This is a genomic window from Rhizobium sp. BK529 (genome assembly GCF_014194105.1).
In the GTDB taxonomy this organism is placed as follows: domain Bacteria; phylum Pseudomonadota; class Alphaproteobacteria; order Rhizobiales; family Rhizobiaceae; genus Rhizobium.
Genome location: NZ_JACIAU010000002.1, coordinates 1 through 115343, shown reverse-complemented (window position 1 = coordinate 115343; position 115343 = coordinate 1). Strand labels below are relative to the sequence as shown.

At 59.4% G+C, this 115343-nt stretch carries 95 protein-coding genes and 4 pseudogenes (1 of these 99 running past the window's edge); 48 read left to right on the top strand and 51 right to left on the bottom strand.

Going from position 1 to position 115343, the window contains the following annotated elements; translation table 11 throughout:
- Both FHX08_RS17645 and FHX08_RS17640 read left to right on the top strand, forming a co-directional pair.
- Positions 1-2037 carry the 3' portion of an ABC transporter ATP-binding protein gene (locus FHX08_RS17645; RefSeq protein WP_184327393.1) on the top strand. It extends 678 nt beyond the left edge of the window, so 2037 of the gene's 2715 nt are visible here — the last part of the coding sequence; the start codon falls outside the window, past its left edge; its stop codon occupies positions 2035-2037.
- Between the two features lie 94 nt (positions 2038-2131).
- On the top strand, positions 2132-2599 hold the full coding sequence (locus FHX08_RS17640) for a cyclic nucleotide-binding domain-containing protein (RefSeq protein WP_132654555.1): 468 nt from the start codon (positions 2132-2134) through the stop codon (positions 2597-2599).
- A 75-nt stretch (positions 2600-2674) separates the two neighbouring features.
- Here the strand turns inward: FHX08_RS17640 and FHX08_RS17635 are convergent, their stop codons facing one another.
- On the bottom strand, positions 2675-4006 hold the full coding sequence (locus tag FHX08_RS17635) for an MFS transporter (RefSeq protein WP_132654553.1): 1332 nt from the start codon (positions 4004-4006) through the stop codon (positions 2675-2677).
- Between the two features lie 374 nt (positions 4007-4380).
- Here FHX08_RS17635 and cyoA point away from each other — a divergent pair, with 374 nt between their 5' ends.
- From cyoA to FHX08_RS17610, 5 genes are read left to right on the top strand one after another with little or no spacing between them, the layout of a single operon-like run.
- On the top strand, positions 4381-5556 hold the full coding sequence (gene cyoA, locus FHX08_RS17630) for a ubiquinol oxidase subunit II (RefSeq protein ID WP_132654551.1): 1176 nt from the start codon (positions 4381-4383) through the stop codon (positions 5554-5556).
- A 42-nt stretch (positions 5557-5598) separates the two neighbouring features.
- Positions 5599-7602: a cytochrome o ubiquinol oxidase subunit I gene (gene cyoB, locus FHX08_RS17625; RefSeq protein WP_132654549.1), complete on the top strand. Its 2004-nt coding sequence runs from the start codon at positions 5599-5601 to the stop codon at positions 7600-7602.
- A 6-nt stretch (positions 7603-7608) separates the two neighbouring features.
- Complete coding sequence (gene cyoC / locus FHX08_RS17620; RefSeq protein ID WP_132654547.1) at positions 7609-8229, top strand: cytochrome o ubiquinol oxidase subunit III; 621 nt, start codon at positions 7609-7611, stop codon at positions 8227-8229.
- The gene (gene cyoD, locus FHX08_RS17615; protein WP_132654545.1) at positions 8226-8627 is read left to right on the top strand and encodes a cytochrome o ubiquinol oxidase subunit IV; all 402 of its coding nucleotides are present in this window, start codon (positions 8226-8228) and stop codon (positions 8625-8627) included. The genes cyoC and cyoD overlap by 4 nt, the downstream gene beginning before the upstream one ends.
- Before the next feature lie 46 nt (positions 8628-8673).
- On the top strand, positions 8674-9432 hold the full coding sequence (locus FHX08_RS17610; protein WP_132654543.1) for an SURF1 family protein: 759 nt from the start codon (positions 8674-8676) through the stop codon (positions 9430-9432).
- Between the two features lie 99 nt (positions 9433-9531).
- Here FHX08_RS17610 and FHX08_RS17605 read toward each other — a convergent pair whose 3' ends face one another.
- The 3 genes from FHX08_RS17605 to FHX08_RS17595 all read right to left on the bottom strand — a co-directional run bounded on the left by FHX08_RS17605 (position 9532) and on the right by FHX08_RS17595 (position 14146).
- Positions 9532-11520, bottom strand: coding sequence for a PAS domain-containing sensor histidine kinase (locus FHX08_RS17605; RefSeq protein ID WP_245508300.1), 1989 nt, complete (start codon positions 11518-11520; stop codon positions 9532-9534).
- A gap of 77 nt (positions 11521-11597) precedes the next feature.
- Entirely contained in the window at positions 11598-13004 is a 1407-nt protein-coding gene (locus tag FHX08_RS17600) for an FAD/NAD(P)-binding protein (protein ID WP_132654541.1), read from the bottom strand.
- Positions 13005-13276: 272 nt separating this feature from the next.
- Positions 13277-14146 (bottom strand): aldose 1-epimerase family protein, encoded by an 870-nt coding sequence (locus FHX08_RS17595; RefSeq protein WP_184327392.1) that lies wholly within the window; start codon positions 14144-14146, stop codon positions 13277-13279.
- Between the two features lie 310 nt (positions 14147-14456).
- Between FHX08_RS17595 and FHX08_RS17590 the strand changes: the two genes are divergently transcribed.
- Together FHX08_RS17590 and FHX08_RS17585 are read left to right on the top strand one after the other, a co-directional pair.
- Entirely contained in the window at positions 14457-16310 is a 1854-nt protein-coding gene (locus FHX08_RS17590) for an ABC transporter ATP-binding protein (RefSeq protein ID WP_184327391.1), read from the top strand.
- A gap of 24 nt (positions 16311-16334) precedes the next feature.
- Positions 16335-18236: an ABC transporter ATP-binding protein gene (locus FHX08_RS17585; protein WP_132654537.1), complete on the top strand. Its 1902-nt coding sequence runs from the start codon at positions 16335-16337 to the stop codon at positions 18234-18236.
- Between the two features lie 552 nt (positions 18237-18788).
- On the opposite strand, the gene htpG is transcribed toward FHX08_RS17585, so the two are convergent.
- Positions 18789-20678, bottom strand: coding sequence for a molecular chaperone HtpG (htpG, locus tag FHX08_RS17580; RefSeq protein WP_132654535.1), 1890 nt, complete (start codon positions 20676-20678; stop codon positions 18789-18791).
- Positions 20679-21388: 710 nt separating this feature from the next.
- Here htpG and FHX08_RS17575 point away from each other — a divergent pair.
- Together FHX08_RS17575 and treZ are read left to right on the top strand one after the other, a co-directional pair.
- Positions 21389-21670 (top strand): hypothetical protein, encoded by a 282-nt coding sequence (locus FHX08_RS17575; RefSeq protein WP_132654533.1) that lies wholly within the window; start codon positions 21389-21391, stop codon positions 21668-21670.
- Between the two features lie 862 nt (positions 21671-22532).
- Positions 22533-24497 carry a malto-oligosyltrehalose trehalohydrolase gene (treZ, locus tag FHX08_RS17570; protein ID WP_184327390.1) on the top strand — a complete coding sequence of 655 codons (1965 nt, stop codon included), beginning with the start codon at positions 22533-22535 and terminating at the stop codon, positions 24495-24497.
- 231 nt (positions 24498-24728) lie between these two features.
- Here treZ and FHX08_RS17565 read toward each other — a convergent pair whose 3' ends face one another.
- Positions 24729-25301: an alpha-ketoglutarate-dependent dioxygenase AlkB gene (locus FHX08_RS17565; protein ID WP_132654527.1), complete on the bottom strand. Its 573-nt coding sequence runs from the start codon at positions 25299-25301 to the stop codon at positions 24729-24731.
- A gap of 114 nt (positions 25302-25415) precedes the next feature.
- Positions 25416-25634 carry a hypothetical protein gene (locus FHX08_RS17560; protein ID WP_132654525.1) on the bottom strand — a complete coding sequence of 73 codons (219 nt, stop codon included), beginning with the start codon at positions 25632-25634 and terminating at the stop codon, positions 25416-25418.
- Positions 25635-25891: 257 nt separating this feature from the next.
- Here FHX08_RS17560 and FHX08_RS17555 point away from each other — a divergent pair, with 257 nt between their 5' ends.
- Entirely contained in the window at positions 25892-27160 is a 1269-nt protein-coding gene (locus FHX08_RS17555) for a DUF892 family protein (protein WP_132654523.1), read from the top strand.
- A 23-nt stretch (positions 27161-27183) separates the two neighbouring features.
- On the top strand, positions 27184-27462 hold the full coding sequence (locus FHX08_RS17550) for a hypothetical protein (protein ID WP_132654521.1): 279 nt from the start codon (positions 27184-27186) through the stop codon (positions 27460-27462).
- Between the two features lie 145 nt (positions 27463-27607).
- Here FHX08_RS17550 and FHX08_RS17545 read toward each other — a convergent pair whose 3' ends face one another.
- Together FHX08_RS17545 and FHX08_RS17540 are read right to left on the bottom strand one after the other, a co-directional pair.
- Positions 27608-29284 carry a response regulator gene (locus FHX08_RS17545; RefSeq protein ID WP_132654519.1) on the bottom strand — a complete coding sequence of 559 codons (1677 nt, stop codon included), beginning with the start codon at positions 29282-29284 and terminating at the stop codon, positions 27608-27610.
- Positions 29285-29294: 10 nt separating this feature from the next.
- A complete protein-coding gene (locus FHX08_RS17540) occupies positions 29295-35597 on the bottom strand; it encodes a HAMP domain-containing protein (protein WP_132654517.1) in 6303 nt (2100 codons plus the stop codon).
- Positions 35598-36145: 548 nt separating this feature from the next.
- Here FHX08_RS17540 and FHX08_RS17535 point away from each other — a divergent pair.
- Together FHX08_RS17535 and FHX08_RS17530 are read left to right on the top strand one after the other, a co-directional pair.
- Entirely contained in the window at positions 36146-36418 is a 273-nt protein-coding gene (locus FHX08_RS17535; protein WP_132654515.1) for an usg protein, read from the top strand.
- Between the two features lie 98 nt (positions 36419-36516).
- Complete coding sequence (locus tag FHX08_RS17530; RefSeq protein ID WP_132654513.1) at positions 36517-36807, top strand: hypothetical protein; 291 nt, start codon at positions 36517-36519, stop codon at positions 36805-36807.
- A gap of 173 nt (positions 36808-36980) precedes the next feature.
- On the opposite strand, the gene FHX08_RS32050 is transcribed toward FHX08_RS17530, so the two are convergent.
- Entirely contained in the window at positions 36981-37163 is a 183-nt protein-coding gene (locus tag FHX08_RS32050) for a DUF3606 domain-containing protein (protein ID WP_409527408.1), read from the bottom strand.
- Between FHX08_RS32050 and FHX08_RS31480 the strand changes: the two genes are divergently transcribed.
- Entirely contained in the window at positions 37153-37377 is a 225-nt protein-coding gene (locus FHX08_RS31480) for a hypothetical protein (RefSeq protein ID WP_165911917.1), read from the top strand. The genes FHX08_RS32050 and FHX08_RS31480 overlap by 11 nt on opposite strands.
- Positions 37378-37714: 337 nt before the next feature.
- On the opposite strand, the gene FHX08_RS17520 is transcribed toward FHX08_RS31480, so the two are convergent.
- The 3 genes from FHX08_RS17520 to FHX08_RS17510 all read right to left on the bottom strand — a co-directional run bounded on the left by FHX08_RS17520 (position 37715) and on the right by FHX08_RS17510 (position 40869).
- On the bottom strand, positions 37715-38119 hold the full coding sequence (locus FHX08_RS17520) for a GFA family protein (RefSeq protein WP_132654511.1): 405 nt from the start codon (positions 38117-38119) through the stop codon (positions 37715-37717).
- A gap of 248 nt (positions 38120-38367) precedes the next feature.
- Complete coding sequence (locus FHX08_RS17515) at positions 38368-38532, bottom strand: hypothetical protein (RefSeq protein WP_165911916.1); 165 nt, start codon at positions 38530-38532, stop codon at positions 38368-38370.
- Positions 38533-38826: 294 nt separating this feature from the next.
- Entirely contained in the window at positions 38827-40869 is a 2043-nt protein-coding gene (locus FHX08_RS17510) for an NADH:flavin oxidoreductase (protein WP_132654509.1), read from the bottom strand.
- 227 nt (positions 40870-41096) lie between these two features.
- Here FHX08_RS17510 and FHX08_RS17505 point away from each other — a divergent pair, with 227 nt between their 5' ends.
- A complete protein-coding gene (locus tag FHX08_RS17505) occupies positions 41097-41756 on the top strand; it encodes a DUF1007 family protein (RefSeq protein ID WP_132654507.1) in 660 nt (219 codons plus the stop codon).
- A gap of 105 nt (positions 41757-41861) precedes the next feature.
- Positions 41862-42854 (top strand): hypothetical protein, encoded by a 993-nt coding sequence (locus FHX08_RS17500; RefSeq protein ID WP_132654505.1) that lies wholly within the window; start codon positions 41862-41864, stop codon positions 42852-42854.
- Positions 42855-42964: 110 nt separating this feature from the next.
- On the opposite strand, the gene FHX08_RS17495 is transcribed toward FHX08_RS17500, so the two are convergent.
- The 7 genes from FHX08_RS17495 to FHX08_RS17465 all read right to left on the bottom strand — a co-directional run bounded on the left by FHX08_RS17495 (position 42965) and on the right by FHX08_RS17465 (position 49601).
- Positions 42965-43357: a response regulator gene (locus FHX08_RS17495; RefSeq protein ID WP_132654503.1), complete on the bottom strand. Its 393-nt coding sequence runs from the start codon at positions 43355-43357 to the stop codon at positions 42965-42967.
- Between the two features lie 200 nt (positions 43358-43557).
- A complete protein-coding gene (locus tag FHX08_RS17490; protein WP_132654501.1) occupies positions 43558-43875 on the bottom strand; it encodes a putative quinol monooxygenase in 318 nt (105 codons plus the stop codon).
- 2 nt (positions 43876-43877) lie between these two features.
- Positions 43878-44813, bottom strand: a complete 936-nt coding sequence (locus FHX08_RS17485) for an ABC transporter permease (protein ID WP_132654499.1) — start codon at positions 44811-44813, stop codon at positions 43878-43880.
- Positions 44806-46380: a sugar ABC transporter ATP-binding protein gene (locus FHX08_RS17480; protein ID WP_132654497.1), complete on the bottom strand. Its 1575-nt coding sequence runs from the start codon at positions 46378-46380 to the stop codon at positions 44806-44808. Before FHX08_RS17480 ends, FHX08_RS17485 begins: the two co-directional genes overlap by 8 nt.
- Positions 46377-47543, bottom strand: coding sequence for a Gfo/Idh/MocA family protein (locus FHX08_RS17475; protein ID WP_132654495.1), 1167 nt, complete (start codon positions 47541-47543; stop codon positions 46377-46379). Before FHX08_RS17475 ends, FHX08_RS17480 begins: the two co-directional genes overlap by 4 nt.
- An 84-nt stretch (positions 47544-47627) precedes the next feature.
- Positions 47628-48746: a substrate-binding domain-containing protein gene (locus tag FHX08_RS17470; protein ID WP_132654493.1), complete on the bottom strand. Its 1119-nt coding sequence runs from the start codon at positions 48744-48746 to the stop codon at positions 47628-47630.
- Positions 48747-48788: 42 nt separating this feature from the next.
- A complete protein-coding gene (locus tag FHX08_RS17465; protein WP_132654491.1) occupies positions 48789-49601 on the bottom strand; it encodes a sugar phosphate isomerase/epimerase family protein in 813 nt (270 codons plus the stop codon).
- Positions 49602-49861: 260 nt separating this feature from the next.
- On the opposite strand from FHX08_RS17465, the gene FHX08_RS17460 reads away from it, so the two are divergent.
- Together FHX08_RS17460 and FHX08_RS17455 are read left to right on the top strand one after the other, a co-directional pair.
- A complete protein-coding gene (locus tag FHX08_RS17460) occupies positions 49862-51148 on the top strand; it encodes an ROK family protein (protein ID WP_246698337.1) in 1287 nt (428 codons plus the stop codon).
- Entirely contained in the window at positions 51145-52149 is a 1005-nt protein-coding gene (locus FHX08_RS17455; protein WP_132654487.1) for a substrate-binding domain-containing protein, read from the top strand. The genes FHX08_RS17460 and FHX08_RS17455 overlap by 4 nt, the downstream gene beginning before the upstream one ends.
- Before the next feature lie 482 nt (positions 52150-52631).
- On the opposite strand, the gene FHX08_RS17450 is transcribed toward FHX08_RS17455, so the two are convergent.
- The 5 genes from FHX08_RS17450 to FHX08_RS17430 are packed head-to-tail and all read right to left on the bottom strand — an operon-like array spanning position 52632 to position 57593.
- Positions 52632-53246 (bottom strand): DJ-1/PfpI family protein, encoded by a 615-nt coding sequence (locus tag FHX08_RS17450; RefSeq protein WP_132654485.1) that lies wholly within the window; start codon positions 53244-53246, stop codon positions 52632-52634.
- A gap of 58 nt (positions 53247-53304) precedes the next feature.
- Entirely contained in the window at positions 53305-54255 is a 951-nt protein-coding gene (locus FHX08_RS17445; protein ID WP_132654483.1) for a substrate-binding domain-containing protein, read from the bottom strand.
- Positions 54256-54311: 56 nt separating this feature from the next.
- The gene (locus FHX08_RS17440; protein ID WP_184327388.1) at positions 54312-55304 is read right to left on the bottom strand and encodes an ABC transporter permease; all 993 of its coding nucleotides are present in this window, start codon (positions 55302-55304) and stop codon (positions 54312-54314) included.
- Positions 55301-56839: a sugar ABC transporter ATP-binding protein gene (locus FHX08_RS17435; protein ID WP_165911930.1), complete on the bottom strand. Its 1539-nt coding sequence runs from the start codon at positions 56837-56839 to the stop codon at positions 55301-55303. The genes FHX08_RS17440 and FHX08_RS17435 overlap by 4 nt, the downstream gene beginning before the upstream one ends.
- A 52-nt stretch (positions 56840-56891) precedes the next feature.
- Entirely contained in the window at positions 56892-57593 is a 702-nt protein-coding gene (locus tag FHX08_RS17430) for a GntR family transcriptional regulator (RefSeq protein WP_132655411.1), read from the bottom strand.
- A gap of 510 nt (positions 57594-58103) precedes the next feature.
- On the opposite strand from FHX08_RS17430, the gene FHX08_RS17425 reads away from it, so the two are divergent.
- From FHX08_RS17425 to FHX08_RS17415, 3 genes are read left to right on the top strand one after another with little or no spacing between them, the layout of a single operon-like run.
- Positions 58104-59327: an iron-containing alcohol dehydrogenase gene (locus FHX08_RS17425; protein WP_132654479.1), complete on the top strand. Its 1224-nt coding sequence runs from the start codon at positions 58104-58106 to the stop codon at positions 59325-59327.
- 55 nt (positions 59328-59382) lie between these two features.
- On the top strand, positions 59383-60831 hold the full coding sequence (locus tag FHX08_RS17420; protein ID WP_409527409.1) for an NAD-dependent succinate-semialdehyde dehydrogenase: 1449 nt from the start codon (positions 59383-59385) through the stop codon (positions 60829-60831).
- A 13-nt stretch (positions 60832-60844) separates the two neighbouring features.
- On the top strand, positions 60845-61666 hold the full coding sequence (locus FHX08_RS17415) for an alpha/beta hydrolase (protein ID WP_132654475.1): 822 nt from the start codon (positions 60845-60847) through the stop codon (positions 61664-61666).
- A gap of 211 nt (positions 61667-61877) precedes the next feature.
- Here FHX08_RS17415 and FHX08_RS17410 read toward each other — a convergent pair whose 3' ends face one another.
- Both FHX08_RS17410 and FHX08_RS17405 read right to left on the bottom strand, forming a co-directional pair.
- Positions 61878-62522, bottom strand: a complete 645-nt coding sequence (locus tag FHX08_RS17410) for a TenA family protein (protein WP_132654473.1) — start codon at positions 62520-62522, stop codon at positions 61878-61880.
- Between the two features lie 5 nt (positions 62523-62527).
- Positions 62528-63370, bottom strand: coding sequence for a BtpA/SgcQ family protein (locus FHX08_RS17405; RefSeq protein WP_132654471.1), 843 nt, complete (start codon positions 63368-63370; stop codon positions 62528-62530).
- A gap of 25 nt (positions 63371-63395) precedes the next feature.
- Between FHX08_RS17405 and FHX08_RS17400 the strand changes: the two genes are divergently transcribed.
- Entirely contained in the window at positions 63396-64298 is a 903-nt protein-coding gene (locus FHX08_RS17400; protein WP_132654469.1) for a PfkB family carbohydrate kinase, read from the top strand.
- Positions 64299-64301: 3 nt separating this feature from the next.
- Here FHX08_RS17400 and FHX08_RS17395 read toward each other — a convergent pair whose 3' ends face one another.
- Genes FHX08_RS17395 through FHX08_RS17370 form a run of 6 tightly spaced genes read right to left on the bottom strand, consistent with a single transcriptional unit; the run spans position 64302 to position 69989 of the window.
- Positions 64302-65072 carry a glutamine amidotransferase gene (locus tag FHX08_RS17395; RefSeq protein WP_132654467.1) on the bottom strand — a complete coding sequence of 257 codons (771 nt, stop codon included), beginning with the start codon at positions 65070-65072 and terminating at the stop codon, positions 64302-64304.
- Positions 65073-65103: 31 nt separating this feature from the next.
- Positions 65104-66174: a phosphotriesterase gene (locus FHX08_RS17390; protein WP_132654465.1), complete on the bottom strand. Its 1071-nt coding sequence runs from the start codon at positions 66172-66174 to the stop codon at positions 65104-65106.
- Positions 66174-67178, bottom strand: coding sequence for an ABC transporter permease (locus FHX08_RS17385; RefSeq protein WP_132654463.1), 1005 nt, complete (start codon positions 67176-67178; stop codon positions 66174-66176). Before FHX08_RS17385 ends, FHX08_RS17390 begins: the two co-directional genes overlap by 1 nt.
- Entirely contained in the window at positions 67175-67984 is an 810-nt protein-coding gene (locus FHX08_RS17380) for an ATP-binding cassette domain-containing protein (protein ID WP_132654461.1), read from the bottom strand. Before FHX08_RS17380 ends, FHX08_RS17385 begins: the two co-directional genes overlap by 4 nt.
- Positions 67981-68931 (bottom strand): substrate-binding domain-containing protein, encoded by a 951-nt coding sequence (locus FHX08_RS17375; RefSeq protein ID WP_132654459.1) that lies wholly within the window; start codon positions 68929-68931, stop codon positions 67981-67983. The genes FHX08_RS17380 and FHX08_RS17375 overlap by 4 nt, the downstream gene beginning before the upstream one ends.
- Before the next feature lie 20 nt (positions 68932-68951).
- Complete coding sequence (locus tag FHX08_RS17370; protein ID WP_132654457.1) at positions 68952-69989, bottom strand: LacI family DNA-binding transcriptional regulator; 1038 nt, start codon at positions 69987-69989, stop codon at positions 68952-68954.
- A 108-nt stretch (positions 69990-70097) separates the two neighbouring features.
- Here FHX08_RS17370 and FHX08_RS17365 point away from each other — a divergent pair.
- A pseudogene (locus FHX08_RS17365) lies at positions 70098-70556 on the top strand (TOBE domain-containing protein); the annotation flags it as partial.
- A gap of 106 nt (positions 70557-70662) precedes the next feature.
- Here the strand turns inward: FHX08_RS17365 and FHX08_RS17360 are convergent.
- The 7 genes from FHX08_RS17360 to ugpB all read right to left on the bottom strand — a co-directional run bounded on the left by FHX08_RS17360 (position 70663) and on the right by ugpB (position 77251).
- On the bottom strand, positions 70663-71460 hold the full coding sequence (locus FHX08_RS17360; RefSeq protein WP_132654453.1) for an HAD-IIB family hydrolase: 798 nt from the start codon (positions 71458-71460) through the stop codon (positions 70663-70665).
- The gene (locus FHX08_RS17355; RefSeq protein ID WP_132654451.1) at positions 71460-72242 is read right to left on the bottom strand and encodes a DeoR/GlpR family DNA-binding transcription regulator; all 783 of its coding nucleotides are present in this window, start codon (positions 72240-72242) and stop codon (positions 71460-71462) included. The genes FHX08_RS17360 and FHX08_RS17355 overlap by 1 nt, the downstream gene beginning before the upstream one ends.
- Positions 72243-72251: 9 nt before the next feature.
- Positions 72252-72986, bottom strand: coding sequence for a glycerophosphodiester phosphodiesterase family protein (locus tag FHX08_RS17350; RefSeq protein ID WP_245508296.1), 735 nt, complete (start codon positions 72984-72986; stop codon positions 72252-72254).
- Between the two features lie 61 nt (positions 72987-73047).
- Positions 73048-74115 carry a sn-glycerol-3-phosphate import ATP-binding protein UgpC gene (locus tag FHX08_RS17345; protein WP_132654449.1) on the bottom strand — a complete coding sequence of 356 codons (1068 nt, stop codon included), beginning with the start codon at positions 74113-74115 and terminating at the stop codon, positions 73048-73050.
- A 1-nt stretch (position 74116) separates the two neighbouring features.
- Complete coding sequence (gene ugpE, locus FHX08_RS17340; RefSeq protein WP_132654447.1) at positions 74117-74965, bottom strand: sn-glycerol-3-phosphate ABC transporter permease UgpE; 849 nt, start codon at positions 74963-74965, stop codon at positions 74117-74119.
- An 11-nt stretch (positions 74966-74976) separates the two neighbouring features.
- Positions 74977-75861, bottom strand: coding sequence for a sn-glycerol-3-phosphate ABC transporter permease UgpA (gene ugpA / locus FHX08_RS17335; protein ID WP_132654445.1), 885 nt, complete (start codon positions 75859-75861; stop codon positions 74977-74979).
- Positions 75862-75925: 64 nt separating this feature from the next.
- Positions 75926-77251 carry a sn-glycerol-3-phosphate ABC transporter substrate-binding protein UgpB gene (gene ugpB, locus FHX08_RS17330; protein WP_132654444.1) on the bottom strand — a complete coding sequence of 442 codons (1326 nt, stop codon included), beginning with the start codon at positions 77249-77251 and terminating at the stop codon, positions 75926-75928.
- 965 nt (positions 77252-78216) lie between these two features.
- Here ugpB and FHX08_RS17325 point away from each other — a divergent pair.
- Positions 78217-78522 (top strand): hypothetical protein, encoded by a 306-nt coding sequence (locus FHX08_RS17325; RefSeq protein WP_132654442.1) that lies wholly within the window; start codon positions 78217-78219, stop codon positions 78520-78522.
- 401 nt (positions 78523-78923) lie between these two features.
- Positions 78924-79663, top strand: a pseudogene (locus tag FHX08_RS17320) (LacI family DNA-binding transcriptional regulator); the annotation flags it as partial.
- 110 nt (positions 79664-79773) lie between these two features.
- On the opposite strand, the gene FHX08_RS17315 reads toward FHX08_RS17320, so the two are convergent.
- Positions 79774-81066: an MFS transporter gene (locus tag FHX08_RS17315; RefSeq protein WP_132654440.1), complete on the bottom strand. Its 1293-nt coding sequence runs from the start codon at positions 81064-81066 to the stop codon at positions 79774-79776.
- 172 nt (positions 81067-81238) lie between these two features.
- On the opposite strand from FHX08_RS17315, the gene FHX08_RS17310 reads away from it, so the two are divergent.
- The gene (locus FHX08_RS17310; protein ID WP_132654438.1) at positions 81239-82504 is read left to right on the top strand and encodes a glycerate kinase; all 1266 of its coding nucleotides are present in this window, start codon (positions 81239-81241) and stop codon (positions 82502-82504) included.
- Positions 82505-82539: 35 nt separating this feature from the next.
- Here FHX08_RS17310 and FHX08_RS17305 read toward each other — a convergent pair whose 3' ends face one another.
- On the bottom strand, positions 82540-83379 hold the full coding sequence (locus tag FHX08_RS17305) for an urea carboxylase-associated family protein (RefSeq protein ID WP_245508295.1): 840 nt from the start codon (positions 83377-83379) through the stop codon (positions 82540-82542).
- 160 nt (positions 83380-83539) lie between these two features.
- Between FHX08_RS17305 and FHX08_RS17300 the strand changes: the two genes are divergently transcribed.
- Positions 83540-84409 (top strand): LysR substrate-binding domain-containing protein, encoded by an 870-nt coding sequence (locus FHX08_RS17300; protein ID WP_132654434.1) that lies wholly within the window; start codon positions 83540-83542, stop codon positions 84407-84409.
- Positions 84410-84417: 8 nt separating this feature from the next.
- On the opposite strand, the gene FHX08_RS17295 is transcribed toward FHX08_RS17300, so the two are convergent.
- Positions 84418-85986 carry a diguanylate cyclase domain-containing protein gene (locus FHX08_RS17295; RefSeq protein ID WP_245508294.1) on the bottom strand — a complete coding sequence of 523 codons (1569 nt, stop codon included), beginning with the start codon at positions 85984-85986 and terminating at the stop codon, positions 84418-84420.
- A gap of 429 nt (positions 85987-86415) precedes the next feature.
- Here FHX08_RS17295 and FHX08_RS17290 point away from each other — a divergent pair, with 429 nt between their 5' ends.
- The 5 genes and pseudogenes from FHX08_RS17290 to FHX08_RS17270 all read left to right on the top strand — a co-directional run.
- Positions 86416-87444, top strand: coding sequence for an ABC transporter substrate-binding protein (locus tag FHX08_RS17290; RefSeq protein WP_132654432.1), 1029 nt, complete (start codon positions 86416-86418; stop codon positions 87442-87444).
- Positions 87445-87488: 44 nt separating this feature from the next.
- The gene (locus tag FHX08_RS17285; RefSeq protein ID WP_132654430.1) at positions 87489-88367 is read left to right on the top strand and encodes an ABC transporter permease; all 879 of its coding nucleotides are present in this window, start codon (positions 87489-87491) and stop codon (positions 88365-88367) included.
- A complete protein-coding gene (locus FHX08_RS17280) occupies positions 88343-89083 on the top strand; it encodes an ABC transporter ATP-binding protein (RefSeq protein WP_132654428.1) in 741 nt (246 codons plus the stop codon). Before FHX08_RS17285 ends, FHX08_RS17280 begins: the two co-directional genes overlap by 25 nt.
- Before the next feature lie 18 nt (positions 89084-89101).
- Positions 89102-90478 carry an LLM class flavin-dependent oxidoreductase gene (locus FHX08_RS17275; protein ID WP_132654426.1) on the top strand — a complete coding sequence of 459 codons (1377 nt, stop codon included), beginning with the start codon at positions 89102-89104 and terminating at the stop codon, positions 90476-90478.
- Positions 90479-90566: 88 nt separating this feature from the next.
- Positions 90567-91631, top strand: a pseudogene (locus FHX08_RS17270) (LLM class flavin-dependent oxidoreductase); the annotation flags it as partial.
- Positions 91632-91771: 140 nt separating this feature from the next.
- On the opposite strand, the gene FHX08_RS17265 reads toward FHX08_RS17270, so the two are convergent.
- Together FHX08_RS17265 and FHX08_RS17260 are read right to left on the bottom strand one after the other, a co-directional pair.
- On the bottom strand, positions 91772-93355 hold the full coding sequence (locus FHX08_RS17265; RefSeq protein WP_132654424.1) for a DHA2 family efflux MFS transporter permease subunit: 1584 nt from the start codon (positions 93353-93355) through the stop codon (positions 91772-91774).
- Between the two features lie 24 nt (positions 93356-93379).
- Positions 93380-94591, bottom strand: coding sequence for an HlyD family secretion protein (locus FHX08_RS17260; protein ID WP_132654422.1), 1212 nt, complete (start codon positions 94589-94591; stop codon positions 93380-93382).
- A 136-nt stretch (positions 94592-94727) separates the two neighbouring features.
- Between FHX08_RS17260 and FHX08_RS17255 the strand changes: the two genes are divergently transcribed.
- Positions 94728-95375 carry a TetR/AcrR family transcriptional regulator gene (locus FHX08_RS17255; protein ID WP_132654420.1) on the top strand — a complete coding sequence of 216 codons (648 nt, stop codon included), beginning with the start codon at positions 94728-94730 and terminating at the stop codon, positions 95373-95375.
- A gap of 170 nt (positions 95376-95545) precedes the next feature.
- Here FHX08_RS17255 and gfa read toward each other — a convergent pair whose 3' ends face one another.
- Together gfa and FHX08_RS17245 are read right to left on the bottom strand one after the other, a co-directional pair.
- Positions 95546-96118 (bottom strand): S-(hydroxymethyl)glutathione synthase, encoded by a 573-nt coding sequence (gene gfa / locus FHX08_RS17250; RefSeq protein ID WP_132654418.1) that lies wholly within the window; start codon positions 96116-96118, stop codon positions 95546-95548.
- A gap of 199 nt (positions 96119-96317) precedes the next feature.
- The gene (locus FHX08_RS17245; RefSeq protein WP_132654416.1) at positions 96318-97343 is read right to left on the bottom strand and encodes a substrate-binding domain-containing protein; all 1026 of its coding nucleotides are present in this window, start codon (positions 97341-97343) and stop codon (positions 96318-96320) included.
- Positions 97344-97640: 297 nt separating this feature from the next.
- On the opposite strand from FHX08_RS17245, the gene FHX08_RS17240 reads away from it, so the two are divergent.
- From FHX08_RS17240 to FHX08_RS17215, 6 genes are all read left to right on the top strand, one after another.
- Positions 97641-98906, top strand: a complete 1266-nt coding sequence (locus tag FHX08_RS17240) for an ABC transporter substrate-binding protein (protein ID WP_132654414.1) — start codon at positions 97641-97643, stop codon at positions 98904-98906.
- An 82-nt stretch (positions 98907-98988) separates the two neighbouring features.
- Positions 98989-99975, top strand: coding sequence for a carbohydrate ABC transporter permease (locus FHX08_RS17235; protein WP_132654412.1), 987 nt, complete (start codon positions 98989-98991; stop codon positions 99973-99975).
- Positions 99975-100805, top strand: coding sequence for a carbohydrate ABC transporter permease (locus tag FHX08_RS17230; protein WP_132654410.1), 831 nt, complete (start codon positions 99975-99977; stop codon positions 100803-100805). The genes FHX08_RS17235 and FHX08_RS17230 overlap by 1 nt, the downstream gene beginning before the upstream one ends.
- Positions 100806-100817: 12 nt before the next feature.
- Positions 100818-101846, top strand: coding sequence for an ABC transporter ATP-binding protein (locus FHX08_RS17225; RefSeq protein WP_132654408.1), 1029 nt, complete (start codon positions 100818-100820; stop codon positions 101844-101846).
- A 74-nt stretch (positions 101847-101920) separates the two neighbouring features.
- Complete coding sequence (locus FHX08_RS17220) at positions 101921-102706, top strand: ThuA domain-containing protein (protein WP_132654406.1); 786 nt, start codon at positions 101921-101923, stop codon at positions 102704-102706.
- A gap of 11 nt (positions 102707-102717) precedes the next feature.
- Positions 102718-103839 (top strand): Gfo/Idh/MocA family protein, encoded by a 1122-nt coding sequence (locus tag FHX08_RS17215; protein ID WP_132654404.1) that lies wholly within the window; start codon positions 102718-102720, stop codon positions 103837-103839.
- 80 nt (positions 103840-103919) lie between these two features.
- Here FHX08_RS17215 and FHX08_RS17210 read toward each other — a convergent pair whose 3' ends face one another.
- The gene (locus tag FHX08_RS17210) at positions 103920-105203 is read right to left on the bottom strand and encodes a cystathionine gamma-synthase family protein (protein WP_132654402.1); all 1284 of its coding nucleotides are present in this window, start codon (positions 105201-105203) and stop codon (positions 103920-103922) included.
- 222 nt (positions 105204-105425) lie between these two features.
- Here FHX08_RS17210 and FHX08_RS31475 point away from each other — a divergent pair.
- The 7 genes and pseudogenes from FHX08_RS31475 to FHX08_RS17175 form a co-directional block, all read left to right on the top strand.
- Positions 105426-105548, top strand: a pseudogene (locus tag FHX08_RS31475) (class II aldolase/adducin family protein); the annotation flags it as partial.
- 223 nt (positions 105549-105771) lie between these two features.
- Positions 105772-106206: a helix-turn-helix domain-containing protein gene (locus tag FHX08_RS17200; protein ID WP_132655405.1), complete on the top strand. Its 435-nt coding sequence runs from the start codon at positions 105772-105774 to the stop codon at positions 106204-106206.
- A 9-nt stretch (positions 106207-106215) separates the two neighbouring features.
- Positions 106216-108057, top strand: coding sequence for a peptide antibiotic resistance protein (locus tag FHX08_RS17195; RefSeq protein WP_132654400.1), 1842 nt, complete (start codon positions 106216-106218; stop codon positions 108055-108057).
- A gap of 10 nt (positions 108058-108067) precedes the next feature.
- Positions 108068-108286, top strand: coding sequence for a hypothetical protein (locus FHX08_RS17190; RefSeq protein ID WP_132654398.1), 219 nt, complete (start codon positions 108068-108070; stop codon positions 108284-108286).
- Positions 108287-108334: 48 nt separating this feature from the next.
- Positions 108335-109489, top strand: coding sequence for a YcaO-like family protein (locus tag FHX08_RS17185; protein WP_165911929.1), 1155 nt, complete (start codon positions 108335-108337; stop codon positions 109487-109489).
- The gene (locus FHX08_RS17180) at positions 109486-110205 is read left to right on the top strand and encodes a TfuA-like protein (protein WP_132654394.1); all 720 of its coding nucleotides are present in this window, start codon (positions 109486-109488) and stop codon (positions 110203-110205) included. Before FHX08_RS17185 ends, FHX08_RS17180 begins: the two co-directional genes overlap by 4 nt.
- A 92-nt stretch (positions 110206-110297) precedes the next feature.
- Positions 110298-110552, top strand: coding sequence for a hypothetical protein (locus tag FHX08_RS17175; RefSeq protein ID WP_132654392.1), 255 nt, complete (start codon positions 110298-110300; stop codon positions 110550-110552).
- Between the two features lie 249 nt (positions 110553-110801).
- Here the strand turns inward: FHX08_RS17175 and FHX08_RS17170 are convergent, their stop codons facing one another.
- The 3 genes from FHX08_RS17170 to FHX08_RS17160 form a co-directional block, all read right to left on the bottom strand.
- Positions 110802-112247, bottom strand: coding sequence for a right-handed parallel beta-helix repeat-containing protein (locus FHX08_RS17170; protein ID WP_132655403.1), 1446 nt, complete (start codon positions 112245-112247; stop codon positions 110802-110804).
- A 316-nt stretch (positions 112248-112563) separates the two neighbouring features.
- A complete protein-coding gene (locus FHX08_RS17165; RefSeq protein ID WP_132655401.1) occupies positions 112564-113745 on the bottom strand; it encodes a GTP-binding protein in 1182 nt (393 codons plus the stop codon).
- 101 nt (positions 113746-113846) lie between these two features.
- A partial coding sequence (locus FHX08_RS17160) for a DUF4082 domain-containing protein (protein ID WP_184327387.1) occupies positions 113847-115343 on the bottom strand: 1497 nt, incomplete at its 5' end.

The following is a 115343-nucleotide window of genomic DNA, read 5'->3' as shown; positions in this document are numbered from 1 at the left end:
TCTGGCCGCGTCGGCGAAATCGTCGACGGTATCGGCACGATCCATGGCAACGACACGTCAAATCTCGAGCGTGCCGATATCGCCACCCGCCTCGGCCGCATCTTCTCGATCCGATACGATCTCTATCAGTGGAAGTTCCTGGTGAAGTTCATCAACAACTTCCTCGCCCAGGTCACACCATTCCTCTTCTACGCAATCGGCGGTTACCTGGCGCTGCAGGGCCGGCTCGACATCGGTCAGCTCGTCGCCGTCATTTCCGCCTATAAGGACCTTCCCGGCCCACTGAAGGAACTGATCGACTGGGACCAGATGCGTCAGGACGTGCAGGTCAAGTATGCGCAGGTCTACGAGCAGTTCAATGTCGAGCCCTTGATCGATAGCCGCATCCAGGAGCTTGCGACGACGCCGATCGCGCCGCTGACCAGCGCGCTGGTCGTTACCAACCTTTCAGTCAGCGACGACAGTGGGGCACGCCTCGTCGATCATGTCTCGGTCGAGATCAAGCCGAACGAGACAGTAGCGATCGTCGGGCCGAACGGCAGCGGCGCGGAAGCTTTCGCGGAAGCGCTTGGCCGCCTCGTCTGGCCGGATTCCGGCCGCATCACCATCGACGGACAGGATCTTCTGGAGCTGCCGGAAGCGATCACCGGACGGCGCATCTCCTATGCCTCCGCCGACAGCTATTTCTTCCACGGCACGCTGCGCGACAACCTGCTCTACGGGCTCAAGCATGCGCCGATGAAAGAACCGGAATATGACGGCAAGGCGGCTCAAGAATATAAATGGTACGTCACGGAATCGCAAAAGGCCGGTAATCCGACGCTCGACCTCAACAGCGACTGGGTGGACTATAAGGCAGCCGGCGCGAACGGACCTGAAGACTTGCTGAAGGCGATCCGGCCGGTGCTCGACGCGGTCATGATGTCGCAGGATATTCTGGATCTGGCGCTGCGCTCCACCGTCAATACGGAGGTTCACACGGCGCTCGGCAGCCATATCGTGGAACTTCGAAGGTCACTGCGCGAGCGGCTCGCCAAGGAAAACCTCGACACCATCGTCGTGCCTTTCGATTTCGACACTTATAACGCACAGGCGACCGTCGGCGAGAACCTTCTGTTCGGCACGATGAAGCGGCCGCTGATGAACAATCGCAGGCTTGCCGGCCATCCCTATTTCCAGCAACTCTTCCGCGACACCGGACTTAGTACCGATCTCTATGCAATGGGCTTGGAGATTGCGGAGAACGCGGTGGAACTCTTCCACGACCTGCCGCCGGACCACCCTTTCTTCCAGCAGCTCACCTTCATGACGGCGGATGACATTCCGACCTACCAAGCGTTGCTGCAGAAGCTGCAGGGCAAGCGTTTCGAGGACGCGACGCCGGAAGACCGGGCAAGTATCATTCGCCTTAGTTTCGCCTATATCGAGCCACGACACCGCTTCGGTCTTTTGACCCAGGCGCTGATGGACAAGATCGTCGATGCTCGCAAGCAGTTCCACGAGAACATTCCCAGCGACCTCGCCGAACTGATAGAACGTTATGACATCAACCGCTTCACGGCCTCCGCGAGCCTGATGGACAATGTGCTTTTCGGCCGCATCGCCTATCAGCAGGCCGATGCCTCGGACCGCATCCGCATCATCATGGGTGAGCTCTTCGATGCGCTCGATCTCTACGACGACGTACTGTCGATCGGGCTGGAGTTCGATGTGGGTTCCGGCGGCAAACGCCTGACGGGGGTGCAGCGACAGAAGCTCAATCTCGCTCGCGCCCTGCTCAAGCGCTCCGACTACTTCATCTTCAACCGGCCGATCCCGGCGCTCGACCAGCGCATCCAGGACCAGATCACCCACAACATCATTGAAGGCCTGCACCAGGAAGGCAAGCGCCCGGCGATCATCTGGGTACTGTCCAACGCCAAGCTTGCGGAAATCTTCGATCGTATTCTGCTCTTCGATCGCGGCGATCTTGCCGAGGCGGGCAACTATCCGGAACTTTCCGAGAAAAACGGGATGTTCAAGGAACTGTTATCGTAATATTCTATTGGGGCGGCAGAGACGGCGCCCGCAAGGCGTTTGGAGTTGGTTTAGCGCATGATCAAAGACCATGCGGCAGGAGGTTATAGCGCTCATGCTGTTAAGAGATGAAGTCGAAATGCTGCGGCGGGTGCCGATCTTCTCAAGGATTGCACCAGCAAAACTCAAGCTCTTGGCCTTCACCTCCGATCGTATGACCTACCGCGCTGGTCAAAACCTGTTTCGCCAGGGTGATGTCGGCGACGCTGCCTATGTCGTTCTGTCAGGCACGGCAGATATCATCGTTTCTTCGCCCGCCGGCGAGATCAAGGTCGCCGATGTCGAGGTCAATTCTATCGTCGGCGAAATCGCCATTCTCTGTGACGTCTCGCGAACAGCGACGGTACGAGCCACCTCACCGCTCGAAGTGCTGCGCATCAGCAAGGAGCATTTCCTCAAGCTTCTGAGCGATTTCCCGGAAATGGCCGTGGAGATCATGCGCGTGCTCGCCGACCGCCTCAATCACACGACCGCCGAACTGACCGCCGCGCGCGCTGCCAAGCAGCCACAGATGGCGCAGTAAAGCCCAACATAACATCCCAAACAAAAGGCCCGCCAGGTTTCCCAGGCGGGCCTTTTCCGTGTGCCGCTGTGTGCGCTATTCGCGCTGTTCCAGCGCCCTGCTGAAGGCAAGCGCCGCCAGCGTGCAGATCGCGCCCGAGAGCAGGTAGTATCCGACGAAGGCCAGACCGAACTGGCTCGACAGACTGAGCGCCACCAGCGGTGCAAAGCCGGCGCCGACCAGCCAGGCAAGGTCGGAGGTGAACGCCGCCCCGGTATAGCGATAGCCGCGGCCGAAGCGCGACGAGATCGAGCCGGTCGCCTGACCGAAGGAAAGACCGAGTACGCCGAAGCCGATAATGACGTAGGCGTCATGCCCTGTATTATCGGCGCCGATCAGCAGCGGTCCGATGAAGCTGAAGATCGCAATCAGCACCGCACAGATCGCCAGCTGCGCGCGGCGGCCGATGCGGTCCGCGATCATGCCCGAGGCTATGATGGCGACGACGCCGACGATGGCACCGATAACCTGCACCACCATGAAGGCGCCGATCGGCCGATCGCTGTGAAGGCTCACCCAGCCAAGCGGGAAAATGGTGACGAGGTGGAACATGGCAAAGCTTGCCAGCGGCACGAAAGCGCCGATCAGAATATCGCGGCCGTGGACGCGCAGCACGTCGAGGATCGGCGCAGCTTCAAGCTCATGCTGTTCCAGCAGCGTACCGAATTCCTTGGTCATGACGAGACGAAGGCGGGCAAAGAGTGCGACGACGTTGATCGCGAAGGCGACGAAGAACGGATAACGCCAGCCCCACGACAGGAAATCTTCCGCAGAGAGGTTGGCGACGAAGTAGCCGAACAGGATGCTTGCCAGCGCGAAGCCGATCGGCGCGCCGAGCTGCGGGATCATCGCATACCAGCCGCGATGGTTCGGCGGCGCATTGAGTGCAAGCAGCGAGGCGAGACCGTCCCAAGCGCCGCCGAGCGCAAAACCCTGGCCGAGCCGGAAGAGCGCAAGCAGCGCGATCGACCAGTAGCCGATTTCATCAAAGCCCGGCAGGAAGGCGATTGACGCCGTCGAGCCACCGAGCAGGAAGAGAGCGATGGTCAGCTTCGTGCCGCGCCCATACAGGCGGTCGATGGTCATGAAAACGACCGAACCGACGGGGCGGGCAAGGAAAGCGAGCGAAAAGATCGCAAAGGAATAGAGCGTCCCCGTCAGCCGGTCCGGGGCGAAGGGAAAGACGAGCTGGGGAAAGACGAGTACGGATGCAAGGCCGTATACGAAGAAATCAAAAAACTCGGACATGCGACCGATCACCACGCCGACGGCGATGCTGCCGGGCGAAACCGGCTTGTCATCGTGGATGCGCCGCGCATCCCGTTCCAGCGATGACGATGATGGTCCTAAATGTGTGGCAGTAGCCATATGAAACGCCTCCCTCGTTCAAGATGCTTTTTACAAAGCACCTCGGAGCTGATCTTGTTCCATCTTTGCAGCTTATCAAGTCCTGATTGGGCAAATAGTTACGTCGAATTCCCAAAAATCAATGTGGCCGGAAAAATCGCGTGACGCATCAGCCAACCTATTACAGAGTTTTATTGGGCAAAGCTGTGCGTTTCGGATATAAAAAGGCGGCGTCGCCAAAATTCCTTCGACTTTTTGTCAGGATTCCGAGGCTCGTGGACGCTGACTGCTCCCGCGGTGCAAAATGCATGTTGCACTGCGACCAAAGACCTCATATCGCTGCCCGTGCCAGTGCTTTAGTCGGCAATCGAACGAAACAAAAAGAGCTTAGAGACGTGCAAAAACTGTCAAAGTTTTCCCGCCTTCTATTAGTCTTGCCGCTGTTTTTTTTGGCAGGATGCAACATGGTGGTCATGTCGCCCTCTGGCGATATCGCCGTCCAGCAGCGCGACCTCATCGTCGTCTCCACGGTGTTGATGCTGTTGATCATCATACCAGTGATCTTCCTCACGCTGCTTTTCGCCTGGCGCTACCGGCGCTCAAATACGGCTGCGAACTACGCGCCCGAATGGCATCACTCCACGCGCCTTGAAATCGTGATCTGGGCAGCGCCTCTTGCCATCATCATTGCGCTCGGCGCGGTTACCTGGATCTCCACACATAAGCTTGATCCCTTCCGTCCGCTCGACCGTCTTGATGCCGACCGCGCCGTTCCGAGAGATACCAAGCCTTTGACTGTCGAGGTGGTGGCGCTCGACTGGAAGTGGCTGTTCTTCTACCCCGACCTCGGCATCGCGACCGTCAACGAACTCGCAGCCCCGGTCGACGTGCCGATCAATTTCAAGATCACGTCCTCTTCGGTGATGAACTCCTTCTTCATCCCTGCGCTCGCCGGCCAGATCTACGCCATGCCTGGCATGGAAACGAAGCTGCATGCCGTCATCAACAGGGAAGGCGAATTTGATGGTTTCTCCGCCAATTACAGCGGCGCAGGCTTCTCGAACATGCGCTTCAAGTTCCATGGCCTGAACCAGCAGGGTTTCGACGCCTGGGTGGCGCAGGTGAAGCAGCGGGGCACGATGCTGAACCGTGACGCCTATCTGAAGCTGGAAAAGCCAAGCGAGAGAGAACCGGTGCGTTATTATGCCAGCGCCGATGCCGACCTCTACAACGCGATCCTCAACCTGTGTGCCACGCCTGGAAAGATGTGCATGAACGAGATGATGCACATCGACATGATGGGCGGCGGCGGCAAGGAAAGCAAAGGAAACCGCGAAAAGCTGACCTACGACAACCGTTATACGGACGAAGGCGTTGTCGCCCCCGGCGCGACAGTGCCCGCTACCGGCGCTCCTTCCCGCGCCGAACCTCCTCGCGAGGGCGATGGCAATGGCGCGCAGCACGATATGCAGAACATGCCCGGAATGGACATGCAGCATGACGGCCATACCACGCCCGGCATGAGCAATGGCGGCGATGCGGCGCCGGCGCAGCTCAACAATGACAATTAACCTGGCGCTTTGCGTCGCAAGACATAATGAACGGGTTGTTCCATGTTTTCCAATCCTGACCTCCTGAAGTTCATCTTCGGCCGGTTGACCCTAGACGCGATCCCCTATCACGAGCCGATCCTGGTCGTGACCTTCATCGGCGTCGTCATCGGCGCCATCGCGGTGCTCGGTATCATCACCTATTTCAAGTTCTGGGGTCCGCTTTGGCGCGACTGGATCTGCAGCGTCGATCACAAGAAGATCGGCATCATGTATGTGATCCTGGCCGTCATCATGCTTTTGCGTGGCTTTTCCGACGCTCTTCTGATGCGCGGCCAGCAGGCGATCGCCTTCAATGGCAATGAGGGCTATCTGCCGCCGCACCATTACGACCAGATCTTCACGGCGCATGGCGTCATCATGATCTTCTTCGTGGCGATGCCCTTCGTCACCGGCCTCATGAACTTCGTGGTGCCGCTGCAGATCGGCGCGCGCGACGTCTCTTTTCCGTTCCTCAACAACTTCTCGTTCTGGATGACGACGGCGGGTGCGATCATCATCATGCTCTCGCTCTTCATTGGCGAATTCGCCCAGACCGGCTGGCTCGCCTACCCGCCGCTGTCGGGTGCCGCCTATAGTCCTGGCGTCGGCGTCGACTATTATATCTGGGGCTTGCAGGTTGCCGGTGTCGGGACGACGCTGTCGGGCATCAACCTGATCGCGACCATCGTGAAGATGCGCGCGCCGGGCATGACCTTCATGAAGATGCCGGTCTTCACCTGGACATCACTCTGCACCAACATCTTGATCGTCGCGTCCTTCCCGATCCTGACGGCGACGCTCGCTCTCCTGTCGCTCGACCGTTATGTCGGTACGAACTTCTTCACGAACGACCTCGGCGGCAATCCGATGATGTATGTTAACCTCATCTGGATCTGGGGCCACCCGGAAGTCTACATCCTCGTGCTGCCCGCCTTTGGCATCTTCTCGGAAGTGGTCGCGACCTTCTGCGGCAAGCGCCTGTTCGGTTACGCTTCCATGGTCTACGCCACCTGCGTTATCATGATCCTGTCCTATCTCGTGTGGCTGCACCACTTCTTCACGATGGGTTCGGGTGCCTCCGTCAATTCCTTCTTCGGCATCACCACGATGATCATCTCAATCCCGACCGGGGCGAAGATGTTCAACTGGCTCTTCACCATGTATCGCGGCCGCATCCGCTATGAAGTGCCGATGCTATGGACCGTCGGCTTCATGGTGACCTTCGTCATCGGCGGCATGACCGGGGTGATGCTTGCCGTTCCGCCAGCCGATTTCGTGCTGCACAACTCGCTGTTCCTGATCGCGCATTTCCATAACGTGATCATCGGCGGCGTTCTGTTCGGCATGTTCGCCGGCGTGAACTACTGGTTCCCGAAGGCCTTCGGCTTCAAGCTCGATCCCTTCTGGGGCAAGATGAGCTTCTGGTTCTGGCAGATCGGCTTCTGGTTCGCCTTCATGCCGCTCTATGTGCTTGGTCTGATGGGCATCACTCGCCGCATGAGCCAGTTCGATGATCCGTCGCTGCAGATCTGGTTCATCATCGCTGCCTTCGGTGTCGGCCTAATCGCGCTCGGGATCGCCTCTTTCCTGATCCAGATCGTCGTCTCCTTCATGAGGCGCGAAGAGCTGCGTGACGACAGCGGCGACCCCTGGGACGGTCGTACGCTGGAATGGTCGACCTCCTCGCCGCCGCCGGACTATAATTTCGCCTTCACGCCGGTCGTGCATGATCATGACAGCTGGTACGACATGAAGAACCGCGGCTTTGAACGCCCGCTTGGCGGCTTCAAGCCGATCCACATGCCGAAGAACACCGGCACCGGGGCGATCCTGGCCGCCATCAGCGTAGCACTTGCCTTCGGCCTGATCTGGTACATGTGGTGGCTGGTCGTCCTGTCCGCCGTCGCCATGTTTGTCGTCGCGATTGGTCATACCTTCAACTATAAGCGCGACTTCTACATTCCCGCGGAAGAAGTCACCGAAACGGAAGGCAAGCGAACCCGGCTGCTTGCGGAGCAGGTGTAAGAGACCATGAGCGATCATACTGTCGACACGGCCGAAAAGCCTGAATTCTACCTCACGGAAGACCATCATCCGGACAACAGCACCAATCTCGGCTTCTGGCTCTATCTGATGAGCGACTGCCTGATCTTCTGCGTGCTGTTTGCCACACATGCCGTGCTCGGACGCAGCTATGCGGCCGGCCCGTCGCCGGCCGATCTCTTCGATCTGACGCTGGTAGCGATCAACACGTCGATGCTGCTGCTCTCCTCCATCACCTACGGTTTTGCGATGCTGCAGATGGAGCGCAATGCAAAAGCGGAAACGCTGTTCTGGCTGGCCGTGACCGGCCTTTTCGGCGCAGCCTTCATCGGCCTCGAACTCTATGAGTTCGTGCACCTCATCCGTGAGGGTGCAGGACCACAGCGCAGCGCCTTCCTGTCGTCCTTCTTCACCCTGGTCGGCACGCACGGCCTGCACGTCACCTTTGGCATCATCTGGCTGATCACGCTGATGGTACAGGTGTCCATGCACGGCCTGATCGAAGCCAATCGCCGCCGCCTGATGTGCCTTTCGATGTTCTGGCATTTCCTCGACGTCGTCTGGATCGGCGTCTTTTCCTTCGTTTACCTGATGGGAGTTCTTGGATGACTTCGCAAGCACCCGCACATGAGGATGCCCACGAGGCTCACCACGGCCACAGCCATGGGCATCAGGCCGGCCACGGTACTTTCAAGAGCTACATGACTGGCTTCGTTCTGTCCGTCATCCTGACCGCCATTCCTTTCTGGCTGGTCATGGCAGGCGTCTTCGAAAGCCGCGTCGTTACCGCCATTATCGTTATGGCGCTCGCCGCCGTACAGATCGTCGTTCACATGATCTTCTTCCTGCACATGAACACGAAGTCGGAAGGCGGCTGGACGATCATGGCGTTGATCTTCACAATCGTCATCGTGGCGATCGCTCTTTCGGGTTCGCTCTGGGTCATGTACCACCTGAATACGAACATGATGCCGATGAGCCCCGAAATGATGAAGAACATGCCTTAACGGCAAAGGAGCGGGCGGCGGCGACATCGCCCGTTGCGGTTTATCCATGACCGACGTCTCTTCCGCCCAAAAAGACAAACCACGTTCGGCGATAGCACTTGCGATCCTCGGGCTCGGCCTCCTGGCTCTGACAGTTGCGCTGATCGCACTCGGCACTTGGCAGGTTTATCGTCTTTCCTGGAAGCTCGATCTCATCGCCCGCGTCGATGGTCGCGTTCACGCCGAACCCGTCGCGCCACCCGCTCAGGCGGACTGGAGCAAGGTCAATGCCCAGAGCGACGAATACCGGCGGGTAACGGCATCTGGCACTTTCGAAAACGACAAGGAAACGCTGGTAACGGCATCGACTGCGCTTGGCCCAGGCTATTGGGTGCTGACGCCGCTCAGGCTCGCGGATGGCAGTGCGATCCTCGTCAATCGCGGTTTCGTGCCGATCGACCGCCGCAGCCCGGCTTCACGGCAGGTCGGTCAGATTGATGGACCGGTCGATGTCACAGGGTTGCTGCGCATGAGCGAGCCTAACGGCATGCTGCTGCGCTCCAACGATCCGGCGGGCGACCTCTGGTATTCACGCGATATTGGGGCAATAATCCAGAAACGAGGCATTGCTGATGCAGCGCCATTCTTCATCGACGCAGACGCGACGCCCAATGCCGGCGGCTTTCCCGTGGGCGGATTAACCGTGCTCGATTTCCCGAACAACCACCTTGTTTACGCATTCACCTGGTATGTGCTGGCGATCACAGTGGCGGGGCTTCTTGTCTATATCGTGCGAAGCGAGATCAGGATACGGCGGAGAACATGAGCGGACCTCTCAAAGGGCACAGGCTTTCGACTTTTATGGTGAAGGCCAGAAGTCAAACTCCGTTCCGGCCATCTCTCGTCGATCCTGAGTAGCTGCTCGTTATGGGACGGAAATGTCCTTTTGCTGCTTCCACACGTTAGGTTGTCTGCCTGCTCTCTCGTATTCGACTACCGCCCGACCGATCGCTTCAGCAAGCTGTGCCTGCGAGAAGGGTTTGCCGAGCCGCGGCAAGTCGACGATACCAGCTCCTTCCGGAATTTCAGCGAAACCTGTCGCAAGGATGATCGGCATTTCCGGCCAGTTGCTGCGGACCGCTGCAGCAAATTGCGAGCCGGTCATGTGCGGCATGGCATGGTCGGAAATAACGAGATCAACGCTTTCTCGGCGAAGGATGTCGAGCGCATCGGCGCCGGCCGTCGCCTCGAAGACGGTGTGGCCAAGATCCTCGAGCATCAGCGCCGTGTTCATCAAAACCAGTCCATCATCATCGACGGCAAGAATACGCAGCGGCCGCGAACCGATTGCGGGTTCAGGCGCAGACTGTTCGAAGTGTTCGACCGGTTTTTGGGCTTCAATAACCGGAAGCCACAGCTCAGCGGTGGTGCCTTCACCGAGCCGGCTCTTCAACACCAGCCTGCCGCCCGACTGGGCGGCAAGCCCTTGCACCATGGAGAGCCCGAGACCTGTACCCTTGCCTACACCTTTGGTCGTGAAGAACGGCGTCACCGCCTGTTTCAACGTCTCTTCGTCCATGCCTTCACCCTCATCGGCGACGGCGAGGCGCACATAGTGGCCGGCGGGCAGGGGGTCGCCGTCAGGCACGACCTCTTCAGTGGCCTTGATCTTGATCAACCCACCGCCAGGCATGGCATCGCGGGCATTGAAGACGAGATTGAGCACCGCCGTCTCTAACTGGTTCGGGTCGGTAGCGATCGTCGGCAGGCTTTCGGGAAATTCAGTTTCAAGCGAGGCGATCGGGCCGAGGGAACGGGAGACCATGTCCATCATGCCGCGCAAGAGCTCGGAAACATCGATCCTCTCGACCTGCAGCTCCTGGCGGCGGGAAAAGGCGAGCATGCGCTGGGTCAGTGCAGCACCGCGCTGGGCGCCGAGCATGGCGTTGTCAACAAGAGGGGAGAGTGTCGGATCCTGCGGCATGCGTTTCTTGAGGATCTCGAGGCTACCCAGCACCGCCATCAGCAGATTGTTGAAGTCATGGGCGATCCCGCCGGTTAGCTGCCCGATTGCTTCCATCTTCTGCGCCTGAAAAAGCTCTTCGCGGGTCCGCTCGAGCGCTCGCTGCGTCTCCATCTTTTCGGTAATGTCGCGGGTAATCTTGGCAAAACCGATAATTTCACCGAAATCGTCCTTGATCACGTCGATAACGATGTGAGCCCAGAAACGCGAGCCGTCCTTGCGCACCCGCCAGCCTTCCCTCTCGAACCGCCCGTCACGGCTGGCGGTGGCCAGTGCTTGTTGAGGCAATCCGTTAGAGCGATCCTCATCTGTGTAAAAACTAGAAAAGTGTCGGCCGATGATCTCTTCCGAGCGATAACCCTTGATGCGCTCGGCGCCGGAATTCCAGCTCGTCACATTGCCCTCCGGGTCGAGCATGTAGATCGCATAATCGGAGACGCCCTGTACGAGAAGGCGAAACTGCTCCTCACGGCGCTTCAGCGCATTCTCGGCTGCCCTACGTTCCGTCAGGTCGCGGATGATCTTGGCAAAGCCGATCAACTCACCAGAAGCGTGGCGAATCGGATCGATGATGACATGGGCCCAGAAGCGCGTTCCGTCCTTGCGCTGGCACCAGCCTTCCCCCTCGAAGCGTCCTTCGGTGGCCGCAATCGCGAGCGCCCGGGCTGGCAGGCCGGCTTTCCTGTCGGCATCGAGATAGAAACGGGAGAAATGTTGGCCGAGGATTTCGGAAGCGAGGTACCCCTTGAAACGCTCGGCGCCGGAATTCCAGCTCGCCACATAGCCTTCGGGACTCAGCATATAGATCGCGTAATCGGTGATCGCATCGACGAGTACGCGAAAACGTCCCTCGTCCTGAAGAGACGTGTCGTATTGATCCAAGGCTTCCATCCGCCCCCCTAATGCTGCACCAGCGCAAAATAACGCAGGCTCGAGCTGATGGTTCCAGTCGAAAGGGCGAATTTTCCTCAGACGGCCTGGCTCTGCACGTAAAAGCGTTCCGCAATTCGTTCTGCGGCCGAGTAGGCTTGCGTGACAATCTCAGGAACGAGATCGATGTCCGGCAAGCTGCCGAGACCGAGCGGGCCAACCGCAAAGAGGCCATCGACCGCAGAACCGTCGTCGAGGAACGGTTCGCCGCAAGCATTGACCGCGAGTCCGAGCGCAAGCTCGTCGGGCATGACGAGACGCGCCGCAAGCAAGCTCTGGATCAGGGGAGCGGAAAGGTCTGGCGCATGGCAACGGCAATCGATGATACGCTCAGCATGGATGACTTCCTCGCTGGTCGAACCCGCCGGTGTGAAAAAAAGGCCGCTGAGACCCCGGCGCCCGGCGCGGCCGCGCCTTAGCACGGTATGGCCCTCTGCAAGCTCTTGCTTCAGCCGGAGATGCATCGCCTCCGGCAGACGGTTCCGATGGCTATCGTAGATGGCACGAAGATGCCTGTTGAACTGGCGCTTCTCGTGTGCCGGCAGCGAACGCCAGAGCGAGCGGGCGTGCCTGCGAAGGCCGTTCATGACCGACTGCCAGCTTCGCCCTTCCTCTTCCGCCTCGCGGCAGGCCTGGCGGATGAAGCGGACGATATCAGGCAGGCTTTGCGGCAGCGCCTCGGCCGGGAAAACCGGATCGGCGGAATTCGGCGTGTGGCTCTGCGGCAGGAAACCGTGGCGTGAAATGATCGTCACCTGCCCGGTATAGCCGGCGTCACGAAGCTGCAGCAGCTGATCCACGACGCGAATGCCGCTTCCGAGAAGCACCGTATGCGGCCGGGCGACGAGGCGCTGCGCCCTGACGGGTGAAACCTCCTGCTCTTCGGCATCCGGTCGAGGCAGGCCGTAACCCGTCGCGAGAATGACGGTATCGAAAAGCGGGTTGGAAGGATTGGCACTTTCCAGGAGGAAGCGGCTGCCATGGCTCCTGCGGATTGCCACGACCGGATCGTGGCAGACCTGGACGGTGATATCCCGGCGGGCGGCGAGCGCTTCGGAAAAGCGCTGATAGACATAATCGCTGAAAATTTCCCTGGGAACGAAGATCTGCCGGAAGCCGGGAATGGCGGCCGGCACAGCGGCGCGAAACTCGGCATTGCTACAGAGCCAATCGTTGAAATCGTCAGGTTCACCGAGCGAAACCGAGAGATCGCGAACACGCGTATTGAGAATGGTGGACGATCGCGCCGAGGAGAGAGCCTGACCACCGTTTACCGTGGAGTTCGGGTCGAAAAGCTGGAGGTGGAACGGCGCGCGTATGGTGCGCATCAGCGCGACCGCCATCATCATGCCGGAAAAACCGCGGCCGACGATCGCGATTCGGGGAACGGCGGAAATCTGTGCCGCCGCATTCGCCTTGCCGGAAAAAAGTCGCTGAACCGTCATCTCAACTCCCTTGCGGCTCATCCGCATGTGTCTCGATCAAGGTTTCAACGCAGAACATCTGAAGCCATGCGTTGGGCAGGTTCATGCGGCCGTGCAAACTTTCGCCGCCGGGCCGGGTTCCGTCACGGAACCGTGACAAGATGAAAGGCATCCTCGTCCAGCCCATAGTCTATTAAACTAGTCGTGTATGAAAGCGCGAAAAACGCGAGGTGGCAAGAAGTTTATTTTACCACCTGTCCAACTCGTTGATCCGATACGGAAAACTTGGCTATCTATGCGAGGATTTTGGCAGTGAAAGAAAAGCGTGCCGTTTCGCCTGCGGCAAGCATCATAGTGTAGGGACGCCCCTCCAGATCGTCCGAACCGCCATTTTCGGCGGCCGTCCCGTGCCAGGGCTCGACGCAGAGGAAGGGAGCGCCGGGCTTTGTCCAAAGGGCTAGGTTGGGCAGGTTCTCGAAGTTGAAATGAATGGCCGGGCCGGCTTCGGCCCCATATCGCAGGCCCGTGCCTGCCCCTTCGGGAAAGATCATCGCGTCCTGCTCGAACATCGAATGGTCGAGTACGAGACTGCCCGCTTTAAAGGGCGAAGCAAGTCTCTTCGGCGAGATCAGGCCGCCTTCGAGCCGGACGAGCGGCGGCTCGGCGCCGTTGTCCAGCGTGACGGTATGCTGCTTGTCTGCAGCACCAGGCAGCGGCCAGACGAATGCCGCGTGGAAGCCGAGACCGAAAGGCATCGGACGCCTGTCACGGTTGGTCACTTCAGCAGCAACGGTGAGCGCCTGGCCTTCGATGCTATGGATGACGGCCAGCAGGAAGTCGAAGGGGTAGACAGCCTTCGTCGTCTCCGAAGCGGCCAGTTCGTAGCGGCAGCTCGTCTCGGAGGAGGAAGCCAGTGCAAATTCGCTCCGGCGGGCAAAGCCGTGCTGGGCCATCGGTGCACTATGACCGGCAACCTTCAGCGTATCGTTCGGCGCCTTGCCGACCATTGGAAACAGAATGGGTGAACGGCCTGTCCAGAAGGCGGCATCGCCGTTCCAGACCCAGGAGCGGCCGTCGCCCGATGTCAGCGACTGCATTTCCGCCCCGAGAGAGGAAACGTCAACGGTGAGAAACTGATTTGCGATCCGGACCGTGGATGACATCGGGCGCCTCTTCGTGCTGGTTGGCGAGCGGACCTTACATGCCCGCCAGCCGGATTTCCACTGGCGATGCGGCGACGCGGCAATTTCGTTTTCGAGCTGAAGATTGCGCCTTTAACGTGTGCAGAGTGGGGCCGTACGGTAACGCTACCGTCCAAAGCGAGCAAGGCTCACGTAAAAATAACCAGCTGGTGAATTCTTTACTTGAACCCCCCGCCGGAATCGGCAAAAGTGAATGCGCTATCAATCCCTTCATGGATTTGCCGTCTTTTCGGGCCATCTGGTCCGAGCACACATCTATTGGAAAAATACCGTGAGCAGCGATGCGTCCATACGCGCGACGAAGCCTTCTGCTTCGATGGCGCTTGCAACCGCGGCAGGGTGGGGCAAGGGCCTCTACACACTGTTCCGCATTACCGTCATGGCTTTCCGCCATCCCTGGCAAGCAGGCCTCGCGATCGTCGCCACGCTGATCGCCTCGACCTTCCAGCTGCTGATCCCTCGTCTGCTTGGGCGGGCCGTCGATCATACGCAGGTGGCGCTTCACCGTGGCACGATCGGACAGCAGGCGCAGGACGCACTTCTGACGACAGCGTTGCTTCTGCTCGGCGCCAGCGTGCTGCGCGGCATCTTCACGATGATCCAGAACTATTACAGCGAGTCGGTCGGCCACCACATGGGCTACGAGCTGCGCCTTGCCTGTTACGAGAAGATCCAGCGCCTCTCGTTCTCCTTCCACGACACCGTGCATTCCGGCGACCTCATCACCGTCGGCCTGCTCGATCTGGAAGGGGTGCGCATGTATTTTTCGACCGCACTCGTGCGTGTCTTCCTGCTCTCGATGCTGATCGGTATCGGCGCCTACATGCTACTGACGACGGACGTCGTGCTCGGCCTGCTGGCGCTTTCCTTCGTGCCCTTCGTCGGCTGGCGATCATCCGTGACCCAGCTGCGGCTGCGCGCTACCTGGCTTGACCTCCAGCAGAGGCTGTCGGTGCTTACGCGCATCATGGAGGAAAATCTCGGCGGCATTCGCGTCGTGCGCGCCTTCGCCGCGCAGGAGCATGAACTTTCGAAATTCGAGGCTGCCTCGAAGAGCGCGCTGGAGCTTGCCCATCAGCGCGTCGGCATCCGTGTCACCAACACCAGCGCCATGACATTCTCCTTCTTTGCGGCGATGGGACTGGTCCTATGGATCGGCGGCGGCAAGGTGCATTCTGGGGAGATCACCGTCGGTACACTCGCCTCGTTCCTGACCTTCATGACCATCCTGCAGATGCCGGTGCGCCAGCTCGGTCTGATGGTAAACGCCTTTGCCCGCGCATCCACTTGCGGCACGCGCCTTTTCGAGCTGCTGGACCTTGAGATCGCCGTGCGTGATGCGCCCGATGCCAAAGAATTGAAGGTCACCGACGGCACCCTGCGTTTCGAAAATGTCAGCTTCGCCTATCCGAGCTCGCCGATGCACGAGGTGCTGCATGGCGTCAGCTTTGAAGCAAGGCGCGGCGAGACGATCGGCATCGTCGGTCCGCCTGGCAGCGGTAAGTCGACACTCGCGCACCTCATCCCGCGCTTCTATGATGCGACTGGCGGCAGGATCACCATCGATGGTCAGGATATTCGCAAGGCAACGCTGCAGTCGCTGCGCCGCTCCGTCGCCGTGGTGCAGCAGGATTCCTTCCTCTTCACCACGACGATCGAAAATAACATCGCCTATGGCGACCCCTGGGCCAAGGAAAGCCGCATCGAACGGGCCAGCGAAAGCGCCCAGCTTCACAACTACGTGCTCGGCCTGCCGACCGGTTACGGCACCGTCGTCGGGGAACGCGGCGTCTCGCTTTCAGGCGGCCAGCGCCAGAGGCTTTCGATTGCACGCGCGCTGATGCTCAAACCCGCCGTGATGGTGTTTGACGATTCGACCGCAGCCATTGACGCGGCCACCGAGCAGCGCATTCGCGGCGCTATGCGCCGCTATGCCGCCGACCGCGTGACAATCATCGTTGCCCACCGCCTGAGCTCACTGATGCATGCCGACAGGATCTTCTTCATTGAGGATGGCCGCATCGTCGAACAGGGCACGCATAACGAGCTTCTGGCGCTCGGTGGACGATACAAGGCGCTTTACGAATTGCAGGTGCGACCGGGCGACGACGCTTTGAGCGCGTAAGAAACCGGCGCAGGAGGAAACACGATGGCCGAGGAACTGGAAACCGAGCGTCCGGACGTGCGCGAGGATGGAAGACGCCCGCCGAGAGCGGTGGTCGGATCGCACCGCATCGAAGAGGAAATCTTCGGCAAAGTCTTCGATTCCAACATCGTCAAGCGTATCTGGGCCTTCGTGCATCCCTACCGGCGCGATGTCGTCCTGTCGGTCATTTCAGTGCTGATCTTCACTGGCATGCAGCTGCTCATTCCGCTGATCATTCGCTATGCCATCGACCACGGCATGCAGCCGGGCGGCAACAGCACCGCGCTCAGCTGGGCGATCATCGCCTTCCTGATCGCCATTCTCATCAACTATGGCGCCAGCTATGCCCAGGAGACGCTGGTAGGCGGAGTAGCCGAAAACGTGCTGTTCGATATGCGCAAGGCGATGTTCTCGCATCTGCAGCGCGTCTCGCTGTCCTTCATGGACAAGACCGAGGTCGGCCGATTGATGTCGCGTCTGCAGGGCGACGTCAACTCGATGCAGGAATTTCTGGAAACCTGCGTTCTATCGGTCGGCGATATCTTCCTTCTCTTCGGCATTGTCTTCGTGATGCTTTATCTCGACTTCAAGCTCGGGCTGCTGACGCTGTCGGCGCTCCCTGTGCTTTTCGTCGTGCGTCTCTTCTGGCTGCCGCTTGCACGCAAATCCTTCATGGCCGCGCATGAGACGAATTCGGTGGCAAACGGGGCGCTTGCCGAAGCGATCCACGGCGTGCGCGCCGTCCAGAGCATGGACAGGCAGGAGGTCAACTTCCAGCTCTATGATGACAAAGCACACGCCAACCTGCTGACGCATCTGACGGCGGCCCGCTATGCCCAGGTAATGGTGCCGATCGTCGATTCGCTGACCGGCATCGCGATGGCGCTCGTCATCGTCGTCGGCGGCTCGCGCGTCTTGAACCAGGCACTCGACGTCGGCGTGCTCGTCGCTTTCCTCTTTTACATCCAGCGCTTCTTCGACCCGATCCGCTCACTGACACTGCAATATTCCGTCATGCAGCGCGCCATGGCTTCCGGCCAGCGGCTGACCGACGTGCTCGATGTGCCGATTGAAATCAAGGACGCACCCGATGCAAAGATACTGTCGCCCGACATGGACGGCTCTGTCGAATTCCGCGATGTCGTCTTCGGCTACAATCCCAAACATCCGGTGCTCAAGCATGTGAGCTTCAGGGTCAATCCCGGCGAGACGGTCGCCCTTGTGGGCCCGACCGGCTCGGGCAAATCGAGCTGCATGTCGTTGATCCATCGCTTTTACGAGGTGCAGCAGGGACAGGTCTTGGTCGGCGGGCACGACGTGCGCGAGTTGACGCAGGATTCGCTCGGCCAGCAGATCGCCATGGTCCTGCAGGAGCCCTTCCTGTTCACCGGCACCGTCTTCGAAAACATCCGCTACCACAAGACGGAAGCCACCCGGGAACAGGTGATCGAAGCCGCCAAGGCCGTCGGCGCGCACGACTTCATCATGCGCCTGCCCCAGGGCTATGACAGCATGCTCGGCGAGCGCGGTGGCAATCTATCGCTTGGCCAGCGCCAGCTTCTCTCCTTCGCCCGTGCGCTGGTGGCAGATGCCAAAATCCTCGTGCTCGATGAGGCGACGGCGAATATCGACAGTTACACTGAAATGCTGATCCAGAAGGCACTGGTCAAACTGCTTGAGAACCGCACCGGCCTCGTCATCGCTCACCGTCTGGCGACGATCCGCGAAGCGGACCGCATCATCGTGCTGCAGAACGGCGAGATCGTCGAAAGCGGCAATCATCAGCAGCTGATGAAAAACGGCAAGCTTTATTCGAAGCTCTATAACCTCAACTACGCATCCTTCGATGACATTCCCGAGGATGTGCTTGTGGCGAGCGAGGTAGAAAGCCCCAACGCCACATAGCGTCCAAGACAGTTTTGATCCACAGAAGCTTTTCTTGGTCGGGAAACGTGAGGCGGAAGGGCTCGCGCGACGTATAGACGGAGAATTTCTCAGAACATGTAGACGGGTAATTTTTACTGTCTTTTATTGTACGTCAATTTTGCTCTTACACGCGAGTATTTATTTGTTGCCATCGTCGATTAATAGGTTAGAAATACAATTGATTAATCGAAAGGCCGGCTTCCCGTAGCCACTGACTTTCCAACGTGGCGTCGCGGCCGATCGCGACGCAGCACGCAGTCTTAGGTGAAATCGGCCACCGATGTGCTCGCGGTTTGCCGAGATCGTAGCCGTAAAGCCGAGACCGAAAAGACCACGCCGACCGCCCTCGCCGCCAAACAAACAGCTTCGGTCGGCACTGGATGAGAACGCTAATCGAGCGTGCCCAGAAGACCACCACGAATGACATCTAGCGTAGGAGGATGGATGTGGTGCGGCGGCATATGTTCAGATGCCGCCTCCAAATGGTCGAGCCGACGCCGGCGGTTTGGCCTGAAGATCGTATTCCGACCCTCAGGAGCGGGCCACTTTCTCGAAAATGCGTCCGAGACGCTCGGCAAACGCACGCGAATCCGCGGGCTTGTCACCATCAAGAATACGGGCCTGGTCGAAAAGCAGCCAGGCGGCATCTTCCTTGAGCGGCGAATTATCCTCCAAGCCAGCGATTGCCCTGACCATCGCGTGATCCGGATTGATTTCCAGAATCGGCTTGGCCGCGTCCTGAAGGCGCCCGGCGCTCTGTAGGAATTTCTCCATCTGCCGATCGTAGCTTCCTTCGGGGGCGACAAGGCAGACGGCGCTTTCGGTCAGACGGACCGATGCCCTGACATCCGCGACCTGGTCGGCAAGCTTGTCCTTGGCGAAGGCAATGAACGATTCAGCACCGGCGGTCGTCTCCGGCGATGAAGCCTTTTCGTTGTCCAGCAAGGAAAATTGCGACAATTCGGCCGCGCCCTGGGTGATCGACTTGAACGTCTTGCCCTGAAATTCGGGGGCGTTCATGACCCAGAAGCTGTCGATCTGGTCCGTCAGCAGCAACACCTCGATGCCTCGGGCGCGGAATCCTTCCAATTGCGGCGATGCCCTCAACTGTTCAAGGCTGGCGCCGGCGAGGTAGTAGATCGTATTCTGTCCATCCTTGGCATCCTTCACATAGTCGGCAAGCGAACGATAGCCCTCCCCCGAAGTAGTCGTGCGGAAACGCGAAAGAGCCAAAAGCTGGGCACGGCGCTCGAAATCTTCGTAGATGCCTTCCTTCAGAACGGCGCCGAAATTCTTCCAAAGCGTAAGGAAGGTGTCTTCTTCGTTTTCCGCAAGCTTTTCGATCGCGCTGATGATCCTGCTGGTGACACCTTTCCTTATGGACGACAGGACGGGGCTTTCCTGGATCATCTCGCGCGAGACGTTGAGCGGTAGGTCGGATGTGTCGACAAGGCCGCGCACGAAACGGAGATAACGCGGCAGGAGCCCGGCGTCGTCGGTAATGAAGACCCGCTTGACGTAGAGCTTCATCCGTCCGGTGCGCTCAGGGTCGAACAGGTCGAAGGGCTGTGAACCTGGAACGAACGCAAGGGCGCTATATTCATGCCTTCCCTCCGCCCGGAAGTGCACGGTCAGTGCAGGTTCGTCATACTGACCTGAGATCCCGCGATAAAAATCACGGTATTCGTCCTTGCTGACGTCATTTTTCGATTTTGTCCAAAGCGCGCTTCCGTCGGTGATCCGCACCGGTTCGCCTCCGGGCTTATCGACAATGCTTATTGCGACGGGCACATGACCTGACTGCTCCTTCACGATCTGCTCGATCGTCCAGCGGGACGTATACTTCTTCGCCTCCTGCGTTAGATGAAGCAGGATGCGCGTACCGCGCGGCGGCGCCTCGGCGATATCGGCCGGGCTGACGCTGTAGTTACCCTTGCCGTCGGAAGACCAGAGCCAGGCCTCGTCTGAACCGGCGCGACGCGAGATGACGTCGACACGCTCGGCTACCATGAAGCAGGAATAGAAACCGACGCCGAACTGGCCGATCAATTGTGCCCCTTCGCCGGCCTTGCCGGATTCCAGCCGTTCCATAAAGGCCCGCGTTCCAGACCGGGCGATGGTCCCGAGCGCTTCGATCAGTTCCTCTCGGCTCATCCCGATCCCGTTGTCTTCGACGGAAAGCTGCCGATGCTCTTCGTCGAGCGACAGAATAATGCGGCTTTCGGGATCGGATCCGGAAAGGGATGGCGTTTCGATCGATTCGTAGCGCAACTTTTCGCAGGCGTCGGCGGCGTTCGAAATCAGTTCGCGCAGGAAGACGTCTTTGTCCGAATAGACCGAGTGCACCATCATATGCAGAAGGCGGGCGACGTCGGCCTCGAAGACGTGGCTTTCGGCAGGCTTTTCTGCAGCGGTCGGCATGAGTGCAATTTCTCCTTCAGTTTTGAAAATGGCGTCGATGAGGTGGCAAAGTCCTGCGCGAAATTCAAGAGGAACATAATAGCTCGCCATCTGCATGTGGTCGGGCTGCCACTTCAGGAAAAACAGGTGACAGCTTGGGGCAAACATTGACTCGTCGAAACGGCGCTTACTCTATGGGCTTGCCGGTACCTATGGCTGCCGGCCCAGGGAAACTCGAAAACGAACCCACCATCCCTCTGCTAGCGACTGCAATGGCGGCCTCACATGCAACCCTTCGATCAGGCCCTCCGCTTGAGCGCCATGCTTGGCCCATTGCCTAACATATATTTTCACCCATCCGGGAACCTCGCGTCTTCCACCTTGTTCGAAAGTGCTTGATGACCGAGCGAGGGAAGAAATGAGCAGCGCTGATCGCAAAGCGGGATTCGGAATGATTAAATTCGTGGTAGCGATTTGTCTTGCCGCTCTCCTTCTTGCAGGAATCTATTTCTTCGCAGTGACACCCAAGGCACCATCGCAGGGACAGCCATCTCCACACGCGCTTGACCAGAGCAGATAGGCTTTAGGAACAAAACAGCCGCACCAAGGTTGCTCTCTCAATGCGCAGATGCCGGAGTTCATCCAGAGAAAACGGCTCGCTACTACGACGATGGCGAACGAAACCCCGCGCTGTGCCCCTCTTTGCTTCTTATCGCCCACCGGAGGATACCTTGAATACCGCTAATCTTCAGCTCGAAGGCATGGTCATGGCTGTCGCATCGCTCTGCGAAGCGTTGGTCGACAAGGGTTTGCTGAACCACAAAGAAGTGGGCGCCGCATTTGAACGAGCAATGCAGGCAGTCGAACAGGATGACGCCCACCAGCTATCCGAAGCCAATCTGGCGGCCGCCACCTTTCCGGTCCGTCTTCTCAGCCTGGCAAATCAGGCGCATGAACGTGGAAAGAAATTCACCTTCTCTGACTACGCGGCCATTGTGGGGAAACTGACGTGATGTCAGTTCTTTTAGCTCGGCGTGCGTAGCGCGCGCTTGTCCGACCGGCATCTCAGTCTCCGGTTCACATCGCCCGCGGATCATCAGCCAGAAGCCAGAATTAGATGCTCGTCTTCGCTTCCGCATGTCTTCTAATGCGAAGATCTTCCTTTTTGTACGCCGGAAGAAGAAGTGCCAGGGCCGATCGGCTCATGGCATCCTCAAATTCTTTGCTGAGGAGATGGCCGCTCGCGCCGTCCTCTTGTCACGGAGAGGATTTCGTGGGGCGCTTGCAGAGCGCCCTCTCCCGAGCACGGCGCGGAGTAGCCGCGGTCTGCAGCTCAATACCTGCAGGACAGTGCGTTAGTCGGCCTGAAGCCTTGGCTGCAGGCGGGGTTCCTCGAATTCCAAGGCTGATACTGGAAATCAGCGCCACTTGTTCTTTGGTGCGTCGTGCACGAAGTAGCCAGGGCCGCCAATCCGATAACCAGTCCAATTATTGTAAGTTTGCATACACTGCTCATCGTGGTCATCTTAATGCCAGCGACTTGCCGGAGAATGGCGTAAGTGGACCGCACCGCCGACTTTAGTGGGGTCAGGGCTTCAATCCCCCGGCTGCGCGGTCCGCGCGTCTAATTCGGACTGGAGACTTAAGTTCCACCGCCAGCTGAAAACGTGAGTCACGAATATCAACTGAAATACAAACGGCGTGAAACTGGGGGAGCATACGGTTCGGGACTTCTATTTGCCCCGCCAGAGATGAAGGCTACGCGGCGCGGCCTCAGCAGATGCGATCCGCATGATTCTGGAACCAAAACTTGACGCCGGCGTTGGACACAAGCCACGCACGCTTCGCCGTCCCGTGTGCCGAGGTTCAGTGAAGATGGCGGGCAAAGGCGCGAGCGGTTCCCAAACAACATCCAGCATACGACGCTATCCTGTCGGAGCCGAACGCGTTTGCGCCGCAGTTTCGTTCCGCATCTGGGCACCGTCGCATCAGCGCGTTTACCTCGTGCTCGACGATGGCGCCGAATACCCAATGCAAGCCGAAGGCGACGGCTATTTCCGGCTCGACCTTGCACATGGACAACCTGGGCTGCTCTACCGCTTTCGTCTGGGCGACGGCAGAGAGCTATATGCTGACCCGGCATCACGTTTTCAGCCGGAGGGCCCTTCCGGCTCCTCAATGGTGGTCGACCCTTTCCACTATGGCTGGCGCGACCATGACTGGCGCGGCGTGAAGGCAGACGGGCAGGTTCTCTACGAAATACATATCGGCACCTTCACGAAAGAGGGAACCTATGCCGCTGCGGTCAAGAAACTTCCGCTGCTGAGGGACATCGGGATCACTTGCTTGGAGATGATGCCTGTCAATGAGTTTTGCGGGACCTTCGGCTGGGGCTACGACGGGGTGCTGCCTTACGCGCCGACCCACCTTTATGGCACGGCCGATGACCTTAGGTCCTTCGTGGACGAGGCCCACACTGTCGGACTGGGCGTGATAATCGACGTCGTCTACAATCATTTCGGCGCAGGCGAGCGATATGCCGACTTCACGCCCGACTATTTTACCGATCGCTACGCCAATGAGTGGGGTAGGTCGATCAACTTCGATGGTAAGAACTGCCAGGGTGTGCGCACCTTCGTTGCCGGCAATGCGGCCTATTGGATCGACGAGTTTCACTTCGACGGGTTAAGAATCGATGCTACGCACGCGCTCTTCGACAGCAGCGACGAGCACATCCTGGCGGCCATAGTGCACGAGGCTCGGGCGGCAGCGAATGGCAAATCCATCTATCTCGTCGGCGAAAATGAACCTCAGGACACGCGCCTGGTCAGACCGACAGGTCGCGGCGGCCTTGGACTGGACTCCGTCTGGAACGACGATTTCCACCATTCCGCAGTCGTTGCCCTGACGGGAAGGAATGACGCCTACTACCACGACCACCACGGAACGGCACAGGAGTTCGTTTCGGCAGCAAAATATGGCTACCTTTTCCAGGGGCAAAGGTACGACTGGCAAAACGCGAACCGTGGGCGGACGGGCCTCGGTTTGAAGGCGGCAAATTTCGTTCATTTCCTGCAGAACCACGATCAGATTGCCAACTCGGGCACCGGCGAGCGGATCGCAAGGCTCGCGTCGCCTTCGCGCATGCGGGCGATGACTGCGCTGTTCCTGCTCGGACCGCAGACTCCGATGCTGTTCCAGGGACAGGAATTTGGCGCTTCGAGCCCGTTCTTTTATTTCGCGGATCAAACTGGCGATCTCGAAGCGATCGTCCGAAACGGACGCCTGGACTTCCTCAGGCAGTTTCCGAACCTCCAAGATGAAGCTTTCAGGGTCGTCATGCCGAAGCCATGCGACCGTTCTACGTTCGAACGCTCAAAGCTGGACTGGAGTGCGTTCGACGGCAATAGCCATATCGTTTCCCTGCACCGCGATCTGCTGCGCCTGCGACGTGAGAGGGAAGCATTCGCGCGAAGTGCGAATGCTTCGAGGGTGTCGGTCGATGGAAGCGTGCTCAGCCGCTCGGCCTTCCTTTTGCGTTATTTCGCAGAGAGCGCGGCAGACGAACGTCTGCTGATCGTCAATTTCGGAGAGAACCTTCCGGTCTTCAGTCTGGCAGATCCGCTCTTTGCACCTCCTGAGGGCTGCCAATGGGTCGTTGAATGGTCAAGTGAAGACCTTACCTACGGAGGATCCGGCAAACGACCCATCGACGTTCAGCAGCGGTGGGTGCTCGATGCCGATACCGCGCTTGTCTTTGCGCCGCTTCAGGCCGCCCGACAAAAAGCGCCTGATGATAAATCGCTTCGTCGATGGCAGAAAGCGATATCGAACGTCTGAACAGGCTCGCCCCGCCAGCTTGCCGCGTCTTCATGTTTTCGGCCAGCGTGCCTCGAGTCCATCAAAGGTCTTCGCTTCGGAACGACGCCGCCTCTATCTGGAAACTCAGTTGCCGGCTCAGCCGAGAGCCGAAATCTCGCCGACATACAAGCGACAATTCCGATCGATGATTTCGCAATCGCCGCGCCGGTTGAGATGTGCAGCCCTGTCAATTCATTCTGTCTGACGCCGTCATCCGATTTCTCGGAATGTAATCGAATAGCGAAGCTTGTCGACGGGCGGGATGGAATGCTCCCATTCAGAGCGGGCCGGGCCGGAGAGGACGTAGGCGGAGCCGGGTTCGGCGACTATCGAGGCGCGCTCCCACTTGCTGCCAATGCGGCGTCTTAATCTAAAGGTGCAAGGCGACAGCAGCGAGATGCCGACCACCCTGCCGAACACCTTCTTGTCCTTGTGCCAGCCGATTGGTGCGCCCGGCGAATACTCGGTGACGAGCGCCTGTTGCAGCTGATCGGGCTCGATGCCGGCAAATGCTGCCGCAAGGCTGCGCACCCGCAGAAGGAACGGCGGGATGTCGTCCGTACGGTTCACCCGCTCCGTGTCGAAGTCATATTTCCAGCCGTAGGAGATCACTCTCCGCTTGCCCTCGAAACCGTGGAAATCGAACGGCTTCAGCGGCAATTGCGGTATTTCGCGAAGGAGGTCCGAGTGGTCGGCCTGCGGAACGATATCGGGTTCGTAGCGAAATCCCTCGGGCAGTGCCGGCGCGGCTACTGCAAACAGGTCACCTTGCGCAATAGCCATGATGGCTTCTCCTGACTATCTGCTGCCTCGTTTTCATGGCCGGTACCGCCTCCCACACTGTCGTTTCCGATGATGATGCAGTGTTATTTTTCATGTTTTCGTCGTTGATGGTCGTCAGCCAAGCTGCTCGAGGATGATCGCTTTCAGTTCGGCGCGCGTCAGCAGGCACGGGTACGGCTTCTGATTCTTGGCCAGCCGATCGGCGCCTTCGCGCTGATCGCGCGGCGCTCGCTCTGCCGAAGCAGTGGCGCTGTTTGATATGTTCAATTGGAATCCTTTGACGGCCACGCAAAACAAGAGCAGTCGAGCGATTATGCGCTCGATCGTCTGCACCTCAGGGGTCTGCAGTGGCGATGTCGTTATGTGAGTGATCTCCAATAAATAAGATGAGCCGGACGGATTACAAGGCGGGCTGCCCGTGCGAACGCGCCCCTGCAAATGAAAATGGCGCTCAACGCAATCGGCAAGCAGCCAGGATCAACCAACGCCACCCGGCCCAAACGGCAAAATGACCAGGTACATCCTGCGCGTCCTAACTGGAACATTCAAGCCGGAGGGCCGTTAGGCCCGAGTTCAACGGAGGACGCCGCATGTACCATCACGTCAAGAAGCTCATGTACACGGTCCGCGTGGATGAGCCCGATCCCCGATTCGGAAATATGCTCCTTGAGCAGTTCGGTGGCGCCAACGGGGAGTTGGCGGCAGCGATGCAATATTCGATCCAAGGCCTGAATTGCGAGGATGCCGGGCGTAAAGACCTCCTGATGGATATCGGCACGGAGGAGCTCAGTCATCTCGAAATCGTTGGCACGCTTGCAAGAATGCACCTCAAACCGTTGAAGTCGGTTCGCGAGGAGGCGGAAGCCGATCCTTTGATCGCTATTGCTGGCGGCGGCGGCGTAAACCTCTTCAATTCGATGGGTAACCCGTGGACGGCCGACTATCTCAAGATCACCGGTGAGTTGGACGTGGACTTGCGAAGCAACATCGCAGCTGAAGCCCGTGCGAAGATCGTTTATGAACGCCTCATCGACTTCTGCCGCGATCCTGGCACGAAGGATGCCCTGCAATTTCTCATGACAAGAGAAATCACCCATATTCGAGCCTTCCAGCTCGCCCTCGAAAGCTTAGGCAAACCTCCCCTCAGTGTCGGAAGAATTGCTCCCACACCAGGATTGGTCGACCAGTTCTTCAACGACTCGACTGGCGAAGGCGATCTGGGCGAGGTCGATACCCGTGGTCCGTGGAACGAGGGAGAACCCTGGAAATTCGTGGAGGCTCCAGCATTTCAAGGTTTCAAGGGTGCCGGGAACGCTGCATCGGCCATAGAAGCGAGAAGCGCACCGCCGGAAGGTTCCGAAGCGATCCAGGCGGTTCTCGTGGACGAGCTTCGCGACCTCCTGCACGCTGAAAAGCAGTTGCTGAAGGCCCTACCCAAGATGCAGAAGGCAGCGCGCTCGCAGCAACTCCGCACTTTGCTGCAGAAGCATCTTGCTGAGACTGAGGTCCAGGTCGAACGGCTGAACGAGTGCCTGCAAGTACTCGGGTCCGCGGCAAGGGCAAAACCTTGCAAGGGAATGGCGGGCCTCGTCGAGGAAGGCGAGGAGGTCATGGCAGAAGGCAAGAAGAAAGAAGACGCTCCTGCAGATCTCGCGCTCATTGGAGCGGCGTTGCGCGTCGAGCATTACGAAATCGCCGCCTATACCACTGCTCGCAATCTTGCCCTTCAGCTTGCACAGCCGACGGTCGCTCAATTGCTAACGTTGTCACTGGGCGAGGAAAAGAACGCGGGTCATCTGTTGGATCAAGTGGCCCAGCCGCTGATGTCGGCGGCAAGGATGCCTTCCACCGTCCGTTGATGTCGCGATCATTGGATATTCTCATGAGATCGACAGCCATCGCGATCATCGGCGCTGTCGTGCTTGGCGGCTGCACCGGCGTAAACTACGAAGGTGCAGGACTGACGCCTATTCCCGGAAGCATCACCTATCGTGGCCAGCCGCACGGCAGCCTCACGAAATCGCCGATCGGATGGACCTTTCCGCATGATTTTACCGACCAGTTTGGCCGCCAAATGGAGGAAACCTACATTATTCGCCCAGATCGGACGCTGGCAATCGTGGGCCGTCAATACCGGCCGGATATTTCTCGAAATGATTGAGGCTGCGATGACCATCGGAAAACCAATGGCGGAGCACTCCCTGCGCAGCAGCTTTATGCGGTCAGCCCCCCGCGGTTTGCCACGCCTTGCTTTCGGTCATCTTTTCCCGCCAGGAGCGCTCCTGCAGCTGCTCTCACCCGACCATTCAAGCTATGGCGGCCCTCTCACGAAGCGCACGATCAACTGCCATTCGTAATTGCTCCTGAGTGAATGGTTTCGTCATCCGCAACATACCGTAATGGGTTAGATCCTCCTGGAGATCAGCATAACCGGACGCAAGAATAACGGGAATGCCGGGATAGGACGTATAAATATGACGGGCCAGGTCGGCGCCTGTCATTCCCGGCATTGCGTGGTCGGTCAGCACGAGATCGCACGGATTATCATCTGCCAACAGAAGCATCGCCTGAGAAGCCGAAGCAGCCTCAATCGTGCGATGTCCCAAATCCTCCAGCATCGCGATCGTGCCTAGCCTGACGAGCGCGTCGTCATCGACCACGAGAACCGTAAGCTGGGCGGAGGTCGGTGAGACTGGTTGCGCAGCATTCTCGGGCGCTATCGGCAACACCTCCTCGACCGGTTCAGTTACAGGCAACCAAATGGAAACAGTCGTGCCTGATCCCTTACGGCTGAATAGCTGGAGCAGCCCCCCAGACTGGGCTGCCAATCCATGAACCATAGACAGGCCGAGGCCAGTCCCCTTCCCGATCCCTTTGGTTGTGAAGAAGGGCTCGGTTGCCCGAGAAAGGGTCACCTCGTCCATGCCTTCGCCGGTGTCGGATACTGAGATGCGCAAGTACCTGCCTCCCTTTAGCGAAGAAGGAAGGTCGTCATCAGCAACGGCAGCCTCCACCCTTACGCTGCCGCCGAACTCCATGGCATCTCGAGCATTGATGAATAAATTGAGCAAACCGAGCTCGAGCTGGTTGCGGTCGATCAGGATCAACGGCAGCGAAAATGGAATCTTCTTTTGGATGGCAATACGAGGTCCCACGGCCTTGCTCAAAAGGTCTTCTATACCATCGAAGAGGCTCGCGAAGTCGATTGCCTCGGGCTTTAGATCCTGCCGGCGCGCGAATGACAGAAGCCGTTGCGTCAAAGCCGCGCCACGCTCTGCGGCCTGAAGAGCGTTGGCGATGAGACGCTCGCTTCGCTCGTCGTCAGGTATTCGCTTTTTCAACAGATTGAGGCTTCCGAGGATAGCCATCAGGAGATTGTTGAAATCATGCGCCACCCCACCAGTCAGTTGCCCGATCGTATCGAGCTTTTGGGCTTCAAACAGCTGCGCAAGCGCCTCTTCCCGCTCGTGTGTCTTTTGCTCGATCCGCTGCTCGAGCTCGTCGTTCAGCTGACGCAGTTGCGCCGACGATGCCTCGAGCTCGGCCGTACGCTGGTGCACCCGCGCCTCGAGGTCTGCATTCAGACGCTCGAGCTCCCGTGTTTTGCGGTAAAGATCAGCGAAGACCCTGACTTTGGCGCGCAGGACCTCCGGAACGATCGGAACCGAGACGTAATCGACGGCGCCGGCCTCGTATCCGCGCAACCGGTCGGGCTCCGCCATCATGACGGCAGAGACGAAAATGATCGCGGTATTCTGAAAGCGCGGATGCTCTCTGATCATGCTCACGAGCTCGAACCCGTCCTGTTCGGGCATGCAGACGTCGACCAGGATGACCGCGATTTCGTTGCGCAACAGATGCTCAAGCGCCTCTCGGCCGGATTGCGCCTTGATAAGGTTCTCTCCGAGTTCTTGGAGGACGACCTCGTAACTCAAGAGTTTCGCCGGCTGGTCATCCACCAAAAGGATATTGACTGGATTCATGACCAGATCCTCAGCGATGCAGCCACATGCGGAGCGCCGACAGGAGTTGCTCCGTGTTGACCGGCTTGGCGAGATAGTCCGATGCACCGGCTTCCAGACATTTTTCCCGGTCGCCCTTCATCGCCTTGGCGGTTAGCGCCAGGATCGGCAGCCGTTGAAATCTGGGATCCGCCCGAATGATCTTCATTGTTTCATAGCCGTCCATGCCTGGCATCATGATATCCATCAGGACGATCGCCACCGACGGCTGGCTATTGATCACCTCGATCGCCTCGTTGCCTGTCGTCGCAGTGAGTATTTTCATGCCGCGTCGTTCCAGCACGCTGCTGAGCGCAAAGATGTTACGTGCGTCATCGTCGACCAGCAGAACCGTTTCACCCAAGAGGTTCTCATCGGAGCTGTGCAGTTCTTCCAGCATTGCCTGCTTGGCGGCCGGCATGTCGGCGACGACGCGATGCAGAAAGAGCGCCGTCTCATCCAGCAGGCGTTCGGGCGACTCCACCCCTTTGACCACAACGCTGCGAGCCATGCTGTGGAGCCGTGTGTCTTCCTCGGGAGAAAGTTCGCGACCCGTAAATACGACAACCGGCACCTCACCGATCTCGTGGTCGTCACGCATCCGTTCCAGCACGTCAAATCCCGACATATCGGGCAGTGACAAATCGAGCACGACGCAATCAACAGGCTCCGCCCTGAGGGCCGCGAGCGCCTCCGACCCTGAGCCGACGCTTGCAATGTCAACGTCTTCATTGCCGAGAAGTGCCGTAACGCTAATCCGCTCGGCCTCGTCGTCTTCAACAAGAAGAAGACGCTTGCGCCGCTGCCGCGTATAGGATCTCAATCGCGACAAAGCCGTGACGAGTCCTTCAGGCGTCGTCGGCTTGGTCATGAACGCGAACGCACCTTGCGTCAGCCCATGCTGTCGGTCCTCGTCGAGACTGATGATCTGCACGGGGATATGCCTTGTCTGAGCGTTCTGTTTGAGCTGGCTCAATACCGACCATCCCAGCATGTCGGGAAGGAAAATGTCGAGCGAGACAGCGGTCGGTTTGTATTGCTGCGCCAAAGCAAGGGCGTCGGCGCCGCGCGACGCGACCAGCACCTTGAAGCCGCTGTCGCGTGCCAGGTCCACCAGAACCCGCGCATAATGAGGATCGTCCTCCACAATCAGAAGAACCATGTCGTTCGGCGCAATGTGGTCCCGGTCATCGTCCACATGCTCACCGGATTTTTCAGCGCGCCGGGTTGCAGCGGCTTCTGCAAGCTGCACGACATTGCTCGTGCTTGGAAGTTCCGTCCGGGCGACCCCGCCGCCCACATAGGTCAAAGGAAGGTAGAGGACGAAGGTACTTCCCACGCCGGGCGCGCTGCGGAGTTGGATCTCGCCTCCGAGCAGGTTCGCAAGCTCTCGACTGATGGCTAGACCAAGTCCCGTGCCGCCATACTTGCGGCTCGTCGAAGCATCGGCCTGCTGGAAGGCTTCAAAAATGATGCGCTGCTTCTCGGGCGGGATACCGATGCCCGTATCTGCGACCTCAAACGCTATGACGGACGGCGCGTGCTTCAGCGATTGATGATCCGCAGACCATCCGCCTTTCACGACGTTCACGCGAAGCGTTACCCCTCCCTCGGCAGTAAACTTGAACGCATTCGATAGCAGGTTCTTCAGTATCTGCTGAAGTCTCTTGGAATCGGTGATGATACTCTTGGCGACATCGTCTCCGACCTCTACTCCAAATGTGAGGCCGCGATTGTCCGCCTCGTGGCGGAATGGCCGCGCCATCACTTCGAGCAGGCTTCGGATGAAGATTTCCTCTGCATCGACAGAGACTGTGCCTGATTCGATCTTCGACAGGTCGAGGATGTCGCTGATGAGGTTGAGCAGATCGGTGCCCGCCCCATGGATGGTCTTGGCGAACTCTACCTGTTTGCTCGACAGATTCCCCTCCGGATTGTCGCCGAGCTGTTGCCCGAGGATCAGGATGGAGTTGAGCGGTGTGCGAAGCTCGTGCGACATGTTGGCGAGGAATTCGGACTTGTATTTTGAAGTCAGCGCAAGCTCAGCTGCTTTCTCCTCAAGCGCCCGGCGGGCCCGCTCGATTTCCTGGTTCTTCGCTTCGACCTCGACATTGCGTTCTTCGAGCTGCTGGGCCTTCTGCTCGAGCTGCTCGTTCGTCTGCTGAAGTTCGCGCTGCTGGGCCTGCAGCTCGGCAGCGAGTTGCTGCGACTGTTTGAGGAGGCCTTCTGTCTGCATCGTCGCCTCGATTGAATTGAGGACGATGCCGATGGAGGTCGTCAACTGGTCGAGGAACGATACCTGCAGCTCCGAGAAACTGCCTGCGGACGCAAGTTCGATCACCGCCTTGACCTGCCCCTCGAAGTGGACGGGAAGGACGATGGCGCTCCTCGGCAGGGTCGAAAACACGCCCGAACTTATTGGAACGACGTTGTCGGGCAGGTTCGTGATCAGGATGCGGCGAGCGTCGCTTGCGCATTGTCCGACCAGTCCCTGACCGAATTCGAGGCGGTCCGGGTGCGCGGCCTCGATCCCTTGCGCATAGACCGAGAGCAACGAGAGCATCGGCCGAGACCCGTCAACGTCGTCCACCTGGTAGATGACGCCCTGATGGGCCCCTACCAGCGGAGCAAGTTCCGAAAGCAGCATTTTTCCGACCCGCGTGAGGTCGCGCTGGCCCTGCAGCATGTTCGTGAACCGGGCCAGATTGGTCTTCAGCCAGTCCTGCTCCGTGTTGCGCTCCGTTGTCAGGCGCAGGTTGTCGATCATCGTATTGATGTTGTCCTTCAACTCCGCCACCTCACCGCGTGCCTCGACCTGGATCGAACGGGTCAGATCCCCCTTGGTGACTGCGGTGGCGACCTCGGCGATCGCGCGAACCTGCGTAGTGAGATTAGCAGCCAGAAGGTTGACGTTGCCGGTGAGATCTTTCCAGGTGCCGGCGGTGCCTGGCACGTTCGCCTGCCCGCCGAGGCGACCTTCGACCCCCACCTCGCGCGCCACCGTCGTCACCTGGTCGGCAAAAGTGGCGAGCGTATTGGTCATGTTGTTGATGGTTACGGCAAGTGCTGCGACTTCGCCCTTGGAGGCGACGGTGAGATTCTGCTTGAGATCGCCATTCGCAACGGCCGTCACGACCTTGACGATGCCGCGCACCTGTTCGGTCAGGTTTGCGGCCATGACGTTGACGGTATCCGTCAGGTCCTTCCAGGTGCCGGCGACGCCAGGCACCTGCGCCTGACCGCCGAGCTTGCCTTCGGTGCCGACTTCACGCGCGACGCGGGTCACTTCGCCGGCAAATGCGTTCAACTGGTCCACCATCGTGTTGATGGTGTTCTTGAGCTCGAGAATTTCGCCTTTGACGTCGACGGTGATTTTGCGCGACAGGTCGCCTCGCGCGACGGCAGTCGTCACTTCCGCGATATTGCGCACCTGGGTCGTCAGATTGGCGGCAAGCAAGTTGACGTTGTCAGTCAAGTCCTTCCAGGTGCCGGCGACGCCAGGAACGACGGCCTGTCCTCCGAGCCGGCCGTCGGTGCCGACTTCGCGCGCCACGCGCGTCACTTCGCCTGCGAAGGACCGCAGCTGATCGACCATCGTGTTGAGCGTGTCCTTGAGGAGCAGGATTTCCCCGCGCACGTCAACGGTGATCTTGCGCGACAGGTCGCCATTAGCAATTGCGGTGGCGACCTCGGCTATATTGCGCACCTGCGCGGTGAGGTTGCCGGCCATGGAGTTGACGCTGTCGGTCAGGTCCTTCCACGTCCCGGCGACACCGGGTACCTGCGCCTGGCCACCAAGTTTGCCCTCCGTCCCGACTTCCCGGGCAACGCGCGTCACTTCGCCGGCAAAGGCATTCAGTTGGTCGACCATCGTATTGATGGTATTCTTGAGCTCGAGGATTTCGCCTTTCACGTCGACCGTGATTTTACGCGACAGGTCACCTCGCGCCACCGCCGTCGTCACTTCCGCAATGTTACGCACCTGGCCAGTCAGGTTCGACGCCATCGAATTGACGTTTTCCGTCAAATCCTTCCAGGTGCCGGCAACACCCGGCACCTGGGCCTGGCCGCCGAGCTTGCCTTCCGTGCCCACCTCGCGTGCCACGCGGGTCACTTCCGAGGCGAACCGGTTGAGCTGGTCCACCATGGTATTCAAGGTTTCCTTGAGCTCCAGGATTTCGCCGGACACGGTCACGGTGATTTTTTTCGACAGATCGCCGTTGGCGATCGCTGTCGAGACTTCAGCGATGTTGCGCACCTGCGCGGTCAGGTTACCGGCCATGAAATTCACGCTGTCGGTCAAGTCCTTCCAGGTGCCTGCAACACCAAGGACGTTCGCCTGGCCACCGAGCCGGCCTTCCGTGCCGACCTCGCGTGCGACGCGCGTCACCTCGCCGGCAAAACCGTTCAGCTGATCGACCATCGTATTGATGGTTTCCTTCAGTCCAAGGATCTCGCCCGAAACCGTGACGGTGATCTTCTTCGACAGGTCTCCCTGTGCAACCGCGGTGGCGACCTCTGCGATATTGCGCACCTGCGCCGTGAGGTTGGATGCCATCGAGTTGACTGAATCCGTCAGGTCCTTCCACGTGCCGGCGACGCCGCGTACATTTGCCTGTCCGCCGAGCTGCCCCTCCGTCCCGACTTCGCGCGCGACACGCGTGACCTCGGACGCAAACGCGTTCAGCTGGTCGACCATCGTATTGATCGTTTCCTTCAGTTCCAGAATCTCGCCCTTGACGTCGACGGTGATCTTTTTGGACAGGTCGCCGTTGGCGATCGCGGTCGAGACCTCGGCAATGTTACGGACCTGGGATGTGAGGTTACCCGCCATCGAGTTGACGTTTTCGGTTAGGTCTTTCCAAGTGCCCGCAACGCCCGTGACGTTGGCCTGCCCGCCGAGCCGGCCTTCCGTACCGACCTCGCGGGCGACGCGCGTCACTTCCGACGCAAAGGCGTTCAGCTGGTCGACCATCGTGTTGATCGTTTCCTTGAGCTCGAGGATTTCGCCCGAAACGGTCACGGTAATCTTCTTCGACAAGTCGCCGTTGGCGATCGCGGTCGAGACCTCGGCAATATTGCGGACCTGGGCGGTGAGGTTCGATGCCATCGAATTGACGTTATCGGTCAAGTCCTTCCATGTGCCCGCCACCCCTGGCACCTGGGCCTGCCCGCCGAGGCGACCTTCCGTTCCGACCTCGCGGGCGACGCGCGTCACCTCGCCGGCAAAACCGTTCAACTGGTCGACCATCGTATTGATGGTCTCCTTCAGTTCCAGTATTTCGCCCGAGACGTTCACGGTGATCTTGCGGGAAAGGTCACCGCGCGCCACAGCGGTCGTGACCTGGGCGATGTTTCGCACCTGGGCCGTCAAGTTTCCGCACATAGCGTTGACCGAGTCAGTCAAATCCTTCCAGGTGCCAGCGACGCCCGGCACCAGCGCTTGACCACCGAGTTTGCCTTCCGTTCCGACCTCGCGGGCGACGCGGGTGACTTCGGAGGCGAACGAGCGGAGCTGGTCCACCATTGTGTTGATGGCCTCCTTGAGCTGCAGGATTTCGCCGCGAACGTCGACAGTGATCTTCTTGGAAAGGTCGCCATTCGCCACCGCGATGGTGACGTCGGCAATGTTTCGCACCTGGGCTGTCAGGTTCGAGGCCATTGAATTGACACTCTCAGTCAAGTCCTTCCAGACGCCGGTCACCTCCCGCACCTGGGCTTGTCCTCCGAGCTTACCATCAGTGCCGACCTCGCGAGCCACGCGGGTGACTTCGGAGGTGAAGACGCTGAGCTGTTTGATCATCGTGTTGACGATATCGGCGGAGCGCAGAAACTCTCCTTTCAGCGGCCGGCCATCGACATCAAGCGGCACCGTCTGCAGAAGATCGCCTTTGGCGACGGCAGTAATCGTGCGGGTGACGGCGGTCGTCGGCCAGAGAAGATCTGCGATCAACTGGTTGATCGATCCTTCCATATCCGACCACGATCCATCCGAGAGACCAAATCGGACCCGTGTACTTGTCTGCCCGTCCCGGCCGACGACCTGGCCAACATGCTCCAGTTGCTGCGCCATTCGCTGGTTGGCTGCTATGATGTCGTTGAGCGCATCGGCGACCTTTCCCGTCACACCTGTCAGGTCCGACCGCATTCGAACCGAGAAATCCCCGCGGCGAACTGCCGAAAGGATCTCTAGTAGCGCACCTGCCTCGCGAGCCTCGATCCCGCTCGCCGGAGGCTCTTTTTCATCGACGCTCGCATACTGGTCACGCTCTCGCTCAGCGGTTTGATTGCTCATGGAATTTTCCCTTCAACGATGACGAAGATCTAGAGCGGCGCCTTCAAATTGCCACGGTCCGAGTGACCCTCGCTCGGTGGAAATTCTGCCGGAACACCATTGCGCCGACTTCGAGAGTGCAAATCTTAAGGGCAATGACGAGACGACCGCTTTTGAGCGGCTGGGGTCGCCTCAGACGGCCCATGACCTCTAGGAGGCGACGGCTGGCGCATTCATGGCGACTTCAGCACGGCGTTGCGGGGTGCTGTTGGAACAGCCACCCGCGTCCACCTCATTGCCGACGCCTCGCCGCAACAGGTGATGTTGTTCGCCTAGCCGGACCGGATGACCAGTTAGTGCGTGGGCAAAGTCTCGGTCGAGCGGCTTGCGCGAACGACTTGGCTTTCGGCATTTTGATTTCACGAAGGGAACAAAAAAGCAGCACATACGCTATGCTGCTGCTAACATCCTGGAACGGAACAACAAACGAGTATTCTACGTTTGACAAAAGCATTGATGGCCGCAGATTTTGCGCCGCCTTCGACGTGACATGGAACGGAGATGAACGCATGGAATTTTCATCGGATCTGGAACGACAGCTGAATGGCTACGGGCTAACCACCGCACATATCCTCTACCGCATTCCCGATTTCGAATCCGTGCTGCAGACATATGTCTGGCAGGATTATGACCTGGCTCCCGATTTTCCCGAGATGCATAGGTTTCTCGATTTCTGGCAGTCCAATCTGGACGGCCCGCTGCATTCCGTCCGATATACCCATCAGCGCCTGATCGGGCCGAACGAATGGCGCCGTGTGGACGGTGAGTTCAAGTTGCATTGAGGTCTTGAAACGGAATTTTCCCCTTCCTAGCTCTTTGCGTGACGGGGGTTCCGGCGAACTCGTTCACTATCGCACGTCTATTCGGAGTGAGATTGAGAATGGAAGAGAAGATCAAAATCATCAAAGATCTTAGCATCGAGGAACGCGAAGAGATCTTTGTCGATATCGCGCGTATCCTAGAAGGAACCGCACGCGAAGCCTTTGTCGAAGGCGACCGACGCTTTGCCGCGCTTTCTGCCAACATGGCCGAGGCGATCCGTATCAATGCCGACGAGTTGGCCCGTGACGATGTACGGAACGCTGAGCGCGTGCTGCAGCAGGCGTCCACGATGATCTCGCATTTCAACGCGGTGCATCCCTATCGCATGATGAGCCACGCGCTCCACTAGGTGCGTCGCATCTATGCGGCAGGCAAGCGCGGCATGGTTTTCGGCGGGCAGCTCAAGCTCCACGGCAAACCGGCGTTGCGGCGCAACGTCGGTCACCTCGGCACAGAGACAGCCGTCAGGATCGTGAAGGCTTGCAGGCATTCAAGTGCATCAAAAACGCGCCGCGGCGGCCCTTACGACCGGAACCGGTCGAATGCGATCATTCTGACACGCGCGGCCAGTTTCCGCGTCGGCCTTCTTGCAAGCGCCGGCGCTCTTTTGACAGGCTCCTTCCTGCCCTCCCATCTCACCTCATGGCTCTGCCCGCCTGCGACGCGTCCACGATCCTGGGCGCGGCCGCGGGAGGTGGTCGCCATACCTCCTGTCGATAACATCCAGCAAAAATGGACGTCGATTGGAGAAGTCCCCGCCGAACGAGGGCGCCAGGCACTCCTCGCAGATGCCGCAGCCGTCCTCATCCATGGTGGATTGCGGCCGGCCGCAACACAGGCAAAGGATGCCGTCTCCGAGGCAGCCCTCGCGCTCCGGCGGCAGGATTTCGATATCGTGCGTGACGATTACTTCGGCTGACTGGTCTTCCATCTCGAGTGCTCCAGTTCTCCCTTTTATGAGATGGTGAATCCTGTGCACCGGAACAAGATGTCGTGAGTTCCATGAAGAACTCAGCACATATTGCGACATCTCTCGGGATTGTTCGATCCGTGCGTAAAACAAAGTCAAATCCGCTCGGCCCTCTTTCCGGCGCTCGAAGAATTCACATCATCGTCGTTCGTTCCGGATACCCAGGCTGTACGACCGTGCAAACTAGATCACGACGGCGGCTTCTCCACAACCCGCAGGAATCCATCTCTGCCCTACCTCCACAAGCATGAGCCGCGCTTCGCGCAACAGGAACGGCGAAAGCTTCTCAGTCGCCGTCGTGTCGTGGCAACGCTCGAAGGTCCTGAACCCATGGAAGTTCAGACGAACACCAAAACTGCGCCCGTGGCTTGAGATCCCGCCGTTGATTTATTGTTCCGAGGCGTATACCAACCCGGTCGGCGTCCTTCAGCTCGCCGGTCGTGTAGATCGGCGACCCGCAGTTGGAGCAGAAGTATTGCATTCTTCGACGACCGTTGTCGGCGATCTTAACATAGAGCTTCGGCTCTCCGGCCATGATGTGGAATCTCTCGCGCGGCGCGCTCACCGTGACGCGATATGCGGCGCCAGTCAGCCTTTGACAGTCCGTACAATGGCAGATCGCCACTGCGCCGGGGTCGATGTTGGCCTCATATCTAACTTGCCCGCACTGACACTGGCCATCGATGTGCATGCCCTGTCTCCTTCCGCAACAGTCTCTTGAGATAGCGGTGGAAGCAGCTAGTGCAAGAAGGATTTTGCGGCCATTTCTTCGAACTCTGCCATTCATCGAAAACAGCGATGCCTATCGTAAGCTGCTCGCCCGCGCAGATTGACGGATCGATAACGTCACCGACGTTTGCGAATCTGTCTGTACCATTGGTGAACTGCAGCTCTCATCCCCACATGGCAGCACCGCTCGAGCGTGCGACATCCGTTGAGTTAGTGGTTTCGCCCATTTTTGCTGCGGGTCGCCTTCAGTCTGCTCTCCGCTTCACGGATTGCCTCGTCGATCAACTCGACCACTCTGCCGAGTGTCGGGCTCTTCTCGGCAATCGGCCTGGCAGACTTCAGATATCGAAGAACACGCTCCAATCGTTCCGACATGGTATCTCCATCAGAAATGGAAACCTGGTCGGATTGTAACATTTCCCGATATTGCCGAGACCCTATGCTTTCGATGGTGGTGCCGAGATCATGGGTCTACTATCTCGGCAGGGGCATTCCCATGAATGGGAGCTATGTCTGCCCGCAGTCCAAGGTGAGGTCATCATCTGCAGAATTTTCCGGCGCCCTCCGCCCGCCCGGCCGCACCAGCGACCAGGCGATATCGATGATGTCGTCACGCGAGCTTCGTAACCCGTCCAATCGCCGAACAAAAGCAAGGCAATCGCGAAGACCTCAAAACAACGAACATAATCTCAGAGCGTCATAAATAGCGGCGTGGATGTTGCGGCTCGAAATCGCATCACCGATCCGCACGAGATCGAAGCGTCCCTGATTACCGAGCTTCGGCAGGGCCGCCCGACGATTGATCAGGGCGGCATAATCAACGGTTCCAAGATTTCGCGAAAGGGGTTTCAGCTCGCGATAGAGACCATCATTGGGAAGCGTGCCATGCTCGACAACGACCTGGGAAACGCGTCGCTCCCACTGCGCGCCGTCTGCAAAATCCGATCCGAGCACAGCGACAAGGACGTTGCCGTTGCGCCGCACAGATTTGAGGCGCGTGTTGATGGTAACCCTGACATTGTGTTCTGCGAAGGTTCGGGCGTAGGGCACGTGGTTCATGCCTCCCAACTCGGGCGCGAAAAACCGCTCGGGCGATACGAGTTCGAGCTCGGCGCCGCTTCTAGCGATCACTTCGGCGGCCGACATGCCCGGATGTCCACCGTTATCATCGAAAAGCAGGACCGCGTCCGCAATCCTGACGCCGCCTGAAAGGATATCCCATGAGGAGGTCACGAGTTCATCGCCGGCATCGAGTTCGGGTTGTTGCGCAATGCCTCCGGTCGCAATGACAACGAGGTCGGGTTCAAGGCCGAGAACATCACCTGCCTCCGCATAGACATCATAGTGCATGTTGACACCCAGCCGCTCCAACTCCGATAGCCGCCAATCGATGATGCCTATCATCTCCTTGCGCCGGGGATTGCGGATGAGAAGATTGACCTGTCCGCCTGCCCTTCCGGTCGCTTCCAGAACATCCACTGCATGCCCACGTTCCGCAAGCACGCGTGCGGCCTCAAGACCGGCCGGTCCGGCACCGACCACGACGGCCTTGCGACGGAGAGGCGCCTTGGCAATCTCATGCGGGATCTGCCCTTCGCGACCAGTCGCGGCATTATGAATACACAGCGCCTCTCCGCCTTCATAGATCCGGTCGAGACAGTAGGTAGCGCCAACACAGGGTCGGATGCGCGCCTCCTCGCCAGCCACGATCTTGCGCACGATATGCGGGTCGGCGATATGGGCGCGTGTCATACCGACCATGTCGAGCTTTCCCTCGGCGATCGCATGACGGGCTGTCGCCACGTCGCCGATGCGCCCGGCATGAAAGACCGGGAACCTGGTTGCCGCCCTCACCTCGCCGGCAAAGTCCAGATGGGGAGCAGATGCCATGCCCTGAATCGGAATGACCTCGTTGAGTGCGGCATCGTGGTCGATATGACCGCGAATGATGTTCAGGAAATCGATGTCACCGGATCGCGCAAATCGTGAGGCGATTTCCACGCCTTCCTCGCGTGTCAATCCCTTCTCCCAGTCCTCATCTGCGACGAGACGCATGCCGACAATGAAATCTGGCCCGACCGCCTCGCGGATCGCCTGTGTGACCATGACGGAAAAGCGCATGCGGTTGTCGAGCGACCCGCCGAATTCATCTTCACGCCGATTGGTCGCCGGCGACCAGAAACTATCCAGTAGATGTCCATAGGCCTCGATCTCGATGCCGTCGAGGCCGGCTTCCTGCATGCGCTGTGCAGCGCTCGCATAGTCGGCAACGATACGCTTTATGTCCCAGTCTTCGGCCTCTTTCGGAAAGGCACGGTGCGCCGGTTCGCGGATCGGCGAAGCCGACAGCACCGGCAGCCAATCGCCCCGGCTCCAGCCCGTACGCCGACCGAGATGCGTGAGCTGAATCATGACCGCCGTACCGTATTCGTGACAATCGTCGGCGAGTCTCTTCAGCCAGGGCACGATCTCGTCTCGATAGGCATGGAGATTGCCGAAGGACGGCGGGGAATCGGACGAGACGACCGCCGATCCCGCTGTCATCGTGAGCGCAATACCGCCTTTCGCCTTTTCCCTGTGATAGAGCCGGTAGCGATCCGTCGGCATGCCATTTTCGGAGTAGGCCGGCTCATGAGCGGTCGACATGACGCGGTTTTTCAACGTCAGATGCTTGAGTTGAAACGGCTGCAGAAGGGGGTCTTTGGAGGACATGTCCGCACTCGTTGCGTGGGTGGGAGTGGCAATCGAACCACTATTCTGACCTATGCCGGCTGAAATGACGATCCGATCGGCGTCGCTTTCTAGCCGACGTGCGCCCGTCGGCTACAGCTGAGGTCGACGAGGTGCGATCAGTTGTTATAAACTGACGCAGCTTTCGCCGCTGGGCCTGCAAGCAGATCGAACTTAAATCGGGCGCAATTTCAGCTGATTCACGTTAAATGACCTCCAGGGCCTCTGCACGCCGAACCTCTCGAGCAATTCTGGTTGCCGCCGTAGCGATGCCCGCTGTTGCCTTGGCGCATCCCCATATCTTCGTGGATGCCAAGTTCGAGGCAGTGGCGGGCGCCGACGGAGGCTTGAGCGAAGTGCGCGACGTTTGGCATTTCGACGAGGTTTTCTCCTCGTCCGTGCTTCTCGATTTCGACAAGAATGGCAATTCGACCCTTGATCCACCCGAGCTTGCCGCCGTCGCCAAGACGGTTCAAAAATCGCTCGCGCAGTATAATTACTACACCAGTATCACAATCGGCGGCAAAGCCGTTACGCTCGAGAAACCGGAGGTTATGCACGCAGCTTATGAAGACGGAATGCTGACCCTGTCTTTCGTGCAGAAGCCGACTGTTAAAACTCCCTTGAAGGGGCTGATCGTTTTCGGGGTCTACGACCCCACGCTGTATACCGCTCTCGATTTCGCTGATGACAGCGATTTGAAGACGACGGGGACGGGCTTCGATCGCTGCACGCGCAAGATCGTCAGGCCCGATTCGAAGGAAATTCTCGCGGAAAACCAGGCGATGCTGACCACCCTGTTCTTCAATGACCCAACCGGTACGGATTATTCGCAACTCGTTGCCACGCGATTAGAGGTGCGCTGTTAAGCCTTTCGAAACCATGATGCATGAGCGTATTCGTGGATTGCCGGTCATACGCGGTTCCGTGGCCCGCTCGCCGCAAATCCTTTATGCTTTTCAGGAGGAACTCCAGTGATATCCGGATCTCGGCTTGTAACCATAGTCAGGTCTTTTGCTATCTTCGGCATCGCGTCAGCATCGGCACATGCTGCGACCGCCGAGCGAGCGCCCCAAGTTCCGGACTGGCTTAGCGCCCACGTCGGCGAAGGCAACGGCCAGATCGCCCTTCCCGTCCTGCAGCGGGCGCGCGCCCTTTATCTGTCGAAAGTCGCCGATGGGAAGGTGAAGAACTCCTGCTATTTCGCAATGGACGCCACCCGCCCGAACGATCTGACCGGCGGCGAGTCAGGCGGCCGTTTTTATATGATCTGCGAGGCTGATCAGACATTTCGGGTGATTTCGTCCGGCCATGGCAGCGGACGCAACCTGCCGGGCGTGGCAGACTTTTCCAACGGGCGCGAATGCGCGAAGAATTTCGGCAATGCGCTGGGTTCCAATCTGACGGCGGGCGGCGCCTATCTCACCAGCGAAATCAAAACCTCCTTTAAAGGTTACTATCGCTCCTCATCCGGTCAGCAGTCCTTTCTGACACGTTCCTTTGTGCAATTCGAGGGTATCGGAGAGACGGCAAATGCCAGAGAGCGTGCCATCGGGGGGCATCCGGCAGCTCTGGTTTCAGGCATATGCATGCAGAAGAAGCCAAATAGCCCCTATGCGAACAACCAGGGCTACGTGCCGCTTGGTAAATTCGTCAACTATGCCGGCGGCCGCAGCAACGGCTGCACAACCTGGTCTCCGGCAGAAGCTCCGCAGGTACTATCCGCCGTCAAGGACAATCCGACCACTCTCTACATCTATCCTGAATCCCGCGACATTCTGGCGATTTCAAAGGTCAAGTCCTCCAGCCAAGCTGGGCCTTATTGGAATGCTGCTTGCTTGAAGCAAATCGGTACACCTCGGTTCTGGAGCCAGGAAAAGCTTGGGCCGTTGATCGTCCGATACGAAAAGGACCATCCTGCTCCGCCGCCCAAGCCAATCCCGCTCTGCGAGGCGCAGTCGAACTGACGAACCTGCAAGCCGTTCTCATATCGGTCAGCGGCGGGGATTGGGCTTTGTCGACCGGGGTGACTTCAGGGATAATATCGACAGGCGAAGCCGCATCGGCTTGTCCGGTATCAAACGTAACGAGCCGTCTTTGATACTCGCTTCAAACGACACCGATCGGTCATCTCCCCGACCATCGCCGCGATCACGTCCATTCGGTAGGGCTTGGGAACGAAGACGGCGTCACCCGGCAGGTCCTCGGCCCGGAGACAATGTCCGCCCGACGTTATGATCACTGGCACGTTCACATGGATGGACGAGATCATCCTGGCGAGATCGAGCCCGCTGGGGCCTCCGGGCATGTCGACGTCCGTCACGACGGCGTCGATCCTCCGCTGCCCCAGGATGGCCACCGCCTCAAGGGCGTTTCCAGCCTCGATCACATCGTAGCCCTTGTCCGTGTCTGCGAGCACCATTCGGATGAGAAACTCGTCTTCGACGATGAGAACCGTACGCTGATACATGGCAGTCTCCGCTTCGTGGTCACGAGATGAACTCGCTTGTCCAGATTTAGATCGCCCTCGAAGCGGAGTATTTCCCGACATATTTAATAAAATGCGAACTTCTCGAGCAAGGCGTTCAGGGAGACGCGGTCTGGTTGCCGTCTACAGCGTTCGGTCGGCTCCATAGTTCTGTGACCTGATGCTCAATCAGTATTCCTCGATCATTGCTCGTCTCCTCCGCCCTTAAGCGAACTTATCATTCGCAAGTGCCGGATCGATATCGGTTCTCTGAGCATTCTATCGAGCTGGCTTAGCAGCGGCGCCAGATGCGGCATGTTCATATGGGCATCAAGGTCGGCTTGACTGGACCAGTTCTCATAGAAGACGAACGTGCATTCGTCTTCCTCGTCAACATGGAAATCATAGTTGATGCAGCCCGGCTCATTGCGCGTCGGCTCCACCTGGGCGGCCAGAAGCCTCTCCAGTTCGTCGCGCGTCTCCGGACGACTGACGACTGTTCCGATGATGGTGATGGTCATGATCAGCTCCGTTTCTGGCTGAGGGCGACCGCCAGGATGATAATGGCGCCGCGGGCAATCAGCTGCTGGCTGAATTCGAGACCCATTAGGATCAGGCCATTGTTGATAAGGCCGATCATCAATGCGCCGACGACCGTCCCGACGACCGTTCCCCTGCCCCCGAACAGGCTGGTGCCGCCGAGAACAGCTGCAGCGATCACCGAGAGTTCGTCGCCTTCGCCGAGCTGGAACCGTCCCGACTGCAGGCGCCCCGCATAAAGCATGCCGGCAAGCGCTGCAGCGCAGGACGAGATGACCAGAACCTTGAACTTGATGTCGCGGGTGTTGATGCCAGAATAGCGCGCTGCCATCTCGCCTCCCCCCGTCGCCAGAACTCGCCGCCCGAAGCCGGTACGGCGTAGGACGATGTGGCCGATTACGGCGAGAATGACCATCCAGAATAGCAGGACCGGGATACGGCCGATATTGCCGCCGCCGAAGAACCAGGAATAGCCGGGCGACAGGATCGGCACGGCCGCCGTCGCCGAGATCCACATGGCAATGCCCTTAGCGATCCCCATCATCGCGAGGGTCGTGAGGAAGGAGGGAATGCCGACGCGCGTCGTCAGCCATCCATTGAAGACGCCAACAGCGAGCCCTGTTCCAATGCCCGCCAGAATGCCTGCGAAAGGGCCGCCGACGGCAATCGCCATCGCGACCGTGACCGTCGCCAGACCTGCCACCGCGCCGATGGACAAGTCGATCTCTCCGGCCGACAGCACAAAGGTGATCGCGATTGCCATCACCGCGATCATCGCAGTCTGCCGGACGATGTTGAGCAGGTTGTTGATGTTGAGGAAGCCTTTGTCGTTCAGCGCGACCGCAAACACGATGAAGATGACGACGAAGCCGATATAGATGATGTTCTGGCGCCAGTTCGACAGGAAGGCGTTAGGCATTAGAAGTCTCCTGGAGCCTCAAGGCCCGCTGAATCTCGATTTGAAGGCGCTGTTCGGCGGCCTGGAGCCGGTGTGCTAGGTCCGTGACCGAGACGGATGGATCGTCGAAGGCCTCGCGCGGCAGATCCTGATGGACGCGCCCGTCGGCCATGATGAGGATCCGGTCGCATGCGGTCAGCAGTTCCGACAATTCGGATGAGATCATGATGATGGCTTTGCCTGCGCCTGCGAGTTCGCGGACAAGCCGGATGATCTCGGCCTTGGAGCCGATATCAATGCCGGCGGTCGGCTCGTCCAGGATCAGGATATCGGGATCGGTCGCCAGCCATTTGCCGATGACCACCTTTTGCTGGTTACCGCCAGACAGCGTCGAAACCGCGTGCTCGCGGCTTGCCGTCTTGACCGCCAGCCGCCGGATCTGCTCGTCAGTGAGTTTCCGTTCGGCTGCTGCATCCATGAAGCCAAGCCGCGACAACCGTGAGATCATCGACATCGCCATGTTCGAGGAGACGGAATGGGCAGGGATGACACCCTGCGTAGCGCGCGCTTCCGGAACGAGCGCCAGTCCGGCGTCGATCGCCTGCGTTGGAGTCCTGATGGAAACGGTCGAACCCTTGACGCGGATGGTGCCGCGCCGCGCCGGATCAATGCCGGCAAGAAGGCGGGCGAGCGAGGATCGGCCAGAACCCAGCAAACCTGCCAATCCCAGAACCTCGCCGCGATGCAGCCTGAAGGATATGTCCCGCGGCTTATCAATGCCGCTGACGTCAGCAAGCTCCAGAACCGCGTCTCCGTAGGTGGATGTCCCACGCACTACGTCGGACAGTCCCATGGAACGCCGGCCGACAATATGCTCGATCATCGTATCGATGGGCAGTTCGCTGATCGGCGCCGTGATCACATGCCGGCCATCGCGCAGAATCGTGGCGCGATCGGAAATGCGAGCGATCTCGTCCATGCGATGGCTGACGTAGATGATCGCGACTCCCCTGCCCTTGAGCTTTCTCAGGAAGGCGAAGAGCCGCTCGACATCCGAAACCGCAAGCGCAGTCGACGGCTCGTCGAGAACCAGGATCTTGGCATCCTGCGAAATTGCCTTGGCGATCTCGGTCAGCTGTTTCTGCCCCGCGCCTAGATCGGCGACGGTTGCGCGCGGATCGACAGACACTTCCAGCATCGCAAAGAGCTCGGCCGCCTTGCGTTCCGCCTCGCTGTCGTCAATCAGACCCATGCCGTTGCGGCTTTCGCGCGTCAGGAAAATGTTCTGTGCCACGGTCAATGTCGGTATCAGGCTCATTTCCTGATAATTCATCGCAATGCCGGCCGCACGCGACTCTTCAGGCGTATGGGCGCTGAGAGCACGGCCTGCCACCACGATCATTCCGCTATCGGGCCTGTGCACGCCGTTGAGGATCTTGAGGATGGTGGATTTTCCCGCGCCATTGCCGCCGAGAAGTGCGTGGACCTCGCCAGGCAGAAGTTCGAAATCGACACCTTCAAGGGCGCGCACGCCACCGAAGGCCTTCGAAATCCCGGTCATCCGGACCGCGGACAAGCCGCTGTTCATCCCACCTTCTCCCAGGTTCCGCTTTCACCGGAGCGCAGAAAAGCATCGGCCACGAGTTCCGTCAGCAGGCCATCTTCGAAGTTCGGGCTCGGCTGTCGGCCCTTGGCAATAGCGGAGAAGAAGTCGTAGCATTCGACGATCTTCGTCTCCGAATAGCCGATACCGAGGCCGGGGATCGGCCAGAGGCCACCGCCATAGGGATGGGCCGGGCCGGTATAGACCGTTCTAAATCCGCGCGCATCGGCCGGGTCGTCGGCAAACATGACCTGCAGTTCGTCGCGACGTTCATAATTGAAGTGGATCGATCCTCTGGTGCCGTGGATCTCGAGGGTTATGAAGTTGTTGCGGCCATAGGCGTTGCGCGTGGCTTCCAAACTGCCGATCGCGCCATTTGAAAACTTCAGCATCGACACCACTTCGTCGTCTACATCGACCTCGCCACGTTCAGCATCGGTCGCCTTTTCCGCCGCACCCAGCTTGTCGATGCCGCCCTGCTGCAGGGGCCGCGTTTTGTTGTAGGTCGATGTCAGGGCGATAACTTCTGCGATCGGGCCGACGAGGTAATGCGCGAGATCGACGACATGGGTGCCGATGTCGCCAACCGTGCCTGAGCCGGCGATTTTCTTCTGGAAACGCCAGGAAAGCGGCGAATCTGGATCGGCCGACCAATCCTGCAGATAGGTGCCACGGAAATTCAGGATGCGGCCGATACGGCCTTCCTCGATATATTTCCTGGCCAGCGCTACGGCCGGCGTGCGCCGATAGTTGAAGGCCACCATGTTGATCACGCCGGCTTTCTTGGCGGCGTCTGCCATGGCGCGCGCCTCGTCCACCGTGCGGGCGAGCGGCTTCTCGCAGATGATGTGCTTGCCGGCCTTTGCTGCTTCGATGGCAATTTCGGCGTGGACATTGTTTGGCGTGCAGATGTCCACGACATCGATATCGGGGCGGTTGACGACGGAACGCCAGTCCGAAGACGCTTCTTCGAAGCCAAATCGTTCGCGGGCCTCACCGGCCATGCCGTCGGTCACGTCAACCACCACCTTTCGATGGGGAATGGCCGGCGCGGGCCAGAAGAACATGGGCATCGACGCATAGGCCATGGCATGCGCCTTGCCCATGAAGCCACCGCCGATCATGGCGACGTTCATAAGTTTCGTCATCTATCTCTCTCCTGAATACTGGCGCACAGGCGCCACGTCGTTGTCACGACCGGTGCGGAGGAAACCTCCGCACCGCCAGTCCGACTATTGCCCGAGGCTGGTCTCGATATTGGCCGTCGCTTCGGTGGAGTAGACGCTCTTCCAGGCGTCGAGCAGGTTGTCGCGCGTGACGGGAAGGGCCGGAAGAGCCACGAAGGCTGGTGCGTCCTTGCCGACAAGCGCGTAGCCCGCAAGCTTTGCCTCGACAACACCCGCATCGAACGGACGCTGTGCGCCGAGACCCTTGACGAAGCTGCCCTGTGCCATGGAAATCGCGACGTTCTCGCCGAGATCGATCGTGGTGATGACGAGATCGTCACGACCGGCGTTGCGAGCTGCGGCAATCACGCCTTCGGCCGGTACGTCCCAGACGGCCCAAATGCCTTTAACGTTAGGATTTGACGTCAGAATTGCGGAAGCCGCCTTCTCTGCGTCACCGGAGAAATCCGGTCCGCCAATGCCCTGCTCGGCAACAATCTTGATCTTCGGATAATCTGAAGCGATGGTTGCCTTGAAAGCGTCGTAGCGCTGTTTCGTGACGAAGAAGTCGGCTGCGTGGAAGACTACGCCGATCTCGCCTTCGCCATTCAGAGCTTTCGCCATCAGATGAGCGGAGGCGACGCCATTGCCGTAATTGTCGGCGGAGACGACGGACACGTAGTCGGTTCCTGCCTTGAAACCTGCCGGAACGTTGTCCATGAACACGAGCTTGGCGCCGGCGTCGGCGGCAGCCTTATAGGCCTTCGCGGTCGCTGTCGGGTCGGTCGGGATCGAAACGATGATATTAGGCTTCTGCGCCATGATCGTTTCCAGATCGGCCACCTGCTTTTCCGGTTTGAAGCCCGCATCGGTGACGGCGATGACTTTGATGCCCATAGCCTTGAATTGCGTCTGCAGACCGTTGATCTGGGCCCGCGACCAGTCGTTGCCGCCATAATGCATAACGATGGCGGCCGTCGCGTTCAGCGACTTGATCTTGCCGAGATCTTCATCCGAGAGTTTGATATCCGCTGCAGGCGACGGGCTTTCGCCCGAGGGACCTTTCGATAAAACGGTTTCCTGCAGCTTTGCCAGCGCCGAGTCCGGATCGGCAAAAACCGGGCCGCTCAGGCCGATCGTCAAAAGGGCGGCGGCACCACATATCAGCATGCGTCTATTGATCATGTTCTCCTCCCAGAGTTTGGGGCCTGTGCCCGATCGTGGCCCTCAGGCCGATTTGAGATAGGTGATGCTGGCCGTTGCGCCCTCCAGCGGATCGGCCCAGGCATCGAGTTCTGTGCAGACCCAGCCATTGAAGTCGACATCGCGCATAGCGGCTATGATCTCGTCGGTCGGGACATCGCCGCGATCAAGTGGCGTGAACGCGAACGGGTCCCTCTGAAATCCCTTCAGGTGGATGTAGCTGATGCGGGAAGCGTGGTCGCGGATGAGCTTGGCAGGATCGCCGCCAGCGGCAGCGAGATGCGCTGTGTCAGGGCAGAAATCGATCGAGGTCATGGAGAATATCTTTGCCACCTCATCCGGACCCTCGACGATCGTCGACAGGTGGGGGTGATAGTGGGCGCGAAGACCCCTGCTATCGGCGATTTCCTTGACGCGATCGAGTGCCGCGGCGAGCTTGTGATAGTCGGGTTCACGCACGCCATCGAAGCGTTTTGCTCCGCCGCCAACGACAAGATGGGGAGCGCCGAGCTCGGCAGCCCGGTCGGCAGCACGCGTCACGCGCGCCAGCTCTTCAGGCAAAATGTCGTCGAAGATGAAGTTGCCACCGGCATAAGTCGCAACGAGCGCCAGTCCGTTATCTGCGAGGAGTGATCGCATCTCCCCGGCCCTGAAATCGAGGAGGTTTCCGTCGAAGAGTTCGACGCCTTCATAGCCAGCGCTGGCGATATCGTGGAATGCGCGGCGCATGTCGCCGAACGTGCGGTAGCTAAGCTGGGTGATGGACGTCACGCCGGCGGCGCTGCCACCAAGGTCTCCCCAGCAGTTCGCATGATATGCAAGCTTGAAATCCGTCATCCCTATTCCTCCCGATGCCAGCGATGCGACGAGGAATATGCGTAGAAAAAACGGATGTCAACCATATATCAACAAAACTTAGCATACTTTTGCTGATTTAATACAAAAGTTTGTTGTTGCACGCCTTAAAAGGGCGATCTATCAAGTTGCTCGACTAACTTCATAAGGAAGGCTGGATGTCCTCTATGGCAGACTTGGACGCCGGCGCGGCAGTACGAAAAAAGGGCCGTCCCAGGACATCCGAGACGGCGGCGCCAAGCTTGGTTGAAATTCTCAACCTGGTCCGCACGGAGCGCTCGACGACCCGTCAGGAGATCGAACGCGAGAGCGAGCTTGGCCGCGCCATTGTCTCCGACCGTCTTGGAACGTTGATCGATTTGGCCCTTGTCGATGAGAGCGAGCTCGGCGCCGCAACTGGTGGGCGCGCACCGCGTCTGGTTCGCTTTTCCGCCGATCGCGCCAACATCCTGGTCGCAACGCTTGATCAGACGGCGTTGGGGGTAGGAATTGCGAATCTTTCGGGGCGGCTCATCATGGAGCATCATGAAGAGGCGGACCTAACCGAGCCGGTATCCAGCCTGTGCGACCGCCTGACCTCCTTGTTTCGCTGGATCGTGGAACGTCAGGGCGATCAGCATGACCTCTGGGGGATATCTATTTCCACCCCCGGAGCCGTTGCCGATGGAAGCGAAACGTCCTTTCAGCTTTCGACACCTCCCGCCTTACCTGGTTGGGAGCGCTTTCCGATCGTCGAACGCCTCGTCGAAACCTTTGACGCGCCAGTTTGGCTGCGTTCCAGTGTCGAGACGATGACCATGGGTGAATTGCGCGCCGGTGCCGGCATCGGCCATAAAACGATGCTCGTCATCAAGGTCGGAAAACGCATCGGCGCTGGACTGGTCAGCGACGGCAGCTTGTTTCGCGGCGCGCAAGGGGCCGCAGGCTTGATCGGCTCCGTTCCTGTCAGCATCGGCGACAGAATCGGTACGCTCGAAGGAATGGCAGGATCGGATGCAATCGCCGAGGAAGGTCGGCGCGCAGCCGAACGAGGTCAAAGCCCGATCATTGCGGATCTTATTCGCCGCGGCCAACAGATCACCGCGATTGAAGTTGCCCAGGCGGCACAAATGGGCGATCGCGGCGCAATCGACATCCTCTCGCAAAGTGGCCGGTTGATCGGACAAGTCGTCGCCACGCTGGCAAATATGCTGAACCCTGAGATCATCGTTCTCTCAGGCTCGATCGCTCAGACGAACGACATTCTTCTCGCCGCCGCCCGCGAGGCAATTTACGGTGCCTGCCACCCCCTCGTCAGCCGCGACCTGCAGATCATCCGATCGCAGATGGGTAGCTCGTCAGGCCTGGTCGGCGCCGCGATCACAGCCGCCGAAGGCCTGTTTGCACCGTCGACCTTGCGGGAATGGATCATGGCGGGCCGACCGCAGGCCCACCCTCTCTTTGTCGATCTGAAAAGACGGATCTCTGCGAAAAAGACCAGCGGGGCCGAAGCACCTCACCCGCCTGAAACGAAAAAGGGGAAGCGATGACAATCACCGGTCTCGGACCCCATGGAGAGCGTGCGGCAGCACCCGAACGTGTCCTCCTCTTGCCGGAAGACGTGGCGCGCGCAAGAGCTGAAGGGCTCCGGGTCGCAATCGTCCTCCACACGACGTCCAGCGACTGGGCAAAGCAACTTCTTGCCGGCCTTGTCGGCACGCTTGGCGCTTGTGGGGTCGTTGTTATCGACGTCGCCGACTGCGCCTTTGCGCCGGATGCGCAGATCCAGGCGCTTGACCGGCTCGTCCGCGACCGGCCGGATGCAATCATTTCCCTGCCCGTCGCCAATGCCAAAGTCGCGGAAGCGCACAAGCGTGTTGCAGCCGCCGGCATCAAACTCGTACTGCTCGACAACGTGCCAACAGGCCTCTTGCCGAACAAGGACTACGTCTCACTCATTTCCGCCGATAATTTCGGGCTTGGCAAAATGGCTGCGGAGAGCTTGTCCCCCCATCTGCCTGAGGGGGCACAAGTAGGTGTGCTCGGCTACGACGCCGACTTCTTCGCGACAAACGAGCGGGAAATCGCCTTCGTCAAATGGATGGGGATCAATCGCCCGGACATGAAGATTACGATCCGCCGGTTCTCGGCCCTGTCAGACGCAGCATCCGTCACCGAAGCGCTTCTGAAGCAGGTCCCCGAGCTCGACGGTCTCTTTGTGGTCTGGGATACGCCGGCCACCGCGGCAGCCAAGGCCACTGTGAAAACCGGAATGACAATTCCGATCGCGACCATCGATCTTGGCCGAGAAGCGGCCATCGAGCTTGCCGCAGGCGGCCCCATCGTAGCGATCGCTGCCCAGCAACCCTTTCGGCAAGGCCAGATTGCGGCGTCGACGACGGTGACGGCGCTGCTCGGTCGGCTCCCACCGGCATGGGTGGCGCTACCGGGCGTGCCTGTCACGCCTGACAATGTCGTCGAGTCCTTCCAAACCGTCTGGCAGACCTCCGCACCGCGCGAGCTACTGCGTCGCAAGAAGCTGGTGCGATGAGTTTTGCGCGCCGCGCGGGTCACCGGCGGCGTCGGCCGATGCAGGCGCATCGCGACCCTCGCAACGCCGCGCCGGTTAGGGAGCCGCTGACAACAGCCGAGCTCTTTGCTCTTGATGAGATACGAACCGCCATAGCCCAATGGTGGTGAAGCCGTTCAAGCGAAAAACACGTCAGAACCAAATCGAAGCTTTGCCCCTTGAGCGCGCACCGAGGCGCATTCCGCCGGGCATGATGGCATCACTGAACAATAGTGCGGCGTCAGGATGTTGCTCCAGACGTTCCAGCGCCTCCCGACCGTTAGAGACGATCCCTCGAAAAATCTCAGATGGTATGTAGAGCTGGGCCGTTCGGGCCCGTCCGGCATACTGACCGACATGGAGAAGCATCGGCGACGTCTGAGACAGCATGTCGCCGGCAAGCCACGCGCGCTGCGTACCGGCTTGCCGACGTACGGGGCGAAAGCTTCGAGGAGGGTCGAGGCTTAGGCCGCTTTGGCGATGTCGTCGCTGTGGCGAATTTCGGTTCCCAGTACCTTCAGGCACTCCCTCATGAAGGCCGCGAGAGCCGTCCACCCCTTCGCCGAGACCATCGTGCCGTCGACATAGGCTTCGGTTGGCGATAGATCGATGTAGGTTCCTCCGGCAAGCGTGACTTCCGGCTCGCAGGCGCCGAGGGCACCAACTTTCTTGCCGCGAACGACGCCGTCGACGGCCACCAGGATCTGCACGCCATGGCAGATGGTAAAGATCGGCTTCTGCTTTTCGTGGAAATGCCGCACGATTGCCTGGACCCGTTTGTCGGTGCGGATATATTCGGGACCACGTCCGCCGGCTGCGTAGACGGCATGATACTGGTCAAGCTGCGCCTCGGCCTCTGAGAAGGTCTTGTTGATGGTGAAGAAGTGGCCAAGTTTTTCGGTATAGGTCTGGTCGCCTTCGAAGTCGTGAAGGGAGGTCTTGATCAGGTCCCCTGCCTTCTTGTCTGGGCAGATGACGTGGACCGTATGACCGACTGCCTCCATCGCCTGCTGATAGACGTAGATTTCATATTCCTCGGTGAACTCACCGGTCAGCATCAGTATCTTCTTGCCTGGCATGATTTTACTCCTCTTTGCTCATGCGGTGGGGCGGCGGACGCCGCCCCGTCTCAAGTTGTCAGAAGGGCGAATCCGGGAAGTAATATTCCTTCGCATTTGCCTGGGTGATAAGGGGGGCGTCCAGTTTGACGCTGCCTCTGATCGGGGCTTGGCCGATCAGATTGGCGACCGTCATGTAGATTGCAGTTTTGATCATTGCAGGCGGATAGGGTGTTTCGACCGGCGTCATGGCGTCACCGTCAATGACCTTCTTGACGATATCCTTCATCCCATTGCCGCCAAGCGCAAGCTTGATGTCCTTGCGCCCCGACTCCTTGACGGCTTCCAGCACGCCGAGAAGCATGTCGTCATCATTGGCCCAGACGGCATCGATCTGCGGGTACTTGGCAAGGTAATCCTGCATCAGTTTGAAGGCATCGTCGCTGTTCCAGTTCGCATACTGAATGTCGAGAACCTTCAGATCGGTGCCCTTGATCGCATCCTGGAAGCCCTGGATGCGCTCGTCGTCAATGACGGTCGGAATGCCGCGCAGCACGACGAGATTGCCCTTGCCGCCGAGTTTGTCGATCATGAACTTTGCAGTGTTACGGCCGACCGCGATATTATCTCCGGCAAGATAAAGGTCCTGGATCGTCGGGTCATTCAGACCGCGGTCAACGACCGTGATGAAGGTTCCCGCATCCTTGACCGCCTTGACAGGGGTCGTCAGCTCCTCGGACGTATAAGGCAGGATAACCAATGCATCGAGCTTGCGACCCGCTGAAAGGTCTTCGAGCGCACTGACCTGTGCCGTGGCCGAAGGCGACGTCTTTACCACGACTTCAACGTCCGGGAAGGCGGCATTGATTTCCTTGGCGGCAGCCTGCGCATGGTAGACGATCCCGGCCGTCCAGCCGTGGTCGGCCGCCGGGATCGAAACCGCGACGATCTTCTTTTCCGCGCCGAACGCATGACCCGCGAGCAGCACCGTGCTTACGGCAAACGCCGCAACCCATTTCCCTTTCAACATTCATTCCTCCCAGAATTGGACCGACAAGCTTCAAACCCCGCGCGGTCCGGACGCGGTTATTTCGACAGCCTCTGAATGAGCATGGCGATAATGATGATGACGCCCTGGACGCCTGCCACGAGATATTCGGAAACGAAATCCGAAAGCACCATGAGGTTCGCGATCAGTTCCAGGATCACCGCACCTGCGACCGTTCCCCAGACATGACCCTTGCCGCCGCGAAGCGCCGTCCCCCCGATGACGACCGCGGTAATGACCTGCAGTTCCCAGAGGACGCCTGTGGTCGGGGTCGCGGCTCCTAGGCGGGGCACGTAGCAGATCGCAGCGATCGCAACGCAAGCGCCTTGGATCGCATAGGCGATGGTGCGGGTCTTGACGGTCGAAATTCCAGAATAGCGCGCGACGTCCTCATTGGCGCCGACTGCTGCGCACTTTCGGCCATACTTCATCTTGTAGAGAATGAAGGAAGCAACGACGGCGACGGCAAGCGAGATAAGGATCGGGATCGGTATGCCGGCGACGGTACCGAAATAGACTGGACGATAGGCATCGCGCAGGCTGCGGTCGATCGGGATCGTGCCGCCGTCGGACATGTAGGTGATGAGCGCCCTGAATATCCCCATCGTGCCGAGGGTGGCGATGAACGGCTCGATCTTGCCCACAGTGACGATCAGGCCGTTCATCAATCCGCAGAAAAGGCCGACGACGATCGCCACCACCATTCCTGCCGGGATTGCGGACACACCCCAGTCGGGCGCCATCCGGTTCATGAACATGATCGTGATCCCGGTGATGAACGCCGCCATGGAGCCGACGGAAAGATCGAGGCCACCCGAGGAGATGACGAACGTTGCCCCGACTGCGATAATCGCGATGAAGGCGCTTCTGGTAATAACGTTGCTCAGATTTGTTGCCGAAAGAAAGTCCGGATTGATTGCAAAGCCGATCGCCATTAAGGTAACCAGGGCCACGAATGGCCCGACATCGGTCCATCCGATACTCCATTCACGCTCCGGTTTGATCGGGGTCGAACCCGTAATGACAGTCATTCTTTTCCTCCCTCATCGATTTCTGGCGCGATGTCGCTTGTTGCCAGAAGCGCGACGTTGTGTTCCGTCATGTCATCGCCTGAGACCTCACCCGTGATACGCCCCTCCCGCATCACGAGGATCCGATCGCAAATGCCGATCAGCTCCTGCATTTCGGACGAGATGACGACGCACGCCTTGCCCTGCGCCACCAGCCTCTGGATGAAGGCGTAGATCTGAGCCTTGTTGGCGATGTCGATACCGCGGGTCGGCTCGTCGATGACGACGACGGATGGCGTTGTCAGCAACACCTTTGCCAGCAGCAGTTTCTGCTGGTTGCCGCCCGACAGTTGTCCCGCCTTAACCCCCAGGCTCCTCAGGCGAATATCGTATTGATCGATCGCCTCGGTCAGGGCCATCCGCTCGCGCCACCGCCGCATCATGAGACCCGGATGAAACCGCTGAAGCGCGGAAAGGGTAAGGTTGGGGGCCAGCCGCTCCTGGAGCAGAAGACCTTTTCCCTTGCGGTCTTCCGTCAGATAGCCGATCCCGGCATCAATTGCCGCCCGGGCAGAACGGACATTGATCGGCTTTCCGTCGAGTTCCACCTCGCCGGAAGCCTGCCTCAATCCGACGATTCCCTCGAAGAGCTCTGTGCGTCCGGCGCCGATCATACCGGCAAATCCAAGGATTTCGGATCTGCGAACGTCGAAGCTGATATCCCTTGCGAAGCCTGGCACCGACAGGTTCCGGACTGAAAGCAGTTTTTCTCCGGCAACGGCGCCGCTCTTTTCCGGATAGAGCGCTGCAAGCTCGCGGCCGACCATGAGACGGGCCATGTCCATCTGGCTGAGGGTATGGCCGGGATGTGTGCCAACCATCTTGCCGTCGCGCAGCACCGTCACTCTGTCGGCGAGGCGTTGCACCTCGTCAAGGCGGTGGCTGATGTAGAGAATGGCGATACCCTTCGCTTTCAGCTGCAGGATGATCGAGAGAAGTCGTTCCACCTCGCCGCCGGTGAGAACGGCGGTCGGCTCGTCAAAGATCACTATCCTGTGATCGTCGAGCAGGGCGCGTGCGATCTGCACGAGCTGCCGATCGGCAAGCGAGATCGTCCGCACCAGCGCGTTCGGCGACACAAGGCACCCGAGTTCCTTCAGTTTCTCGACGGCCAGACGACGCATGGTGCGGTCGTCGACGATGCCGTTGCGCATCAATTCACGCCCGAGAAAAAGGTTTTCAGCAACTGTCAACGCATCGGCAAGCAGAATCTCCTGATGGACCAGAACGATCCCGGCCTGCTGAGCCTGCTCCGGCCGGGCAAAGCGAATATCGCGGCCGCCCATGCGGATCGACCCTGTCGTCGGCTCCGCATAGCCAGACAAGAGACGCATGAAAGTCGATTTGCCGGCGCCGTTTTCACCGATGATGGCGTGTATTTCGCCTGGCAGAATGTCGAGCGTTACATCCGAAAGAACCGTCACCGTCCCGTATTGCTTGGAGAGGTTCTGAGCCTGCAGTACAGGACTGCCCCCGGCGTCTTCGGCCTGGACCATCGGCGGATGTCCTTCTCTCTTGATGCTGACGACGCTCGACATCGAAAATCCTTCAATCGAAAGCCGGCAACAACCGGTCGCGAGAATGCTCAAGGTGGACACGCATCGCTTTTTCAGCCGCAGCAGGATCAGCGGCTGCGAAGGCATCGAGAAGCGCCTCATGTTCGTCGAGCGCCTCTTCGGTGACGCGCGAATGGAACATCAAGCGAAAAATATGGAAGTGGGTATGCTGATGATTGAGCGTTTCACGGATGAGTTCGTTTCCGGCAAACTCGAGAATGCGGTCATGGAACATGGCGTCCTGCCGCGCGAATGTCGAATAACGCACGCGCTCGTCGGTACCATCCCGGCGCCCCATCACGCCGGCTGCTTCGCGCAATATCTTAAGCTTTTCGTCATCCATCGCGATGGCCGCCCGAGCCGCACTGTCGGGCTCGAGGAGAAGGCGCAGGTGATAAAGTTCATCAAACCGTCGGCGGGCGATCTGCGGGGCGGCGCTATAGCCGATCAGATGTGTCTTGACGACAAGTCCCTCGCCGGCGAGGCGGCCGAGCGCCTCCCGGATCGGCGTCTGGGAAACGTTGAGCTCACGCACCAGATTGTCCACATTGATCCGCGCGCCAGGGGGGATCTTCAACGACATCAGCTGGGCGAAGATCGCCTCGTAGACGCTTCCAGCCAGACTGTTGTTTCGCGGAATGAACCCGGCGGCGTCGGGTGCGTCCTTGAAGATCGAAGGTGTTCTGTTCTGCATCATCTATTGCCTCTTGACAGAACCAACCGCTACCACGATGCTCGCCTATATACAATACCATATCCTATAGGATTTTATTTTGAAGAAAGCTGGGACGGCGGGAGGAACGGGGATGGGGGCGACGACGCGCCGGGTCAGCGGGCAAAACAGCCCATGCCTTGCGCAAGGTGAAGGGGAGGCGGCCCGCTTTGCGGCGTTGTGTCGGCGCCTTTTCAAAGAGGCAAGTTGCGGGTGTCTTTACGGGGCATGGGGACCGTGATGCCCGTCGCGCGTAAGTTTCACAGTGTTGGAGGAGGTTCGGCGTTGGACCTTGCGGTCGCCCTCAACCGGTTAGACCGCGGGGGCTCAATCCGCCAGCCCAGCCAGAACGCTGATCGCCCTTTCGAGAACCTCAGCGACGGTGTTCCGCCGAAAGGCACTTCGAGATGCGATCACGCTCTCCTCACCTGCAGGCGGACAGACAGACTGCATTTTCCTCTTGAACCAAGCTCTAGCCAAAGGACATCAACGATGACCCTTTTCGCCGCCATCCGGCTCCCACAGGAAATTCTCTTCGGGAAGGGACAGCGCCACGCGCTGCCGCTTGTCGCGGCAAGGCTTGGCAGGCGGGCATTGATTTGTACGGACCAGAGGTTCGCAAGCACGCCTCTCTTCAGCGACATCGTCAAGGCGCTCGAGGCTGCATCAATTGCCGTTTTGATTCATGACGACGTTCAGCCCGACGTTCCAAGCGAGACGGTCGCTGTCTGCGTCGAGGACGCACGCCCCTTCGATCCTGAGCTTGTGATCGGTATTGGCGGAGGAAGCTGCCTGGACATGGCAAAGTGCGCTGCACTTCTTCTGAGCCACGGCGGGCAATTGCGGGACTACTACGGCGAATACAAGGTACCGGGTCCAAGCCTTCCCATCATCGCCCTCCCGACGACGGCCGGAACCGGATCCGAAGTTACGCCGGTCGCCGTCGTCTCCGATGCAGAACGCACCCTCAAGGTCGGGATATCCAGCCCTTATCTCATTCCAACGGCCGCAGTCTGCGATCCTGAATTGACGATGACCTGCCCGCCTCGATTGACAGCCATCGCCGGAGCCGACGCCCTCACCCACGCGATCGAGGCCTTCACGGCTGCGCGGCGCGGCGCCGATCCCCTCTTGGCTCAGGACCACGTGTTCATCGGCAAGAGCGCCCTGACCGATCATTTCGCGCTGCTGGCCGTCAAGCTGCTAGGCCGTAGCCTCGAGAAAGCATATAGGGACGGTTCCGACGAGGATGCTCGAGCCGACGTGATGATGGGTGCGCTCGCCGCAGGCTGTGCATTCGGAACCGCAGGAACCGCTGCCGCGCACGCTATTCAATACCCGGCTGGTGCGCTCACCCACACGGCTCACGGCCTCGGCGTCGCCACCGTTATGCCGTATGTGATGAACTTCAATCGATCGGCGTCCATTGCCGAAATGGCGGAGATCGGAACGGCTCTCGGTCTCGGACAGTCGCCAAATCGCGAGAAACTCGCCACCGCCGCAATCGAGGAGATTCGCAGGCTGTTTGCGGCAATCGGTATCACCCGGACGCTTGCCGATCTCGGCTTGGCCGCTGACAAGCTGGACTGGACCGCCGAGCAGGCCTTCGGGATCGACAGGCTCATCAAGAACAACCCGAGGCCCTTCGATCTCGACGCCATGAAGCGGCTTGTCAGGGCTGCGTACGAAGGCGATCTCGCCGCATCCGCCATCTAATAATTGAGGAAACATCATGACTATTGCCCAACACCGCGCCCCAGTCGATCATCAAATGCCGGACGTCAAGTCCGCCGCGCGCGGCCTCTATATCAACGGAGGCTGGCATCCATCCCGATCAGGTCGACTGATCGAGGTCGTGGACCCATCCACGGGTGCCGTTCTCGCCGAGGTGCCGGATGCCACAGTCGAGGACGCGCATGCGTGCGTCGAGGCCGCTTCGGCGGCGGCTTCCGTGTGGCGCGCCACTGCGCCGCGCAAGCGCTCAGAAATCCTGCACCGCTGTTTCGAATTGATGATCGAGCGTCAGGACATGCTGGCGACGCTGATTTCGATGGAGAACGGGAAAGCTCTGCGCGACGCCCGCAGCGAGGTTGCCTACGCCGCCGAATTCTTTCGCTGGAACGCGGAGGAGGCTGTCCGCATCACCGGCGAGTTCGGTATCGCTCCGTCCGGGACCAACCGCATCATCGTCGACTATCAGCCGATGGGCGTGTGCTTGCTGATTACCCCATGGAACTTTCCCGCCGCCATGGCGACCCGAAAGATCGCTCCGGCGCTGGCTGCGGGATGCACCGTAATATTGAAGCCCGCCAGCGAGACGCCGCTGACTGCCTTTGCCCTTGCTGCACTTTACGAGGAAGCCGGTGTTCCTCCAGGCGTCGTCAACGTCGTCACGACGAGCGCGCCCGGTCCCCTGACCGCCGAAATCCTCGCAGATCCCCGTGTCAGAAAGCTTTCCTTCACAGGATCGACCGGTGTTGGGCGTCTTTTGCTCGCAGAGGCTGCCAAACATGTCATCTCCTGCTCGATGGAACTCGGCGGCAACGCACCCTTCGTTGTCTTTGACGATGCCGACCTCGACGCAGCGCTCGACGGAGCAATGATCGCCAAGATGAGGAATGCCGGCGAAGCCTGCACCGCCGCCAACCGGTTCTATGTTCAGTCGGGAATTTACGACGCCTTCGCGCACGGACTCGCAAGCAGGATGTCTGCTCTGAAAGTAGGCTCCGGCGTCGAGCCCGAAACCGAGTGCGGCCCGATGATCACCCGCAAGGCCGTCGAGAAGATCGACCGCCTGGTGAGCGAATCGAAAGCGAGAGGCGCACGCGTTCTGTGTGGCGGCGAGGCACTCTCGGGCAACGGCTTTTTCTATCCTCCGACGGTCATGACCGGTGTGCCCGATGATGCCGAGATGGCGCATGAAGAAATCTTCGGCCCCGTCGCTCCCCTCTATCGATTCGAGACGGAAGATGAAGCGATCGACCGCGCCAACAATACCGAATACGGCCTTGCGGCCTATGTCTACACGAGGGACCTCGCAAGGGGCCTGCGCGTCTCCTCCGGGATCGAGGCGGGGATGATTGCGTTGAACCGTGGCCTGGTGTCCGATCCTGCCGCGCCGTTCGGCGGCGTCAAGCAGAGCGGCCTCGGGCGCGAGGGGGGACAGCACCATGGCATCGCCGAGTTTATGGAAGCCAAGTATATCGCCACCAGTTTCTGACCGGGAGCCAAACTTGGAGACCGATCCATTTCGCATCCGCGACCACGTCGCCGACTTCGACGACATCGTCGGGGACATCGTCGAACGTAGCGAAAGAACCCGCAGTTCACTGCCAATGATGGGGGATGTCGCTTATGGTGACGGCCCCGCCGAGAGCATCGACATCTTCTTCCCCAGTGGCCCGAGGAAGAACCTGCCGGTTCACATGTTCATCCACGGTGGCTACTGGCGGATGTTCTCGAAACGTGACTATTCCTACATCGCCGACACCGTCACACAGGCAGGCGCGATTGCCGTCATCGTCGACTACGTGCTGATGCCTGGTCAGCGAATGGCGGTGCTGGTCGATCAGGTCCGGAGAGCAAAACGATGGGTGCTTGAGCACATCGCCGAACTCGGCGGCGACCCGTCGTCACTGACGGTGAGCGGACACTCGGCAGGTGCCCACCTCGCAACGTTCCTGTTCACGCGGGAGCCTGAACCGTCCAACCTGAAGAGCGCGCTGCTGCTCGGTGGCCTGTACGATCTCGCGCCGCTGCAGCAGTCGTTCCTTCACCATGAGATCGCTCTGACGGAACAGGAGGTCAGTCGGTTCACGCCTTTGTCGCAGCGACATGATCGGGCCTGCCGCGTGACACTTGCCGTCGGGGAACAAGAGACGAGACCCTTTCATTCGCAGCTCGATGCGTTCAAGATCCACCTGCGGGACGAAAGCGTGCCCGTATCCGTCAGGGTCTTGTCGGGACGCAACCACATGGACTCGGTTCGCGATCTCGGAATCCCGGGAACCGAGGCAGGCGATCTCTTGAGCGCCCTGGTGAGCGGCCGACCCTGACATTCGTTTTCGTAGACATAAAATAAACGGGCCTTACCGGACCTAGCACCGCGTTCTGTCGTCAGCTCTGCCATCAACGCCCGCGCTTCGCGGTCCAGCCCAGTCAGAGCCTGCCGACTGACGCCGTCGCACCGATCTCGGCAAATCGGTCGAGGCGAGCAAAAAAAGAGCGCGCCATTGATGTCGATATCGGCAGCCATCGCATCGCCTCTTAAGAATAGGCGGCCTCGTGAAAGTCGATCTCAAGACGTTGCACATGGCCAAATATGGCGCTCAACCGCTTCCGCTCGGCCGAATCCATAGTCTCGCCGGCCTTGTCCAAAACAGCCCTCAGCCAGCGCGCCTGCGCCTCGAACTCGGGTTCTGCATGAAGCGTAACCCATTCCTTGAGAAGAGGATCGCTGATTGCCGTCATATTCGCGGTGATCGACCAGGTCCAGTACATCCATTCTGCGGCGAACATGGCAGCAATCGTATCGAGGAAACCGCCATCGCGGGCAATTGCCAGCATACCGTCGCGGAAGGCCGCGACATCCGCCCGGCCGGTATCATAGCAGGATGGATCGATACCGCGCGCTGCGAATGTTTTTTCGAAATAGGCGATCTGCTGGTTTGCAAGCGAATCCAGAACGCCGATCAGCCAGCGCTTCTGTTCAATGCTCTCTGCCTTGGCGGTCGCATAGGAGAAGATCGCAATCGCCGTGTCGACGAAGTCGCCTTCGAAGACCAGGTATCGCTCGAAAGCCTCCTTCGAAAGGCGGTCAGCCTTGATATCCTCGACAAATCGATGGTTCACCATCGCTTCGAAGACGTCGCGGTTTTCATCGAGCATCTGTTGCGAGAGGGTGCCGGTCATGCGCCTTAGGCCTCCAGCCCAGGTTTTGCAGCTTCGACGAAGGCTGCAACGCGCGCAGGCTCGACGGGATTCCACCAGACGCCGCTTTCCTTGAGCGACGAGGCGACGATGACGCCGTTGGTGCGCTTGAGGATTTCGACGACGTTGTCCTTCGTCACGCCCGACCCGACGAGCAACGGCAGATGGGTAGCGGCACCGATCTCCTCGATCTCTTCCATCGTCGCGCTGTTGCCCGTTCTCTGACCGGTGGCGATCACCACGTCGGCATCGAAGAAGGCCAGATCGCGGGTCAATTCGTCGATCGTGCGATCGGCGGTAATGGCATGCGCCCCGTGCTTCACATGGCTGTCCGCAAACACCTTGATATGCTCGGCGCGCAGAGCCGAGCGATAGCGCATCGCCTCGGCTGCCCGGCCTTCCATGAAGCCTTCATTGGCGACATAGGCATTGGCCCATTGATTGACGCGGATGAAGCGCGCGCCGCCTGCCATTGCGATCGCGAAGGCAGGAATCGGTGCATTGGCAAGCACGTTGATCCCGAGCGGCACGCCAGCGGCGCGCGCGATGCGATCGGTCACAACCGACATGAAGGCTGCGGTCTCGTGGCCGATATCCTCGGGCTTGGAAAAGGGAATATCGCCGTGATTTTCCACGATCAATCCGTGGATGCCACCTTTGACGAGCGCGTCCGCGTCACGCATGCACGCATCGTAGATCGTCTCCATCGCCGCGCTGCGATAGCGTGGGGCACCCGGAAAAGGCGGGCAATGGATCATTCCGATCAACGCCTTGTCAGTGCCGAATATTTCCCGTATGGCGCTTGTGGCCTTATCCGATATCTGCTGCATTTTCTTTCCTTTCTGAAAGCCAGCCATGCGTGCCTATGTCATCGGTAACGTCGCCGTCGACGAAACCATTTCCGTAATGTCCATGCCTGAAGCGGGCGCCTCGATCCTTGGTCGAGAGGAAACCCGCGACCTTGGCGGCAAGGGCGCCAATCAGGCCGTCGTAATGGCCCGGACGGGCCTTCCCACGACGCTTGTGACGGCCGTCGGCGAGGATTTCCGCGCTCAGACGATCCGCGACCAGCTTGCCGGCGAAGCATTAGATGCCCGTCTATTGGGCAGCCCGAACCGCACCAGCGATTTCTCCATCATCTTCACCACACCGGACGGCGAAAACGCCATCGTCACCACGACGGAATCGGCCGAAGCCCTGACCCTGTCAGAGGCGCTTGCCCCGCTTGGCGATGCCGTCAGCGGCGACCTCGTCGTGCTGCAGGGCAATCTCAGCGAAGGCGTCACCCGCGGCATTCTCGCCGAAGCCAGACACCGCGGCCTCAAGACTGCCTTCAATCCCTCGCCGCTCCGCTCTTACTTTGCCGAGCTCTGGCCGCTTATCGACATCGCCTTTCTCAACAGGGGCGAGGCTGAAAGCCTGACCGGATCCTCCGGCGAGGCCGCGATCCGTCACCTGGCAGAAGCCGGAGTGGCACAGACCGTCCTGACGCTCGGCGGCAGCGGCGCTATCCTTGCAAGCGGACATCAGGTGCTTGCAACCGTTCCCGCCTGCGTCACCGAGGTCGTTGACACGACCGGCGCCGGCGACACGTTCATGGCCGTGGCACTTGCCTCGGCCGCGCTCCGCTCCACAGCACTCGACGCCAAAGCGATCCATCACGCAACCGCGGCCGCAGCCATCACAGTCGGCCGCCGGGGCACGCGCTCGGCCTTCCCGAGCAAGGCAGAGCTTGCCGGCATTCTTGCTGGCAAGTAACAGCTATTTCGCCTCCGTCAGCCAGCCAAGGATATTCTTCCAGAGACGCCCATAACCTTCCCATTCGCAGAAGGCGGGCGAAAGCCAGTGCGGACCGATATCGGACGTCCATGCGGCAGTCTTGCCCTTGCCGAAACGGCCGGTCACCAGGAGCGGATGACCGCCCTCCTCGGCAGGCAGACGAGCGATGACCTCCACATCGTCACGCTCGCGCACTTCCACCTCGTTCACTCCGAGAAGAACCGGCCATTCCCCCGAGAGGCCGGCGACGGTCTCGTGACCGGACTTGACGAGGACAGCTGCCGTACCCTCGGGGATTTCGACCCGGTCGTCATAGGGAAGGCAGGTGACGGGGAGAACGTCCTCGACCGGTGTGCGGCGCCAGCGCGCCTTGCCATCAATGCCCTGGAAGGAAAAATAGCCGCCGACCATCAAGAGGCCGCCACCCTTCTCGACCCACGCCTTGATGAGTTTCAGGCGGTTCGGAACGGTCTTCGACTGCAGCCAGACCGCAGGCGGAAGAAGCAGCGAATTGGCGCCGATATCAGACAGGATGATGGCGTCATAGACATCGAGCCCTGCCATATCGAAAGGGAATTGTTCGACCGCTTCGTGGGCCGGCATGTAAGTGAGCTCGAATGCGCTACCCTTGAGCGCCTTGACGAGCGGTTCGGCACCGAGATGGAAGGTGACGCTGCCGAACTGATCGAAGCCCTTGTAGTGCGTAGCCGAGCTGACCCAGCTTTCGCCGACGAGAAGAACCTTCTTTGTCATGATGTTTCCATTTCTTTTTATGGTTTGCGGGTCAGGCACCCGCCTGAAAGACCGATCGCGGATTGGCGCGCATGAAAATGTCGAGCGTCGCATCATCAAGACCGTGACGCTTCAGACGCGGCAGGAAGTGACGCAGAATGTAGGCATAGCCGTTGCCCCCGTAATGCTTGAGCATCATCTTCAGGAACACGTCGTGGGACAGGAGCAGACGGTCGGCATGGCCCATCTCGACGAGTTTGACGAGCGCGCGCGCCGCCTCCTCGTCGCTCGGGCACTGCACCTGCTGGTCGGCGTAGAAGAAATCCATGCCGATCATGTCATATTCGAGAAAAGCGCCGCGGGCAGCGAGCTCGGACTGGTATGCGAGATCGTCATGCGACGGGTTCATATGGCAGAGCACCGTGTGCCTGAGATCGCCACCTTCGGAGGCAACCACGTCCAGGACCCTGTGCCCCAGGCGAAACCAGCCCGGAAGATGAACCATCAAGGGCAGGCCGGTGCGTACCTGCGCCTGTGCGGCACCCCGCAACGACTTTTCCTCCTCGGCAGTGAAATCCGACGACACCCCGATCTCGCCGATCAGGCCGATTCTGACATCGGTGCCGTCAGCACCAACAATTGCCTCGGAGACGATCTCGTCGGCAATCTGCCGAACCGACATGCCGGCAACCTTTTGTGGATGCGAGGAACCGAGATAGAATCCAGCCCCCATGACGATGTTCAGTCCCGTCGCCCCGGAGATCCGACGCAATGCAGGCGGATCGCGGCCGATGCCCTGGCATGTCGGCTCGACGACCGTGTGGCCGCCAAGGCCGGCAAAATCCTCGAGCTCGGTGACAGCAAGCTTCTCGTCGTCGAGCGTGATGTTGTGCTTGTTGACGAATGGATCCTGCCTGAGTTCACTGAGGATCTCCATGCAGACGAAACCTTCGGCAAGATATTGCCGCTCGGGTTCCTTCGGTGCGTGCCACCAGCAACGGCAATCATTGAGGATGTGCTCATGCATCAGCGTGATGCCGATGTCCGCCACTGGAACTGGCCCCCGGACCGTCATCACATTGCCGGAGCGTACGTGGCCCGGCGATAGCTCGTTTGTCGCCATCAGCTCTTCCTCCTTGCCGCCAAGCGGAAATTGGCGGTGAAGATGCGGGTGTTCAGCCAGATCGCAACCAGGATGATTGCGCCGGTGACGATTTGGGTGAAGAAGGGCGAGATATGCATCAGGATCAGGCCATTACCGATGACAGCAATCGTCATGGTGCCGAGGACGGTCCCGATCATCGTGCCGCGCCCGCCCATCAGCGAGGTGCCGCCGAGCACGACCGCGGCGATGACCTGCAGTTCGAAGCCGACGGCCGCATTCGACGAGCCGGAACCGAGACGGGCTGCAATCAAAAGGCCCGCCAGGGCAGAGGCCACACCCGATACGAGATAGACCGAGGCGACGATCCATTTTGCGGGCATGCCGACCCGGCGTGCGGCCTCCATGTTGGACCCGACCGCCACGATCTGCCGTCCGTATTTCGTAACGGCCATGACGACATATCCGACGATCGCGACCAGAATGGCAATCAACGCCGGGACGGGAAAGCCGGCCAGTTCGCCGCGACCCAAATAGAAGAAGCCCGGCTCGTTGTTGATCGGAATGGAATAGCCCTGTGTCAGATAAAGCGCCACGCCGCGTAGGATGGAAAGCCCGGCAAGAGTGACGATGAAGGCAGGAATATTCTGATAGGCGATGAACCATCCCTGCAGAAGGCCGACGATGCCGCCGAGAGCGAGCATGCCGAGGCAGACGACCGGCCAGGGAATGCCGGTGGCGAGCGCAATGGCAGCGACAGCGTTGATAAGGGCCAGCATGGAGCCGACCGACAGATCGATGCCACCGGTTACGATCACGAGCGTCATGGCGACCGCAACGGCGAGGATGGGTGCTGCCTGCCGCACGATGTTCAGGATGTTTCCTGCCGTCATGAAGGTGGTGGTCGTCAATGAAAAGAAGACGAGGCATGCGAGAAAGAAGAAGGCGATCGACAGGACCTGGGCATTTTCGCTCAGGAAGTCAGCCATCGGCGAGCCCTTGGCGCGTTCTGTGTAGACGGTCAATGTCTTTCTCCCCCGACGATGAGCTTGACGAGATCCTCGAGATTGGTTTTGGCGATATCGCGCTCGGCGACCTTCGTACCCTCATACATGACGGCGATCCGGTCGCAGACGCGGAACAGGTCCTGAAGACGGTGAGTAATGAGGACGACGGAAACGCCCTTTGCCTTGACCCTGTTTATCAGGGAAAGCACGGCTTCGACTTCGGCGACCGCGAGGGCAGAGGTCGGCTCGTCCATGATCAGAACCTTGGGGTTGAATGATGCCGCTCGGGCGATCGCAATCGCCTGGCGTTGGCCACCCGACAGCTTCTCCACCTTGGCAGAGAGACGCGGGATGCGGATCTCGAGGGCGTCCAGCATCCTGCGCGCCTCGCTCATCATTTTCCGACGGTCGAGAAACGGTCCTCTGGTGAGCTCACGGCCGAGAAACAGATTGCCGACAACATCGATGTGATCGCACAGGCTCAGATCCTGGAAAACCATTTCGATATTGCGATCGCGGGCATCCGCAGGCCCGGAAAAGCGAACCTCTTCGCCGTTGAGCAAAATTGTCCCTTCGTCCGGCAAGTAGGTTCCGGAAATGATCTTGGTCAGCGTTGACTTGCCGGCGGCATTATCGCCGACAAGGCCGAGGCATTCGCCAGGGAAGAGATCCAGGTCAACGCCACGTAGCGCCTGATGCGAACCGAAGGTCTTGCGAATACCGCGAAGGGAGACGGCAGGCGTTCGCGCGGACGAGCCGGAGAAATGCGGAGAGGCTTGCGCCTCCCCGGCTCCGGCATGAACAGGCCGGTTGTCACTCATCATTTGAAGACGGCCCGGTATGGCTCGACATTTTCCTTCGTCACGATGGTAATCGGGACGGAGATGTTCTTTTCGACGCTCTGGCCCGCGGTCAGCTTGGCGAGGGCCTCGACCGCCGCCTTACCTTCACCGGCAGGATCCTGCTGGACGACAGCAACGACGTAGCCATCATCAAGGCCGGAGATCGCCTGCGCGGTCAGATCCCAGCCGAAGACCTTGATGCTGTCCTGCTTGCCCTGGCTCTGAACGGCGGCGATAGCGCCGAGAAGTGCCGGCTCGCCGGTTGCGTAGATCGCCGTCATGTCCGGATTGCCGGTGATGAGGTTTTCGGCGGCGGCAAGTGCGTTGTCCTGGATATTCTGGCCGTCGACGACCCCAGAGGTCTCAATGCCATCGCTCTTGATGGCATCCTCGAAGCCTTTCTGCCGAAGGTTCTGAATGTAGGAGTTCAAGGCGCCGACTATGCCGACCTTGGCCTTGCCGCCCATGTTCTTCCTTACGTAGTCGAGAAAATAGGCGCCCATGTCGGCGCCGGCCTTGCCGTTGTCGACGCCAATCTGCGACTTTTGAGGACCGTCCGGCAGGACCGCGTCGATGGCAACGACCGGGATGCCGGCATCCGACGCTTGTTTGACGGCCGGCATGATGCCGTTGACATCGATCGCCACGACGATCAGTCCATCGACCTTCTGCTGGATATAATTTTCGATGGCGCTGTTCTGTGCGGAAGCGTCATTATTGGCGTTGAAGATGACCAGCTTGTCGCCGGATGCATCGGCCGCCTTCTGGGCGCCCTCGTTGATCTGGTTGAAGAAAAGCGCCTGCTGATTGATCTGCACAAGCGCATAGGTCTTGCCGGCAGCCTGGGCCAGGCTAGCGCAAAGGGTGGCGCCGGCGAGCGCGGTGAAGGCAAGAGCGGCAGTAAACGCCCGACGTCTGATCTGTTTCATGTTCTCATCCTCTGGTTTCGTTATCGTTGCTTATTATGGGTCGACGGCGGCGCAACGGAGTTCCGCACGACGATTTCGACTGGCACGAGTTCCTCGATGGCGAGCGATTTGCTCTCTTGCCAGTTTGTCTCGAGAAGAAGGGACAGGGCACGACGGCCGATGGCGCGCACGGGCTGCCTGATCGCGGTCAAAGGAGGCGCGAAGAGATGCAGCGGGCTGACGTCGTCAAAGCCGATGAGCGACAGGTCCTCAGGGATAGAAATACCTCTTTCCCGCAGGACTTCGATCATGCCGATTGCGATTTCATCGGAGCTGGCAAAGATCGCCGTCGCCGGCATGCCTTCGTCCAGGAACCGGCGCGCCATATCGCGCCCGCAGTCGATCGTATATTCGCCGCTGTAACGCCTTATCGATATACTATCTCCGAATCGCTCCCGAAGCCCTTCACGCAATCCTTTAAAACGCCGTTGAGTACTGATCATAGCATCGGGACCGCCGACATAGAGTACGTGGCGATGGCCAAAATCGGCCAGATGACGACCCGCTAGATGGCCGCCTTGAAAATTGTCGCAGAAGAGCTTGGGAACGGCGGCAAGGGGAACGTCTTCGTCGACGACGATGACCTTTCCGGTCCGGTTGATGAGCGCCGCCAGATCGCCGTTGTCGGGGTGATTGGTGACGAAGACAAGTCCGTCGACATGATTGTGCTCGATCAGCCTTAGATAGGCGACTTCGCGACCCGTTCTGTTGAGCGTGGCATAGAGCGAAACGGCAAGACCTCTGTCATTTGCCTCTTCCTCGACTGCGGCCACCATGGTTGCAAAGAACGGATTGGCGATATCGGGGACAACGAGGCCGATCGTGTCGGAACGACCGCGGCTCAGACGCCGGGCGTGCGGATTCGGTTGGTATTTGAGCGAGGCAATGGCGTTTTCGATGCGCTGCTTGGTAAGAGCTGGCAGATCCAGTGAGCCGTTCAGCATGCGCGAGACGGTCGTCACCGAAACGCCGGCGGCTTTCGCAACATCTTTTAGCCCTGCAGTTCGTTCCTGCGCCATTGAGGCCGCCTCTTGTAAAACGCTTTAGTAAAGCGGTTTACTTACTTTCCACCGAGGGACATGAACTGTCAAGAGAGGCAAGACGACCACGTTGCGCATGCTCGCTGGTCACTGGCCGTCTCCGACGAGATCATCGTCATGAAGGACGGCGAAATCGCCCAGAAGGGTGCTCCGCGCACCCGCTATGACGAACCGGCGTCGGCCTTCATCGCAGACTTCATGGGTGAGGCCAACGTGGTGTCGTGCAACGTCGTCGATGTCGACCGCTGCAAGGCCACGATCAAGGTCGAGGGCCTTATCCATCGGCTGACGGGCCGCAATGTCCGCCCCGGACCGGCCAAGCTCGCAGTTCGACCGAACGCCATCACGCTTTCGCCGAAAAATGGCGGCGCATTCAGCGGCGAGGTCACCCACGCTGCTTATCTCGGTGATCACGTCGAATATGAAGTCAAGACGAAGAACGGCACGCTCTTCGTCGTCTATCCCGAAGTCGAAAAGCCCCTTGCAATGGCAGCCGAAGTCGAGATCGGGTTCAAGGACCGCGGCCTGGCGATCGTAACTAGCTGACGACTGCTGGCGCGACAAAGGCGCATGTCATCGCAGGGGCCGGAGGGCCGCCTGATCGACCAGCGACGGCTGCCTCCCATGCCCAGATCTTGGGATTATACCGGCTTCAGGCTTTTGTATGTCTGGCGGCAGCGAGAATGGTTGCCCCGATATCCGCAAAACCGAGACCCGCCGGACGGTTCGAAATCCATCGAGGGGCATGGGGTAGCTGCGGCAATACCGACAGGACATTGTTCACGCCGAAAGAGTTGCCGATGTAGCCGAACATCGGTGCATCGTTGCGGGAATCGCCGACAAAGGCCGTCACCCGCGCAACGTCGTCCGGACTCACGCCGAACTCATGGATGAGGACACGTTCACTCATTGCGCGCTTGTCGTAGTTGCCAATCCACGTGTTGATGTGAACCGAGCTGACGGCAACCGTTGCCCCACGGGCGCGCAGCGACCCCGCGAGACGGTCAACCTCCGCCGCAGGGTGGCCAACGATATCGACGGCGACGTCCGCCAGCCGAAAGGCTTGATCGTGCGCAATCTCAAACGGCAGGCCCTCCCGTGCAATAATGTCGACCACAGTTTCGAGATGACGCCGTTGCCGCTCGCTTTGGGTTGCCTGCCCCTCCCAATAGTCGAAGACCACATTGCGTCCGCGGCGGAACACGGCGTAGGCGCCGCTTTCGCCGACGACGGCCCTGACGGGCCAGGCGCGGACAATGTGCTCGCACCAGCCCGCCGAACCGCCCGTGACGGGAATGACGGCAATGCCGGCATCGTTCAGATCCCAAAGCACCTGATAAGTCTCAGGCAACAACTGCCCTTCGGTTGTGAGCGTGTCGTCAATATCAGTAAAGAGAAAGCGGACGCCCCTTAGTTCGTCTGCAGATGGCGCTCGATCAACAAAAGTCATCAATTTTCCTCGTCGCTCGTGACGATTTCGACGCCGCTTGCGGCAAGTGCTTGCCGGCTCTGCACATCGCTTGGCAGGCGGTCGGTGTAGAAGCGGTTGAGTTGCTTGAACGGAGCGACGCGAACAGCTGCCGTTCGCTCCCATTTACTGACGTCAGCAACGAGAAAACGCGTTTGCGAATTCTCGATCAGCGCATTGGTGATCTGCGCCTCGCCGTAGCTGAAATCCATGATCCCGTTGGCTGCGCTCAGCGCACCGGCGCCAAAGACCGCGTAATTGGCGTAGAACTTCTCGACGAACTTGACGACATCGGCCCCGACCACGTCGCGGTCGTCGTGGCGCAGCAGCCCTCCCGTCAGATGCACTTCCACACTCGGCGCATCGCAAAGGGTCAGCGCGACATGGATATTGTTGGTCACCACCGTGAGGCCCTTGTGGTCGCGAAGCGCCTCGGCCACAAACTGGACCGTGCTGCCGATCCCGAGAAAAACCGTTGCATCGGGGCCGATATCGCTCGCCAGGCGCCTGGCAATCGAGCGCTTGGCCCGCTTATTGAGTTGGGCGCGCGCATTGAGCGAGATGTTGCTACCCTCGACGGGAAGATCCACTCCGCCATGAAATCGCCGTGCGAAACCAAGGTCGCACAAGGTGTTGATATCGCGGCGGATTGTCTGCGTCGTCAGGTCGTAACGGCGCGCGAGCTCCTCGATGAACTGGGTTCCTTCATTTTCGATCAGCGTCAGGATTTCACGCTGTCGCGCCGAGATCGTGCGCTGCGCCATCGGCCGTTCCTACTTCAGAAAAAGGCTCGGATCGTCGGTTATCACGCCAGTCAGTCCAGCCGACCAGAAGGATGTCAACAGACGGGGATCATTGCAGGTCCACGCACGCACTTTGATGCCACGACTGGCTGCATCTTCCAGGAAGCCGATGCTCAGCGATTTGTAGAGGAGATGGATCGTCCGTGCCGGCACGGCTGCAAGGCGGTCCGCCCAATCCTCGGGCAGCTTGCTCCAAAGCATCGCGAGATCATAGCTCGCGTCCAGTGCATGCATCGCCCTCAATGCGTCCGGATCGAAGCTGGAGATCATCACCTGTGTTTGAGCTGCGCGGTTTTGCAGGTGCTCGTGGACTGTCCTGGTCAGGTGCTCGAGCGATGTCTGATGCGGATGCTGCTTGATCTCTACGTTGATGTTAAGACCGAGGCGCCCCAACTCCGGCACGACATCGGCAAGCAGCGGGATCCTCTCGCCCTTGAACGCCTCTCCGAACCACGAGCCTGCATCGATCCCCGAGAGATCGGCGGCAGTCATGTCCTTGAGGTGCCCCTTCGAAGAGGTACAGCGGTCCACGGTCACGTCGTGAATGACGACGGCGGTTCCATCGCCTAGAAGCGCCACGTCCAGTTCAACCCATTGGGCGCCCTGTTCAGCAGCTGCCTTGAATCCGGCGATGGTGTTTTCGGGTGCGACGGCAGATGCGCCGCGATGCGCCTGGATCTCGTTTCTTGCTGGGCCCGTAGCCATTCGGTGCTCTGTCATCATGTCCACTTTTCAAAATGAAGATCGGTATCGTTGACGTTGTTTACTATGCTGCGACGTGTGGGGACTTATCTGTTCGTTTGCCTGTCTGGCGATCGAAAAGATGAAGAGCTGAAGCGCGAATATAGACGGGGATCCTGGCGGCTTCGCTGAGGTCTGGTCGTCCAGGCACCGTCAGAACGGCCGTCTGATTACTATCACCCAAGCGGATGTGCAAATGACTTTCGCCACCGATCGGCTCCAGCAGCTCCACCGTCGCACCGAGGCGGATTGAAGGCTCACTCGGCTTCTCTGTTAAGATGTCGTCGGGTCGGATGCCGATCGTGTCCGTTCCGGCCGGCAGCTTCAGCAATCCACCATCGTCGGCTTGCATGAGGAGGTCGAGCGGCAGGATGTTCATTGGTGGCGAGCCGATGAAGCTCGCGACAAAAAGGCTGGCAGGACGGTCGTACACATCAACAGGTGTTCCTACCTGCTCGACAAGGCCGCCGTTCATCACCACGAGGCGATCTGCCAAAGTCATCGCCTCGAGCTGGTCGTGGGTGACATAGATGCTGGTCGTCTTCAGTCGGCGTTGCAGGCGGCGAATTTCCACCCGCATCTGCACCCTCAGCTTGGCATCGAGGTTGGACAGCGGCTCGTCGAAGAGGAAGGCGGCCGGCTCGCGGACGATGGCCCGTCCCATGGCGACGCGCTGGCGCTGACCGCCAGACAGTTGGCGCGGCTTGCGCTCGAGCATCGGGCCGATCTCCAGGATATCGGCGACCTCTGCGATCCGGCGATCGATTTCCGCCCGTGGCGTGCCGCGGTTCTTCAGGCCGTATTCCAGATTCTTGCGCACGCTCATATGCGGATAGAGCGCATAATTCTGAAACACCATGGCAATATCCCGTTCGGCAGGCTCTGCCCTGTTGACGTTGCGTCCGCCGATCTGGATCTCACCGCCGCTGACTGTTTCCAGCCCCGCAATCATTCTCAACAGGGTCGATTTTCCACAGCCCGACGGCCCAACCAAAACGATGAATTCGCCATCTGCGACCGAAAGATTGATGCCTTTGACCGCAGGGACCGAACCATAGCTCTTCTTGATGTCGATTATATTGATCGTTGCCATTTCATTTCTCCGTTTCGACCAAGCCCTTAACGAAAAGGCGCTGCATGGCGACGATGACGAGGACAGGGGGAAGAGCCGCCAGAATGACGGCCGACATGACGAGGTTCCAGCGTGGCTCTGCATCAGCGACGGCCGCCATGCGCTGAATTCCCATCACCACGGTATAGAGACTCTGATCGGTGGTGACGATCAACGGCCAGAGATACTGGTTCCAGCCGAGCACGAAGAGGATGATGAAGAGCGCGGCGATGTTGGTAACCGATAGCGGCAGGAGGATGTCCCAGAAGAATTTCATCGGACCCGCGCCATCGACGCGAGCCGCCTCCATCAGTTCGTCGGGTACGGTAAGGAAGAACTGACGGAACAGGAATGTCGCCGTGGCCGACGCAATCAACGGGACGATAAGGCCGCCGTAATTGTTGAGCATGCCGAGATCCGCCACAACCTTGTAGGTCGGGACGATCCGAACCTCGACCGGCAGCATCAGAGTGATGAAGATCATCCAGAACGCCAGATTCCTGAACGGAAATCTGAAATAGACGATCGCGAATGCCGACAGGATCGAAATGGCGATCTTGCCGACTGCGACACCGACTGCCATGACCAAGGAGTTCAGCATCATCGGGCCGATGGGCGGCGCGCCCGCATTCGTCATGCCGGCGCTCAGCATCGTGGAATAGTTTTCGATCAGGTGCGAGCTCGGCGTGAGCGGCACGACACCAGAGAGAAAGTCATTGGACCCATGGGTCGATGCGATGAAGGCGACATAGACTGGGAAGACTACGACAACGACGCCGACAATTAGAACCAGATGGGCAAGGAAAGTAAGAAAAGGACGATTTTCGACCATTGCCGTGACCCTCAATACTGAACGCGCCGCTCGATGAATCGGAACTGGATGGCCGTCAGCGCGACGACGATCAGCATCAGGATCACGGATTGGGCGGCCGAAGAACCGAGATTGAGGCCGATGAACCCGTCAAAATAGACCTTGTAGACGAGGATTTCGGTCGCCCGTGCGGGACCGCCTTGCGTCGTTGCATGGATAATGCCGAAAGTATCGAACATCGCGTAGACGATGTTGATGACGACGAGATAGAAGGTCGTCGGCGAGATCAGCGGCAAGACGATCGTCCAGAAGCGTTTGAGGGGACCCGCTCCGTCAATAGCTCCCGCCTCCTGCAGCGATTGCGGTACGGACTGAAGCGCGGCCAGAAAAAACAGGAAATTGTAGGAAATCTGCTTCCAGGTCGCGGCGATGACGATGAGCACCATCGCATCGTTCGGATTGATCAGATGGTTCCAATTGACGCCCATCGATCGCAACAGGTAGGCAATGATGCCGATCGATGGATTGAACATGAACCACCACAGAATGCCCGCGATCGCGGGCGCCACGGCATAAGGCCAGATCAGCAGGGTCGAATAGACCCGTGAGGTGCGCAGCACGCGGGTTGCCGCCGCTGCCAGGATCAGGGCGATCGATGTCGACAATGCTGTGACCAGAACGGCAAAGACCAGAGTATGGCCGAAGGCGTCGAGATAGAGTGGATCGGCAAACAGCCGTCGGTAGTTGTCAAACCACACGAAGCTGGTTTTGAAGCCGAAGGCGTCCTGGCGCAGAAATGATTGCCAGAACGCCGTTGCGGCTGGCCAAAGAAAGAAGACGACGGTCACAAGGATCTGCGGGGCAATCAGCAGATAAGGCAAAAGCTTGCCTGGAAAGACAGTCCGTTTGGTTTGCATAAGTCCTCACGTCCCGATGGGTTTGTGGAAAGGGCCGGCGCAAAAGCCGGCCCTTGGGTGCGGACTATTGATTGGAGGACTGGAAGTCGCGAAGCTGTTCGTTGCCGCGTGCCACGACGGAATCGAGCGCTTCCTTGGCCGTTTTCTTGCCCGACAGAAGAGCGGCAAATTCATCGTCGATGATGCCGCGGACCTGTACGTAGTTTCCGAAGCGGATGCCCTTCGAATTTTCCGTAGGGGTTACGCGCGTCAGCTGCTTGATGCCGATATCAGCGCCGGGGTTCTTGTCGTAATAGCCCTGCTCCTGTCCGAGCTTGTAAGCAGCTTCGGTGATCGGCAGGTAGCCGGAGAACTGATGCCAGTCGGCCTGGACTTCGGGCTTTTGCAGATAGCTGTAGAACTTTGCGACACCCTTGTATTCTTCCTCGGGCCGCCCCTTGAGCGTCCACAGCGTGGCACCGCCGATGATCGAGTTCAAAGGCTGCTCGATGACATCATTATAGTATGGGAGAGGCGCAAACCCGACTTCGAAGCCCTTGGCATTGTTCACGACACCAGCCCGGCCTGCGGACGAATTCATGTACATGGCGCATTCCTGCGAATAGAACATCGGCGGGGCGTTATCGCCGCCGCCAGGCCCGCCGAACTTGAACAGGCCTTCGTCCTGCCATTTTTTCAGATTGCCCCAATGGCGAACCGTCAGCTCGTTGTTGAAGGTGAATTCGGCGTCGAGACCACCAAAACCGTTGGCCTTGGTCGAATAGGGCTTGTCATGCAGTGCATTGAGGTTCTCGGTCTGGATCCAGGAGATCCAGGCGCTAGTAAACCCGCATTTGGCCGCGCCCGATTGCATGATCTTGCGCGAAAATGCCTCGACATCGGCCCAGGTCTTAGGTGGCGTTTGAGGATCAAGTCCCGCTTTTTTGAAGACATCCTTGTTGTAATACATGATCGGGGTCGAGGAATTGAACGGCAAGGACAGGACATTTCCGTTCGTGTCCGAATAATATCCTACGACGGGAGCGATGAACTTGCTCTGGTCCCAAGCTTCCCCTTCGTCCTTCATGAGTTCGTAGACGGGATAGATGGCGCCTTGCGCTGCCATCATCGTTCCGGTTCCCACCTCGTAGACCTGAACGATTGCCGGCTGCTGGTTGGCGCGGAAAGCAGCAATGGCTCCGGTAAGGGTCTCGTCATAGGTTCCCTTGAAGACGGGGACGATCTCATAATCGGTCTGCGACGCGTTGAAGTTCTTGGCGATTTCCTCAAGCTTGGCGCCGTTCTCGCCACCCATCGCGTGCCACCATTGTATCTTGGTCGCCGCCATGGCTGGCACAGTCAAAGACAGGCTGAGCAGGCCCGCAGACAGATAATAAGCAGCCTTATTCATCTCTCACTCCCAATGTTGATGTTTGGAGCCTCCCGCTCCGAACGCCGCACAACCCTACCAGCTGACCTTCCTATTGCAACAAGGAAATGTTCAAATGAACATCTTCGACACGTCTTCGAGCAAAAGAAGCGTCAAAACGCGGGGAATATGTTGGCATTAAGGAGCAACATCCCCCCTGGCTGAAAACGGGAAGCTCTCTGGAGGGTGCCGGCCCAAAGAGCGAAGACCGGAATGTTCAAATGAACATTGGCGGCGGGAACATTTCGGACTACTGTATCCACTGTCGCGCCGTTGCCATTGCGACGGCGTCTCGGTGTCATTGCCGTCCCCTGCGGGCCTTACTAGGTGCTTGATTGAGCTTTGGGAGATATGACTTGCCTGCCGCTGGACGGCGGACTGCGCATTTAGCAGGAATGAATTTCGGTCCGATGTCGTCCTATGCGGCGTTTGGACAGATTGAGGTGATGGCGCATGATGAAAATCGCTCGGAGCAGAAATCGGGGCGTTCTCACACGATCGCGGCGGCGTCAGCCAGACGAATGCCATCGACGACGACTAGTTCCGGCGGAATACGATTCCTCCACCGCACACGTCCGCCGCTGGGCAGCCCCCTCCGCCGATTCCCAATATTCGGCCTGAGGTACCGGTGCAGCTGATCGCGCCGCTGGTAACGCAACGAATGGGCGCGGAGACAATCGCTTCTGATGGGCCGCGCAGTGCTTTAGTATATTCCGGGCCTGGCGCACGGGGAGGTGCGTCAGAGGGCGGCGTCAACGGACCACCGCCCGGCGTCTGGGGTCGCATCTTTGGCGCCAACAGCGATCTTGGTCCCATCGGGCGTTATTTTGAGGGTTGCGCCGATACTGACGGAGGGTCTGCCTTAAAAGGCGCACGATTTGAACGAACAAACGCCGTGCTCACGCATTTATATTCCATGGGGCGTTTGAGACTAAATGGAGAATGCCATGAAGAAAATTATTAGCAGTCTGTTGATCGCGACGGCCCTGCTGGGCGCAGCCATTCAGCCTGCTGCCGCGCGCGACCATCATCACCACGACAATACGGGGCGCATCATTGCCGGCGGCGTTGCCGCAGGTGTTGTGGGCGGCCTGGTCGGTGGTGCGCTCGCCAATAGCGGACCGCGTTATGTCGAGGGTCCTCGTTATTATGATGCAGGCCCGCCGCCTCCGAGATGCTGGTATGAGGACCGTGATGTCCGGAACCATTACGATGGCGGCTATCATACGGAAACAGTGCGGGTCTGCGACTAGCCATCCGCCGACCCATGGCCGGTTAACCCAGGTCTTGTAGCGGCGCTGGCTCGATCATTCGTCACTGCCGCTGAACTCTGCCCCTTTGTCGAGATTGCATCCGGCAATCTCGACTTTCCACGACAGCTGAGATCAACGAGCGCCGCCGTCCGTCGCTGCGAAATCTGATGCCTTTGCGAGCGATTTTATTCCTCTGTCATTCGCGTCGAGAACGATGTCGATACTTGGCTGGTCAACGGCTCGCGGAGCCTCTTTTCAACGGTCCGCGTCCTCACGCCGGCTCCTTAGCGATGCCTTTCGTTCCTCCGGAAAATCCCGCGGAATTCAAAGCCAGCGCTTTCGTCGGTGCTCGGGTGTCGATTTACTGCCATTGCTTCTCTATACAGTGGTAGGGAAAGCCGATGAGCAACGGCCCGTAATGAACGACACGAAGGCGACGAAAAAAGACCGCATGCGCTTCGTGAGCGCCGAACCGGTGGCGCAACTCGCCGGCGTTTCCCGCTCGGCGGTCTCGCGTACACACCCGGGGCAAGCGTTGCGCCGGCAACGCGCGAGAAAGTGCTGCGCGCTTTCGAGGAGCTCGGCTACCACGTCAACGATCTCGCGCGGCGTACTTGCGAACCAGAGTCGCCTCGTCGGTTGCCACCAGCCGGAAGTCGGCTTTCGTGCGCATCTCGCCGCAGCACTTGCCAAATTACTTATTCAGCGTGGCAGCATCCCTATCCTCATCGATACCGGCCAGACCGAAGACGAACTACTGCTCGCCCAGAAGATGCTGATCGGCCGTCGCGCAGAAGCAATCGCCATTTCTCCGGCTGACCGCCCGCAAGTTCCTTCCAGCTCGCGCAGCGCAACGGTCAGCCGCCATCGTCATCGGCTGTTCCGAACCGGACGCCAATCATGTGCGTGCCGAAATTCGGAAGCCTCGCGCAAGGCGGCAACAGTGTTTTTCGAGGCTGGACCGCGCCGGTTGGCGGTCGCCGGCTCCAACACGGGCACGCCGAGCATGATCGAGCGCGAAAGCGCTTTCTTGCCGATCGCCGAAGGACTCGACGCCGAGGTCTTCACTCGGTCGCCGAGCGGATTCGGATTACGAGAGCGCATGACCGCGGGCCGCGCGCCGTTTTCGAAAACCGTGCGCCGGACGTCGGAGAGGCTTCCTCCTAGGCGCCGCCATACGCTTCCCCGGCAGCCCGTCCCATGCAAAGAGACCCGGCACCGTTCGTGCCGGGGCTTTCGACATTAAAACCCTCAAGCGCCGCGTGGTACGGCGTCACGCTGTTTGCGCGCCATCATCATGGCAACCGCAAATACGAGCAGGGCGCCGGCGGCAAGGCAGACCGCCAGGAAGAACATCGGCGCAATCGTGCTTCCGGTTTCGTCCTTGATCCATGGCACGGCGTTCTGGGCGATGAAGCCGCCAAGATTGCCGACGGAATTGATGGCGGCGAGACCTGCCGCGGCGCCCGCTCCTTTCAGGAAGCGGGAGGGCAGGCTCCAGAAGACCGGTTGCGGCGCGAAGATGCCGGCTGCAGCAATGCAGAGAAAGATGAACTGTAGCGTGTTATTGGGAAGGAGCGCCGAGAGCAGCAGGCAAGCCGCACCGATGAAGGCCGGGATGACGATATAAGGCGTCTTCGCCTTCACTTTGTCGGCGGCAGCCGGCACCGCCCAGAGGGCGATCGCCACCAGTATCCACGGAATGATATTGAGGAAACCGTTCACGGTGTTGCTGACGCCGAAGGCCTTCACGATGGTCGGCAGCCAATAGCTGAGGCCATAGGCGGCCAGCGGAAAGGCGATGTAGCAGAGCGCCATCAACAGGACACGGGGGTCGATCAGCGCCTTGAAGCCGTTTTCGGCATTGTGGTCCATGCCGGAATTCTCTGATGCGAGCCGGTCTGCTAACCAGCTCTTCTCCTCACCACTGAGGAAGCTCGCATTCTCGGGCCGATCCCAGAGATAGAAGAAGGTAACGACACCGGCGATCACAGCCGGAATACCCGTCGCCAGGAAGACCCATTGCCAACCGGCATGGCCAAGGAAACCATCGAGATCGAGCAGCATGCCGCCAACAGGAGCGCCGACGGCGTTGGCGAGCGCACTGAAGATCATGAAGAGCCCCACCATGCGGCCGCGATAGTCCGACGGGAACCAGAGCGTCAGGAGATAGAGGACACCCGGAAAGAAGCCTGCTTCGCAGACGCCGAGCAGGAAGCGCAGGATATAGAACATCGGCGCGTTCTGCGTATAGGAAAGCAGGATGGTGACGATGCCCCAGGAGACCAGAATACGCGCGAACCAGACACGCGCGCCGAACTTTTCAAGAAACAGGTTGCTCGGCACTTCAAAAAGGAAATAGCCGATGAAAAAGAGAGAGGCGCCAAGCCCATAGGCATATTCGCTCATACCGAGAGCGTCGACCATTTGCAGCTTGGCGAAACTGACGTTCTGACGATCGATATAAGCAATGAGGTAAAGGATTCCGAGGAATGGCATGAGCCGCCAGGTAATTTTCGAGATCAACTGCTGTTCGTTGACCATGCAAATTCTCCAAATGATTGTTGATTTTCCCTTTGATAGATAGCCGCATAGGGACGATTATCAATCGCACCGAACGGAGAGGTGTTGTCGCTGCATTGACAAGCGATATGTCGACAGTCAAGCGTATGAGAGCGGAAGCCATCCTCCTGCCCGTGTCTCCAGAGAGATCATCATGCCCCTGTCCTCCCCCCGCGATTTCCTGACGAGCCTGTTTTCGACAGCCGTGCGCGCCGCCGATCCGCTGACCGGCATCACCGCGCATCTGCCGAAAAAACCAAAGGGCAAGACGGTGGTGATCGGCGCCGGCAAGGGTGCTGCGCAGATGGCGCGTGCGCTGGAAAGCGTGTGGAATGGGCCACTCGAAGGCGTGGTCGCCACCCGCTATGGCTATGGTTGCGAAACAAAACACATCGAGATCATCGAAGCCGCCCACCCCGTTCCGGATGCAGCCGGCCTCGCCGCCTCCAGGCGGCTGACGGAAGCCGTTGCCGGACTGAGCGAAAACGATCTCGTCATCGCCCTGATCTGCGGCGGCGGCTCAGCACTGCTGCCCTCTCCGCCCGAAGGCCTGACGTTGCAGGACGAGATCCTGCTCAACGAGCTGCTGCTCGCCTCCGGCGCGCCGATCTCGGCCATGAACGTCGTGCGTAAGCATCTTTCCACCATCAAGGGCGGCCGGCTTGCCGCCGCGACCAAAGCCCGGGTCGTCAGCCTGATCGTCTCCGATATTCCCGGAGACAACCCCGCCCATGTCGCCTCAGGGCCGACCGTCCCCGACAACTCGACCCGGCATGACGCGCTTCAGATCATACAGCAATACAGTCTCAAGCTCCCGCAGTCAGCCATTGATCATCTGAACTCCTCGAAAGCCGATGCGCCGCGGCCGGACGATCCGGTCTTTGTCCGTCACGAACATCATATCATCGCTTCGGCCGGCGTATCGCTCGAAGCCGCAGCCGCGCTCGCCCGCGCGCAAGGCATTGCGCCGGCGATTCTGTCGGATTCCGTCGAAGGGGAATCACGCGACGTGGCGCTGGTGCATGCGGCGATTGCCCGAGAAGTCGCCGGACGCGACCGGCCGTTCAGCAAGCCGGTTGTCATCCTCTCCGGCGGTGAGACGACGGTGACCTTACGCGCCAAGGGCGGCAAGGGCGGACGCAACGGCGAGTTCGCGCTCGCTTTGGCGCTGGCGATCGACGGCTATGACGGCGTTCACGTGCTTGCGGCCGATACCGATGGGATCGACGGTTCGGAGAAGAATGCCGGTGCCTTTGCCGATGGTGGCACGGTCAAGCGGCTGCGCGCAGCCGGCTTCGGCCCGCGCCACCTGCTCGACACCAATGACAGCTATTCCGGCTTCAAGGCCATCGGCGACCTGTTCGAAACTGGCCCGACAGGCACCAATGTCAACGACTTCAGGGCAATCCTGATCGTCTGACCGCTCGCCTCCGAAAGTCCCCGCGGCTTACCGCTTTACCGGTGCGTTCTCGGGTAGGGATTTGGCTTTGGCGGCGTCCAGTCGGCGAGCGTCGCCGGATCGGCCTTCCAGATTTCGACCTTCAGCGGATGGCAGGCAGCTGCATCGCTGGAATGGCCTGCACCGCAATCGCCACCCGGGCAGGCCGATAAGGCGCCGATAAGATCGATCTCTGCAAAGAATTCGATGAAATCTCCTGGCCGAACGGGACTGGCCTTCATGAAATATCGGTGTGTATCCTTGGTGAAGCCGGTGCACATGAAAACGTTGAGCACATCATGCACATGCATCTCTGCCTGCTCAAGCGGCATGCTCCTGTCGGCGGCAAGCGCTCGGGTCAGGTTCGAATGGCAGCAGTGATGGTAGTTGTCGCCCTTCAGCAACCGGTTGGTATAGGGATCGCAACGGGTGCCGATAACATCATGAACGCCGGCGCCATCATCGTCCCAGCCGTACCAGCCGAGGCTGTCATAGGTGATGGTCGCCATGGGGCGCAGGTATGGCAGCGTGCTCCAGAGACGATCACCGACACCGACATGCGTGGCATGCAGTGCCCTCGTCTTGCCGCTGAAAAACCGTTCGGTGAGATCCGCGGCGTTCCACAGATTGAGGTCGCCGACCTGCGGGCCGTCCACGCTGACGATTCGAAAAAAATGCCCCTGCGGAACATGGAAGCTGCCTGCTTCGCGCGGCGGCACGATCGTTTCACCGACCTTCGTCAATGTTTGGCGGGCTGTCTCAAGAAGACTGAGATCGGCCGACGGCAGTGTCTCGACGGGATAGACGACGACGGGCGGTGCCGAGCGTCGCTCGGCTGCGTCAGAAGGAACTGGCATTTTCGACTGCTTCGGCATCCTGATTTCCGTTTTACTGGCAATCGGCACGCGGCATGCCGCCGCGCCCCACGATAAGTTGCGATCACTCTTAACGAGGCTACGCCTTTGGGCAACCGAGATGATCCTTGCCCTTTGAGCAAGTTTTACTTAGTCATACCATATGAGAAATTTCCCCCTCGCATCGTTGCGGGCTTTCGAAGCCGCCGCGCGCCACGAAAGTTTCGTCAGGGCGGCGGACGAGTTGAATTTGAAATCCGCCGGCATCAGCCAACATGTGAGAGCGATGGAGAACTGGCTTCGCGTTCCCCTGTTTTTGCGCCATAGCCGCGGCGTGACACTGACGGCTGCCGGCAGGGAATTCGGCGCAGCGGCCACGCATGCGCTAGCCCACATCGAAGTCGCCGCTGGGCAATTGCGGCTGGAGGCAAACAGTCGGCCGGTCAGTGTTGCCTGTATTCCTTCCATGGCGGTGCGCTGGCTCATTCCGCAATTGCCTCGGTTGAGAGCGGCCTATCCCGAAATCCGGATCAATATTGTCTATGCGCTCGATGCCAGGACACCGGAGGCGGCAGGCGCCGACCTCCTGATCTGCCACGGCCCCCGGCCGAGTGCCGGCGCGATCAAGCTCCTGAATGCCGAGACCAGACCCACCTGCTCGGCGGGATTTCTCGCTCAGCGCGGTCCGTTTCACGCGCCGGTCGACCTGCTTGCCTGCGAACTCCTGCATGACGAGACGACCGACGCCTGGGCGCGCTGGTTGTCAAGCGCGGGCATTCATTCCGCACCGAAAGCCGGGCCTGTCTTTGCCGATTTCAATCTCATGATCGGTTCGTTGATCAGCGGTCAGGGTATCGGCCTTTGCCCGACTGCGTTGATCGCAGAAGAGATCGCCGCGGGCACCCTCGTTTCCCTCTTCGAAAGGGCGTCCGATATGGACAAGGCCTACTGGCTGATCGAGGCGAAGGGGCTCTCACGCGAGGCAGGAATCCTGCGTGATTGGTTGCTGGTGACAAGACAGGACAATGGCTGACCGCCCGGTCAGGCTTTGGCCCGTTTGAGAACAGGCCCATCCTCCGACATCATCTGCCAAGTGTTGCGACCATCGGCCTTGGCGCGATAGAGCGCCCGGTCCGCCTCCTGCATGAGCGCTTCGCCATCGGACCCGTCGGCGGCGGCAATGCCGATGCTCACTCCAAGCCGGATGGCAAGACCGTTGATGGCGAAAGGCTCCTCGAAGGAGGCGATACAGCGTTCGGCCAGGTCAACCGACTCGGCTCTCTCGCCGGTCATCAGGATTGCAAATTCATCGCCGCCGAGGCGGGCAACCAGATGCTCTCGTGCCTGTATCTGCAGCCGCTTGGCGACACTCTTTAGCACTTCATCGCCGGCCGCATGGCCAAACGTGTCGTTGACGGGCTTGAACCCATCCAGATCCAGATAGCAGATGACGACCTTTTCCCGCTGCCCCGACACAAGCGCACCTGCGAGCGCCTTGTAGAACTGCATTCTATTCGGCAAGCCCGTGAGAACATCATGATGCGCCAAGCGATTGGCTTCGGCCTCTGCAAGAATTCTGTCGCTGACATCGGCCACGGTGAGCAGCAACCGGCGCTCGGAGCCCTCGTAAAGCAGCCGGACATAGATCAGCACATGGCGCTCCAATCCCTCACGCGTCGTCTGACGCCAGATCGTTCGCGCATCGCAGTGACCTTCCAGGTCGAGCAAAGCCTTCTCGAAAGCGTGGACTTCGCCTTCAGCATGCATGTCGCACGCCCGCTTCGACAGAAGGTCCGAACGCTGGAAGCCGTAGAAATCAACGGCTGCCTTGTTGGCCTGAAGAATGGCGAGGCTGTTGCCATCGCATAGAAGCATGGGCATTGGATTGGCATCGAACAATTGGCGGAGCCAGTCCTCCCGCTGCTTGAGGTCGGTAATATCGATACGCATGCCGATCGCGCCGCCGTCGGGCGTGCGCCGGTCGTCGTGGCGCAGCCACCGGCCATCCCGCAACTGCTGCTCCTCTTGCGCAACAGGCTGATGGAATTTCTTCATGCGCTCTCTGAACCAGGCTTCCTTGTCCTCGACAAGTTCGCGCATCTCGCCGCCGGCAAGACTGATCCTCAAAATTTCTTCAAAGGCAATACCGGGCCTAAGGTGCTCCGCAATGTCAGCATAAAGCTCGGCATATTTCTGGTTCCAGAGCACATAGCGGTCACTCGCGTCGAAAACGCAGACCGCCTCCGGCAACATCTCGATGACATAACGCAGGCGCAAATTGGCCTCGCGCGCCGCATAGCCTGCCGGGCGCTCGGCATCGGCAGGTTCGAGGAAAATCACCGTGGCCGCCTTCGTACCAACCGGCCAGTTCATCACCCGCACGCGGCATAGTTGACGATGACCGAAGCGATCGCAGACGAAGGCAGTGGAGACACCCGAAAGCAAGGGCCATTCCGGCATAAATCGGGCGATATCCATGCCGACAAGCCTGTCTTCGAGATGGATAAGCTTCCCGGCTTCATTGACAAAGATGATGCGGCCGGCAGTGTCGAGCACGAGCACCGTCATCGGACATGCCTGCAGGAATGCGAGGATCTCGGCACCAAGCATCGTTATCTCAACCGTAAAGCCGCGTTAGCGGATCTTTCGGACGTGACTTTAACAGCGGAACGTAAAGGAATGTAACCATTCTGCACCGAAGGAGGTTTTCATCTACTCTCCGAAGCAAGACAGGGTTTCTGGAAAGTTAAGAGAAAGTCCGGTTGTAGGTTTATGTTACGAAAGGCTGGGGGATTGTATCGGCTTCGCTGCTCTGACCTCGATCTCATCGAAACTTCAGACCACGTCTTCTCGCCCGTACCGAAACTAAACCTGTCTGCGGCAAGCGACGTCGGCACCCATCTGGTCTTTTCCCTTGGTATGATTTTTCATGAACCGGCGAACGAAAGGAATAAATAGTCTATAGATTCTATAGAAAATTAGACACCCTCTCTGTCATCGCTCCCTGCCCATTGCAACCATAAACGGGAAACATCGACGATGACACTGGCAAAGACATTGGGAACGGCTGTGCTTGGCCTCGGCCTCATCTCCCTCGGCATGTTCGGCAACGCGGTGGCCGAAACGAGCGCACCACTGCTCGACAAGGTGCCACCGGAAACGGTTCTGACAGTCGGTGACCCGGTCACGCAGAAAGCTCTAGAGGTTTCCGGTCTCATTAAGGAACTGACCTTTGAGGTCAAATGGGCCAATCTCAGCGGCGGCCCACAAACCTCGGAGGCCTTCCGCGCCCACGCGCTCGACGTCGGCTCCGTCGCCGAAATCCCCTCGATCTTCGCGAACTGGAACAATCTGCCGGTCCGCAATATCGCCTATCGCGAACGGAAGGACCCGATTGCCAATCCGATCTACCGTTTTGGCATAGCACCCGGTGTCGACGTCAAGTCGCTGGCAGATTTCCGCGGCAAGCGCATCGCCTTCAGCCCCGGCCAGGCGCAGGGCACCCTCGTCCTTCGCGCGCTCCATGCCGCGGGACTGACGAAGAAGGACGCCACCCTCGTCGAACTGCCGAGCACGGGCGATGTCTATCCAAAGGCACTGGCAAGCAAGCAGGTCGATATCGCGCCCCTCGGCGGCGTCTATATCCGTCGTTATATCGCTCAATACGGTCGGGAGGGCGCCACCCTCATCGAACATGGCCTGCGGGACGACCCGTCGCATCTCTATGCACCGCAATGGGTGCTGGATGATCCTGCCAAAGCGGCCGCTCTCGCCCAATATGTCCGCCTCTGGGCACGCGCCACCGAATGGATCGATCAGCATCCCGACATCTGGATCAAGGAATATTATATCGGCCAGCAGGGCCTGAGCCGCGAGGATGCCGAATTTCTCGTCGAGCTCGCCGGCACGCAGGTGATCCCCGATAGCTGGGCCGACGTGAAAAAGCGCCACCAGGACACCATCAACCTGCTGGCTGGAGAGCTCGGCTACAAGCCGTTCGACGTCGAAAAGATCTTCGACAACCGCTTCGAAAAAGTCGCTGCATCCGCTCTGAGCAGGAGCCAGTGACCAGCGTGCCGTCCCAACAGGCATAGATTGAGGAGATCGGAAGCATGGCAACCACTTGGGATGCAGATAACGTCAAGACACGATGGACGTCGGCGCGCGAAAGCGTTGCCGTGCGCGCGGCGCCGAAGCCGGGCCACGCCCGCGCCCGCCGCAGGCTCGGCCCCGGACGCGAAATACCCTTCGGACTGCAGATCGGTCCGGCCCTGCTGGTGCTGGCATGGGTTGCCGGGTCGGGGCTCGGATGGATCGATCCGCGCATTCTCTCGGCACCCTGGACGGTCGTCGAGGCCTTCGGGCGTCTGATCGCCGAGGGCCGCCTGCAGGACAATTTCGTAACATCTGCGACCCGTGCGCTGCTCGGCCTCAGCATCGGCCTGGTCGTCGGCACCGCCCTCGCGCTCATCGCCGGCCTGTCGCGCATCGGCGAGGCGCTAATCGACGGACCGATCCAGATCAAACGCGCTATCCCGACACTGGCGCTGATCCCGCTTTTCATTCTTTGGTTCGGGATTGGCGAAGGCATGAAGGTCACGACCATCGTGCTCGCCGTCGTCATTCCAATCTATATCCACACGCATAATGCCCTGCGCAGCATCGACAGCCGCTATGTCGAGCTCGCGGAAACCCTACGCATGAGCCAGAGGGATTTCATCTTCCACGTCGTGCTACCGGGTGCTCTGCCCGGTTTTCTCCTCGGCCTGCGCTTTGCCGTCACCCTGTGCTGGGTGTCGCTCGTGGTAGTCGAACAGATCAATTCCACCAGCGGCCTCGGCTATATGATCGACCTCGCCCGCACCTACGGCCAGACCGACGTCATCCTCGTCGGCCTCGTGGTCTATGTGCTGCTCGGTCTCGTTTCGGATGGCATCGTCCGCCTCATCGAACGGAGGGCCCTCAAATGGCGCCGCACCCTGGCCAACTGAAACCTGCCGTCCACGTCGAAAAGCTCGTTCGCCGCTTTGCGGCAAAGACGATCCTCGACGGCGTCGATCTCGATATTGGAGAGGGCGAGTTCGTTGCCCTGCTCGGAAAGAGCGGTTCGGGCAAGAGCACCTTTCTGCGTGCCCTTGCCGGTCTCGATCATGAGGTCGAGGGAACCGGCGCGCTGGAGACGCCCGAAAGGCTTTCGGTGGTGTTCCAGGATGCGCGACTGCTGCCATGGCGTACAACCATCCAGAATGTCACGCTCGGTCTGCCGGGCGGCGCCGGACAGGAAGCCGGTCGCAAGGCGCTCGCCGAAGTCGGTCTCGAAGGACGGGAAACGGCCTGGCCAAACCAGCTATCGGGCGGCGAGCAGCAGAGGGTGGCCCTTGCCCGTTCGCTGGTACGGGAGCCGGCCCTGCTTCTCGCCGACGAGCCGTTCGGCGCCCTCGACGCGCTGACCCGGCTGAAAATGCATGACCTCTTGCGCGAACTCTGCGCCAGGCACCGTCCCGCCGTTCTCCTCGTTACCCATGATGTCGATGAGGCGATCTCGCTCGCCGACCGGATCCTGGTGCTCGACGAAGGGCGTTTCGTCGAAGATCTGCACATCGATCTGCCGGCGCCCCGTGATCACGGCGATCGGCGTTTCGCACAAATCCGGACCCAACTGCTTGGCCGGCTCGGGGTGAATGTTCCCGGCCGCCGCGCTGCCTGAAACTCAACGGAGATCATCATGGCTAGTCAGAAAAGACAGATGCGGCTTGGCGCATTCATCATGGCAACGGGCCATCACATCGCCGCCTGGCGCCACCCCGATGCGCAGGCCGATGCCGGCCTCAACATCGATCACTATCGCGAGCTCGCGCAAACTGCCGAGCGCGGCAAATTCGATTTGGTCTTCGTTGCCGATAGCCCGGCCGGCTGGGAGCGGGCAAAAGATCCCGAGGCGCTGCGCCGAACGGCGCAAGGCGCTCATTTCGAGCCGGTCACGCTGTGGGCGGCGCTCTCGCAGGTAACAAGCCATATCGGCTTTGTCGCAACCGCCTCCACCACCTATGAAGACCCCTATCTGCTTGCCCGCAAGTTCGCTTCGCTCGACTATATTTCCAAGGGACGGGCAGCATGGAACGTCGTCACCACGGGAGCGGATGTCTCCAAGAACTTCTCAATCCCCGGACATCCCGCCCATGCTGACCGTTATGCGCGTGCTGAGGAATTCGTCGATCTGGTGAAGGGTTTGTGGGATTCCTATGAGGATGACGCCTTCATCCGCGACAAGGAAAGCGGCGTCTATCTCGATCCCGACAAAGTGCATCAGCTCGACCATAAGGGCCAGTTCTTCACCGTCAGCGGTCCCCTGAATGTCGGCCGCCCGGTTCAGGGTTATCCCGTCATCGTCCAGGCCGGCGCATCCGAACCGGGGCGCGAGCTCGCGGCGCGTACTGCCGAAATGATCTTTACCGCCAACCAGACGCTGGAAGACGCCCAGGAATTCTATTCGGACGTCAAGGGACGGCTTGCCCGCTACGGGCGTAGCTCCGACGAGCTGCTGATCAGTCCCGGCATCTTTCCCGTCCTCGGCGGCACGCAGGCTGAGGCCAAGGCGAATTACGACTACATCCAGTCGCTCGTTCACCCCTCGGTCGCCTGGAATATCCTGTCCCGCCATTATAAGGGCGTCGATCTCTCCGGCTACTCCCTCGACGATCCGGCCCCGCCGCTGCCTGACACGACCGAACTCAACAAGAGCCGTCTGAAACTGGTCACCGACCTCGTCTCCCGCAACAACATGACGCTGCGAGAATTCTATCTGGCGGTCGCCACGGCTCGCGGACATCGCACCGTCGTCGGTACGCCGGAACAGGTGGCCGACGCGATGCAGGAATGGTTCGACAATGGTGCGGCCGATGCCTTCAACATCATGCCGCCGATCCTGCCGACAGGACTGACGGATTTCGTCGATCAGGTCGTGCCGATCCTGCGCAAGCGCGGTCTTTTCCGCGAGGAATATGAGGGCACGACGCTGCGCGAGAACCTCGGCCTGCGGCGTCCCGCAAACGCGCTCGCACTCAAGGCCCGGCAGAGCGAAGCGGCTCGCGCAGCGGGATAGTTTCTTGTTTCTGCCACGCAGGCGACAGGGCTCGAATTGGAGCCCCGTCGCCCATCCTTCGAACCGGTAAAAACCGCAGGCGCATCGCATGAGCAGCAACCCGGAATTCCTCTGTTATATCCCCAATGCCGTCAAAGCCGGCCACCGCGGCGATTCCGCGGTCGAAAACCACAACAGCCTGGAAACGCTGACGAGCCACGCCAAGGCGCTTGAAGAGCATGGCTGGAAGGGCGCGCTCATCGGCACTGGCTGGGGCCGCCCGGACACCTTCACGGTCGCAACGGCTCTTGCGGCCCGCACGACCACTTTCGAACCGCTGATTGCAATCCGCCCCGGCTATTGGCGGCCGGCCAATTTCGCCTCGGCGGCTGCCTCTCTGGATCACCTCACCGGCGGACGCGTGCGTGTCAACATCGTCTCGGGCAAGGACAATCTTGCCGCCTATGGCGACAACGAGGGTGATCAGGCCCATCGCTACGCCCGCACCAAGGAGTTCATGCGCCTGGTGCGAAGGCTCTGGACCGAAGAAAATGTCACCTATGCAGGTGAACATTTCGGGGTCAGCGACTCCACTGTCGTGCCGCGCATCGAAGCCCGCGGAGTGCGCCGTCACCCGAAACTCTATTTCGGTGGGGCATCGGAAGCAGCCGAGCGAGTTTCGGCCACAGAGGCCGATATCCAGCTGTTCTGGGGGGAGCCGCTTGACGGCGTAAGGGAGCGGATAGAGCGTCTGAAGCAGCTTAGCCGCGACCTCGACCGCGATCTGCCGCCGCTTGAATTTGGACTAAGGATCACGACACTCGTCCGCGACACGACGGAAGAGGCCTGGGCCGATGCCGAAGCCAAGGTGGCCGAAATGGCAAAAAATAACGGTGTCGGCTGGCATGATCACCAACGGGCGGTCGCCGTCGGCCAGCAGCGCCTGCTCGACCTGCATCAGCGCGGCGAAGTGCTCGACGACAATCTCTACACCACGCCCGGCAAGTTCGGTGGTGGTGGTGCGGGCACCACCTGGCTGGTGGGCTCCGCTGCGGATGTCGCCCGCTCGCTGCGCAAATACCAGGCGCTCGGCATCAGCCATTTCGTGCTTTCCGACACGCCCTATCTCTCCGAGATCAAGCGCCAGGGGGAGCAACTATTGCCTTTGTTGAGAGTTGTCGCACCCTCCGCCGCGGATCTACAAGCAAGACATCAAGCCGACGTCGCCCAAGCGCTCGCGTGAGCTCACCCGGCCGTCTCCGACCGGTGTTGGTTGCTGCAGATCGTCTGGTTGATATGTGCTGGACAGGTGCCTCAATGGGCGCCTGCGCCTCCGCCAGCCTGTGGCTTTTTGGTGAGAAGCAGAGCAATTGCCGCCAGAGCCAGCACCACGCCGATGACAGCAAACGTATCGCTGAAGCCCATGATCAGCGCCTGGCGCTTGACGACCTGACCAAGCGCGACGATCGCCTTCTGCGATGCGACCGCCGGATCGGTGACACCATGCTGGGTGAAATAACCTGTGAGCTGGGTCAGGCGGTCGCGGACTTCATCACGGGTCAACGTAATCGACTGGCCGATGATGTTGGAATGGAACTGCTCCCGCTTCGTCAGGATCGTGCCGAGCGAGGCCGTGCCGACCGCGCCACCGAGATTGCGCAGCATATTCGTGAGGCCCGAGGCGGCGGCGGCATCTGCGGGCGCAATGCCGGCCGTGGTAATGGCCGTGATCGGGGTCAGCACCAGGGCCTGGCCGATGGCGCGCACAATATTCGGGATCCAGAACTGGTCGCCGGCATTGTTGGCCGAGAGCGTGATGTTCATGAAGCAACTGATCGCAAAGATCGAGATACCAAGGAAGCCGATATAGCGAGCGTCGAAACGCTTCATCAGAACCGGCACGAGCGGGATGAGCAGCAGCTGCGGCAAGCCGGTCCAGGCAAGCACATTGCCGATCTGCTCGGCATTGTAGCGCTGCACCTGGCCGAGATATTGCGGCAGGATATACACCGTGCCGAAGAGCGCCACGCCAACCAGCACATTGACCAAGACGCCGATGCCGAAGTTGCGTTGCGTCAACAACCGCAGCTTGACCAGCGGCTTCTTGACCGTCAGCTCGATCCAGATGAAGGCGGCAAGAAAGACGAAGGCGACGATGCTGAGCTTGACGATGAAGGGCGAGGAGAACCAGTCATCCTTATTGCCTTCCTCGAGCACGGTCTGCAGCGCCGAAAGGCCGATCGCCATGGTGATGATGCCGGCCCAATCCCCTTCCTTCAGGAGATGAAGCTGCATCGGCTGCTTGTCGAGCGTCAAGGCAAGAGCTGCCGCCATGATAAGGCTCGGGATGGTGTTGATGAAGAATATCGTCTGCCATCCGTAATTTTCCGTCAGGTAACCGCCGATCGTCGGGCCGATGGCCGGAGCGAAGGTGACCGACAGGGCAAATATGGCAAGGCCAAGCGGCTGCTGCCCCTTCGGCAGCTTGGTCAGCACCATGGTGAAGGCCATAGGGATCAGCACGCCGCCGGCAAAGCCCTGCAGGCCGCGCAGCAGGATCATCGTGCCGAGGTCATGGGCGAAGGCACAAGCCATCGAGAAGAGCGGGAAGAGGATGGAATTGACGAGAATATAACGGCGGAACGAAAAGACATTGCTGAAATAGGCCGTCAGCGGTATGACGACGATCTCGCCGATCAGGTATGACGTGGAAATCCAGGCGCCGTTGTCGACGCCCGTCCCGATGCCGCCCTCGATATCGAGAAGCGAGGCATTGGTAATCTGGATATTGAGGATCGCCATGAAGGCACCGATCATGCCGGCGAGGACGGCGATCCATTCTTTGGCGCTGGCGCTCGGCTGCGGCGTAGCGCCTGATGTTGCTGCGATACTGGACATGACACGATCTCCTGCCCTCAGCGCTTAGCGGCTGCCGGCATCGGCTTTGGTGTCGATGCTTGGCTGGACGGACATTCCGGGACGTAGATCATCTTTTTCGGTGGCATCGCCATCGAGGACGATCTTGACCGGGATGCGCTGGACGACCTTGGTGAAGTTGCCGGTGGCGTTGTCGGGCGGCAGGAGAGCGAATTCCTGACCGCTTGCCGGAGCAAGGCTGTCGACATGGCCGTGATAGGTGCGGCCTGGGAACATATCGACCTCGATATCGACAGGCTGACCGGCGTGGACGTCGGTGAGCTGCGTTTCCTTGTAGTTGGCGACGATATAAGCGGCCGTCGTCGGAACCACCGCCATCAGCTGCGTGCCGGCCTGGACGTATTGGCCGACGCGCAGGGTGCGATTGCCGACCGTGCCGTCGACCGGTGCAACAATCGTCGCGTAGGAGAGGTTGAGCTCGGCCTGATGCGCAACGGCCTGGTCATGGGCGAGTGTTGCGCGCGCCTGGGCAAGCTCGGCATTCAGGAGATCGACCTGTTTCGCTGCGGCTTCGAGCCCAGCGGTGTCGCGCACGATCGTTGCTTGAGCCGCCGCGATTGCCGAGGCAGCCTGCTGAGCGGTCTGAACCGGCGCATAGCCGCTGGTGGCAAGATTGCTGTAACGCTTGCTGTTTTGCTCGGCAAAAGTCTCATTGGCCTTGTCGACATCGAGTGTGGCCCGGGCGGCAGCAATCGTCGACTGCTGGATATTGAGCGAAGCCTGCTTGGCATTGACGGTCGCTTCGGCAGCTGCGACATCGGCCTTCGCCTGATCGAGTGCTGTGCGGAAATCGCGGTCATCGATGCGGGCGAGCGGCTGGCCGGCCTTGACCGTTTCATTGTCGCCGACGAGAACTTCGGCAAGATAGCCGGAGACTTTCGGAGCGACCGTGGTGCTGTCGGCCTTCACATAGGCATCGTCGGTCGAGACTTCAAAACGGCCGACCGTCCAGTAATTGTGCCCATAATAGGCGGCCGCGGCAATGATGGCGATGGCAGCCACGCCGAGCAGCAGAGAACGGCCGCCGCGCTTGCGGGCTGGTGCTTCCGCAGCCGGGGCAGCGACGGCCGGCTCGATGACACGCGACGTCTTGCCGGCATCGAGCTCTGCGGGCATGGCTTCGGCTGCCGTTTCGGGGGCCGATGCATCGACCGGCGTGGCGTTGTTGTTCAGGGCATGCAGCTTCTTGACGGACATTCTCTCTCTCCTGGTGAAAGGTCGCTGTCATCTCGGCCGCGGCCTTGAAATCTGGCTCAAGCACCATTTAGGAAACTTGATGTTTTCCAAAATATGCGCTAAACAGAAGATGTCAACTGGAATTTGGAAAATCGAGATGGTCCAAAATCACGAAATCGAGAAGAGACCGCGTGGCCGGCCGCAGATCCGCTGCGACGAGGACACACGCAGCGTGATCATCGAGGCCGCCAACAAACAGTTTCACGAGAATGGTTACGCAGCGGCCAGCATCGCCGCGATCGCGCAGGAAGCCGGCGTTTCGACGAAGACGCTCTATCGCCTGTTTCCGACAAAGGCAGATCTGTTTTCCGAAATGGTTTCGGATCGAACCGGACGCTTTCTTCTGGCGCTCGACCCCGGCACGCTTGCAACCGCCGAGCTACGGCAGGGGCTGGAACGCATGCTGATGGCCTATGGCATGCTGACGCTTTCACAGGACACGATTACCGTCACGCGCCTCGTCATCGGCGAATCCGACCGCTTTCCGGAAATCGCCAATTCCTTCTACGAGAAAGCGATCGTCAGAACCAATACGTCTATGGAAAACTGGCTGCGCCGCCAGGTAGAGCACGGGCTGATCAGGCTCGAGGACCCGCACGCAGCCTGCGGCATGCTGCGCGGCATGATGATCATGGAGCCCCAACGCGCGGCCATGCTGCGTCAACTTCCGGCGCCCAATATCGAAGAAATCGCTGCAAGGGCAAGAATGTGCGCGGATATCTTTCTGAAGGGATGTGCCGTTTAGGCGGCGGGAACAGATCAGACGACGGGCATGGCCAGATGATCTGCCGAATATCCGCAGGCGACGGTCAAGCTATCAATCACCGAAATGCCCGCCTCATATCGTGAGCCGTCACAGTGATATGGGAGTACCGCCGCGATACTGGCGGCGGCACCCGGTGAATTTGCGCCAAATCAGGCCGCGAGAACCCCTGCCTTTTTCGCCGTCCAGGTAGCGATCGCGTCCATCAGCGCGGGTGAAAGGCAATCGTAAGGCTCAAGCCCAACCTCCCTGAGCCGCGAGCGTACGGCGCCCATTTTACCGGGGTCGTATCCGCTTTCGATAATTGACGATACGAAGGCCGCAAAGCCGGGTGCTGCCCAACTCTTCTCCTGGAACCGTTCGGGGTGGACGAAGGAAAGGCCCTGGAAGGCATGCTCGCGCTCAACCGGCCCGTACATGTGAACCCCGCATTCCTTGCAGGCGTGCCGCTGGATCAGTGCGGAGGTATCCACGACCGCGAGTTTGTTCCCATTCTCTAGCACCTCGATGTTGCTGGTCGGCGCCACTGCAACCACAGAAAAGACTGCCCCATTCGGCTTCCAGCATTTCGTGCAGCCGCAGGCATGGTTATGGGCAATGTCGCCCTTGACGCGGACTTTTACCGGATTGTTCGCGCAGTTGCATACAAGCGTGCCCCCGGCGAATGATGCATCGGTCGCTCGGTATCCCGAATCCACGATCGGGTGGATCGCTACATTAGTCATGCTTTGTCTCCTTCCCTTCCTGGGCCGAAGCGGGATGCCGCGGCCAAGCCCCATGCATCGGGGCGCCGCCGCGAGGCAATAATCTCTGAAAGCGCGGCGCCGTTCTCTGCCTCGCAATATACGTCTCGCCTTGGGGAGAGTCGAACCGGCCAAGCTCCTGTGCCGCTGCTGTTCGGAAGGCCCTACAGGCGTCCCTCGCTCAAGTCTGGAGCGTCCGCACGGGTCCTGTGGATTCGCGCAGGATGAGCTCGACCGGCCAAAGCTCATGAATTTCCAGTGGTGAACGCCCGGCCAGAAGCTGCAGCACAAGATCGGCGCACCGCGTTCCTGCGGCGCGCATCGACGAACGGGTGGCCGAGAGCGACGGGACCATGTTGTCGGCCGTCAAATAGGGAAAGACGTCATCGTGGGCGATAACCGAAACGTCGCTGCCGACCTGAAGACCGAGTGAACGAGCGGCCCGGTAAACGCCGAGCGCCGTCATCATGGACCCGGCGACAAACGCGGTTGGCGGCTTAGGTTGTTCGAGGAATGATCGCGCAAAACGGAAGCCAAGCTCATCGGTAAAATTGCCGTTGGCGATCAGCTGCGGATCGACTTCGATCCCGTGGCTCTGCAACGCGCTGCGATAGCCGATATCGCGATGCAGTGCATAGGTCGCTCCCTGGCGGCCGTTGATCATCGCGATCCTGGTATGACCAAGATCGAGCAGATGTGAGGTCGCGCGGCGCACGGCCCCTTCATTGTCGATATCGAGCCAAGAGTGCGGCACGTCGATGTCGGAACGGCCATGAACGAGAAACGGCATTCCGAGCTCGTGCAGCAGCGCGATGCGCTGGTCGTTGGGTCGGGGCGAGTGCACGATGATTGCATCGACCCGCTGGCTTTCCGCCAACCGCCTGTAAAGTTGCATCTCGGCATCGTGTTCAGGATCAGCCATCGGAATGACCAGAATGTCGGTGTCTTCCGTCACAAGACGTTCTGCCATACCGGCCATGAACTCCGCGAAATGGAACTCACCGGCGCGCCCCATGACGACGCCGATGGCGCCGACCCGCCCGGTCTTGAGCCTCACGGCGTTGACGTTCGGTCGATAGCCCAGGCGCACCGCCTCCTGAATAACGCGGGCGCGCGTTACCTCGCTCACCTCGGGATACCCACTGAGCGCACGACTGACGGTCGTCGGGGACAATCCAAGTTGTTTTGCGAACTCTTTGAGTTTCATTGACTGAAATGACTTTCACCACCTGCGTTGCCTGGCTCTATACCATCGGCGCCCCGAACTCGACATTCTATACCGTCAACTATATTTTCTCAAATCGATTTCAATTTCGTTGCCACCGGAACGAACAGCCGTGTCCTTCAAAAAACATCATGTCCAGCATTCTCATTGATTTTAAACGAATTTTCGCGGTTATTCACAAGTTATAGTCGCGAGCAGAGCCAAGTCTTGACATGATACCGGCCTTCTGACAGTTTTTCCTAACCAAATCGATTTCAATTTGGTCTTTGGGAGGGAAAAATGAAGTTTCGTTTCACAGCAGTCGCCGTGGCAGCTGCACTTATTGGCGCGACATTGCCGTCCTACGCCGCCGAGATCAGTGTTTCAGCGAGTTCCACCGGCAAGAACCTTGATCTGTTCCGCAAGCAGCTTGACGCCTTCGAAAAAGCGACGGGCAACAAGGTGAAGATCGTCACCATGCCGTCCTCGTCCACGGAACAGTTTTCGCAATATCGGCTGTGGCTCGCGGCCGGCAACACGGACGTCGACGTCTACCAGACGGATGTCATCTGGGCTCCGCAGCTCGCCGACCAGTTCATCGACCTGAAGGACGCCACCAAGGACGTCGTCGGCGACTTCTTCCCGGCGATCGTCGCATCGCAGACCGTGAATGGCCGCCTGGTCGCGATGCCGCTTTACACGGATGCGCCGGCGCTTTTCTATCGCAAGGATCTGCTCGAGAAATACGGCAAGCAGCCGCCGAAGACCTGGGACGAGATGGAGGCAACCGCCAAGGAGATCCAGGAAAAGGAGCGCGCTGCAGGCCAGAAGGATTTGTGGGGCTACGTTTTCCAGGGCAATGCCTATGAGGGCCTGACCTGCGATGCGCTCGAATGGGTGAAGTCTTCGGGCGGCGGTCAGATCATCGAGACGGACGGCACGATTTCGATCAACAACGAGAAGGCGGCGGCAGCACTCGATCGGGCTAAGGGCTGGGTCGGCACGATTTCGCCAAGCGGCGTGCTTGCTTATCAAGAAGAGGAATCCCGCGGCGTCTGGCAGACCGGCAACGCCGTGTTCATGCGCAACTGGCCTTACGCCTACGCGCTGGGCAATGGCCCTGACAGCCCCGTCAAGGGCAAGTTCGACGTCACGACCCTTCCCGTTGCCGCCGAAGGCGACAAACCTTCCTCGACGCTCGGCGGATGGAATCTTGCCGTCTCGAAATACTCGAAGAGTCCGGATGTGGCCATCGCACTCGTCAAATTCCTCACATCGGAGGAAAGCCAGAAGCAGCGCGCTATCGAGCTTTCCAACCTGCCAACCCGGTCTGCGCTTTACGACGACAAGGACGTCGCTGCTGCCCAGCCGTTCATGCCGAATTGGAAGCCGATCTTCCAAAATGCCGTACCGCGTCCCTCTGCAGTCGCGAAGGTCAAGTACAACGAGGTTTCCGCAAAGTTCTGGACCGCGGTGCATAACACGCTCTCCGGTAACGGTACCGCCGAAGAAAACCTCGAACTTCTCGAAGCCGATCTGACCACGCTCAAAGGCGATTCCTGGTAATCGATTGAACCGGCAGCGGCTGGCCTTCCGCCGCTGCCGACCCAACCATACTTCCGTCGACGTCCCATGAAGCGGATATTCCATGAGTGAAGTTGCAGTCTCGCAAAAGCTGAGGGCGGGCGTGCGCGCCAAAAGCGTCTCATCGGAGTTGCGCTTTGAACGCGTCCGGTCCGCCTGGATGTTTCTGGCACCAACCCTGTTCATCCTTGCGGTCGTTGCCGGCTGGCCGCTGTTTCGCACGATCTATTTCAGCTTCACCAATGCGTCCCTGACGAACCTTGGCGACGCGAAGTTCGTCGGTTTCGACAATTATCTGTCCTGGGTCACTCTGAAGAGCGGGCGCACGGTCTATAAGGGATTGCTGGCTGATCCCGCGTGGTGGGGTGCCGTTTGGAACACGGCAAAGTTCACGCTGCTGTCAGTGATGATCGAAACCGCACTTGGGCTGATCGTCGCCCTTGTGTTGAATGCTCAATTCGTCGGTCGCGGCATCGTTCGCGCCGCCATCCTTATCCCCTGGGCGATCCCGACCATTGTCTCGGCCAAGATGTGGGCCTGGATGCTCAACGATCAGTTCGGCATCCTGAACGATATCCTTCTCGGCTTCGGGCTTATCAGCCACAAGATCGCATGGACGGCCGATCCCCAGACCGCGATGATTGCCGTGTTGATCGTCGACGTCTGGAAAACGACGCCCTTCATGGCGCTTTTGATCCTCGCCGCTCTGCAGATGGTTCCAGCCGATATCTACGAAGCGGCAAAAATCGACGGCATCAATCCGATCAGGGTATTCTGGCGCCTGACGCTGCCGCTGGTGCGCCCGGCAATCATGGTCGCGGTAATTTTCCGCATGCTCGATGCTATGCGCATCTTCGACCTGATTTACGTGCTGACGCCCAACAACGCGCAGACAAAGACCATGTCGGTCATGGCGCGCGAGAACCTGTTCGATTTCGATAAGTTCGCCTACGGTGCGACTGCCTCCACCGTTCTCTTTCTCATCATCGCTTCAGTCACCGTGCTCTACATCTGGCTCGGCCGCGTCAGACTCGGGGGGAGTGAACGCTGATGCTGCTAACAGCCACAAAAAACACCCTGTTCTATCTGCTGGTTGCCGTCATCGTCATCGTCGCAGTGTTCCCGTTCTACTACGCGATCCTGACGAGCTTTAAGGCCGGCACAGCCCTTTTCGACGTGACCTACTGGCCGACATCGATCTCGCTCGAGAACTATACCGGCGTGCTGACGACAGGCAGCTTCATCCGCAGCCTCGGCAATTCACTGCTCGTTGCCTGCATCGTGGTCGCCGCCTCAATATTGCTCGCCGTGACTGCATCCTACGCGCTTGCCCGTGTACATTTCCGGGGCCGTGCACTTCTGATGCTGACCATCCTGTCGGTGTCGATGTTTCCCCAGATTGCCGTGCTGGCAGGGCTTTTCGAGCTCATTCGCTGGATCGGCATCTTCAACACGCCCTTCGCGCTGATCTTTTCCTACATGATCTTCACCCTGCCCTTCACGGTCTGGGTCCTGACCACTTTCATGCGCGATCTGCCAATCGAGATCGAGGAAGCGGCCATCGTCGATGGCGCCTCTGCCTGGGTCATCATCACCCGCGTGTTCATGCCGTTGATGTGGCCGGCATTGGTCACCACGGGCCTGCTCGCCTTCATCACGGCCTGGAATGAATTTCTTTTCGCCCTAACCTTCACATCATCGGATGCCCAACGGACAGTGCCCGTCGCAATCGCTCTCTTGTCAGGCGGAAGTCAGTTCGAAATTCCCTGGGGCAACATCATGGCGGCCTCGGTCATCGTCACCGTGCCCGTCGTCATCCTGGTTCTTATTTTCCAGCGCCGCATCATTTCCGGTCTGACGGCCGGCGGCGTCAAAGGCTGAAGAAAGCGCGATATGGCAAGGATCAGATTAGACAATATCCGCAAGAGCTTCGGTGCATTCGAAGTGATCAAAGGTGTGACCCTGGACATTCGCAAAGGCGAATTCATGGTCTTCGTCGGTCCCTCCGGCTGCGGCAAGTCCACCCTGCTGCGACTGATTTCCGGACTGGAGGACATCACGTCAGGCACGCTCTCCTTCGACGGCGAACCCGTCAATCGGCTGTCCCCCTCCAAGCGCGGTATCGCGATGGTTTTTCAGTCCTATGCGCTCTACCCGCATATGACCGTCTTCGAAAACATGGCCTTCGGCATGAAGCTCTCCGGTCGGAGCAGAGAAGAATGCAAGGCGCGCGTCGAACAGGCGGCCGGCATGCTGCAGCTCTCGTCCTATCTGGAGCGCCTGCCGCGCCAGCTTTCGGGCGGCCAGCGTCAGCGTGTGGCGATCGGCCGTGCCATCGTTCGTGACCCGCGGGTCTTCCTGTTCGACGAACCATTGTCTAACCTCGACGCGGCCCTGCGTGTCGCGACGCGGCTGGAGATCGCCAAGCTTCACCGCAGCATGCATGACACGACGATGATTTATGTCACCCACGACCAGGTCGAGGCGATGACTTTGGCCGACCGCATCTGTGTGCTTCGCGACGGTGTCGTCGAACAGGTCGGGACACCGATCGAGCTCTATGAGACGCCGAACTCGATCTTCGTCGCAGGCTTCATCGGCTCGCCGAAAATGAACTTCCTCTCCGGACCTTTCGCGGCGCCCCATCATGCCCACACCATCGGGGTCAGAGCAGAGCATATCGAGTTCACGGATCAGGAACCTGTCTGGAGCGGCACCGTTATCCATTCAGAGATCCTTGGGTCGGACACATTCGTCTATCTCGACATCGGCTCAGGCGAACCTCTCGTCGTTCGGGAAAGTGGCGTATCGGGCCACCAGCCCGGCCAGCAACTGGGCGTATCGCCGGCCAGGGATCGCATTCATCGTTTCGACCAATCCGGGCGTGCACTCGAGAGGATACCTTTCAAGGGCGCAGCCTGACCACCATCATATAAACAGGATCTGACCGCCTCCCATCGGTTCCGGTCCGCCATTTGCTATGAAGGAGCAGAAACTTGTCTATCCGCACCGTCGTCTGGGGTGAGAACATCCATGAGACAACCAATGAGATCGTCCGAGGCATCTATCCCGAAGGCATGCACACGACGATCGCCAAGGCGCTGAATACCGATCCGGCCATTTCGGCCACGACCGCAACGCTGCAGGAGCCGGAACACGGCCTGAGCGAAGCCCGGCTTGCCGAGACCGATGTCCTGACCTGGTGGGGTCACAAGGACCATGGCGCAGTGTCCGACGTCGTCGTCGAGCGTGTCGCCAAGCGTGTCTGGGAAGGCATGGGCCTGCTCGTGCTGCATTCCGGCCATTTCTCCAAAATCTTCAAACGGCTGATGGGCACGCCCTGTGCGCTGAAGTGGCGCGAGGCGGGTGAACGCGAGCGTCTATGGACCATCAACCAGCGCCATCCGATTGCCGCCGGCCTTGGAGAAAACTTCGTTCTGGAAAACGAGGAAATGTACGGCGAGCAGTTCTCCGTGCCGGAGCCGCTGGAAACGGTGTTCATCTCCTGGTTCCAGGGCGGTGAAGTCTTCCGTTCGGGCCTGACCTGGCGGCGTGGTGCGGGCAACATCTTCTATTTCCGCCCCGGCCATGAGACCTATCCGACCTATCACGATTCCAACGTGCAGAAGGTGCTGATCAATGGCGTGAAGTGGGCCTATAACCCACACGGCGATCTGAAGAGCATCACCGATGCGCCGAATGTGCCGGTAGAAAAAGCCCTGGAGCCGATCGTCGAACGTGGTCCCAGGCTGCATCAGGCCGGCGAAGCCGGTTACCGCTGAGGAGATTAGCAATGCGTCTACTCGTTCTCGGCACGGGCGTCATGGCCAGAAACCAGGTTGCCAACTTCCTTGCCATCGATGGTGTGGAAGTCGTCGGCGCCGTCGATACCGATCGGACACGGCTCGATGAGTTTGCCGATCATTTCAATATCGAAAAACGGTTTAGCACCCTGGATGAAGCGATCGCCTGGGGTGACTTCGATGCGGCGACGAATGTAACACCCGACCGTATCCACCACCCGACCAGCCTCGCACTGATTGCCGCCGGTAAGCATGTGTTCTGCGAAAAGCCATTGGCGGAGAATTACGGGCACGCGCTGGAGATGACCGAAGCTGCCGAAGCCGCTGGTGTCATCAATATGGTGAACCTCACCTATCGCAATGTCGCACCGCTGCAGCGCGCCCGCGAGATGGTGCTGGCGGGCGAACTCGGTACGATCAAGCATGTTGAAGCCTCCTATCTGCAGAGCTGGCTCGTTTCGCGCGCCTGGGGCGACTGGCGCACGGAGTCGCGCTGGTTGTGGCGTTTGTCTACTGGTCACGGTTCGAACGGGGTGCTCGGCGATGTCGGCATCCATATCCTCGATTTCGCAGCCTACGGCGCCGCAACCGACATCGATCATGTCTTTGCACGGCTCAAGACCTTCAACAAGGCGCCGGGCGGCCAGATCGGCGAGTATATGCTCGACGCCAATGACAGCTTCACCATGTCGGTCGATTTTGCCAACGGTGCGCTCGGCGTCATTCATGCCAGCCGCTGGGCGACCGGCCACCTGAACGAGCTGAAGCTGCGCATCTATGGCGAGAAGGGCAGCCTCGAGGTCATCCACCGCCCAGACGGCTCCGATCTTCGCGGCTGCTTCGGCGACGACATCGAAAACGCCGTCTGGCGCGGCATAGACGTGCCGCCAGTGCTCACCAACTACCAGCGCTTCGCCGAAGCAGTGAGAACCGGCAAGCAGGACGATCCCAACTTCCGGCATGCCGCCAACCTGCAGAAGGTCATCGACCTCGCGATCGTCTCGGAGAAAGAACGCCGGGAGCTCAACCTGCTGGCCTCCGACAGGCCGCCCGCCCAGGAGCAGGAAAACAAGACCGACGATCAGGGGCCGACGCTGGCTCTCGTCGTTTGACGGCATGGTGAAATATCGAAGGCCCGGGTGACCGGGCCCTCTTTGAGTTCAAAGCTCATGCCGTTTAAGCATCGCTGCCGCTACGCTGCATCGAGTGCAAGGGTGAGATCGGCAATGAGGTCGTCTGGATGTTCGATGCCGATCGACAGCCTGATCGTTGCATCGAGAACACCGATGCGCTGGCGCACCTCGGCCGGCACGCCCGAATGCGTCATCGTTGCCGGATGCGATGCCAGGGATTCCGTTCCGCCGAGGCTGACGGCGAGCTTGAAGATTTTCAACGTGTTCAGAAACAGGAACGAGGCCGGTTGACCACCCTTGATATCGAAGGAGAATGTCGAACCAGCGCCGCTGCACTGGGCCGCGAACGTTCTGCCAACAGCGGAATCGGGATCGTTGTATGGCAGGTAGTGGATCGTCTCGACCTTGGGATGCTGCCTTAAGAAATCGGCCACCGCCTTGGCATTGCTGTCTGCCCGCTCCATGCGGATCTGCAGCGTTTCGAGTGAACGCCCGAGCATCCAGCATGAATGCGGATCGAGCTGCGTGCCGATTGCGCCGCGAAGCGCCTTTACCTGCTTGATGAGTGGCCGACTGCCGAGTGCTGCTCCGGCGATCAGATCCGAATGACCGCCGACATATTTGGTCAGGGAATAAAGGGAAACGTCCGCGCCGTGCTTGATCGGGCGCTGGAATACCGGACCGAGCAACGTATTATCGCAGGCGACAACAGGCCTGTGACCTTGCTTCTCACCGATAGCATCGGCAATCCGCCGGATCATCGCGAGGTCGACGAGGCTGTTGGTCGGGTTTGCGGGCGTCTCGACGAGGATGACCGAGACACGGCCTTTGGCCATCGCCTCCTCGGCTGCAGCTTTTACCGAGACTTCGCTGACGCCGTCAGCAAAACCGACAGCGGAAACGCCGAGATTGAGGAAGGTCTTCGCAAGCAATGTTTCCGTCCCGCCATAGAGCGGCTGTGAGTGGAGGATCGCATCTCCCGGACGGACGAAGGCAAGCAGGAACGTCGCAATGGCTGACATCCCCGATGAAAATACCGCGCCGCTCTCGGCCTGCTCGTATACCGCCAGACGATCTTCGACGATCTCACTGTTTGGATGGTTGAATCGTGAATAGACGAGGCCCGCACCCTTGCCTTCCGGCGGCTCCTTCCGACCCGAGACGTAATCGAAGAAATCGCGACCATCTTCGGCTGAGTTGAATACGAACGTCGACGTCAGGAAGACGGGCGGCTTGACCGCGCCTTCGGAGAGTTCCGGGTCATAGCCATAGTTCAGCATCTGGGTTTCCGGATGCAGGGCATGATTGCCGATGTGGGTTCTTGGAGGATGCGGTGCAGTCATGGATCGTCTCCCTCAATGAGCGGCTTGCCGGCATCGATATGCCGGCGCCTCGCTAATATCTGGAGCGCCGCAGCGGCAGAAAAACACCCCTTGCGAATGACTAAGCAAATTTATCGGATTGAACGACAGGCAACAGAGACGCCCCAGCCGCAACCTTCTCATTAAGCGACCTGTGACGGCAGTGGTTGATTAGAAAAGTGAGCGACCAGGTTGGCACAACCTCGTCATAGGGCAGTTCTCCTCGCAAACCACGGACCTGTCGTTACTGGAAGCTCGCTGGAGAGTGCGGTGTTTGAGGCAGAAGAGCTGGAGGAAACGGCCAAGCTGCTCATTCTTACACAGGGATGGCGGCGAACAGACTTAGTAGCGAGAACATCCGTGAGCTGGAAGCAAGCTTCGATCTTGCATGATCCTGATGTGTCAACATCGTTTGAGATCGACGATTGCCCGTCAAGCGCTCCGGCTCGGCGTAAAAGCCGAATGCGCCAGTCGCGAAATTATTATATTACTTTCGGTTGCATTTTGGCACAAACCTCGCAATGATCATCCGCGACCGGAGGTTCCAGCCATGAAGGCCAAATCGCCTACATCGATCGATACCTATGTCGGCAGCAGAGTACGAGCGCGCCGCAAGCTTCTCGGGCTATCGCAGGTCGGGCTTGCCGAGCGGATTGGCGTCACCTTCCAGCAGATCCAGAAATATGAAAAAGGCACTAATCGCATTGGCGCCGGCCGGCTTCAGACGATCGCCAAAATATTGGGCGTACCCGTTCAATTCTTCTTCGAAAATGACACGGAGCCAACCACCTACAGCCTTGTCAGCAACGGCCGCGATGATGTGAATGCCTTTTTAATGTCGAAGGATGCGCAGGCGCTCAATCGCGCGTTCATGGCGATCGAGAGCCCCGAGATTCGACAGAAGCTCATTGCCTTGGCCAAGAGTCTTGCCAAGAGCACGAGTTCTGACATTGATGATGTCGTCCATCCAGAGGCCAGCGCCTGAGGAATTTTCGTGCTTCATCTCCAGACCTTTGGCGAGTTGCGACTGACAGACGGCCTTGGTGCGCCGATTCGTTATCCAGTCAAGGCTCTGGTGATGCTGGCCTATCTGTATTGCTCGCCGGATCATCAGCGCAGCCGGCAGGAACTCGCACGGTTCTTGTGGAACGAGAGCGGAGATCATCTTTCCGATCTCAATCTGCGGAAGCTGATTTCACGCATTCGCGAAACAACAACCCCATTCGAGGAAGAGATCCTGAATTTCGGGCCGCCTTTCGTCCGCCTGAACAAGAACGCCATATCGGTTGATCTCGACATATTGCGCACGGAGAAGCCGCCGGTGGCACGGCTGGGGGCAGTCAGCGACCTTGTGCAACGCGGCTTCATTCCCGGCCTCAGCGCATCGACCAAGGCAATCGATGGATGGATCGAGCGCGAACGGCAGCTGCAGGTGCTCACTCTCAGGGATATTTTCATCAAGGCTGCAGATCATATTCGCGACGATGAGGAACGCCGCCTTCTGCGCCGCTCGGGACTTCAACTCCTTGAAACCTTTCCCGGTGACGAGCAGATTCGCTCGATCCTTCGCGGAACGGCAGATGATCATTCGCAGCGCCGCCTGCAGGCGACAGGATCTGTGGCAATCGCCAGCGGTCGCATCGCCGAGCAACAAGACGGCACCTTACCGCAAATCATGCCCGCAACACCTGCGCCGCGGCTTGTTTTGTTGCCTCCAGGCGCCCCGGCCCTCACGCAGCAGGCGACAATTGCCGACGCTCTTATCGAGGATGTTACGATCGAGCTCTGCGCCCTGCGCAACATATCTGTTGTCGCACCCCATACAGCCGAGCAAATCCGCCGTGATTCCGACAAGGCTGCCATCGTGGAGCGGCATTCGATTTCCTACCTCCTGGATACACGCCTTTCCGGAGAGGGGCTTTATGCACAGCTCATCTATTTTCCGACCGACGAGATCTTGTGGGCAGCCCGGTTCGAAATGGCGGTCGAAACGCTGCCGACGCAAAGGCGCTTGATCGCCCATAAACTGGCCGACGCCGTCTCGGGACAACTAAAGCGGAACGAAAGCATTCGTCTCCGCAACGAAGCCGACCCACAAGCCTATCATTCCTATCTCGTCGGCGCCGGCTTCCTGACCAAGTTCAGCCTGCCGGATATCCGGCGCGCGCGGAAATACTTCAAGCGCTCATTGCAATTTTATCCGGATTACGCCCCCGCTTTCACAGGCCTGTCGCGAACATTCACCAGCGAGTGGCTATTGACCACGCAAGGCGATCCCGCCCTTCTGAAGCTTGCCGAGGATCAGGCGCTTCGGGCGATAGAGACGGATTTAGAATCGGCAGCCGGTCATCGCGAACTGGGTGTAACGAAGCTTTACCAGGGTGCCGTCGATGAAAGTGTTGCAGCGCTTGAACTCGCGGAAGGCCTCAGCCCGCATTATGCCGACGTCATCTATAGCCATGCGGACACGCTGGTCCACGCGTCGCGACCGCAAGACGCGCTGGAGAAGATCAAGAAAGCGATCTCGCTCAATCCGATCGCACCCGACGCCTACCTCTGGTGCGCGGCCGGAGCGAGCTACTTCCTCGAGCGCTACGAGGAGGCGCTTGCCTATGTCGATCGAATGAAGGACAAAGCTCCCGCATACCGCATCGCGGCGGCCAGCTATGCGATGATCGGCGATCGAAAACGGGCGCAGTTTTATCGGCAACGCGCCGAAGCGCTCAATCCTGCTTTCGAGGTCGAGAAATGGCTCGCCTTGGTGCCCTTCAAGGAGCAATGGCAAAAAGAACTTTATCGGGACGGTCTTTTCAAGGCGGGATTTTCAAGAACCTAAAGGAGAAGTTATGGCAAAAGTTGTTGTACTGGGCCTGTCGGGCGATAACGGACTTTGGCTGGTGGATATCGACGCAAGGACCGTGACACCGCTGCAGGTGCCTGCCAGCGGTGATCTGGCGACAGCCGTCCAGCAGCGCGATGCCGGCGGCACATTCATCAAGAATGTCGATTTTGCAGTCGCCGTCTCATCGGCGCAGGTGGTCTTCTCCGGCCATGTGGACGGTTGAAGGACAGCGACGCTGATCGCTCATCTCAATCCTTATTCTGATCGAACAATCGCGCCGCGAGACACATTGTCCCGCATCGTTCCCTATTTAGAGGCAATGGGTATCACGCGCCTGTCGCGACAGACGGATCTCGATTGTGTCGGTGTTCCGGTCTGGTGCGCATATACGCCAAACTCCCGCTCCATTGTCATCGCACAAGGCAAAGGACTTGATGACATCGACGCGAAGGTATCGGCGGCGATGGAGGCGCTGGAACGCGCCGTGGCGGGCGAACCCATTACCATAACAACGGTTTCCTCGGCACGAGACCTAAGACGCCGCGGTCGTGTCGAACCGCTCGATTGTCTCACCGCAAGCGGTGAGCAAGTCGTGGGGGAAGATGAGGAGTTGGCCTGGAGCATGGCAACCGAACTGCTGCACGACCAGCCGATCCATGTCCCGCAGGATGCCGCCCTCCTCGACCGAACGAGGCATAATCGGTTCTGGATGTCGTCGGATGGACTTGCCGCTGGCAACACCCTCGAGGAGGCAGTATTTCATGGCATCCTGGAGCGGATCGAGCGCGATGCCTACGTCCTTTGGCAAATCGTCAGCGACGACAAGCGCGATGCATGCTGTGTCGATCCGAGAAGTTTTGCCGACGCCGCGCTTGCAGGCTTGATCGACAGGATCGAGACAGCCGGACTTGTCGTGAAACTGTTCGACGTCACCAGCGATATCGGCATTCCCTGCTATGCCGCGCTCGTCGCCCCACCAGCGGTCAACAGCAAAGCGCCGCTTCGGTTCGTCGAGGTCACCGGAGGAAGCGGCGCTCATCCCTGGGCCGTGCGGGCGGCAATCCGCGCCGTGACGGAAGCGCTTCAGTCGAGACTGACCTATATCAGCGGCGCCCGGGACGATGTCTGGCCCGAACTGTTCACGGCGCCTCTACCGGCACAGACCCGCAGCGCCTTTCTTGCCACCCCTGCCCTCGTATCTGCAGCCGCCATCCGAAGGCCGGCCGGCACTGTGTCGACGCTGTTGAGTGAATTGCTGGCCAGACTTCGCGCCAGTGGCATCAGTTCGGTTATCGCCCTGCCTCTCACGTCGACGGACCTGCCATTTTCGGTGGTGAAGATATTCATCCCCGATCTCGAGAATCCGGCAGGCAACAGGCTCCATCGCTTCGGCAAACGTGCCCTTGCAAAGGCAATGCGCGCGTGAAGGTGATCTTCATCGGCCCGAGCTTACCGGATGCGGCAAGCCACATTTCAGGAGACATCGTTCTCCGTCCGCCCGCCGTTCAGGGAGATGTTTTAAGGGCGGTGGAGGATGGCGCCAGCGTCATAGGCCTGGTTGACGGCGGCTTTGAACATACCGCACCGGTTTGGCACAAGGAGATCCTTTTTGCTCTCTCCCTCGATGTCACGGTCCTCGGCGCCGCCAGCATGGGCGCCTTGCGTGCCGCCGAGTGCTCCGCGTTTGGCATGATCGGTGTTGGCCGGATATTCAACGATTATGCCAGTGGAACAATCGTCGACGACTCCGATGTTGCGCTTCTGCACGAACCAAGGGAGTTGGGCGGCAGAGCGTTGACCGTGCCGATGGTCAATGTGAGAAGCACCCTGGACGAGATGGAACGGCTACAGCTCCTCGATAGAGCATTTCGCCGCGCTCTCGAACAAACAGCTGCCAACCTCTTCTTCAAGAAAAGAAGCTGGGCCCTCATTGTTGAGGCATGTGCGGCAATATCGGAATCGCAAAAGCAGTATTGGCTGGGTATGCTGAAGACCCATGCAATCGATCAAAAGCGAACCGATGCCTTGGCGCTTCTCGAAGCTGTTGACGGCGCAGATAACCAGCGCGTGCCCAAAAATCGCCATTGGGAGTTCCGGAAAACCGCGCTTTGGACAGAACAACTAGCCCGCTCAAAATCTTAAGACGACTTGCAGCCATGACGTGTTTCACGCGTTTTTCACGCACTTTAGTACCGAACTGTCCTTATGGTCATCTCCGTAATCTGGAGATGGATATGTCAGTCATAGGTTCGGGAATGCGTAAGCAAGCATTAGCGGCAGCCGCCACGGATGATCTTGACGAGTTGGTGGCTTTGGCTCGCATGATCACCTATGCAAGAGCGCTGGCGGAAGATTTGAAGATCGAACTCGGCGCCCAATCTCTCGACCTTGCATTGACGGCGGTTACCCGGGAGCTGCGCAGGGCGACGGATGCAGATCTTGCCGGTCTGGAACCGCTGCTCGCAGACGTGAATATCGAGCTGCATTGATCGGCACTGCGGCTGGCTCAGTTGTCATCCGATGCAAGACGAGAGCTGGCAGATGCGATCAGCCGAAAGGCAGGATCTGAACAATTTCGAGATGCGCTTTGCAGGCGCCCATCATGGCGGGCACTCCAGGACCCGCCATGATATTTGTCGAAACAGGATTCGGTTCTCCCGCTCGGATGTAGACCTCCGGCTCGTTCATGGCCTCGATCAGGTACGATTTATCTCCAGGTCGATAATCTCCGGATATTGTCAGATCAGCAGGCCGTCCCCATCGAAGTGGGCGTTATGCGCGTGGGAGTCGATATGGTGCCATGCCACGTCAGGGATATGATGGTGCGAAGGTTCGCTGCCGCCGGCATCAGGACCTGAGGGATCAATGGCTCTGCTCGCGTTGTCGTAATCGCCATGGGTCGAATTCAGACCGTGTGCGTCAGAATTGTTGCTCGCAAAGTGACGAAAGTGGAAGGCATCGTCGCCGTTATGGGCAACATCCTTGTGATTTCCGTCGGCCTTGTCCGACGACATCTTCACGCTGTCGTGGGTGGAGGCGGCCGCCGGGTCTGCGAGAGTATGCGTGGCGTCAGCAGCAAGTGTGTGCGCGGGCTGGGCTTGGGTCGCATCAAACGTCTGGTTATCGCTGACGGTAAACGTGTTTGAGGCCACGATCGTCGGAGATATGTAGGTTGGCGTCACATCGCTAGCAATGAGATTGTCATGGAAAGAGCCTGAGGCAGGCCTGTCGACTTTCAGTGCCGCGTTAGACAGATGGTCGAATGTGTTCCCGTAAATATCGATCCCTTCGCGAACATAGGGCAGGGTACTGGCAGCGCTGACCGAAACACCCCAGACACCATTATGGATATGGTTGTCCGATATTGTGTAGTTCCGCGTATCACCCTCATCGCCGAAACCGATAGCGTAGGACCAGCTATAGCCGCCATATCCGGAGATATCATTGCCGTGGATATCTATATTCGTGCCGGCCTGCGCACTGATCCCAAAGCCGCCACCGAGCAGCGCATTGTTTTCGACGACGGCATTTTGAACCGTGCCGAGCACCAGGACACCCTTCGGACTGGTGGCATTTGTCTGGTCGAAGGTATTGCCGCTGATGAGAACGTTGCTGCTGTGGTCCAGCTGAACGGCATCAGCCGTCTTTCCATGGGCATTGGTGACGGTGTTGTTGATGAGGTTGACGCCGTTGATCTTTTCGATCCACATGCCGTCACTGTTGACGTCGCTGATCCTGCTGTTTTCGATCGTGATATTCTGACCGGTCCTGAAGAAGACGGAGCCGGCGGCACCCGACAGTCCTGTATGTTCAACATCGACGTTGTTGACCGTCCAGTTCGAGACATTGCTCGCCCAGATGGCGGTGCCTGCAGTATCGGCGATCTTTATGTTCTCGATAACGATGTTCGACGTATTTTGGCTGGCAATGCCATTACCGGCACTGCTGTGGATAACAGGCGCTTCGCCCACCCCGTAACTGCCAATCGTGATCGGAGCAGCTGCGGTGCCGGAATATTTGATATCAAATTGCTCGTTAAAAACGCTTCCAGCAGCAAGAAGCACGCTATCGCCGGGCTGCAGTCTCAAGGACTCTACCTTGGACAAGCTCGCAAAAGCGGAATTTTCGCTTGTGCCAGTGTTGGTGTTGGATCCTGTTGCGGAATTTACATAATAAATCGTCATTGCGCCCTTGCCTTTCGCGCAGCCCTTGGGTCCGGCTGTGATTGAACGGATCAGATATGGTGGGGCCAATGCCACGCCAATGAGGCGCTTTCGTGTTGTAATTGCAGCGGCATTAAGCTGATAGAAAAACACCCTCTGTGGTTGAGTGGGCCGAGGTGGTGGCCGTCCGGTTACGCCACATCATGGCGTTTCCAGGCCAGGCCGACGGCAGGGCGATCGAGTCGATTGCGTCGTCAGCCAGACACTGTCGCGAGAGTGGACAGTGTGTGGCCTCCGCAGTGCGTTGATGGCACGACCATTGCAACGCCGCCCCTCGTTACCAGGCCGGAAACGGATCTTCGAGAACGGACCAGTCGCGCGGATTCGCACTGGCCAGACAGGCTTCCAATGCGATCCGGATGCCTGTCTCGTCCATGTCCATGCCGATGAACACGAGCTCCTGCCGACGATCCCCCCAGGCGCTGTCCCATCTGCTCTGGAGATGTTGCAGGAACTGCTCATGACTCGGCCAGTCCTGCCGGGGAACGGCGGCCCACCAGAGCCCCATCGGTTCGCAGCGCCGTTGTATGCCTGCAGCCGACATCAAGCCTACGTGACGCGGGCGCGTAGCAAGCCAGAAATGGCCCTTGGCACGCAACACTCCCGGCCAGGGCCTGTCCAGGAATGCCCGAAACCGCATCGGGTCGAACGGTCGTCTCGTCCGATAGACGAAGCTCGATATCCCGTATTCCTCCGTCTCCGGAACATGTTCGCCGGGACTATAGAGCTCCTTGTGCCACAAGGGATGCGCCGCAGCCTTTGCTTCATCGAAGAGATCCGTATTGAGGACGGCTGCCAGAGAAACGTTGCCGAAATCGGTCTCCACCTGACGCGCATCCGGATTGAGTGCGGCAACTGTCTTGCGGACTTCGGCGCGCATCTCTTCGCTCACGTCCGAGATCTTGTTGATCACGATAACATCGGCAAACTCGATCTGGTCGACCAGCAGGTCGATAAGGGTGCGCCGATCCTCACCATCCCGCTGCAGGCCGCGGTCTGCAAGCAGATCAGCGCTGCTGTAGTCGGCCAACAGGCTCGCCGCGTCGACTAGGGTGACCATCGTGTCCAGTTTGGCAAAATCAGAAAGCGAAACACCGTTCTCGTCGCGGAAGGAAAAGGTTGCCGCAATGGGGCGTGGCTCGGCAATGCCAGTTCCTTCGATCAGCAGATAGTCGTATCGCCCCTCTTCGGCCAGTCGCCGCACTTCCGTCAGCAGATCATTGCGAAGGGTGCAGCATATGCAGCCATTGCTGAGCTCAACCAACGCCTCCGTCGTGTGTGACAGATTACAACCGCCGTCTCGAATGAGACTGGCGTCAATGTTCACGTCACTCATGTCGTTGACGATGACGGCAACCCGCAGGCCCTGACGATTGTTCAGGATGTGACTGAGAAGCGTCGTCTTGCCAGCGCCGAGAAAACCGGCAAGCACCGTCACCGGCAGGCGCTCCCTGTTCAGCGGCACCCCTCGATTAGGGACATTCGCAGCGACCGTCGCGACGGCCGGGAGTTGCATCCTATGAGCCTCATTCAAACCCGTTCCCGCCCTCCTCCGATGCTTCATGCGGCAAGCTGCGGCCGGAAGACCACATCGGCATAATAGTTCGCTGAATCGAATGTGCTGGTCGGGAAGAGACCTGTGGTGGCGGATCCTCCATAGGAATAGACGCCGTTGCCACCGGCAGCCGCACTGGATAGTGCCGACAGCGGCCCGTTGCTCACACCGTTGGTGAAGAAGCCATCGGTCGCCACATAGGTACCGGTGGTGTGGTAGGAGGCGACATAGGTGGTGTTGGCGGCGATAGTGACGGGCGTTGTAAAATTGACCGTCTGCCAGCCGCTTGCCGTGGTGTTGGTGAAGGTGGCGCTGGCAAGCTTGGTGCCTGTGGAGCTCCACAGGTCGACGACGTTCTGGCCGTTGTCATTGGCGCTGCGGTAGAACTTGATGCCGGTGATATCGCCTGCGACGTTCGACGTGAACTTGACGCCGAGCTCGAGCTGCTGGCCGTCGTTGAGGTTCGTCTGGGCCGGCGTGCTGGAGGCGTTGAATAAGCTGTAGGTCGCCGACGCCGTCGTCGCATTGATATTGAAGGTCTCGTTGGCGGCGAGACCGCCGAGATCGGTTGCCGTCACCTTGACGCCGTAGGTCCCGGCTGTCGTCGGCGTGCCGGAGAAGGTGCGCGTCGTGGCGTTGAAGGAGAGCCAGGCGGGAAGTGCCGTGCCATCGGCAGCCGTTGCCGTGTAGGTCAGCGTGTCGCCGCTGTCGACATCGGTGAAGGTCGTCGTCGGCACTGCGAAGGAGAAGGCGGAGCCTACGGTGGCATTCTGGGTCGTCGTCTGGACGGCGAGCACCGGTGCATCGTTGGCGCCATGGATGGTGATGGTCAGGTTCGCCGTGGCAGTGGCGCCGGCGCTGTCGCGCATCGTGTAGCTGAAGACATCGCTCAGCGTGTTGGTCGACTGGCGCAACGCCTGGACGGTCGCATTATTCTCGTTGATCGCATAGCTATAGGCGCCCGATGCATTGAGCACGAGGCTGCCATAGGTGCCGGCGAGCGCCGTGCCGAGCGTGCCCGCCGTCGCACCGAAATTGACTGCCGTCACCGTCTTGGTGTCGCCGGCATCCGGATCGGTGTCGTTGGTCAGCACGTTGCCGCTCGCAACCACGCCGCCCGAACCATTGGCGACACCACCCTTCTCGGTCGCGTCCCCCGTATCGGCTACCGCCGTCGGCGTCGTGTTGCCGGGCGTGGTCGAGGGACGGAAGACTACATCGGCCCAATAATTGGAAGCACCGAAAGTGGCATTTGGGAAAATGCCAGCGGTGGCAGAGCCGCCATAGCGGTAGACGCCGTTGCCGCTGGCTGTCGCCGTCAGCGGGCCGTTGGTGACGGCGGTCGTAAAGAAATTGTTGGTCGCCACATAGGTACCGGTGGTGTGGTAGGAGGCGACATAGGTGGTATTGGCGGCGATAGTGACGGGCGTTGTAAAATTGACCGTCTGCCAGCCGCTTGCCGTGGTGTTGGTGAAGGTGGCGCTGGCAAGCTTGGTGCCTGT

Excerpts from the sequence above, each read along its gene's own strand:
- FHX08_RS17640 (WP_132654555.1), top strand. The coding sequence starts at position 2,132 with ATGCTGTTAAGAGATGAAGTCGAAATGCTGCGGCGGGTGCCGATCTTC.
- FHX08_RS17635 (WP_132654553.1), bottom strand. The coding sequence starts at position 4,006 with ATGGCTACTGCCACACATTTAGGACCATCATCGTCATCGCTGGAACGG.
- cyoB (WP_132654549.1), top strand. The coding sequence starts at position 5,599 with ATGTTTTCCAATCCTGACCTCCTGAAGTTCATCTTCGGCCGGTTGACC.
- cyoC (WP_132654547.1), top strand. The coding sequence starts at position 7,609 with ATGAGCGATCATACTGTCGACACGGCCGAAAAGCCTGAATTCTACCTC.
- cyoD (WP_132654545.1), top strand. The coding sequence starts at position 8,226 with ATGACTTCGCAAGCACCCGCACATGAGGATGCCCACGAGGCTCACCAC.
- FHX08_RS17610 (WP_132654543.1), top strand. The coding sequence starts at position 8,674 with ATGACCGACGTCTCTTCCGCCCAAAAAGACAAACCACGTTCGGCGATA.
- FHX08_RS17605 (WP_245508300.1), bottom strand. The coding sequence starts at position 11,520 with ATGGAAGCCTTGGATCAATACGACACGTCTCTTCAGGACGAGGGACGT.
- FHX08_RS17600 (WP_132654541.1), bottom strand. The coding sequence starts at position 13,004 with ATGACGGTTCAGCGACTTTTTTCCGGCAAGGCGAATGCGGCGGCACAG.
- FHX08_RS17595 (WP_184327392.1), bottom strand. The coding sequence starts at position 14,146 with ATGTCATCCACGGTCCGGATCGCAAATCAGTTTCTCACCGTTGACGTT.
- FHX08_RS17585 (WP_132654537.1), top strand. The coding sequence starts at position 16,335 with ATGGCCGAGGAACTGGAAACCGAGCGTCCGGACGTGCGCGAGGATGGA.
- htpG (WP_132654535.1), bottom strand. The coding sequence starts at position 20,678 with ATGCCGACCGCTGCAGAAAAGCCTGCCGAAAGCCACGTCTTCGAGGCC.
- treZ (WP_184327390.1), top strand. The coding sequence starts at position 22,533 with ATGGCGGGCAAAGGCGCGAGCGGTTCCCAAACAACATCCAGCATACGA.
- FHX08_RS17565 (WP_132654527.1), bottom strand. The coding sequence starts at position 25,301 with ATGGCTATTGCGCAAGGTGACCTGTTTGCAGTAGCCGCGCCGGCACTG.
- FHX08_RS17555 (WP_132654523.1), top strand. The coding sequence starts at position 25,892 with ATGTACCATCACGTCAAGAAGCTCATGTACACGGTCCGCGTGGATGAG.
- FHX08_RS17550 (WP_132654521.1), top strand. The coding sequence starts at position 27,184 with ATGAGATCGACAGCCATCGCGATCATCGGCGCTGTCGTGCTTGGCGGC.
- FHX08_RS17545 (WP_132654519.1), bottom strand. The coding sequence starts at position 29,284 with ATGAATCCAGTCAATATCCTTTTGGTGGATGACCAGCCGGCGAAACTC.
- FHX08_RS17540 (WP_132654517.1), bottom strand. The coding sequence starts at position 35,597 with ATGAGCAATCAAACCGCTGAGCGAGAGCGTGACCAGTATGCGAGCGTC.
- FHX08_RS17535 (WP_132654515.1), top strand. The coding sequence starts at position 36,146 with ATGGAATTTTCATCGGATCTGGAACGACAGCTGAATGGCTACGGGCTA.
- FHX08_RS17530 (WP_132654513.1), top strand. The coding sequence starts at position 36,517 with ATGGAAGAGAAGATCAAAATCATCAAAGATCTTAGCATCGAGGAACGC.
- FHX08_RS32050 (WP_409527408.1), bottom strand. The coding sequence starts at position 37,163 with ATGGCGACCACCTCCCGCGGCCGCGCCCAGGATCGTGGACGCGTCGCA.
- FHX08_RS17520 (WP_132654511.1), bottom strand. The coding sequence starts at position 38,119 with ATGCACATCGATGGCCAGTGTCAGTGCGGGCAAGTTAGATATGAGGCC.
- FHX08_RS17515 (WP_165911916.1), bottom strand. The coding sequence starts at position 38,532 with ATGTCGGAACGATTGGAGCGTGTTCTTCGATATCTGAAGTCTGCCAGG.
- FHX08_RS17510 (WP_132654509.1), bottom strand. The coding sequence starts at position 40,869 with ATGTCCTCCAAAGACCCCCTTCTGCAGCCGTTTCAACTCAAGCATCTG.
- FHX08_RS17505 (WP_132654507.1), top strand. The coding sequence starts at position 41,097 with ATGACCTCCAGGGCCTCTGCACGCCGAACCTCTCGAGCAATTCTGGTT.
- FHX08_RS17495 (WP_132654503.1), bottom strand. The coding sequence starts at position 43,357 with ATGTATCAGCGTACGGTTCTCATCGTCGAAGACGAGTTTCTCATCCGA.
- FHX08_RS17490 (WP_132654501.1), bottom strand. The coding sequence starts at position 43,875 with ATGACCATCACCATCATCGGAACAGTCGTCAGTCGTCCGGAGACGCGC.
- FHX08_RS17485 (WP_132654499.1), bottom strand. The coding sequence starts at position 44,813 with ATGCCTAACGCCTTCCTGTCGAACTGGCGCCAGAACATCATCTATATC.
- FHX08_RS17480 (WP_132654497.1), bottom strand. The coding sequence starts at position 46,380 with ATGAACAGCGGCTTGTCCGCGGTCCGGATGACCGGGATTTCGAAGGCC.
- FHX08_RS17475 (WP_132654495.1), bottom strand. The coding sequence starts at position 47,543 with ATGACGAAACTTATGAACGTCGCCATGATCGGCGGTGGCTTCATGGGC.
- FHX08_RS17470 (WP_132654493.1), bottom strand. The coding sequence starts at position 48,746 with ATGATCAATAGACGCATGCTGATATGTGGTGCCGCCGCCCTTTTGACG.
- FHX08_RS17465 (WP_132654491.1), bottom strand. The coding sequence starts at position 49,601 with ATGACGGATTTCAAGCTTGCATATCATGCGAACTGCTGGGGAGACCTT.
- FHX08_RS17455 (WP_132654487.1), top strand. The coding sequence starts at position 51,145 with ATGACAATCACCGGTCTCGGACCCCATGGAGAGCGTGCGGCAGCACCC.
- FHX08_RS17450 (WP_132654485.1), bottom strand. The coding sequence starts at position 53,246 with ATGCCAGGCAAGAAGATACTGATGCTGACCGGTGAGTTCACCGAGGAA.
- FHX08_RS17445 (WP_132654483.1), bottom strand. The coding sequence starts at position 54,255 with ATGTTGAAAGGGAAATGGGTTGCGGCGTTTGCCGTAAGCACGGTGCTG.
- FHX08_RS17440 (WP_184327388.1), bottom strand. The coding sequence starts at position 55,304 with ATGACTGTCATTACGGGTTCGACCCCGATCAAACCGGAGCGTGAATGG.
- FHX08_RS17435 (WP_165911930.1), bottom strand. The coding sequence starts at position 56,839 with ATGGTCCAGGCCGAAGACGCCGGGGGCAGTCCTGTACTGCAGGCTCAG.
- FHX08_RS17430 (WP_132655411.1), bottom strand. The coding sequence starts at position 57,593 with ATGCAGAACAGAACACCTTCGATCTTCAAGGACGCACCCGACGCCGCC.
- FHX08_RS17425 (WP_132654479.1), top strand. The coding sequence starts at position 58,104 with ATGACCCTTTTCGCCGCCATCCGGCTCCCACAGGAAATTCTCTTCGGG.
- FHX08_RS17420 (WP_409527409.1), top strand. The coding sequence starts at position 59,383 with ATGCCGGACGTCAAGTCCGCCGCGCGCGGCCTCTATATCAACGGAGGC.
- FHX08_RS17410 (WP_132654473.1), bottom strand. The coding sequence starts at position 62,522 with ATGACCGGCACCCTCTCGCAACAGATGCTCGATGAAAACCGCGACGTC.
- FHX08_RS17405 (WP_132654471.1), bottom strand. The coding sequence starts at position 63,370 with ATGCAGCAGATATCGGATAAGGCCACAAGCGCCATACGGGAAATATTC.
- FHX08_RS17400 (WP_132654469.1), top strand. The coding sequence starts at position 63,396 with ATGCGTGCCTATGTCATCGGTAACGTCGCCGTCGACGAAACCATTTCC.
- FHX08_RS17395 (WP_132654467.1), bottom strand. The coding sequence starts at position 65,072 with ATGACAAAGAAGGTTCTTCTCGTCGGCGAAAGCTGGGTCAGCTCGGCT.
- FHX08_RS17390 (WP_132654465.1), bottom strand. The coding sequence starts at position 66,174 with ATGGCGACAAACGAGCTATCGCCGGGCCACGTACGCTCCGGCAATGTG.
- FHX08_RS17380 (WP_132654461.1), bottom strand. The coding sequence starts at position 67,984 with ATGATGAGTGACAACCGGCCTGTTCATGCCGGAGCCGGGGAGGCGCAA.
- FHX08_RS17375 (WP_132654459.1), bottom strand. The coding sequence starts at position 68,931 with ATGAAACAGATCAGACGTCGGGCGTTTACTGCCGCTCTTGCCTTCACC.
- FHX08_RS17370 (WP_132654457.1), bottom strand. The coding sequence starts at position 69,989 with ATGGCGCAGGAACGAACTGCAGGGCTAAAAGATGTTGCGAAAGCCGCC.
- FHX08_RS17360 (WP_132654453.1), bottom strand. The coding sequence starts at position 71,460 with ATGACTTTTGTTGATCGAGCGCCATCTGCAGACGAACTAAGGGGCGTC.
- FHX08_RS17355 (WP_132654451.1), bottom strand. The coding sequence starts at position 72,242 with ATGGCGCAGCGCACGATCTCGGCGCGACAGCGTGAAATCCTGACGCTG.
- FHX08_RS17350 (WP_245508296.1), bottom strand. The coding sequence starts at position 72,986 with ATGGCTACGGGCCCAGCAAGAAACGAGATCCAGGCGCATCGCGGCGCA.
- FHX08_RS17345 (WP_132654449.1), bottom strand. The coding sequence starts at position 74,115 with ATGGCAACGATCAATATAATCGACATCAAGAAGAGCTATGGTTCGGTC.
- ugpE (WP_132654447.1), bottom strand. The coding sequence starts at position 74,965 with ATGGTCGAAAATCGTCCTTTTCTTACTTTCCTTGCCCATCTGGTTCTA.
- ugpA (WP_132654445.1), bottom strand. The coding sequence starts at position 75,861 with ATGCAAACCAAACGGACTGTCTTTCCAGGCAAGCTTTTGCCTTATCTG.
- ugpB (WP_132654444.1), bottom strand. The coding sequence starts at position 77,251 with ATGAATAAGGCTGCTTATTATCTGTCTGCGGGCCTGCTCAGCCTGTCT.
- FHX08_RS17325 (WP_132654442.1), top strand. The coding sequence starts at position 78,217 with ATGAAGAAAATTATTAGCAGTCTGTTGATCGCGACGGCCCTGCTGGGC.
- FHX08_RS17315 (WP_132654440.1), bottom strand. The coding sequence starts at position 81,066 with ATGGTCAACGAACAGCAGTTGATCTCGAAAATTACCTGGCGGCTCATG.
- FHX08_RS17310 (WP_132654438.1), top strand. The coding sequence starts at position 81,239 with ATGCCCCTGTCCTCCCCCCGCGATTTCCTGACGAGCCTGTTTTCGACA.
- FHX08_RS17305 (WP_245508295.1), bottom strand. The coding sequence starts at position 83,379 with ATGCCAGTTCCTTCTGACGCAGCCGAGCGACGCTCGGCACCGCCCGTC.
- FHX08_RS17300 (WP_132654434.1), top strand. The coding sequence starts at position 83,540 with ATGAGAAATTTCCCCCTCGCATCGTTGCGGGCTTTCGAAGCCGCCGCG.
- FHX08_RS17295 (WP_245508294.1), bottom strand. The coding sequence starts at position 85,986 with ATGCTTGGTGCCGAGATCCTCGCATTCCTGCAGGCATGTCCGATGACG.
- FHX08_RS17290 (WP_132654432.1), top strand. The coding sequence starts at position 86,416 with ATGACACTGGCAAAGACATTGGGAACGGCTGTGCTTGGCCTCGGCCTC.
- FHX08_RS17285 (WP_132654430.1), top strand. The coding sequence starts at position 87,489 with ATGGCAACCACTTGGGATGCAGATAACGTCAAGACACGATGGACGTCG.
- FHX08_RS17280 (WP_132654428.1), top strand. The coding sequence starts at position 88,343 with ATGGCGCCGCACCCTGGCCAACTGAAACCTGCCGTCCACGTCGAAAAG.
- FHX08_RS17275 (WP_132654426.1), top strand. The coding sequence starts at position 89,102 with ATGGCTAGTCAGAAAAGACAGATGCGGCTTGGCGCATTCATCATGGCA.
- FHX08_RS17265 (WP_132654424.1), bottom strand. The coding sequence starts at position 93,355 with ATGTCCAGTATCGCAGCAACATCAGGCGCTACGCCGCAGCCGAGCGCC.
- FHX08_RS17260 (WP_132654422.1), bottom strand. The coding sequence starts at position 94,591 with ATGTCCGTCAAGAAGCTGCATGCCCTGAACAACAACGCCACGCCGGTC.
- FHX08_RS17255 (WP_132654420.1), top strand. The coding sequence starts at position 94,728 with ATGGTCCAAAATCACGAAATCGAGAAGAGACCGCGTGGCCGGCCGCAG.
- gfa (WP_132654418.1), bottom strand. The coding sequence starts at position 96,118 with ATGACTAATGTAGCGATCCACCCGATCGTGGATTCGGGATACCGAGCG.
- FHX08_RS17245 (WP_132654416.1), bottom strand. The coding sequence starts at position 97,343 with ATGAAACTCAAAGAGTTCGCAAAACAACTTGGATTGTCCCCGACGACC.
- FHX08_RS17240 (WP_132654414.1), top strand. The coding sequence starts at position 97,641 with ATGAAGTTTCGTTTCACAGCAGTCGCCGTGGCAGCTGCACTTATTGGC.
- FHX08_RS17235 (WP_132654412.1), top strand. The coding sequence starts at position 98,989 with ATGAGTGAAGTTGCAGTCTCGCAAAAGCTGAGGGCGGGCGTGCGCGCC.
- FHX08_RS17230 (WP_132654410.1), top strand. The coding sequence starts at position 99,975 with ATGCTGCTAACAGCCACAAAAAACACCCTGTTCTATCTGCTGGTTGCC.
- FHX08_RS17225 (WP_132654408.1), top strand. The coding sequence starts at position 100,818 with ATGGCAAGGATCAGATTAGACAATATCCGCAAGAGCTTCGGTGCATTC.
- FHX08_RS17215 (WP_132654404.1), top strand. The coding sequence starts at position 102,718 with ATGCGTCTACTCGTTCTCGGCACGGGCGTCATGGCCAGAAACCAGGTT.
- FHX08_RS17210 (WP_132654402.1), bottom strand. The coding sequence starts at position 105,203 with ATGACTGCACCGCATCCTCCAAGAACCCACATCGGCAATCATGCCCTG.
- FHX08_RS17200 (WP_132655405.1), top strand. The coding sequence starts at position 105,772 with ATGAAGGCCAAATCGCCTACATCGATCGATACCTATGTCGGCAGCAGA.
- FHX08_RS17190 (WP_132654398.1), top strand. The coding sequence starts at position 108,068 with ATGGCAAAAGTTGTTGTACTGGGCCTGTCGGGCGATAACGGACTTTGG.
- FHX08_RS17175 (WP_132654392.1), top strand. The coding sequence starts at position 110,298 with ATGTCAGTCATAGGTTCGGGAATGCGTAAGCAAGCATTAGCGGCAGCC.
- FHX08_RS17170 (WP_132655403.1), bottom strand. The coding sequence starts at position 112,247 with ATGACGATTTATTATGTAAATTCCGCAACAGGATCCAACACCAACACT.